This is a genomic window from Bacillus sp. FSL M8-0350, assembly GCF_038593345.1.
In the GTDB taxonomy this organism is placed as follows: domain Bacteria; phylum Bacillota; class Bacilli; order Bacillales; family Bacillaceae; genus Bacillus; species Bacillus safensis.
In genome coordinates, this window is the sequence record NZ_CP151985.1 from 2070446 (window position 1) to 2185788 (window position 115343).

121 protein-coding genes, 1 other RNA gene, 5 pseudogenes and 1 riboswitch (1 of these 128 cut by a window edge) are annotated in these 115343 nt (G+C 39.5%); of the genes and pseudogenes, 49 read left to right on the forward strand and 78 right to left on the reverse strand.

What is annotated here, in order from left to right; genetic code table 11:
* The 28 genes and pseudogenes from NSS80_RS10700 to NSS80_RS10835 all read left to right on the forward strand — a co-directional run.
* Window positions 1-265: the 3' portion of a hypothetical protein gene (locus tag NSS80_RS10700; protein ID WP_342498287.1), read on the forward strand. Its footprint begins 311 nt before the window's first position; only the last 265 of its 576 coding nucleotides appear in the window; its start codon lies off the left edge, out of view; the stop codon is at window positions 263-265.
* Window positions 266-305: 40 nt separating this feature from the next.
* Window positions 306-671 (forward strand): hypothetical protein, encoded by a 366-nt coding sequence (locus NSS80_RS10705; RefSeq protein ID WP_051150002.1) that lies wholly within the window; start codon window positions 306-308, stop codon window positions 669-671.
* Window positions 671-1753, forward strand: coding sequence for a hypothetical protein (locus tag NSS80_RS10710; RefSeq protein WP_342498288.1), 1083 nt, complete (start codon window positions 671-673; stop codon window positions 1751-1753). The genes NSS80_RS10705 and NSS80_RS10710 overlap by 1 nt, the downstream gene beginning before the upstream one ends.
* Window positions 1754-1767: 14 nt before the next feature.
* Complete coding sequence (locus NSS80_RS10715) at window positions 1768-2040, forward strand: hypothetical protein (RefSeq protein WP_073205334.1); 273 nt, start codon at window positions 1768-1770, stop codon at window positions 2038-2040.
* On the forward strand, window positions 2041-2187 hold the full coding sequence (locus NSS80_RS10720; RefSeq protein WP_342498289.1) for an XkdX family protein: 147 nt from the start codon (window positions 2041-2043) through the stop codon (window positions 2185-2187).
* A gap of 70 nt (window positions 2188-2257) precedes the next feature.
* Complete coding sequence (locus NSS80_RS10725) at window positions 2258-2737, forward strand: hypothetical protein (protein ID WP_342498290.1); 480 nt, start codon at window positions 2258-2260, stop codon at window positions 2735-2737.
* Window positions 2737-3159, forward strand: a complete 423-nt coding sequence (locus NSS80_RS10730; RefSeq protein ID WP_242730135.1) for a hypothetical protein — start codon at window positions 2737-2739, stop codon at window positions 3157-3159. Before NSS80_RS10725 ends, NSS80_RS10730 begins: the two co-directional genes overlap by 1 nt.
* Before the next feature lie 19 nt (window positions 3160-3178).
* Window positions 3179-4180 carry a site-specific integrase gene (locus tag NSS80_RS10735; protein ID WP_242730133.1) on the forward strand — a complete coding sequence of 334 codons (1002 nt, stop codon included), beginning with the start codon at window positions 3179-3181 and terminating at the stop codon, window positions 4178-4180.
* A 144-nt stretch (window positions 4181-4324) separates the two neighbouring features.
* Window positions 4325-4666: a helix-turn-helix transcriptional regulator gene (locus NSS80_RS10740; protein WP_342498291.1), complete on the forward strand. Its 342-nt coding sequence runs from the start codon at window positions 4325-4327 to the stop codon at window positions 4664-4666.
* 190 nt (window positions 4667-4856) lie between these two features.
* Entirely contained in the window at window positions 4857-5237 is a 381-nt protein-coding gene (locus NSS80_RS10745; protein ID WP_342498292.1) for a hypothetical protein, read from the forward strand.
* Between the two features lie 76 nt (window positions 5238-5313).
* Window positions 5314-5940 (forward strand): hypothetical protein, encoded by a 627-nt coding sequence (locus tag NSS80_RS10750; RefSeq protein ID WP_342498293.1) that lies wholly within the window; start codon window positions 5314-5316, stop codon window positions 5938-5940.
* Between the two features lie 47 nt (window positions 5941-5987).
* On the forward strand, window positions 5988-7619 hold the full coding sequence (locus NSS80_RS10755; protein ID WP_342498294.1) for a phage tail tape measure protein: 1632 nt from the start codon (window positions 5988-5990) through the stop codon (window positions 7617-7619).
* 131 nt (window positions 7620-7750) lie between these two features.
* A pseudogene (locus NSS80_RS10760) lies at window positions 7751-13060 on the forward strand (phage tail tape measure protein); the annotation flags it as partial.
* 45 nt (window positions 13061-13105) lie between these two features.
* A complete protein-coding gene (locus tag NSS80_RS10765) occupies window positions 13106-13897 on the forward strand; it encodes a phage tail domain-containing protein (RefSeq protein ID WP_024428174.1) in 792 nt (263 codons plus the stop codon).
* A gap of 10 nt (window positions 13898-13907) precedes the next feature.
* Entirely contained in the window at window positions 13908-16598 is a 2691-nt protein-coding gene (locus NSS80_RS10770; protein ID WP_342498295.1) for a phage tail protein, read from the forward strand.
* A gap of 17 nt (window positions 16599-16615) precedes the next feature.
* Window positions 16616-17434: a hypothetical protein gene (locus NSS80_RS10775; RefSeq protein ID WP_342498296.1), complete on the forward strand. Its 819-nt coding sequence runs from the start codon at window positions 16616-16618 to the stop codon at window positions 17432-17434.
* Between the two features lie 24 nt (window positions 17435-17458).
* A complete protein-coding gene (locus tag NSS80_RS10780; RefSeq protein WP_342498297.1) occupies window positions 17459-19573 on the forward strand; it encodes a tail fiber domain-containing protein in 2115 nt (704 codons plus the stop codon).
* Window positions 19574-19702: 129 nt separating this feature from the next.
* Window positions 19703-20476 (forward strand): annotated as a pseudogene (locus NSS80_RS10785) (N-acetylmuramoyl-L-alanine amidase); the annotation flags it as partial.
* 48 nt (window positions 20477-20524) lie between these two features.
* Window positions 20525-21064, forward strand: a pseudogene (locus NSS80_RS10790) (N-acetylmuramoyl-L-alanine amidase family protein); the annotation flags it as partial.
* A gap of 108 nt (window positions 21065-21172) precedes the next feature.
* Complete coding sequence (locus NSS80_RS10795) at window positions 21173-21562, forward strand: hypothetical protein (protein WP_044141820.1); 390 nt, start codon at window positions 21173-21175, stop codon at window positions 21560-21562.
* A gap of 13 nt (window positions 21563-21575) precedes the next feature.
* Window positions 21576-21827, forward strand: coding sequence for a phage holin (locus tag NSS80_RS10800; protein WP_342498298.1), 252 nt, complete (start codon window positions 21576-21578; stop codon window positions 21825-21827).
* The gene (locus tag NSS80_RS10805; protein WP_342498299.1) at window positions 21827-22093 is read left to right on the forward strand and encodes a hypothetical protein; all 267 of its coding nucleotides are present in this window, start codon (window positions 21827-21829) and stop codon (window positions 22091-22093) included. Before NSS80_RS10800 ends, NSS80_RS10805 begins: the two co-directional genes overlap by 1 nt.
* A 46-nt stretch (window positions 22094-22139) precedes the next feature.
* Window positions 22140-22424 (forward strand): hypothetical protein, encoded by a 285-nt coding sequence (locus tag NSS80_RS10810; protein ID WP_169510821.1) that lies wholly within the window; start codon window positions 22140-22142, stop codon window positions 22422-22424.
* Between the two features lie 269 nt (window positions 22425-22693).
* A complete protein-coding gene (locus tag NSS80_RS10815; protein ID WP_342498300.1) occupies window positions 22694-24796 on the forward strand; it encodes a hypothetical protein in 2103 nt (700 codons plus the stop codon).
* Window positions 24797-24806: 10 nt separating this feature from the next.
* The gene (locus tag NSS80_RS10820) at window positions 24807-25655 is read left to right on the forward strand and encodes a hypothetical protein (RefSeq protein ID WP_342498301.1); all 849 of its coding nucleotides are present in this window, start codon (window positions 24807-24809) and stop codon (window positions 25653-25655) included.
* Window positions 25656-25657: 2 nt separating this feature from the next.
* Window positions 25658-26506 (forward strand): hypothetical protein, encoded by an 849-nt coding sequence (locus NSS80_RS10825; RefSeq protein WP_342498302.1) that lies wholly within the window; start codon window positions 25658-25660, stop codon window positions 26504-26506.
* Window positions 26506-26778: a hypothetical protein gene (locus NSS80_RS10830; protein ID WP_342498303.1), complete on the forward strand. Its 273-nt coding sequence runs from the start codon at window positions 26506-26508 to the stop codon at window positions 26776-26778. Before NSS80_RS10825 ends, NSS80_RS10830 begins: the two co-directional genes overlap by 1 nt.
* Entirely contained in the window at window positions 26778-27629 is an 852-nt protein-coding gene (locus NSS80_RS10835; protein ID WP_342498304.1) for a hypothetical protein, read from the forward strand. Before NSS80_RS10830 ends, NSS80_RS10835 begins: the two co-directional genes overlap by 1 nt.
* Window positions 27630-28122: 493 nt before the next feature.
* On the opposite strand, the gene NSS80_RS10840 is transcribed toward NSS80_RS10835, so the two are convergent.
* Window positions 28123-29391, reverse strand: a complete 1269-nt coding sequence (locus NSS80_RS10840; protein WP_342498305.1) for a UV damage repair protein UvrX — start codon at window positions 29389-29391, stop codon at window positions 28123-28125.
* Window positions 29384-29713, reverse strand: coding sequence for a YolD-like family protein (locus NSS80_RS10845; RefSeq protein ID WP_342498306.1), 330 nt, complete (start codon window positions 29711-29713; stop codon window positions 29384-29386). The genes NSS80_RS10840 and NSS80_RS10845 overlap by 8 nt, the downstream gene beginning before the upstream one ends.
* Before the next feature lie 146 nt (window positions 29714-29859).
* On the opposite strand from NSS80_RS10845, the gene NSS80_RS10850 reads away from it, so the two are divergent.
* Complete coding sequence (locus tag NSS80_RS10850) at window positions 29860-30870, forward strand: hypothetical protein (RefSeq protein WP_342498307.1); 1011 nt, start codon at window positions 29860-29862, stop codon at window positions 30868-30870.
* Between the two features lie 173 nt (window positions 30871-31043).
* Here NSS80_RS10850 and NSS80_RS10855 read toward each other — a convergent pair whose 3' ends face one another.
* From NSS80_RS10855 to NSS80_RS10880, 6 genes are all read right to left on the reverse strand, one after another.
* Entirely contained in the window at window positions 31044-31520 is a 477-nt protein-coding gene (locus tag NSS80_RS10855; protein WP_342498308.1) for an immunity protein YezG family protein, read from the reverse strand.
* A 3-nt stretch (window positions 31521-31523) separates the two neighbouring features.
* Window positions 31524-33452, reverse strand: coding sequence for a T7SS effector LXG polymorphic toxin (locus NSS80_RS10860; RefSeq protein WP_342498309.1), 1929 nt, complete (start codon window positions 33450-33452; stop codon window positions 31524-31526).
* 89 nt (window positions 33453-33541) lie between these two features.
* A complete protein-coding gene (locus tag NSS80_RS10865; protein ID WP_254966822.1) occupies window positions 33542-33676 on the reverse strand; it encodes a hypothetical protein in 135 nt (44 codons plus the stop codon).
* Window positions 33677-34786: a Rap family tetratricopeptide repeat protein gene (locus tag NSS80_RS10870; RefSeq protein ID WP_342498310.1), complete on the reverse strand. Its 1110-nt coding sequence runs from the start codon at window positions 34784-34786 to the stop codon at window positions 33677-33679.
* Window positions 34787-34997: 211 nt separating this feature from the next.
* Window positions 34998-35420, reverse strand: coding sequence for a hypothetical protein (locus NSS80_RS10875; RefSeq protein WP_342498311.1), 423 nt, complete (start codon window positions 35418-35420; stop codon window positions 34998-35000).
* Window positions 35421-35441: 21 nt separating this feature from the next.
* Window positions 35442-36803, reverse strand: coding sequence for a hypothetical protein (locus NSS80_RS10880; RefSeq protein WP_342498312.1), 1362 nt, complete (start codon window positions 36801-36803; stop codon window positions 35442-35444).
* Window positions 36804-37006: 203 nt separating this feature from the next.
* On the opposite strand from NSS80_RS10880, the pseudogene NSS80_RS10885 reads away from it, so the two are divergent.
* Together NSS80_RS10885 and NSS80_RS10890 are read left to right on the forward strand one after the other, a co-directional pair.
* Window positions 37007-37909: pseudogene (locus NSS80_RS10885) on the forward strand (recombinase family protein); the annotation flags it as partial.
* Window positions 37910-38623: 714 nt separating this feature from the next.
* Window positions 38624-39271: pseudogene (locus NSS80_RS10890) on the forward strand (polysaccharide biosynthesis protein); the annotation flags it as partial.
* Window positions 39272-39322: 51 nt separating this feature from the next.
* On the opposite strand, the gene msrB reads toward NSS80_RS10890, so the two are convergent.
* The gene (gene msrB, locus NSS80_RS10895) at window positions 39323-39754 is read right to left on the reverse strand and encodes a peptide-methionine (R)-S-oxide reductase MsrB (RefSeq protein ID WP_061109260.1); all 432 of its coding nucleotides are present in this window, start codon (window positions 39752-39754) and stop codon (window positions 39323-39325) included.
* A complete protein-coding gene (gene msrA, locus NSS80_RS10900; RefSeq protein WP_024422720.1) occupies window positions 39754-40287 on the reverse strand; it encodes a peptide-methionine (S)-S-oxide reductase MsrA in 534 nt (177 codons plus the stop codon). Before msrA ends, msrB begins: the two co-directional genes overlap by 1 nt.
* A 138-nt stretch (window positions 40288-40425) precedes the next feature.
* On the opposite strand from msrA, the gene NSS80_RS10905 reads away from it, so the two are divergent.
* The 3 genes from NSS80_RS10905 to NSS80_RS10915 all read left to right on the forward strand — a co-directional run bounded on the left by NSS80_RS10905 (window position 40426) and on the right by NSS80_RS10915 (window position 41958).
* Entirely contained in the window at window positions 40426-40857 is a 432-nt protein-coding gene (locus NSS80_RS10905) for a MarR family transcriptional regulator (protein WP_007500780.1), read from the forward strand.
* A 54-nt stretch (window positions 40858-40911) separates the two neighbouring features.
* Window positions 40912-41172 carry a hypothetical protein gene (locus tag NSS80_RS10910; protein ID WP_024422721.1) on the forward strand — a complete coding sequence of 87 codons (261 nt, stop codon included), beginning with the start codon at window positions 40912-40914 and terminating at the stop codon, window positions 41170-41172.
* Between the two features lie 69 nt (window positions 41173-41241).
* Complete coding sequence (locus NSS80_RS10915; RefSeq protein ID WP_235046713.1) at window positions 41242-41958, forward strand: DUF4397 domain-containing protein; 717 nt, start codon at window positions 41242-41244, stop codon at window positions 41956-41958.
* Between the two features lie 32 nt (window positions 41959-41990).
* Here NSS80_RS10915 and ypmT read toward each other — a convergent pair whose 3' ends face one another.
* From ypmT to ilvA, 7 genes are all read right to left on the reverse strand, one after another.
* Window positions 41991-42188 carry a protein YpmT gene (gene ypmT / locus NSS80_RS10920; RefSeq protein WP_024422723.1) on the reverse strand — a complete coding sequence of 66 codons (198 nt, stop codon included), beginning with the start codon at window positions 42186-42188 and terminating at the stop codon, window positions 41991-41993.
* Window positions 42189-42212: 24 nt separating this feature from the next.
* The gene (locus NSS80_RS10925; protein WP_317221988.1) at window positions 42213-42779 is read right to left on the reverse strand and encodes a YpmS family protein; all 567 of its coding nucleotides are present in this window, start codon (window positions 42777-42779) and stop codon (window positions 42213-42215) included.
* Window positions 42780-42789: 10 nt separating this feature from the next.
* Window positions 42790-43551: an SGNH/GDSL hydrolase family protein gene (locus NSS80_RS10930; protein WP_224426673.1), complete on the reverse strand. Its 762-nt coding sequence runs from the start codon at window positions 43549-43551 to the stop codon at window positions 42790-42792.
* Between the two features lie 69 nt (window positions 43552-43620).
* The gene (locus tag NSS80_RS10935) at window positions 43621-44175 is read right to left on the reverse strand and encodes an SCO family protein (protein WP_029706009.1); all 555 of its coding nucleotides are present in this window, start codon (window positions 44173-44175) and stop codon (window positions 43621-43623) included.
* 59 nt (window positions 44176-44234) lie between these two features.
* Entirely contained in the window at window positions 44235-45077 is an 843-nt protein-coding gene (locus tag NSS80_RS10940) for a DegV family protein (RefSeq protein ID WP_280149493.1), read from the reverse strand.
* Window positions 45078-45264: 187 nt separating this feature from the next.
* A complete protein-coding gene (locus tag NSS80_RS10945; protein ID WP_024422728.1) occupies window positions 45265-45516 on the reverse strand; it encodes a YpmP family protein in 252 nt (83 codons plus the stop codon).
* 36 nt (window positions 45517-45552) lie between these two features.
* Entirely contained in the window at window positions 45553-46821 is a 1269-nt protein-coding gene (ilvA, locus tag NSS80_RS10950) for a threonine ammonia-lyase IlvA (RefSeq protein WP_025093104.1), read from the reverse strand.
* A 181-nt stretch (window positions 46822-47002) separates the two neighbouring features.
* Between ilvA and NSS80_RS10955 the strand changes: the two genes are divergently transcribed.
* On the forward strand, window positions 47003-47971 hold the full coding sequence (locus NSS80_RS10955; protein WP_125587070.1) for a sigma 54-interacting transcriptional regulator: 969 nt from the start codon (window positions 47003-47005) through the stop codon (window positions 47969-47971).
* A gap of 14 nt (window positions 47972-47985) precedes the next feature.
* Window positions 47986-48624, forward strand: a complete 639-nt coding sequence (locus tag NSS80_RS10960) for a hemolysin III family protein (RefSeq protein WP_024422731.1) — start codon at window positions 47986-47988, stop codon at window positions 48622-48624.
* Window positions 48625-48662: 38 nt separating this feature from the next.
* On the opposite strand, the gene NSS80_RS10965 is transcribed toward NSS80_RS10960, so the two are convergent.
* From NSS80_RS10965 to NSS80_RS11020, 12 genes are all read right to left on the reverse strand, one after another.
* Complete coding sequence (locus tag NSS80_RS10965) at window positions 48663-49286, reverse strand: hypothetical protein (RefSeq protein WP_024422732.1); 624 nt, start codon at window positions 49284-49286, stop codon at window positions 48663-48665.
* Between the two features lie 19 nt (window positions 49287-49305).
* Complete coding sequence (locus NSS80_RS10970) at window positions 49306-49791, reverse strand: dihydrofolate reductase (protein WP_024422733.1); 486 nt, start codon at window positions 49789-49791, stop codon at window positions 49306-49308.
* Window positions 49788-50582, reverse strand: a complete 795-nt coding sequence (locus tag NSS80_RS10975; protein ID WP_024422734.1) for a thymidylate synthase — start codon at window positions 50580-50582, stop codon at window positions 49788-49790. Before NSS80_RS10975 ends, NSS80_RS10970 begins: the two co-directional genes overlap by 4 nt.
* A gap of 103 nt (window positions 50583-50685) precedes the next feature.
* Entirely contained in the window at window positions 50686-51213 is a 528-nt protein-coding gene (locus NSS80_RS10980) for a phosphatidylglycerophosphatase A (protein WP_024428140.1), read from the reverse strand.
* An 18-nt stretch (window positions 51214-51231) separates the two neighbouring features.
* Window positions 51232-51849 (reverse strand): YpjP family protein, encoded by a 618-nt coding sequence (locus tag NSS80_RS10985; RefSeq protein WP_317221987.1) that lies wholly within the window; start codon window positions 51847-51849, stop codon window positions 51232-51234.
* 298 nt (window positions 51850-52147) lie between these two features.
* Entirely contained in the window at window positions 52148-52936 is a 789-nt protein-coding gene (locus NSS80_RS10990; protein WP_317221986.1) for a class I SAM-dependent methyltransferase, read from the reverse strand.
* Window positions 52937-53002: 66 nt separating this feature from the next.
* Complete coding sequence (locus tag NSS80_RS10995) at window positions 53003-53437, reverse strand: BrxA/BrxB family bacilliredoxin (RefSeq protein ID WP_024422738.1); 435 nt, start codon at window positions 53435-53437, stop codon at window positions 53003-53005.
* Between the two features lie 81 nt (window positions 53438-53518).
* Window positions 53519-55195, reverse strand: a complete 1677-nt coding sequence (gene ilvD, locus NSS80_RS11000) for a dihydroxy-acid dehydratase (RefSeq protein ID WP_024422739.1) — start codon at window positions 55193-55195, stop codon at window positions 53519-53521.
* 307 nt (window positions 55196-55502) lie between these two features.
* The gene (locus NSS80_RS11005) at window positions 55503-56639 is read right to left on the reverse strand and encodes a conserved virulence factor C family protein (RefSeq protein ID WP_342498313.1); all 1137 of its coding nucleotides are present in this window, start codon (window positions 56637-56639) and stop codon (window positions 55503-55505) included.
* A gap of 30 nt (window positions 56640-56669) precedes the next feature.
* Window positions 56670-57293: an HD domain-containing protein gene (locus tag NSS80_RS11010; RefSeq protein ID WP_317221984.1), complete on the reverse strand. Its 624-nt coding sequence runs from the start codon at window positions 57291-57293 to the stop codon at window positions 56670-56672.
* Window position 57294: 1 nt separating this feature from the next.
* A complete protein-coding gene (locus NSS80_RS11015; protein ID WP_024428135.1) occupies window positions 57295-57777 on the reverse strand; it encodes a glutathione peroxidase in 483 nt (160 codons plus the stop codon).
* Window positions 57778-57851: 74 nt separating this feature from the next.
* A complete protein-coding gene (locus NSS80_RS11020) occupies window positions 57852-59534 on the reverse strand; it encodes a formate--tetrahydrofolate ligase (protein WP_317221983.1) in 1683 nt (560 codons plus the stop codon).
* 139 nt (window positions 59535-59673) lie between these two features.
* On the opposite strand from NSS80_RS11020, the gene metA reads away from it, so the two are divergent.
* A complete protein-coding gene (gene metA, locus NSS80_RS11025) occupies window positions 59674-60582 on the forward strand; it encodes a homoserine O-succinyltransferase (RefSeq protein WP_024428133.1) in 909 nt (302 codons plus the stop codon).
* A 228-nt stretch (window positions 60583-60810) separates the two neighbouring features.
* On the forward strand, window positions 60811-61962 hold the full coding sequence (locus tag NSS80_RS11030; protein ID WP_024428132.1) for a diglucosyl diacylglycerol synthase: 1152 nt from the start codon (window positions 60811-60813) through the stop codon (window positions 61960-61962).
* A gap of 33 nt (window positions 61963-61995) precedes the next feature.
* On the opposite strand, the gene NSS80_RS11035 is transcribed toward NSS80_RS11030, so the two are convergent.
* Window positions 61996-62697: an AIM24 family protein gene (locus tag NSS80_RS11035; RefSeq protein ID WP_024428131.1), complete on the reverse strand. Its 702-nt coding sequence runs from the start codon at window positions 62695-62697 to the stop codon at window positions 61996-61998.
* A 259-nt stretch (window positions 62698-62956) separates the two neighbouring features.
* On the opposite strand from NSS80_RS11035, the gene cspD reads away from it, so the two are divergent.
* Window positions 62957-63157: a cold-shock protein CspD gene (gene cspD, locus NSS80_RS11040; protein ID WP_003215784.1), complete on the forward strand. Its 201-nt coding sequence runs from the start codon at window positions 62957-62959 to the stop codon at window positions 63155-63157.
* Between the two features lie 51 nt (window positions 63158-63208).
* Here cspD and NSS80_RS11045 read toward each other — a convergent pair whose 3' ends face one another.
* The 3 genes from NSS80_RS11045 to NSS80_RS11055 form a co-directional block, all read right to left on the reverse strand.
* Window positions 63209-63391 carry a hypothetical protein gene (locus NSS80_RS11045; protein ID WP_008346368.1) on the reverse strand — a complete coding sequence of 61 codons (183 nt, stop codon included), beginning with the start codon at window positions 63389-63391 and terminating at the stop codon, window positions 63209-63211.
* A 172-nt stretch (window positions 63392-63563) separates the two neighbouring features.
* Window positions 63564-63746 (reverse strand): zinc-finger domain-containing protein, encoded by a 183-nt coding sequence (locus tag NSS80_RS11050; RefSeq protein WP_024422748.1) that lies wholly within the window; start codon window positions 63744-63746, stop codon window positions 63564-63566.
* Window position 63747: 1 nt separating this feature from the next.
* Window positions 63748-64419, reverse strand: a complete 672-nt coding sequence (locus NSS80_RS11055; protein WP_214755548.1) for a ribonuclease H family protein — start codon at window positions 64417-64419, stop codon at window positions 63748-63750.
* Between the two features lie 94 nt (window positions 64420-64513).
* Here NSS80_RS11055 and NSS80_RS11060 point away from each other — a divergent pair, with 94 nt between their 5' ends.
* The 3 genes from NSS80_RS11060 to NSS80_RS11070 are packed head-to-tail and all read left to right on the forward strand — an operon-like array spanning window position 64514 to window position 65768.
* Complete coding sequence (locus tag NSS80_RS11060) at window positions 64514-65203, forward strand: queuosine precursor transporter (RefSeq protein WP_024422750.1); 690 nt, start codon at window positions 64514-64516, stop codon at window positions 65201-65203.
* 1 nt (window position 65204) lies between these two features.
* On the forward strand, window positions 65205-65600 hold the full coding sequence (locus NSS80_RS11065; protein WP_024428129.1) for a reverse transcriptase-like protein: 396 nt from the start codon (window positions 65205-65207) through the stop codon (window positions 65598-65600).
* Between the two features lie 42 nt (window positions 65601-65642).
* Window positions 65643-65768 carry a hypothetical protein gene (locus tag NSS80_RS11070; RefSeq protein ID WP_003215584.1) on the forward strand — a complete coding sequence of 42 codons (126 nt, stop codon included), beginning with the start codon at window positions 65643-65645 and terminating at the stop codon, window positions 65766-65768.
* Between the two features lie 14 nt (window positions 65769-65782).
* On the opposite strand, the gene NSS80_RS11075 is transcribed toward NSS80_RS11070, so the two are convergent.
* The 6 genes from NSS80_RS11075 to NSS80_RS11100 all read right to left on the reverse strand — a co-directional run bounded on the left by NSS80_RS11075 (window position 65783) and on the right by NSS80_RS11100 (window position 72758).
* Entirely contained in the window at window positions 65783-66670 is an 888-nt protein-coding gene (locus tag NSS80_RS11075; protein ID WP_317221981.1) for a 5'-3' exonuclease, read from the reverse strand.
* Between the two features lie 277 nt (window positions 66671-66947).
* Window positions 66948-67211 carry a YpbS family protein gene (locus NSS80_RS11080; RefSeq protein WP_024422753.1) on the reverse strand — a complete coding sequence of 88 codons (264 nt, stop codon included), beginning with the start codon at window positions 67209-67211 and terminating at the stop codon, window positions 66948-66950.
* Window positions 67212-67252: 41 nt separating this feature from the next.
* Complete coding sequence (locus NSS80_RS11085) at window positions 67253-70846, reverse strand: dynamin family protein (RefSeq protein ID WP_317221980.1); 3594 nt, start codon at window positions 70844-70846, stop codon at window positions 67253-67255.
* A gap of 133 nt (window positions 70847-70979) precedes the next feature.
* Window positions 70980-71087, reverse strand: coding sequence for a Fur-regulated basic protein FbpC (gene fbpC, locus NSS80_RS11090; protein ID WP_306299200.1), 108 nt, complete (start codon window positions 71085-71087; stop codon window positions 70980-70982).
* A 64-nt stretch (window positions 71088-71151) separates the two neighbouring features.
* On the reverse strand, window positions 71152-71661 hold the full coding sequence (locus tag NSS80_RS11095; protein WP_029708080.1) for an isoprenylcysteine carboxylmethyltransferase family protein: 510 nt from the start codon (window positions 71659-71661) through the stop codon (window positions 71152-71154).
* Complete coding sequence (locus tag NSS80_RS11100; RefSeq protein WP_317221979.1) at window positions 71658-72758, reverse strand: 3-oxoacyl-[acyl-carrier-protein] synthase III C-terminal domain-containing protein; 1101 nt, start codon at window positions 72756-72758, stop codon at window positions 71658-71660. Before NSS80_RS11100 ends, NSS80_RS11095 begins: the two co-directional genes overlap by 4 nt.
* Before the next feature lie 573 nt (window positions 72759-73331).
* Here NSS80_RS11100 and NSS80_RS11105 point away from each other — a divergent pair.
* Window positions 73332-74186 (forward strand): polysaccharide deacetylase family protein, encoded by an 855-nt coding sequence (locus NSS80_RS11105; RefSeq protein ID WP_070326559.1) that lies wholly within the window; start codon window positions 73332-73334, stop codon window positions 74184-74186.
* 184 nt (window positions 74187-74370) lie between these two features.
* On the opposite strand, the gene pbuX is transcribed toward NSS80_RS11105, so the two are convergent.
* From pbuX to NSS80_RS11165, 12 genes are all read right to left on the reverse strand, one after another.
* Window positions 74371-75690 (reverse strand): xanthine permease PbuX, encoded by a 1320-nt coding sequence (gene pbuX / locus NSS80_RS11110; protein ID WP_317221978.1) that lies wholly within the window; start codon window positions 75688-75690, stop codon window positions 74371-74373.
* Window positions 75687-76271, reverse strand: coding sequence for a xanthine phosphoribosyltransferase (gene xpt, locus NSS80_RS11115; protein WP_024422759.1), 585 nt, complete (start codon window positions 76269-76271; stop codon window positions 75687-75689). The genes pbuX and xpt overlap by 4 nt, the downstream gene beginning before the upstream one ends.
* A 118-nt stretch (window positions 76272-76389) precedes the next feature.
* Window positions 76390-76489: riboswitch (purine riboswitch) on the reverse strand.
* 136 nt (window positions 76490-76625) lie between these two features.
* Complete coding sequence (locus tag NSS80_RS11120) at window positions 76626-78131, reverse strand: carboxypeptidase M32 (RefSeq protein WP_024428121.1); 1506 nt, start codon at window positions 78129-78131, stop codon at window positions 76626-76628.
* A 125-nt stretch (window positions 78132-78256) separates the two neighbouring features.
* On the reverse strand, window positions 78257-80194 hold the full coding sequence (locus NSS80_RS11125; protein WP_034280490.1) for an ATP-dependent DNA helicase: 1938 nt from the start codon (window positions 80192-80194) through the stop codon (window positions 78257-78259).
* 75 nt (window positions 80195-80269) lie between these two features.
* Window positions 80270-80467, reverse strand: coding sequence for a hypothetical protein (locus tag NSS80_RS11130; RefSeq protein ID WP_024422762.1), 198 nt, complete (start codon window positions 80465-80467; stop codon window positions 80270-80272).
* 105 nt (window positions 80468-80572) lie between these two features.
* On the reverse strand, window positions 80573-81727 hold the full coding sequence (locus NSS80_RS11135; protein WP_041117779.1) for a class I SAM-dependent RNA methyltransferase: 1155 nt from the start codon (window positions 81725-81727) through the stop codon (window positions 80573-80575).
* A 108-nt stretch (window positions 81728-81835) separates the two neighbouring features.
* Window positions 81836-82222: RNase P RNA component class B (gene rnpB, locus NSS80_RS11140), an RNA gene on the reverse strand.
* A 61-nt stretch (window positions 82223-82283) separates the two neighbouring features.
* Window positions 82284-82589 carry a cell division regulator GpsB gene (gpsB, locus tag NSS80_RS11145; protein WP_012010336.1) on the reverse strand — a complete coding sequence of 102 codons (306 nt, stop codon included), beginning with the start codon at window positions 82587-82589 and terminating at the stop codon, window positions 82284-82286.
* A gap of 75 nt (window positions 82590-82664) precedes the next feature.
* The gene (locus tag NSS80_RS11150) at window positions 82665-83207 is read right to left on the reverse strand and encodes a DUF1273 domain-containing protein (protein ID WP_029706022.1); all 543 of its coding nucleotides are present in this window, start codon (window positions 83205-83207) and stop codon (window positions 82665-82667) included.
* Between the two features lie 48 nt (window positions 83208-83255).
* Entirely contained in the window at window positions 83256-83495 is a 240-nt protein-coding gene (locus NSS80_RS11155; RefSeq protein WP_073206049.1) for a CotD family spore coat protein, read from the reverse strand.
* 316 nt (window positions 83496-83811) lie between these two features.
* Window positions 83812-85059: a ribonuclease H-like domain-containing protein gene (locus NSS80_RS11160; protein WP_041117781.1), complete on the reverse strand. Its 1248-nt coding sequence runs from the start codon at window positions 85057-85059 to the stop codon at window positions 83812-83814.
* 24 nt (window positions 85060-85083) lie between these two features.
* Window positions 85084-87330 (reverse strand): DEAD/DEAH box helicase, encoded by a 2247-nt coding sequence (locus tag NSS80_RS11165; protein ID WP_041117784.1) that lies wholly within the window; start codon window positions 87328-87330, stop codon window positions 85084-85086.
* 159 nt (window positions 87331-87489) lie between these two features.
* On the opposite strand from NSS80_RS11165, the gene NSS80_RS11170 reads away from it, so the two are divergent.
* The gene (locus tag NSS80_RS11170) at window positions 87490-88608 is read left to right on the forward strand and encodes an NADH-dependent flavin oxidoreductase (RefSeq protein ID WP_241770694.1); all 1119 of its coding nucleotides are present in this window, start codon (window positions 87490-87492) and stop codon (window positions 88606-88608) included.
* A gap of 53 nt (window positions 88609-88661) precedes the next feature.
* On the opposite strand, the gene NSS80_RS11175 is transcribed toward NSS80_RS11170, so the two are convergent.
* Complete coding sequence (locus NSS80_RS11175) at window positions 88662-89168, reverse strand: PTS glucose transporter subunit IIA (protein ID WP_024422767.1); 507 nt, start codon at window positions 89166-89168, stop codon at window positions 88662-88664.
* Between the two features lie 170 nt (window positions 89169-89338).
* On the opposite strand from NSS80_RS11175, the gene NSS80_RS11180 reads away from it, so the two are divergent.
* Complete coding sequence (locus tag NSS80_RS11180) at window positions 89339-89758, forward strand: Hsp20/alpha crystallin family protein (protein WP_208946484.1); 420 nt, start codon at window positions 89339-89341, stop codon at window positions 89756-89758.
* A gap of 19 nt (window positions 89759-89777) precedes the next feature.
* On the opposite strand, the gene NSS80_RS11185 is transcribed toward NSS80_RS11180, so the two are convergent.
* From NSS80_RS11185 to NSS80_RS11195, 3 genes are all read right to left on the reverse strand, one after another.
* Window positions 89778-90206, reverse strand: coding sequence for a YppG family protein (locus NSS80_RS11185; protein WP_317221977.1), 429 nt, complete (start codon window positions 90204-90206; stop codon window positions 89778-89780).
* Window positions 90207-90314: 108 nt separating this feature from the next.
* A complete protein-coding gene (locus NSS80_RS11190; RefSeq protein WP_226340828.1) occupies window positions 90315-90695 on the reverse strand; it encodes a YppE family protein in 381 nt (126 codons plus the stop codon).
* A 49-nt stretch (window positions 90696-90744) separates the two neighbouring features.
* On the reverse strand, window positions 90745-90978 hold the full coding sequence (locus tag NSS80_RS11195; RefSeq protein WP_223251001.1) for a DUF5446 family protein: 234 nt from the start codon (window positions 90976-90978) through the stop codon (window positions 90745-90747).
* 197 nt (window positions 90979-91175) lie between these two features.
* Between NSS80_RS11195 and sspM the strand changes: the two genes are divergently transcribed.
* A complete protein-coding gene (gene sspM / locus NSS80_RS11200) occupies window positions 91176-91280 on the forward strand; it encodes an acid-soluble spore protein SspM (protein ID WP_024422772.1) in 105 nt (34 codons plus the stop codon).
* A 24-nt stretch (window positions 91281-91304) separates the two neighbouring features.
* Here the strand turns inward: sspM and NSS80_RS11205 are convergent, their stop codons facing one another.
* Window positions 91305-92261: a DUF2515 domain-containing protein gene (locus tag NSS80_RS11205; RefSeq protein ID WP_317221976.1), complete on the reverse strand. Its 957-nt coding sequence runs from the start codon at window positions 92259-92261 to the stop codon at window positions 91305-91307.
* A gap of 46 nt (window positions 92262-92307) precedes the next feature.
* Between NSS80_RS11205 and recU the strand changes: the two genes are divergently transcribed.
* Both recU and NSS80_RS11215 read left to right on the forward strand, forming a co-directional pair.
* Window positions 92308-92943: a Holliday junction resolvase RecU gene (recU, locus tag NSS80_RS11210; protein WP_034280474.1), complete on the forward strand. Its 636-nt coding sequence runs from the start codon at window positions 92308-92310 to the stop codon at window positions 92941-92943.
* A 19-nt stretch (window positions 92944-92962) separates the two neighbouring features.
* Window positions 92963-95677: a PBP1A family penicillin-binding protein gene (locus NSS80_RS11215; RefSeq protein ID WP_342498314.1), complete on the forward strand. Its 2715-nt coding sequence runs from the start codon at window positions 92963-92965 to the stop codon at window positions 95675-95677.
* Window positions 95678-95713: 36 nt separating this feature from the next.
* Here the strand turns inward: NSS80_RS11215 and NSS80_RS11220 are convergent, their stop codons facing one another.
* From NSS80_RS11220 to NSS80_RS11300, 17 genes are all read right to left on the reverse strand, one after another.
* On the reverse strand, window positions 95714-96223 hold the full coding sequence (locus tag NSS80_RS11220; RefSeq protein WP_317221974.1) for a YpoC family protein: 510 nt from the start codon (window positions 96221-96223) through the stop codon (window positions 95714-95716).
* Window positions 96220-96882, reverse strand: a complete 663-nt coding sequence (gene nth / locus NSS80_RS11225) for an endonuclease III (protein ID WP_034280464.1) — start codon at window positions 96880-96882, stop codon at window positions 96220-96222. The genes NSS80_RS11220 and nth overlap by 4 nt, the downstream gene beginning before the upstream one ends.
* A gap of 17 nt (window positions 96883-96899) precedes the next feature.
* On the reverse strand, window positions 96900-97604 hold the full coding sequence (locus tag NSS80_RS11230) for a DnaD domain-containing protein (protein WP_034280461.1): 705 nt from the start codon (window positions 97602-97604) through the stop codon (window positions 96900-96902).
* A 99-nt stretch (window positions 97605-97703) separates the two neighbouring features.
* Entirely contained in the window at window positions 97704-98996 is a 1293-nt protein-coding gene (asnS, locus tag NSS80_RS11235) for an asparagine--tRNA ligase (protein WP_087975939.1), read from the reverse strand.
* Between the two features lie 115 nt (window positions 98997-99111).
* Window positions 99112-99597, reverse strand: coding sequence for a cell wall elongation/penicillin-binding protein regulator TseB (gene tseB, locus NSS80_RS11240; RefSeq protein ID WP_317221973.1), 486 nt, complete (start codon window positions 99595-99597; stop codon window positions 99112-99114).
* 12 nt (window positions 99598-99609) lie between these two features.
* The gene (locus NSS80_RS11245; protein ID WP_065214698.1) at window positions 99610-99780 is read right to left on the reverse strand and encodes a YpmA family protein; all 171 of its coding nucleotides are present in this window, start codon (window positions 99778-99780) and stop codon (window positions 99610-99612) included.
* Between the two features lie 132 nt (window positions 99781-99912).
* Window positions 99913-102705 (reverse strand): ATP-dependent DNA helicase DinG, encoded by a 2793-nt coding sequence (dinG, locus tag NSS80_RS11250; protein ID WP_317221972.1) that lies wholly within the window; start codon window positions 102703-102705, stop codon window positions 99913-99915.
* A 113-nt stretch (window positions 102706-102818) separates the two neighbouring features.
* Complete coding sequence (gene panD, locus NSS80_RS11255; RefSeq protein WP_317221971.1) at window positions 102819-103202, reverse strand: aspartate 1-decarboxylase; 384 nt, start codon at window positions 103200-103202, stop codon at window positions 102819-102821.
* On the reverse strand, window positions 103195-104061 hold the full coding sequence (gene panC / locus NSS80_RS11260) for a pantoate--beta-alanine ligase (RefSeq protein WP_317221970.1): 867 nt from the start codon (window positions 104059-104061) through the stop codon (window positions 103195-103197). The genes panD and panC overlap by 8 nt, the downstream gene beginning before the upstream one ends.
* Complete coding sequence (gene panB, locus NSS80_RS11265) at window positions 104058-104897, reverse strand: 3-methyl-2-oxobutanoate hydroxymethyltransferase (RefSeq protein ID WP_024422781.1); 840 nt, start codon at window positions 104895-104897, stop codon at window positions 104058-104060. The genes panC and panB overlap by 4 nt, the downstream gene beginning before the upstream one ends.
* A gap of 197 nt (window positions 104898-105094) precedes the next feature.
* The gene (locus tag NSS80_RS11270; RefSeq protein ID WP_317221969.1) at window positions 105095-106078 is read right to left on the reverse strand and encodes a biotin--[acetyl-CoA-carboxylase] ligase; all 984 of its coding nucleotides are present in this window, start codon (window positions 106076-106078) and stop codon (window positions 105095-105097) included.
* On the reverse strand, window positions 106051-107253 hold the full coding sequence (locus NSS80_RS11275; RefSeq protein ID WP_101676915.1) for a CCA tRNA nucleotidyltransferase: 1203 nt from the start codon (window positions 107251-107253) through the stop codon (window positions 106051-106053). Before NSS80_RS11275 ends, NSS80_RS11270 begins: the two co-directional genes overlap by 28 nt.
* Window positions 107246-108391, reverse strand: a complete 1146-nt coding sequence (gene bshA / locus NSS80_RS11280) for an N-acetyl-alpha-D-glucosaminyl L-malate synthase BshA (protein WP_317221968.1) — start codon at window positions 108389-108391, stop codon at window positions 107246-107248. The genes NSS80_RS11275 and bshA overlap by 8 nt, the downstream gene beginning before the upstream one ends.
* A 2-nt stretch (window positions 108392-108393) precedes the next feature.
* On the reverse strand, window positions 108394-109098 hold the full coding sequence (gene bshB1, locus NSS80_RS11285; protein WP_046311596.1) for a bacillithiol biosynthesis deacetylase BshB1: 705 nt from the start codon (window positions 109096-109098) through the stop codon (window positions 108394-108396).
* Window positions 109085-109504 carry a methylglyoxal synthase gene (gene mgsA, locus NSS80_RS11290; protein WP_034280445.1) on the reverse strand — a complete coding sequence of 140 codons (420 nt, stop codon included), beginning with the start codon at window positions 109502-109504 and terminating at the stop codon, window positions 109085-109087. The genes bshB1 and mgsA overlap by 14 nt, the downstream gene beginning before the upstream one ends.
* A gap of 17 nt (window positions 109505-109521) precedes the next feature.
* Window positions 109522-110325 carry a 4-hydroxy-tetrahydrodipicolinate reductase gene (gene dapB / locus NSS80_RS11295; protein WP_176967032.1) on the reverse strand — a complete coding sequence of 268 codons (804 nt, stop codon included), beginning with the start codon at window positions 110323-110325 and terminating at the stop codon, window positions 109522-109524.
* Between the two features lie 5 nt (window positions 110326-110330).
* Window positions 110331-110666, reverse strand: coding sequence for a nucleotide pyrophosphohydrolase (locus tag NSS80_RS11300; protein WP_024422788.1), 336 nt, complete (start codon window positions 110664-110666; stop codon window positions 110331-110333).
* A 137-nt stretch (window positions 110667-110803) separates the two neighbouring features.
* Between NSS80_RS11300 and NSS80_RS11305 the strand changes: the two genes are divergently transcribed.
* Complete coding sequence (locus NSS80_RS11305) at window positions 110804-111676, forward strand: YitT family protein (protein ID WP_024422789.1); 873 nt, start codon at window positions 110804-110806, stop codon at window positions 111674-111676.
* 30 nt (window positions 111677-111706) lie between these two features.
* On the opposite strand, the gene ypjB is transcribed toward NSS80_RS11305, so the two are convergent.
* The 5 genes from ypjB to NSS80_RS11330 form a co-directional block, all read right to left on the reverse strand.
* Entirely contained in the window at window positions 111707-112510 is an 804-nt protein-coding gene (gene ypjB / locus NSS80_RS11310) for a sporulation protein YpjB (RefSeq protein ID WP_317221967.1), read from the reverse strand.
* 65 nt (window positions 112511-112575) lie between these two features.
* Complete coding sequence (locus tag NSS80_RS11315) at window positions 112576-113169, reverse strand: DUF1405 domain-containing protein (RefSeq protein WP_024428102.1); 594 nt, start codon at window positions 113167-113169, stop codon at window positions 112576-112578.
* Window positions 113170-113269: 100 nt separating this feature from the next.
* On the reverse strand, window positions 113270-114037 hold the full coding sequence (locus NSS80_RS11320) for a menaquinol-cytochrome c reductase cytochrome b/c subunit (protein WP_073206084.1): 768 nt from the start codon (window positions 114035-114037) through the stop codon (window positions 113270-113272).
* A 41-nt stretch (window positions 114038-114078) separates the two neighbouring features.
* Window positions 114079-114753 (reverse strand): menaquinol-cytochrome c reductase cytochrome b subunit, encoded by a 675-nt coding sequence (gene qcrB, locus NSS80_RS11325; RefSeq protein WP_003215804.1) that lies wholly within the window; start codon window positions 114751-114753, stop codon window positions 114079-114081.
* 2 nt (window positions 114754-114755) lie between these two features.
* Window positions 114756-115262: a ubiquinol-cytochrome c reductase iron-sulfur subunit gene (locus NSS80_RS11330; protein WP_007500911.1), complete on the reverse strand. Its 507-nt coding sequence runs from the start codon at window positions 115260-115262 to the stop codon at window positions 114756-114758.
* Window positions 115263-115343 lie beyond the last annotated feature (81 nt).

Sequence of the window (115343 nt, forward strand, 5' to 3'; positions counted from 1 at the left end):
ATACGGAATTTCATTATTATCAACGCATGAAGATGAATTGGGTAAAGTTGATTGTGAAGTTTATGCAATCCCTAAGGCTTCCTCTTTATTTTTCCCTTCTTCCGAAAGTGATAAGAACGTATTATTTAATGAATCTACACTTACAAAAAATTCCCCTCTTTCTAAATCTATTTCTTTTAAATCACCTAAAATTTCAATTGTTGTAAAGGCGAGTGGAACTGTTGATTTAACTGGCTTTACTTTAGCTGTATGGGGTATGGATTAATTTATTTAAGAGGAGGTCTCCCCTCCTCTTTTTAAAAGGAGTGATTATTATAGCAGAAGATACAGCTCCTATTGTCGTAATTCCTGATCGTGCATCATTTGTTTTTCATGAGAAGTCAGCCTCCCCTTCTGACGGTGAGCCATTTGAAGTTAAACATTATCAAAAATTAGCCATCAGCATCACTGGGACATCTACTTCAAGAAAAATTTCGTTTGTGGGATTGACGAATGATGATCAGGAAATTGAATTAGGAGGTACTCAGTTAAGTGATTACCGAATAGCAACTGGAACAGAAGGAATTAACGAGGCTTGGGAATTCCCGATTTCCCCTTTCAAAAAAGTATTTATTAAATTAGAAGATGTGACTGATGGAGATGTCTCTGTGTTTGGGGAGGCTTCGACATAATGCTTGATTCATTAGTAAGAGGGTTGTACAAAAGGCTAGAGAAGCAAATCGCTAACCTCAAAGACCTCTTTTTAACCAGTGAGGATTCCATGAAGCGTGATGTTGAAAGCTTCAAAAGGGACAATGATTCATTTAAGTTGGAAATTAAAAGCGACTTAGAAACTCATAAGCAAAACACTAAAAACCCTCATGCTGTCACAAAAGAGCAAGTTGGTCTTGGTGATGTATTGAACATCGAACAAGCCAGCAAGACGGAGTTTAATAAACATCAAAACGACTCTGCTATCCATGTTGATCAAGATCAAAAAGAACAATGGGATAAAAAAGAAACCATTGAAGGTTCGCAAGAGAAAGCTGATTTGGCTTTAGTAAATTCTAAAGAATATACTGATGAGCACGCACAGAAAACAAACTTACATACTCAGCCAGGTGAGAAAGACAAATGGAACGGTTATGAAAGTTTGATAGACATGTTAGCGACAACTTTGGATGCTGCACAAAAATACAAGTTGACTCAAGATGACGGGAAAGCTCAAAATCTTGCAAACGGAACTGATGTACTGACTCTCCCCCCTGGAATTTACACAGGTCAAAGTTTAACTAATGCTCCTTCTGCATCAGATCCCTTCCTCTTCTTAATCAATTCTAAGGACAACTCCAATAAGACTATCTTGGCAATTTCATTGAAAAATAATGAAACATGGCTTTTCACGAGGCTACAAAATGCAAATTCAACTTGGAACAAGCTCGTATCCTCTAATGATCTTAATGTGGTTTGGGTTAATACTACTTTAGTAGTCGGAACTACAAACCCGCAATATCCACTAAGACACAGATATATTCCTGTTTCTAAAACTTTAGAGATACAGGGAACATTCACCGCTCCGCTCGGTGCAACAATTGCCAAGTTATCTTATTTCCCTGTTCAAAACATTGATTTTACAGGTGTTACTGTAGGTTCTTATGGGCAAGCACGAATGACACTAACCACAACAGGAGACTTAATCTATTCCGGTTTGTTTTCTAAGGATGATAGCAAAGTTGAAAGAGTGTCCTTAAATGAAACTATACCACTATCATAAAGAGGGTCACATCTATGAAAACAATATTTTACTATGATGAAAACTTTATTTACTTAAGACAATCTGATTACTTTGAAGGAGAAGTTTTGCCAGAAATGAGCACAGATATCGCACCTCCCCAATCACTATATTTAGGTAAATTCTATCCAGAAGAAAAGACGTGGAAAGAATCAGCTACTCAAGAATACATGGATTCTTTTAAAGTCGAACCTGAGCCATCTGAAATAAGCATAGTTAAACAACGGGTATCTGATCTTTATTATATTATTGCGATGGGAGGAATTTAATTGGATATTGACTGGTATGAGTTGATTAAAAGTTTTTATGATGAAGGTTCATGGTCTAAAGAAAGAGTATACAATACGGTAGCTGCTGGCCGAATTACGCCTGAACAATACGAACAAATTACTGGGGAGCAGTATACTCCACAATAAAATAAGAATTTTATCTAGACACCTCTCCCCTATTTGAGGTGTTTTTATTTTAATCATAAGGAGAGATATGATGACAACACAAAAATTAACGCTGGATCATATTAAAGAGGGAAATAAAAAGTACGATGAGAAAGTTAAAGTTCAGTTAGATGATAAATTCCATGTTCACATCTACCCCAATTTTGATCCAGTTAAGATTACTCAAATGATCAAAATGGCTCTAGAAGATGTAGTTGAAATTGAGTCGAATAAAAAGTTCAAGCACAAGCTTAATTTCGTTGATCTTCTAAACATTTATACAATCCTAACCTTCAGTGATATCGCTAATATCCCACAAGGAATCACATCGAAAGTTAACTTAATGAGTGAATTGGTTAAGTCCCCATACTATAAAATAATCAACGATTCTTTTCCTAAAGAGAGTTTCGAAAGCATTGATGAGAAATTGCGTTCCATGACAGAAGGAATGATCAAAACTCAAGAGGCACTTACTGATAAAGCGAACGAAGAAATCTTGAAAAAAGTTGAAAAACTAACTGTTGAAGCGTAATGGCTAAGAATCATAAAGAATTAGCCGTTATGCTTGAAAAAGCAGCTTTAAAAGCCTTGCAGACTGGCAGTCATACAAAAGGGCTCTTAGTCAAAACAGGTCAAGAGCAAGTCCAATCTGTTGTGTATGACTCGTACAATCCTGTGGAATACAATCGAACTGGTGAATTAAAGGCGTCATTTGTTGTAGCGAATGAATCAAACGGTATTTCGTTAGATAACACAAGAACAGATGAAGGGCGAGATGTTGCGACTATTGTTGAGACTGGTGAAGGTTATCAATTCCCTGACGAATATGGTTATGGCTATGGTGAGCCTCGTCCTTTTATGAGCAACACTGCTGAAAAGCTCAAACACAGTGGTGAATTAGTGGAAGCTGCTATGAAAGATGTTCGCAAGGCTGGTTACAAGACAATCAAATAGCCTGGCGGTGAATTTAATAATGAGTAAAAATATTGAACAAAACATGCTCCGCAAAAGAGCACAGAAACTGCCCGAAGTAACTGATGAAATGTGGTCTCAAGTTGATCAAGAACACCAAGATTTAGTTACTGAATTTTTAGATGCTAACTCATTTAGAGATAAGACTAGAAAGCAGTATAATTCTACCCTTCGCCAATTTTTCTGGTGGGTGCACACTTCTTTAAATGGCAAGAAACTTTATAAAATAACCAAAAGGGATTTTATAAGATATCAGAGTTTCTTAAAAAATCGTGGTATGTCTTCGAGTGGAATATCATTGAAAAAAGCTTCAGTGTCATCTCTTAATAATTATATTGAGAGTATTGTTGCAGAAGAAGAACAAAACTATAAAGCTTTTAGAAATTTCACACGTGGTCTACCTGCAATTCCTAAGACAGTTACATATGAAAAAGTTAAAGTGACATACGATGATTACAAGCTGATGATGGACACATTAAAAGAAGATGAAAATTACCTCGGTATGGCTTGGTTAGCGACAGCATTCAATGTTGGTGCCAGAAGAGCTGAAATTGTACAGTTTAAAACAGAGATACTTGATTATCCCATCAAGGAAGGCAACCCTTACATTACCGCTCATAAAATAATCGGTAAAGGCAGAGGTGAGGGAAAACAATTGGAATACATGGTTAACTTAGAGGCATTAGAATACATGCGAATATGGAAAGAAAAACGTGGATATGATCATGAATATATCTTTACGACTCAATATGGTGGAGAACCAAAACAGATGTCGGAGTCTTGGGCAGATTATTTTTGCTCGGATGTACTTTCTGATATTCTTGGTAGACGTATCAATCCTCATTTATTCAAGGCATCATGTATTACTTATCTCCTTGAAGTTAAGAAGGTCAAATTGGAATTGGTCAGCAAGAAAATAGCGCATCATGAAGATGTTTCAACAACAATTAAACACTATGACTTAAGAGATTTCGAGGAAGAAAAAAATCAAATTTTTAGTTGAAATCCCTCTTTTATTCAGAATCAAGATCCTTCTTTTGAGGGATTTTGCTTATGGTTAAAAATATCAACACCTTCTCTCTTTTGGTTCTTGATGATAGAATTGATGTATAAAAAAGCACATTTGAAAGTGTTAGGAGTAATTCATATGCTTAGTTTAAGTGAACGACTGAAGTGGTTGAGAAATGCCCACCAACCTAAGTTAACTCAGCAATCTCTTGCAGATGAATTGAATTTAAGCCGAGCGACTTACGCTAGATACGAAACTGGAGATAATGAACCTGATATTGATACTCTTAGAAGGTTAGCTAAATTATATAAAATAAGCATTGAGTATCTAATAACGGGCGAAGAATTCAGTGGGAATGTATCCAAATTTGAAATAGACAATCCGAAAATAGCAAGCCTTTTCAATGATCTTTTAAAAGCTCCTAACCATAAAGTTGAAGAGTTGATTCAGTTTTGGGAATTTATTAAAACCAGAAAATGAAATAGCTTTATCATCCCCACTTACTTAACGAGGGGTTTTTCTATTCCATCATTTAACAACTCTCCCCTTCTGCCGATAATTCTGTTGAGGTGGTAAAGGAATGAATTGTGAAAATTGTATGGGGAAATTCGATAAGGAAACAATGGAAGATGCTTTGTTGAATTGAAACGAGAAGGATTTTATAAAATATTTGAATATACATTTTTCAATTGAAGGTCAATCAGATAGTTTAAGGGAAAAAGTGAATGTTCTAAGATCGCTTGATGAAGTAGTCTTAGAAATAGCTTCAGCAAGAATTGATGGTCTTGAAAAAATCTATGATGATAAACATACTATATTCTTTATTGGAGCTTTGATCGCAGCTGCTACACCTGCAGTAACTGTTGCATTCTTGCCTTTTACTTCAGGAGAAGTGTATCCGAGGATAGCTGCATCCTTGTTTACGCTATGTTCATTAATGTTTTTCAAGAAATATTTAAATAAGGATAAAAATGTCCTAGCCGTACTTATATCATTTAGAAAATTGCTGATGCAAGCACTTGCTAAAAAGAACGATGTTGCTGATGGTTAATCCTCTCCCCTGCCCTGTTCCTCTAGGTTGGGTATCATGGTATACTATAGGAAAAATATACTGGTGGTGGGAATGAGTGGGTTGGTGGATAACTATTGTAGTTTTACTCATTGTCAGTTGGTTTTTAATCAAACTTGACATTTTTGCTGATAAAGAAAAAATTAAAGAAGATAACATAAGAAAAAAATTTCTAAGTCATGGTATTAAATCTGATGTGTCATGTATAGATCAAGATTTCAGAAGGAAAATTGTCCTCGATGAACCAAATAGTCAATTTGTTATTTATGAAATGTTTGATGAAAATCGAATAGATGAATACAATGTTCCTTTTGCAAAAATAATTAAATCTGAAATATTTTTTGATGATAATGCTGTGACTAAAGTATCTAGGGGTGGGCAAGTTTCAGGTGCTTTAGTTGGAGGGCTTGTTGGAGGAGGAGTAGGTGCTATCATTGGAGGTCTATCTTCCAGTACTACTCAGACAAAGACTTTCAAAAGCATTGATTTGAAGCTAACAGTGGAAGACTTTAAAAATCCCATATTCAAATTTCCTTTCTTGCCTACTAAAAATGAAATTGGATTTGATCTAGTCAATGGTCTCAAAGCTGAAGATCCAAAGGTTAAACTCGCCCTAGAGAATGCTGAAAAATGGCAAGGTATACTTGAGGTTGCAATAAGAAAAGCAAGTAAAGTCGCTCAATAATTGAGGGGCTTTTTTATTTTGTTATTTGAAAGGATGTGAGCAATTAATTGAGCGAACAACTAAAAATATTTGTTACTCCAGTAGCAGATACCTCTCCACAGACCACTGCTGATCTAAACAAGCAAATAAAACAAATTCAATCTAAGCTAAATGCCCTCGAATTAAAAACAAACATTGACAACAACACCCTAAAGACTCTAAAAGAGTTCACTTCTACATTTGATAAATATCAGTCGGATTTAAAAAATTACAACGACACTGTCAAAGAAACTACAAAAATCACCCAACACCTTAATGGCAATGTTACAAAGGTAACTCAGGAACATAAGCGTAATGGAGAGATTATACAAAGAACAACTGAGAAAATTAAGGAACAAACGAGCGAAACCAATAAATTGGCAAGTGCTCAACAAAAACTCGGTCAAGTTTTTAAAAGTATTGAGAGAATGAATGCTCAAGGTAAGGTTACAGGTTCTACTCAGAAAAATCGTAATGGTTACAAAGATTATACATATAATCTTGATGAAAAAGGAAACGTGAAAAACTCTACTGTTTCCACTAACTTCGATAAAAAAAGAAAAGATATTGATGCGTTAAACGCCTCTCTTCAGAGACTTCGTGAGCAAGGTATTCTATCTAATACTACCCTCTCCTCTCTCGGCCGTAAAATCAACCTTGCTCAATCTTCAGCTCAAATTGACTCTCTCAAACAAAAAATTCGCACATTGGATGACAAGTCGTCTGCTGTAGCAAAAAACAATGAGTTAAAACAAACCATTGCACTATATCAACGCCAAGCTCAACTTAATGCAAATAATTTAACTAGCAAATATGGCAATAACTTGAGTAATCAAAGCAAGGCGCAAATTCAAGAATACCTTCTTGCTGTGACTCAACTCACCTCTAAAACCCCTGCATTATCTTCAAAGATTAAAGACCTCAATATGCAGTTTAGAGAGCTTTCAGCCTCTATTCAAAACTCAACTCAAAGAGCAACATCATTTGGTCAACAATTAGGCGATGCTTTTAGTCGTATTCCAGCATATTTGCTCTCAGGTTCTATATTTTATGGAGCTATTACAGCTCTAAAAAATATAACTCAGCAAGCTGTTGAAATCGACACTCTAATGACAAATATCCGAAGAGTCATGGATTTGCCAGATTACAAATTCAATGAACTCCTTCAAACTTCTTTAGATTTAAGTAACGATTTATCAAACAAAGTTTCAGATGTACTTGAAATCACGGGAAGCTTTGGACGTATGGGATTTCAGGCAGATGAGTTAACTGATTTAACCAAAACTGCACAAGTATTGCAGAATATTTCTGATTTAACTGCAACTGATACAGTAAATTCACTTACTGCTGCTATGCTCAACTTCAATATTTCCGCAAAAGACTCTATCCAAATTGCTGATAAATTGAATGAAGTTGACAATAATTTTAGTATAAGCACACTCGACATGGCTAATTCGATAAGAAAAGCTGGAAGTACCGCAGCAACTTTTGGTGTTGAATTAAATGACTTAATCGGCTATACAGCAGCCATCGGAAGCACCACACGAGAAAGCGGAAATATAGTCGGTAAACGAATTGCTGACTTTAAATCTCTTCTGATTGACTTGGAACTCCTAACGTATAGACGAGGACAACAAGGGGCAAGCGTAATGGCAGCCTGAACGACTGAGCGAAGAGACACTTTTTGTGAAGCGACAGTCTGAACTTCTATGGAAACATAGAGAGTGTGGTTGAAGTGCCACACCGCCATTTATTAATGGTCAGTAACCTTTAAGGTGAAGTAACAGAATCGAACTCGTTAAAAACCATATTCGCAAGAATAGGCAATAACAGAAGCTCCATTAAAGCCTTAGATCAAATAGGAATTTCTGTACAAACAGCAGCTGGTGAAGCAAAAACATCCAGTGAGCTTATTGGAGAAGTTGCGGAAAAATGGGATAGCTTATCAGATGCCCAAAAGCAAAACACTTCAATAGGTGTAGCAGGTATTTACCAACTATCCAGATTTAACGCCCTCTTAAATAACTATTCTATCTATCAAGATGCGGCCAATACAGCTGCAAACTCTATGGGCTCTGCATGGAAAGAGCAAGAAAAGTATGCAGACAGTTTACAAGCAAGAATAAATAGACTTCAAAATACGGTAACTGAATTTGCTGTTGCAGCAAGTGATGCATTCATCTCAGATGGACTTATCGCTTCTACTGAAGCTCTCGGGAATTTCATGGGATTGACCACTGGTTTAGTTAAAAATATCGGCTTCCTTGCTCCTGCTTTCGCAACAGCTACAGTGGCTACTATACTGTTTTCTAATGCTTTAAGAACAACGGCTATGCAAAGTGGCGCTCAAATCATTAACACACTTAAAGCGCTCCCTCTCACATTGCAAACATACTCTACTGGTGCAGGAATAGCGACAACCACAAACAGAGTTCTTTCCCTTTCCTTTGCCACTTTAGGAAAAGCAGCAAAATCTGCTGGATTGTTTTTAGCTGGAGCTGCATTACCTATTGCGGGTTTCGCTGCATTGGGATTTGTTGTTGAGAAATTAGTTAGCGCTTATTCTGATGCAAAAAAAGCTCAAGAGGATTTCGAAACTGCACAAAGCACCTCTATTGAAGCTTGGACTACCAATAAAGAAGCAACTCAAGGATTAATTGATAAGTATAAAGAACTCCGTAAAGCTAAAGAAGACAATCAGCTAACGCCAGAAAAAGAACAAGAATACTTATCAGTTTCTCAACAGTTGGCGGCAACGTTCCCTAACCTAGTTGAAGGATATGATGCTCAAGGAAATGCCATCATCAAGAATAACGAGGCCTTAAAAGAGGCAATCAAATATACTGAAGAGATGGCAAACTTCAATAAACGTGATTTAAAAGATAATGCAACTTACAACTTTGAAGATCAAATTAAAAAGCTAAAAGATTTGAACAAAGAAATGGAAGCTAATAGAACTTTAGCTGATAACTACAAAGAAGGTTCAAGTTGGATTACTAGAATCTTCGAAAACCCCTTTGCTAATGATGATGATTATATAAAAGAAGGATACAAATACGAACGTGAAGCCTTGCGTGCGAAACAATCCATTGTTAGTGCAAATGCTGAAATTCAGGCTTCGGTATTAGATGTAATCAGTGCATTTAATTCCATTGATATTAACCCAAACATCAAACAATCAATCACCGATATATTAAACACAATGGACTTCAGCAAGTTAAGTCCTGAACAGCTTAAGAGCTTTTCGCAGCAAGTAGCTGTCATTATGGACTCGCTCCAAAAGTCACTAAACAATGGCAACGGCTCGGAATTTGATAAACAAACAGACTCACTAAAATCTCTTATTACTGAGTTTTCAGATGGGAAAGTGAAAGTCGATAACTTGAACCTCTCCTACTCTACTCTTAAGGATTCGTTAGATCAGGCTAAAAATTCTGGCGATTCAGCGAAAGTCACCTGGAATGAAAATGGTGAAGGTGTAGATGAGTTAGGTGAATCGGTTGGAAATCTATCCGATAAGCTCAAAGAAGTTAAAGGTGATATTGAAGCTACGACAGGTGTATTAGATCAATTACTGCAATCTGGCCAAGCTACAGCAGCAATGGAAGCTTTACAAGGTGATGTATACGATGATTTAGCTGATCAGGTATCCCCTCTCAATGGATTACTGGAAAAAATGGCTGAAGGCAAGTCAATCTCGGCTTCAGAAGCGATGAAGCTTATTCAAAAGGAAAAAGATTTAGCGGGTGCGATTTCAGTTGAAAACGGCATTGTGAAAATAAATCGTGATGCAGTAATAAAGCTGCGAAACGCAAAGGTTAAAGCATATGCAGATATGCAAACATCCGTAAAGCAAGAACTATTGAATCAAGCTAATGCATTAAGTAAAAAAATCGGATATTACAAGTCTGAAATTACAGCCATTAAAACTGTTCAAGATGCTCTTAGAAAGAAAGCGGAGTTAGAAAAACTCAAAGAAGATTCTTTGAAAATGACCAATGGCAAGCAAGATCAACTCGCTATCGAACAATTTAAAGCAGCTCAAAGAGATCTTGGTGAATTATCAGGTATCACTGATCAACTAGAAGAATTAGATAAGCTGTCAGACTTAACTCAAGCATCTCTAAATGAAACAGGAACGTCTTTTGAAACAATGTCGGATTCAGCTGACAAGGCTTCAAAATCAACGAAAGATTCAATCTATGTTGCAGACAAATATAAAGAAGCATTAGAGCGAGTCAATAAGCAGATTGAGGAACAAAACAGAAAAACTAACGACTATCCTAAATGGTCACAGAAATATCGTGATTCAATTAAGAAGGAAATCAAGGCGTTAGAAAGAAAAGAAAAACTTCTTAAGAGTCAGATTAAGCTACTTAAAGAACAAATTAAATCTGGATACATTGCTCAAACGGGCATAGTTGATTCTTCTTCATCCTACTCCCCTTCTAGCTCTTCATATTCTGCTTCAGGTGGTTCTTACTCAGGGAAATACTCAAACATTATTAATCAAGCTGCATCGAAATACAATGTTCCAGCTGCGTTAATTGCTGCGGTTATTAAGCAAGAATCTAACTTCAACCCTAATGCTCGTTCATCGGTTGGAGCGAGTGGTTTAATGCAACTTATGCCAGCAACGGCCAGAGGTCTTGGAGTTAAGAATTCTAGGGATCCTTATCAAAACGTAATGGGCGGTACCAAGTATCTTAAGCAAATGCTTGATAAGTTTGGATCGATTGAAAAAGCATTAGCTGCATACAATGCGGGGCCTGGCAATGTAACCAAGTATGGTGGCATTCCTCCATTTAAAGAAACACAAAATTACGTTAAGAAAGTAAACAACTACTTTAAACAAATGGGCGGTTCACTATCCTCTAGTGGTGGATCGGCTGCTGGTTACTATGACTCAATGAGAAGAACATCTCATTTCGGTCAGCAAGAAAAAGGTTTACGCTCTGCTCCTCATAAAGGTTTAGATTTAGCTGCTAAATCTGGTACTCCTATCAAGTCTCTAAAATCAGGTAAAGTCCTTACTGCAGCATACTCTAAATCTGCTGGTTATTGGGTAGTTGTTCAACAAGATGACGGCACCGTAGCAAAGTATATGCATATGCAAAAAGGTCTCAATGTTAAGGCTGGCCAAAAGGTTCAAGCTGGTCAAACTCTCGGCAAGATGGGAAGCACTGGTCGTTCTACTGGCACTCATCTTCATATGCAGATTGAAAAAAACGGTAAAGCGATTGATCCAGAAGCATATATGCAACAAATCGGCTCAGATTTGTCTAGCTCTGAAGCTGAACGTCAACAAGCTATTTCACAAGCTAAATCAGATTTATTGGGACTTGAAGGTGACCTATCTTCTGTTAAAGACCAGATTCAAGACCTACAATATGAAATCGTTCAGTCAAAACTTGATGAATTTGAAAAACGCAAGTCTGATTTAGAGTTGAAAGTTGCTCAAAACCAATCTAAAGCCAGTCGCTATCTCAACGATAGTGCTCAGTTTAGAAAATATACAAATGAGCAACGTAAAGCAGTTGAAGCGCAACAAAAGATTCAGCAACAAAAAGTTAGTTGGATCAATAAAGAATTAAAACAAAACAAACAGTTAAACTCTGCTCAACGTGATCAATTACGTGAAGAATTAAAACAAGCTAAGCTGGATCTTATTAGTATTAAAGATCAGGTTTATGAATTACAGGCTACCATTGTTCAATCTAAAACTGATCAAATTCTTAACAATATTGACAAATCAGTTAAAAAGACTGAATCAAAGCTAAAAAATGTTGATATTAAGATTCAGACGACCGAAGACGACAATCAGAAGGTTAAATACTATAGTCAGCAAATCAAGCTGATTCAACAGCAACAAAAAGAAGCTGCTAAATACATAACACAGCTTGAAAAACAGAAAAAAGCAGCTAAGGGATTCCCTGAAATCCAAAAGCAAATATCGGACGAAATCGCTTCTTGGAAAGATAAGCAAAAGGATTTCAACCTAGAGCTATATCAAACCAAGAAAAGCATCAAAGATATTTATAAGTCGCTTGCTGATGAAGTTGTCTCCATTTATAAAGAGATGTACGAAAAGATGCGCGATATTGAGCTTGAAGCTCATCGTAAAGCTACTCAAGATATCATTGATGGCATTGACAAGGAAGACGATGAAGCTAAGTTCCAAAAAGATTTAAAAGATCGTCAGGAAAGCATTCAAAAGCTTCTAGATCAGATAAATCAATACGCATTAGATGATTCAGAGTTTGGTAAGTCAAAGGTTAAAGAGCTTACCGAACAGATGCAAAAAGAACAGCTTGATTTAGATCAATTTCTGAAAGATCGGGAAAACTCAAAGCGTAAAGAAGCGCTACAAGATCAACTTGAAAAAGATGAGAAATCAATCAACACAAAATATGATGATCTTGTAAACGATGAGCGTGGGTTCAAGGATTTAGAAGGAAAATTGATGAACGGTAAGATTAGTGATATCAATAAACAGCTTTCTGAGTTCACTAAATTCATCAATTCAAATATGGAGTCAATCGGCAAGTCTATCTCTAACAATTTGATCGATAAGCTTAAAGAGGCTTCAAATGCTCTTGGTGTTGTCGTTAAGGGAAATACAACAGGTAAAAAGGTAGCCGCTTTTGACACTGGTGGTTACACTGGTACTGGCTTAGGTAGTGGTAAATTAGCTGTACTCCATGATAAAGAGCTAGTTCTTAACAAGACTGACACTGAATATATGCTTAAAGCTGTCGAAACTGTTAGAGACATCAGTCAAAATGATGTGCCATTTACCCCGAAATGGGGTTCTGGACAAAAACTGAGCTCCGCTTTAACTAGTGTGCCAACTGAAGCAGTTAAATTAGCAGGAGCGAATATTGTGAAAAGCGCTGCGTCAGCTATTAGCATTATTCCTAGTGCGATCACAAAACTTACAAAAGCTCCTCAGTCTACAGTTATGTCTTCTGTGTCGAATGATCAGGGCGATGTTTACAATCTAACCTTGCAGATTGATAAAATGGTTGGTGATGAGAATGGCGCAAACAGTGTAATGGAAAACATCAGAAGAGGATTAAAGCAAATGAAAGGTAAGGTATAAGAGTCTGAAATCAGGCTCTTTTCCTTTTAACTAAGGAGATTTTAAATGATAAAAGAAAGCCAATATTTTTTATTTAATCATATAAGATCTATTGATATGGGTGTTGTTAATGTTAATACTGATGGTGGCCTACAAGAAGAGAACTTTTTAGCGGGAAAGACAATTAACGAAACGTTTCTTAAAGATAGACCTGATCCTATTGTTGATAGTATTGTTTATGAACCTTTTGAGATGCCTTTGAACTTTTATGTTGATCAGAACATTCGTGAAGGATTTTATAAAAATAGAAATCTAACGCAAAAGAAACTAAGAGAAATTGCAAGATGGCTAAGTGTGTCTGACTACTCTCCCCTCTCCTTCAGCTCGAATTTAGATATCGTTTACTACGCAATTCCATTGAATGCTATGGACTTAGTACATAACTGTTCTGAAGACGGTTATATAAGATTGACTATGAAAGTCCTCCCTTTTAAATTCAGCACAAAAATCTCAACACCTTGGATAAACCCTTCAAATAAAGTTGACAACATTATCACTTTTGACAATAAGGGAGACTTAGATGTCCCTCTCTCAATGGAGATTCAAAAAATAGGTGATGGGAATTTAAAAATCACGAATCTTAGTATGTATCGAACTCCTTTCACAATTGATAATTTAAAAGATAAAGAAGTACTACAAATAGACTCGGTAAAAGAGCTAATGGAATCTAGTGTGACGGGCTACGAATGTTACGAGCAATCAAACGAAAGCTATGTGATTCTTGGTGAAGGTCAAAATAGAATCAAAATTGAGGGTTCTTGCTTGATAAGATTTAGCTATCGATTCAAATATTATTAAGGAGGTTGCTATGAATTTAGGAGAATTCACTTTTAAGCCAGGTAAGCTTAAATTAGAGCTATGTAAGACGAACAAAAAGAAAATCGCAAATATTGTTGATTTTAATAGCGCATCAGTCAACCTAAATCACGCAGCCATTAATGATTTGAGTTTTAGCATACCTCTTAAAGCTAGATATGGTGATAAAATAAAGACCAATCACATAGCGCAACTTATTAAACAGTGGTATTTGATTAAGGCTACTTTTTTTAACCGAACTGAATATTATGTGATTGACAGTATTACTAAAAATAGCACATCAGAAAAAGAAGAAATTCAGGTAAGCTGCCAACTCTCTCCTTACATGCTAAACAAGCCAAAAATCAGGCAATATGAAGGTATATCAAAGAACCTCCAAGAAATCGGTGAGGTTTGTCTTAAGGGAACTGGTTGGACTGTTGGAGAAATTGAAAGTACACTTAATGAAAAAAGACGATCATTCTCCATTGGATCAATTACATCAAGGTTTGATTTTCTAAGGAATATTTGTGAAACATTTGACGCTGTGCCTGTGTTTGACACTATCAATAATAAAATATCCTTCTTCGAAAAGGACAGTGTATCTAAATACAAAGGTGTTAAGATTTCATCTCGTAACTTTATGATTGATATGACAGATACTAGAAGCATGGATGATGTCGTGACTAGGCTTCATGTAACCGGAAAAGACGGCATTGTTATCAATTCAGTAAATCCGACAGGTCAAGGTTACTTGGATGACTTCAGCTTCTTTTTAAACCCATTTCAACGTGATGAAAACAGGAATGTAGTAAAAAAAAGTGACTACATGAGCAATGAATTGTGTCATGCTTTGTTAGATTACAATGAGATGGTAAACAAGGAATCTGGAGCATTTAAAGCTTTGTTGAATGAAAAAAAACAAATAGAAGCCAACAAAACAACTCAAGAAAATGAACTATTTATACTGAAAAGCTTAGAATTACAACAAATCCTAGATCGAATCGAAGTTGTCAAAGAAACTAATGGTGATACCAAGGATTTAATTAAACAAAGGGATGCAAAGATAAAAGAGGTAGACGCAAAAAAAGCTGAGATTGATCAGAGTAATTCAGAACTTTCTGCGATAAGTGACCAGATTCAACAACTTAGAAACAAGCTAGATATGGATAGTTATTTAGGTGAAAAACTGTCAATTGAACTGTCTAAATTTATTCACGAAGATGAATGGACTAATGAAAATATCTTCGATGAAACGGAATTGTACGAAAAGAGTTATGAAGAGTTGGATAAGCGTAAATCCCCTCCTATCGACATCAAAACAAATATAGTCAATTTTTATAATGCTCTAAGTGAAAAGGAGTATTGGGACAGAGTTTCTTTAGGTGATATTGTTAGAGTGCAAAATAAGCAATTTGCAACTGAATATAAAGCAACCTTAACTGGTATGAGCTTAAATTTTGATGATGCATCTATTTCTGTAGCAGTCTCAAATGGAAAAAAAACTAAAAAAGACGATGACTTTATCCAATTGCTTTATAGAGTTGATAAAGCATCTACTGAATTCAACACTCGGAAAATCGATTATGATACGCTTGCCACAAATTACAATGCACGTAATGATCGCATTTCAATTCCTCCTTCTCCTCCTACAATCGGATTGAAATCCGTATCACACAAAGTAAATGAAAATGGTTCTGTAGATATTTCGGTCTCTTGGAATTATCCAACCACTGATGAAGATAAATACAACATTGACGGCTTTGTCGTACATTGTTATCCTGACACATCTTCAGATACCTACTTGTTTGGTGCTTCGTTAGCAAAGGAGCAACGAATTTCAGTTAGATATGATAAGCGAATAGCTACCTTTACTTCACAAGTTCCAACAAAATATTTCACTTTTGGAGTACAGTCCTACAGAAATGTTGAAACCTCAATTAGTTCCAATGGTGTTTTGTTATCAGACATTGTTCAACCGCAAACGCCAAGTGAGAATCCTTATAGACCTTCCAGTACCGTTGAGGTCAAAGGAAAAGTAAATGGATTGTATCAGATTTCTACAAGTGAAAAGCCCTCAAATCCAGATGTAGGTACCATTTGGATTGACCCAGCAAACAATAAATCTGAACTATATGATGGTGAACAATGGATTGTCCAGACTGCAGGTAGTGCAGACTCTTTAAATGGGATCACTCCTGCTTTACATGAAGAACCAAACACTATTCCTGTAAGAGACGACAACGGTGTGATTTCAGCATCTATTTCGGGTAGCGCATCTAAATTAGGTGAGTATACAGACCAAGATTTTATTCTAAACACAGCAAAAGATTCACCAAATGGAGTTGCGGCATTAGATGCTAATGGAAAAATTAAGCCGACCAATCTTCAGCAATTAAATTTCGCAGGTACTTATATCGGCAATGGGACTCAAAATAGAACAGTCTCCCTTCCCTTTTCCCCTTCCCTGGTTAAGATTAAATCAACAGTTCAAAGCGATCCTGCGTTAGCTATTGTGAGCACTAGTGGAGGCTATGTGGAGGAAATATTCGAATCAAATATCTATCTTAAAGGAATAAACAACCTTCCCGATAACACAAACGGACGACTTGCGAATATGGGGTTTGTTACTGGTTCTGATTCAACTTTTAAAGGCAACAAAGAAGGAGTCACATACTTCTTCGAAGCATATAGAAATCTATAGGAAAGGAGTGATTCTATATGGATTTCCCAAATCTGTATAATGATCCAATCTTATACAACAAAAGAAAAAACACTTACGATGATCCTTATATGAGCTATGATGAAACCCACTCTATTCTAAATGGACGAATATTTTTAACTGAAAACCCTAATCGTGAAAATAGAGTTGTAGTAAGTGGCGGAAATACTGAGTGGAAAGAAATTGAAGATGGTGAATTAGAAGATGACTGTTATCGTGTTGATTACATGATGGGAGTTGTCTTTTTTAATGCCTCTAACGAAGGAAAAGAATTGCAAGTTAAATACGTTGGCGAAGGTGCTCACTTCTTCCCTGCAGCACGTATTTGGATTAAACGTTCAGGTAATACAGTCGTTGAGACACTTCAAGGATTAATTGATGAAGCAGAAGATTGCATTATTCGCATGAACGAGAGAATTTTAGAGTGTGAACGAGTCATCAAGCGCTGTATAGAAATAACCACTTGGTGCCGTCAAATTACTTCGCAATATGAACGTGTTGTTGAAGAAACGAAGAAGAAATACTATCCATCTGTCAATAACTACTCTGATTTAATTGTTGAATACCCAAACCCTCAGGTTGGTTGGACTGTCGCGGTTAAGAACATAAAAACAGTTTATCGCTGGGATGGATTCGAATGGGTTGATATAGGTGTTTCAGAAGTATATGAAGGATTCAATATTCTTTTGAGCGCTTATGAGCCACACAGTTTAAATTATATTTGGTATCAAGATGAGAGTTTAAGTCCTACCAAGAAAAGAGTTGTTATTTCCAACGCAGCTCCAGAAACAGGCCAGATATGGTATAAGCCTGATTGATACACATAAAGGAGGAATTAATTAATGGGCTTTAGAATGCCACATCCTGTTACTGGCGAATATGTACCAATGGCCATTGAATTGCTGAAATCTGACGGTGTTGGATATACCGCACCTGAAATTAAAGCTAAATTTGATGGAATTCTAGATTCAGTAACAAACCTGTCCACAACAACTACTGACAAGTTGAAAGAAATGGCTGATTTAATCGGAGACATTGGCGAGCTTGCAGGAGATACTGGAAGCATTGTAGATACAATTAAAAAAGAACTAAACCAACGTGGAATAAACGTTAAATGGCTTGGAGCAGTTGGTGATGGTGAAACAGATGACACACCTGCTTTCCTCGCTGCAGAAGCACTATCTAACAATGAGTATCCGATCTTCGTTCCACCAGGTACTTATTTAGCTGATCAAGCCGACTTGAAAGGTAATTACTTCGGTAACGGCGCATTCCTTATTGTCAAAGAAAGAGAAGCTTATAATGCTACTGCTCCTCCAAGTCAAAAAAGAGATCAACGGCTGTTCCCTCTTACCTCTACCCCTCTTCCTATCCTCAATGAATTCTATGGAAAAAATTCAGGATATAAAATTACTTTAGACGCTTACGGCAACACATCTACAGGGGAAGATTCTTTAAGAAACCTCACTTCTGGCAAGCAAAATACTGCTATTGGCTTCTTATCTCAAATGAATAACCAAACACAATACTCAAATGTTTCACTTGGTGGAAGTTCACTATCCCAAGGAACATATTACAGTCGTACTACAGCTATCGGTAACAACTCCTTAAAATGGGCAGGTATTAAAGATCCGATAGTTTCTAGACATGAGTTGTGGCTTAATGAAAAAGATTTGAATAATATTTGGAATATTTCAGGGACGGATTCTTACATTCTTAAGCAGATGAACCCAGAAGTTGAAAAGCTGATTCAGCCTACAGGATACCCTGCTCCTCAAGGTGCAGTTATTGTTAACGAGGGCGGAGGATTCCCTGCAGCAACTTCTTCATCTCAAGTGCTAGGGAATACTGGAATTGGACGTAACGCCTTGCTTCAATTGGTTAGAGGTATCCATAATACCGCAATTGGATATCAAGCTCTAGCAAGATCTTATACTACCGAAAGATGTACTGCTATTGGTGCATTTGCATTGGCCAACAACCTTGCTGGTAAAGAAAATATCGGTATTGGTAGAAATGCAATGAAGTACAACCAAACTGGTCAAAAGAACATTGTTATCGGCAATAACGCTATGGGTTATGATGTTTTCGGTACTAGAAATATCTTCATTGGGCATCAAGCTGGACAAAGATCAAACGGAAATAAGAATGCATCTCATACTTTAAATACCGTTATTGGAACTTACGCTCATCAAAATAAAACAGACGGTGAAGCAAACGTCTCTATCGGTGCTAGAACACTTCTGAACGGTGCCAATGGTAGTCGTAACGTTGTTGTAGGGACTGAAGCTGGCATCAACTATACTGGCAACAATTCAATCATCATCGGAAATAAAGCGATGCCTAACAGCAACCAAGATCGATTATTGTGGATTGATTATGGTAATGATGGCAATGCCTCTCCTTTCATCTATGGTGATATGGGAAACAACATTATGAACGTTCGTGCAAACCTAAGACCAGACACTGATGCATCTCAATCGCTAGGGGCTCCATCAAGACGATGGGCAAACATCTATGCTTCAAATGGAACGATCAATACTTCTGATGAAAGATACAAACAAAACATTACTGATATTCCTGATGAATGGCTGGACGCATGGTCGGAAGTTGATTTCTGTAGATTTAAGTTTAAAGATGCAGTAAGTGAAAAAGGAAGTTCTGCAAGATGGCATATTGGTGTCATTGCTCAAAAAATTGACGAAGTGTTTAAAAAGCATGGCTTGGATGCAACTGAGATCGGATTGCTTTGTTATGACAGATGGGACTCTGAATTTGTAAACAAGGTAGATCCCAAAACTGGAGAATTCGGTGAGAAAATCGAAGTTGTAAAAGGCGGATACATGTGGGGCATTCGTGCTGATGAGTGTCAATTCCTAGAAATGGCTCTAATGAGACGTGAAACCGAAAAGATGCAACAAGAGATGCGTGAACTTAAGGCTGCATTATTGAAATAAAACTATGATTTTATAGGAATATATTCAATACATAACAGAGAAAGACAGAGCATGTGTGAGAACGAGAGAGCTTCGGTTATCCCCTGCTCTCTTTTTGTGCTCAAAAAATTAATTGGAGGAATTTACTTAATGAATATTACACAAAGTTTGTTGACTCCCAACAAATACTCCAGACCTCAAACGGCTTTAAAAGGTGTGAAAGCTATTGTGATTCACTGGGTTGCTAATCCAGGGTCATCTGCTGAAGGCAACCGCAACTTCTTCAACAATCGAAAGAGTGGTACATCAGGCTTTGGATCAGCGCATTACATTGTCGAAGGTACTAAAGTAATTCAATGTTTGCCGAACAGTGAGCTGGCTTATCATGTTGGTTCGAATGTTTATACAGCAAGCGCCCTGCGAAATTTAAGTTCTTACCCTAACAACTGCACCATTGGTATTGAGATGACGCATCCTGATTGGACTGGCAAACCTGATGCTACAACTTACAAAACAACTGTAGAATTGGCAGCTTCTCTGCTTAAAACCTATCGACTTAAATCTGAAAATCTGTGGACGCATAATCAAGTGGTTGGCTGGAAAGATTGCCATCGTTATTACACTAACAATCCTAGTGCTTGGGTTCAATTTGTCAGCGATGTTAATAAAGCTTTAACAGGAAAAACTGTAACTATTCCAACTCCAAAGCCAACTAACAAGAATGATCTTGAACTTGTTGAAACATACGGTCTTGGAGACAAAGGTACGAAAGTAAAAGAAATTCAATCTAATCTAATTAAGCTCGGTTATAAATTACCGAAATACGGTGCTGACTCTCACTTTGGAGATGAAACTGTCGCTGCTATGAAGGCATTCCAGAAAGCAAACAAGCTTGCAGTAGACGGGATCGCTGGTAAAGCAACTCTTGCTAAAATGAAGGAATTGTTAACTAAATCTAAAGCCCCTTCTTCCTCTACTCCCTCCAAGTCTAACTCTTCTAAAGCAAGTGGCTCTCTAAAATCTAAAGTAGACGGTCTTCGATTTTATGCTAAAGCTTCTTGGGACGATAAAGATGTTGTCGGCACTGTGAATAAAGGCGTTGGATTCCCTACCGTTGTCGAAAAAGTAAAAGTTGGCACAGCATATCAATATAAAGTGAAAAACTCAAAAGGAGCAGCGTTTTATATCACTGCTTCAGATAAATTTGTTGAGGTAACAGGTGCGGTTAAATCCCCTTCTCCTACTAAGACAACTTCAAAGCAAAAACAGGCTTCTAAGAGTTCATCAATTAAATCTGTTGGAAAAATCAAAATTATCGGCGTGTCAAATGCAGCTATTATTATGGATAAGCCTGACCGAAATTCAGCCAAGAATTTAGGCACTGTAGCATTGGGCAAAACAATTGAAATCTCTGGATCTGTTAAGGGTGGCAACAATCCTAAAGGATACTGGGAAGTAATCTACAAAGGAAAGCGTGCCTATATTTCAGGTCAGTATGGAAGCAAAGTATAACTAAATTAATATAGATTTTTGTGGGTTTTCAAATATCCATGAGGATTTATGAAAATCAACTTCAAGGAGGTGAACTAAAATCACCTCCTTCTCTAAGGCTGGTGTCAAATGGAAAGTAATGACGTACATGTTCGTATAAGCTTGCTTGAAGAAAAATCAAATCAGCAAGCGATTCAAATTGTTAAACTAGAAGATAAAACAAATACACTTAACAGAATTGAAATGATATGCGAACAACAACTTGAATTTAATAAAGAATCTCAAAAGCAATCGAAAGAGTTAACTTCAACACTCATTGAAATGAGCAATAATTTAAAAAACCTCAATAAATCTTATGAAAAATTAGATACACGGGTTGAAACTCTTGAACGAAGTGATTCAACAAGAAAGATAGATCCTTCACAGTTTACCAAAGATATTTTTTATAAGATTCTTCCCTCAGTAGCTACAACGATAATCGGAGCGTATTTGCTATACCATTTCGGAATTAATAAATAAGGAGCTTGATGTAATGAAAATCAACTGGAAAGTACGTTTAAAAAAGAAAACATTTTGGGTGTCAATCCTCTCAGCCACCCTTTTATTCGTTCAAATGATCGCTGAAGCATTCGGTTATGACTTAACAGGGTTTGGCGATGATCTAACTGTGAAATTTAATGCACTTCTCACATTCTTATCCATTGTCGGTATTGTGGATGACCCTACTACTAGAGGTGTATCTGACAGTGATCAAGCTTTAGAATATGACGAGCCTAGAAAATAATGAATACAGTCAACATTAAGTATTCGCCATACCCAAATAAATTCAGCGAAGCTCAAATTAATGCTGAGGGTGAGGAAAAAGTTCTAACTCTGTTGTTAGACGAAGTTGAAGTTCCCCAAGCTGATGAAGAAAGTGAGCCAGCTATCTTCCCCGTTCTCAAGATTTCACTCTCTGAAGGCTTGGGCAACGAAGACATTTTAAGGATGGAAAAAGAAGATGCTAAAGCATTTCTTCAAGTTTTAAAAGATATGATTAAACAAATGTGAGAGGGGTAATCCCTCTCTTTTTTTCATTTTTAATGGAGGTTAAATTATGCGATTAGGATCTGGATACAAAGGCTCTTTAAAACTAGAGTCAACAAACATTGAGAACTTCGATATTGTCCCTCCAGAATCAAAAGGTTCGAATAGACCGACACAGTTTTATAAATTTCAATTTCGCAATGACCAAGATTGCACTGTTTCTATAAATCACGGAGAGCCCATTTTCATCAGGTCTGGGGATGGCTTTTCAATGGATCATATTGACACTCCTATCTTTAGCTTTGTAATCAAAGAAAAAGGGATTCAGTATAACTTTGCTGGTGCTCACACATGAGTTTTTTTAATCCCAGATTAAACAACGGAATATCACTGAAATGGTCTTTTGAATATACGCCTGACGAGAACGAGCGAATGGTCTCGTTTATTGAAGTTCCAGATTACGACCCAACTAAAGATCAACTTTCAGTTATCGTTGGAGGAGTTGAGTGCTCCCCTTCCTCTTATGTAAAAACTGATAAAAACAAAATAACCTTTAATAACCTCGTTGATACGAATTTATTCGAGATCATGGTGAGATGTTTTGGATAGAAATGAGGTGATAATTTGAATTTAATCTTACAGACCATACAACACTTAGCTGGCAAAGAGGCAATCCTGGTTGTTGAAAGTAAAGCAAAGCTCTCAAACGGACTAGAAGGCGCTATCTACGCTGTTTTAAATGATGAATCCCAATCTAATAAGCCAACTCTCTATATTTATAAAAATGGAAAATTTGAGCTTGTTAGTGGGTCATCTGTCGGTGATACAGAATTAAGTTTTCTTGACCTGATAGACACGCCTGCTTCGTATGAAGGGTATGCGAACAAGTGGATTAAGATAAATCCAAGTGGTACTGGGCTAATATTTGTTGATGCTCCGCAAGGTGGTGGATCAGGCGGTGACGCTTCTTCGGTCGCGTTCACCCCTACTGATTCAATTGAATCTGATACCGTACAAACAGCTATTGAGGAAATGGACTTCAAAAAAGCTCCTGTTGATAGTCCTGTATTTGAGGGCGTAGTCCAATTACCTGAAACAACTTCCATTGGAAATGTTAAACCTAAAGAGATTGCTTACTTACAAGGGTTAACAGGCAATGTCGAAAATAGGTTAAAAACTACAGCAGAAGACATCAGAACAGTTAATGATTCTATTGATCAACTTGAGATAAAAAGTCATGTACACAGCAACAAGCAAGTGATTGATAAATTTACTGAGCAAAACGGCAACCTGATGTATGGCAACTCAAAAGTTGCTTCAGGAGATATGCAAAAATTAATATATGATGCTGATGGCGATGATATTGTCGATTTCGCAAAATCACTCTCTGGCCAAGTTGTATCAATCGATGAAATTAATAGCCTATTAGGCGTAACAGGCAATATCCAGGATCAGATTAATGGGATCACTACAGGAGTTCAGTTTAAAGGTGAATTTGATACATATTCAGCTGCAATGCAAGCTTTCCCTTCTCCTCAACGTGGATATTGGATTTTCATTAAGAGTGATTCGAATCACAGTGGAAGTAAAACTCAGTACATCTACAGTGGAGATGTTTGGGTTTATGCTGGAGGTGCTTCTTCCATAAATGATGCCACATCAACAGTTAAGGGCGGAATTACACTGAGTGGTGACTTAACAGGTTCAGCTTCTCTCCCCCAACTAATTAAAAATGGCGTTGAAGCTGGAACTTACATTAATCCCACAGTCACTGTCGATGATAAGGGAAGAGTTTCAAGCATAGCGAATGGCCAATCAATTACTATTAATGACAATAACGTTGATAAGGTGTCTACATGGTCAAGCGATAAAATTAATGACTCGTTAAATTTCAAGTCTAATACTAATCATACTCATACTAACCTGCACGATCCTGCTCTAGTAGGCACAGTTTTAGTTGATGAATCTGGTATCGGAAACAATAAAGTTCTCGCATATAACGAAGGCACTGAAAGACTTAATTACGTATCTGTTGAAAGCAGTTCAGTGTTTGTAGGCATGAAGAAAATTACAGGGAACTATGAATTGATTGCTGGAGGATATACGAAGCTGGCAGTAGATGAAACTGGCAAGAAGATCACTATCACATCAATTAACAGTGGCGGGATTAAATATCGTTATGAATCATTGCCCAATGAACGTTCTGCCCCAGCTAAGTTGTTTAATGTACCAGAATACGAAAACAACAATGACACAATGATGGTTTACAAAAACGGTGTTCTTCAATCAAAACAGATGGATTACATTGAAAAATCGAATAAATCTATTGAATTTATTAAAGAAATCCCTGTTGAAGACCATATTGTTTTTATTGCAATGTCAGGAGGACGAGGTGGAGTGCCTACTTTAAACGAGATTAATGATACTGTTGCATTGCTGCCAAGTGAAACAAAAACACTCTCACTAGATGCATGGTTTGATAAATATGATATTAGAACCATTTACGCAAAAGATGAGAACAAGAATTTAATTTCCGTGTCTGTTTTTGACAAATCTTCAAATGGTGACGTTGTTTATCAGAGTTTGAAATCTAATTCAATCTACGATATCGCTAACATTCCTTGTCAAGATAAAGATGGAACGCAGAAAATACATGTTCAATTGATCAATCACAGTCAGAACAATGCTCTAGTAACACTAAAAATCAAAACAACAAACTTACTATAGGAGGTTATTTATGGGATACATATTTACAACAGGGACTTGTCTTAAGAGCGACCTCTACTCAGTGATTAAAAACTCTTTAATTAATGCTGGTTGGGAAAACAAATCTTCTAACGCCACTTCTGATTATGATGTCTTTTATTCTACTGGAGAATCAGGAGATAAAAAACTTGTATTTCAGATGAGAGCAACTGATACCACAGACAAAAACTCAATAATCTCAACTGATTATTGCGCAGCCTCGTTAAGATTAATTGAAACATACACTCCTGGTTCAAATGGGGTTGCAGGGACAGTAGGTAGACCAAGTGAACCGTGGAAGTATTTCATGGTATCTCCTAGTTCAGGCACACTGTCGAAAGACACTACGATGACTTATCGTCTTAACGTTAACAAAAATAGATTGATTATAGTCATTGAAAGTCCTTCCGCAACAGGAATCGGAAGTGTTCTAAATTACATTGGTATTCCTGATGAAATTTATGCAGATGAACCAGATAGCAGAGGATTAATTTTTGCAACAACTTCAAGAGCTGATGCTGTAAGCAACCTGATTATCTCAAATTCACCAGTCAACATTGCTCCAGCAACAAGTGCTACAGTTAGACCAATCATAGTGAATCTTTCACCAAAGAATCCAAATACTCAAGGCTTATACATGCTTTCCGAATTCTATTATGGAAACACAAGTGAAGGGACTCGTGGTAAACTCACTGGAATTTATGGATTGCCAAATGATAATGTGTTGCATGGAAGCATTATAGAAGACGGTTCAAGACAATACTTCGTTGTTGTTCCAGGCGTATTTTCCAGTAATACATTTGGTTCTGCTGCTTTAGCAATCGAAGTCACAGGATATTAATTATGGGCGTATTCAAGAAGGAAACCATTAAGAAAAAGAATCTGTATAACCGTATTATATCCTTATTAATCGGTGCTGGATGGACTAATGTTACATCGAATCCAAGCACAGATTTTGATGTCATGTATTCTACAGGTGAGTCTGGTAAAGAAAGCATCTATTTTAACATCAGGCCATTCGGTAGTGCAGTTACTTCCCCTTCTGCTTCAACAAATTTTTCATCAACGGATTACGCCTACTTTTCCTTCAGACTATGTAAGGAGTATACCCCTTCAACTACCCCAATGAGTCCTGGAACCTTCAAAAGAAATGAAGCTTGGAACATTGTTTTTATAACAACTGCTGCAACACTTAACCCAGAAACTGATTTGACTTTGTATTACTCAGTAAATAGGGATAGGATAATTTTTGCTGTCGCCCCTCCTATTATCTTGAGATCGAATGCCAGCATATGCTATTTTGGGAAGCCTACTATTTATGGTAAAACAGCTAAGAATGTAAATTGTCTTTATGCTACTTCAGCTAACCCGTTGACTACTGGAAAAGCATTAATAGACGATCAAGCAGATTATCCTCAAGCAGCTTCTTATTTAACAAGTACCTTTATGAGCGATAACCTAACCAACATTTTTGGCACTATGTTTATCAGTCCAATTGCTTTTGGTGACTCCCTAGAAGGTGTGAGAGGCTATTTAGATGGACTATATGCCATAAAAGATACTGGTCTGTTAGATGGAGATGTTTACATCGACTCTATTACAAAGAAAAAATATAGGGTGTTCAATACTTACTACACAACTAATAGAACAACCTCTTTCCCTTCAAACTACATTGGAATTGAGGTGGAATAATGGATAAGCTAAAAGGATTTGTAATGAGCTCAACTCTATATGGCCAGAGGAAGCCATCATATACTAAAGTCAAGATTGTTTCACCTACGCCTGTTGTGGGGTTAAGGGACTCGAATTTCGAAAAACAGATCATTGTTTCGGATCCCTTTGCAATTAAATCAGCTAAGAAAAAAACTGATATTAGAAAAGGATTCGTTTTAGGTGGAACAACCGCGAATGCCCCTAGACAAACACCATTAGAGCACAGTTGGACTAAGGGGATGAAGAATTAATGTCTGATACAATTTTCAATAAAATAACTGTTTTAAAGAAAGATTTATACAGCAAGTTGAAGCAAATCATGCTTGAATCAGGATGGCAGAATATTTCTAGTCGTCCATCAACTGACTATGATGTAATGTTTTCGAACGGTGAAGATGGAAAGAAGGAAATTCATTTCCAGATGAGGGATATTGCTAGTACAATTGCTGGATCATCTACATCATTTTCAAATTCAAGCTCACGATTTTTCTCAATGCGATTATCAGGAAAGTATCTACCTGGATCTTCTGGTGTTACTGGAACATTTTCAAAAAATAGTGACACATGGAAAGCTGTAGCGATAACTTATCAATCAGAAATTCTTCCTAATCAGCCAATCGAACTTTATTATAACTGCAATAAGGACAGACTTATCTTCTTGACTGACTATTCTCTGTCGCTTGCACTGCCATCTACATTGAATTACATAGGTTTTCCAGTAGCTTTCGCTGATGAGCATGAATGGTGCTCATGTGTATTTGCATCAAGCAGCATTGGAAGTGGCAGAAGATTATATTTAACTGACATCAAAAATGATTATTCAGTAAATGCGCCAATCACTAGCTTGACCTACTTAGGTTTAGGCAGTAAGAATAAAATCGGTGAAAAAATATTGATGAGTAATATGTTTTATGGGAGTACGAGCGAAGGATTAAAGGGTACGATACCTGAAGTTTTCTCGTTCGGTTCTACAGATGGACTTGTTAATGGAGACTTAATTAAAAATGAAGAAAAAATATACAAAGTTTTTGAAACAACTCCTGGAACATCAACAGTTTATTCTTCATTTATTTCAAAATTTATTGCAATTAGAGTTCAGTGAACAACAAAGCCCCTTCTCGTTTGAGCAGGGGTATTTTTTTCATTTTTTTAGATAAACAAAAAATAGGCATCCCTTGTTCCTGGTAAGATCATTGGGATGACCTATCTCCTTCTTTACTAAGCCAGCCCTCTTGTAGGCCTCATTGTACATTGCCGGGATGCGCCAACATCCTGGCTTCTTTCTAGTTGCAAAAACAGACATCTCATGAACGTGGACAGTTGTGGAGATATCTGTTTTTGTTTAGCCTAGGCTATTACACTAGCCCAAGCTCATTCCTCCTCAAAGGAGGTGAATAAAATGATGAAAATTACAACATGCTTGTTTTTAATAATAGCATCAGCAAACCTCCTAATTAATTTGCTGATCTTAATCAAGCAATTGTAAGTTCATCTAGTCTGAAGAATGGTCCAGTTGGGCCATTTTTTGTTTTTCCTCCGTCTTCAAATTAGAAGACCTCATCTAATTTTATCTCAATCCAATTTTTATTTCAACATTAACTTTGATGACCACCTGTTAAACCAGCTCTATATAATGCTGTACCGCCTTTAGTGTATGAAACTGCCCTCAACAACGCTTTTGAACCGTATTTATTTCTAATGCCATCCATCACAAAACCAAGCTGTCTTTTTTTCTCTAATCCACTTTCATCAAATAAAGTCAGCTGCTGATTTAAATCCTCTTCAACTTTACTTAGAGTAACGGAAATGCTTCTAACTGTTTTATGTTGATAAAAGGTGTTAAACAACTCCATACATGTCTTATATATGTCCATAGTGATATTGGTTGGACTTTCAATTGTTTTACTCCTGTGAAACCCTCCACCATATTCCTCTTTGCTGTAGCCTATACCCAAACTGATTGTTCTTCCCACTTTGTTGTGATCCCTAGTTCTCTTAGCAACCTCTTCACATATTTCCAAGATGACAGCTTTTATTTCGTCTTTAGATGTATAGTCTCTGAGTAAGATTTGACTCTTTCCAAAGCTCACTTGTCCCTGTAATACTGGAGCACCTATTTCAGACAAATCAATCCCCCACGCATGGTGATACATCTGGTTCCCCATTACTCCGAATTTCTTTTCTAAGGTTTCTAGTGAATACTTAGCTAATGCACCAACTGTGAATATGCCCATTCGATTCAAATTTTGTTCCATTCGTTTACCAATCCCCCACATTTTAGAGATAGGTTTGACTGGCCATAGCTTTTGTGGAATGTCTTCATATCTCCATCTAACTATACCGTTCGGTGCTTTCTTACTTTCTAAATCCAAAGCAAGTTTGCTGATCAGCATATTATCACCAATTCCAATTGTACAAGGTAAGCCAAATTCTCGCATGATGGCATCTTGGATATGTTCAGCAATCTCTTCAACACTGTTCCACATTCTCATAACACCATCAACTTTTAAAAAGGATTCGTCTATGGAATAAGTGTGAACATCACATTCTGGAACGTAACGATAAAACAATTGAGTGATTTTAGTTGAAACGTTTATAAAGGTATCCATTTTAGGGTTTACAATATGGATTCTTGGATCATCTGGAATTTCAAATAACCTTGATCCTGTCTTAATCTTAAAATCTTGTTTGAGTTTTGGACTTGCAGCTAACACCACACTCCCCTGCCTCTCTGTGTTACCTACAACAGCCAAGTAACACTCAAGAGGATCTAAGCCCATCATAACTGCTGAAATGGATGCGTAAAAGGATTTCATATCAACGCAGAGTATCTTGTGACGTGGAAACTTGGTGTAATCAATCATAAGAAACACCCACTATGTCATCTAATAAAACAAAGTGAATATCATCTGATAAATCCTTTATATGTAGCATTTTCTTTTCGTAGTTGATGTATTGTGTAAAACCTTTTAGTTGATTGACAACTCCCAAATCAAAAATTGAAAAATTCAACGGCTTGTTAACACTCATTGCATAGGCGATTATTGATTCAAATTCTTCTGCTTGTTGTTCATCTATAATTGGCTTATCTGTTTTTTTCGTTTCTGCTAGATCGTGTTTAAGTCGTGCAACATGCTCAGGTAACATCATCGCTGTCCATTTGATTGTGCCTCTGTCTCTAAGCATTTAATCACTCCTTCTTGAATGATTAAATAGTAACAGAACAAACGTTCTTTATCAATCCGTTTCAAGAACTTTTGTTCGATGTAAATATTGGTATACAAATTCTATCCTTCTGTTACAATTTATGTATAACAATTAGGAGGTTAACAATGTCACTTACATCGAACTTAAGCAAAGTACCACAATTCAAAGAAATAATTGCTGCTATTGCGCCTAAAAAGAAAGATTTCAAAACTGCAAGTGGGAAAAATCCCTTTTCTAAAGAGTATGAAACGTTAGTACCTTATACATTGGAGAAACCATCTGATGCAAGTTTAATAGGGACTGCCTTTGATTACTTGGCAAGGTTTAGAATAGCCCAAATAATAAATCTAGAGATGAGCTTTAAAGAACTAGTTGCCTATAACGGTCTTAAAAAATTGCAAAAATTCACTGGAGATAATAGTTTAGAAGATAAATATTATTCAACTATCCAAAAAGACATTGATACCTTTATTAAAGGCGAACAGTCATTAAACAACGAGGTTTGTGAGACAGCTTTAAAACTTGCGAACTTGGAGAGATATTCTAGAGCTAATGTACTGTCAGGTGTTAGAGAGACTGATATTTTCTATATACAGAGAAAGGACACGCTAATTGATGAGCTCACTGGATTAATGAAGACATTTGAAGAAAAATTCATTAGCAGTGGATTTGTTAAAACAGACAGCAAAGTGGTCTTCAATCCTCACTTTGGTATTGCTTCCCTATTGGTTGATGGTGCAGATGCAGATATTCTAGTTGATGATGTACTTTATGATTTCAAAGTGGTTAAAGATGTGGGATACAAGTCTGCGGATGTTCTTCAGCTGACTGGTTACTTCCTTCTTAATCAACTTTTAAAAGAAATAGAGCATAACTATGGCGTATCAGAAAGCCTTCCTTTCGATGATATTGAATTCAGTAAAATTTGTCTTTATAAAGCAAGGTTCGGTGAATGTGAATACTTTGATTTTAATGATATCAACGAGCAAGATATTCGTGCTGCGCTTATTAGGCTTGCTGAATACTTTTTAAACAATCCTGATAAAACAGTTAAATATACAATGCTAAAAGCTCATCCAGGTTATGATTTAGAAGAATATGATGATGCTTTACGTTCTATAGTTAATTCAAACTAAGACACCCCTTACTGGGTGTTTTTTAATATCCTTCTCTTAAGGCTGATGGAGCATCAATATGTGACACATTTTTATTAAGCCAGTCAAAACAGTCAGTCTACTTTTTCCTGAATCATATGCCTATTTTAATAAAAAACCCTCCTTTAATGGAGGGCGGTAGTTAGTTGTTACTTTTATCCTTTGTTTTTAATATATTGATCCAGAAACTCTCTAACTGACTTTCTTTTTGGATATATCCCTAAATTTTCGTATGCCCATATTGCTCTTCTTTGAGATCCGTTAATTTCTTGATTCAATACATCTTCATAATTTAAATCTAAAGAGAATTTTCCATTCGCATCTAACTTCATAGTTAAATTTGTCCATTTTTCAGGATTAATTAATTCATGTGCTTGTTGTAGCTCTTCAAATAAATCATGTAATTTTATTAAAAACTCGTTATAAATTGACTTACTCACATGATGATCTTCAGGTATATTATGCGAGTAATGATATGCCGTTTCTCCCTTTAATCTGTAATAAAAATTAATCTCTGCAGAGTCGTCTAATATTTCGGCATATAAACAGACTTCGTCCCACTCTTTTGGTATCATCTCATTAACAGTTTCTGCAATTTCACCATACAGGGAATCTAGTTTCTCTATTTCCATTGTTTATCCACCTTTTTGATTTTTAATAATTGATCTTTGTAATTCGTCATCACCTATTTTAAATTCTACAATAAAACGTTCTGGTCTCAATGAATCACTTTTATAAACGGGCTCTATTGAAACAGATACTTTCTCAGGAGGAACTTCTTTCAATGCAGCTAACCACTCTTGTTCCATCTGATACCATTTCCCGCCACTACGATTAATTTGTGAATTCATCGGAAGTAGGTTATCAATATCACCTGAACCTTTAAAAATAGTTGCAATCAAGTGACCTCCGTCATCATCTAGTAATCGATCTGGCTTTCCTGAATTTGACTGAGCGTACTGGTTTCTTTTGACCTCTCCGTATTTTAAATCACTTGCTTCGACTTTGACAATACGTCCGTAGTGATCGGTTGTGTAGGTGTAACCTTGTTTGGTTGAATAGACAACATTAGGTTTTAGCACTTTTTTACGTTTCCATCTCACATAATGATCTCCGTATTTCACAACGGCTGGTGGCGATTTGGGTGCTGGTAATCGTCTGCCTGTTTTAGAGATTCCATATACAGGTTGATTGTCCAGGCGCTTTGCCATAGAGAGGAGTTTATTTTTGAGATTTTCTCCGTCAAACACGTTATACGGCAGCTTCGGGCCGCCAGCCATTTGAAACTTTGGTGAGTATGGCAATAGATTCGGAATAGAAACTCTGTCTAATGATTTTGCTCCTTGCTCAAGGCCTTTCTTCACCGTCGTTTTGGCTGCTGTTGTCCCCGTTTTTGTAATGGCACCTGCCCCTTTAGAACCAAAGACGATTTCTGCTAGAGAACCAGTTGCATAGGCGAACCAGTGGGATCGAGAATATGCATCACCATCGATGACTTCTTTTTGGAATGAGTCTGAAATCGACTTTCCAATCGCTTTCGATGTTTCAATTGGATGTGAAACAGCCGTTACGACCGACTCAACGGCACCTCCAGGATCTGTCACAAGATCATAGATGCCAACTACTGTATCTTTGGCCACATCATATAGCCCAACTGCTGCACCTTTTACAACATCAACGAACCCCTCTGATGCTTCTTCCTGCGCTTTGATCTGGAGAAGCTGGCTGTAATATATTTTTTGATCGTAGGAAAGATTTTCATATCCAATTTCGTCTACAATCTCAAAGTATTTTTCCTCTGATATACACGAAGGATCGTTGAGTTTTTCTTTCAATTCTTTGATTCTTCGTTTCTCTTTTTCTTCTTTTTTCAATTTTAAATATGCTTTCACCTGTGCATCGATTTTATCATGATTCTTGTACACATCTGTCTCATGAAATGCTTTTGAATCGTAATAGATGGGCTGCGCATTTTTCCCTTTTCCTGTAGCAGCCATCATTTTTGCATAAAAGGTTGCAAGATGTTTCTCAATCGCTTCTGATTTTTCGTATTCAGTTTTTAGGGCATGATCTAATTTATGTACAGCATCAATTGCCTCTTTCCTTTTTTTATTCGCATCGTCTAAATGTTCATTGACCTCTTTACTTGAAAATACATTCAGTTCTATGAGATCACTGATGTCATCAAAAATAGTGGATAGGGCTTCTTTTTGTTCCTTGACCATATCTTTATTATTCTGAATCCCTTGTTTCAGTTGAGCGTCTAAGAAATGCTCATCAATAAATGTACTCCCGCCTAACGATTCATCATCAAGCTTTCCTTTTACCCCATCTAAAAAAGCTTTTTGCATATCAATAAAATCAAGATAAGTGTCTGTGTAAAGCGCAAGATCCTCATAAAAGGCTTTGATATTGTCTGCACCTTTTCCAGTAAATTCATCACCGAGATTGGCAACACCTTGTAATGCCTTTTTCAAATCTGTTATTTCTTCCCGAAGCTGTTCATATGCCTTTGACCTTTTCTCAACAGCCGATATAAGGGAGGGGGCGTCTAATATTTTCATAACAAAAAGACTCCTTTTATGGAATATTCTTTTACTAGAATACCATAAGGAGTCTGACACTTTAATCCACTTTATCGTTTTTTAACCAATTATCCTCCAGAGCTCCCTCTTGATGCGACGGTTTGGACATCATCATGTTGAGGTTGAATGAAACCATTTGTAAAGAAAAGTGTACCTAATGCTACCACAGCTATTGATAATGGAATAAAAAAAGACTTTTTCATTTAATTCACTCCTTTTCCTACAAATTGACTTGCATGTAAGGCTCTTTTATAGTATTTCAATGATTGTTGCAACAAACCTTTTTCCTCTAAATATTTCGCCACATCAACCAAGATTTCCTCTAAATCAACCCATACACCTTTTCTTTCAAGATCTGAGCATAAGGTACTGATATTATTTATTTGGCTCTCAGCAACATCACAAACAAGCTCTTTCAATAATTTAAATTTAATCTTAAAAATTTCATGATCAACTTGTTCAGACAAGCTATAACCACGATCGATTAATTCTATTGCTTCTTTACTTTGAGTTGATATTTCAACTCTAGATAATTCGTACAAGCATCTCAATTTCAATAAATCATTTTTTTCGATTTCTCTGTAGCTTAAGGTGCGCCTATATAGTTCAGCAGCACTTGAGTAATTGCCTTTTTTGCTTTCCAAAAATCCCATATTGTAATACAGGTGTATGATTAAGTGATTATCGTCTATTTTCTTAATCATTTCCTCTGCTTCATTTAAGAGGTCGCTTGCATCATCGTATTTAAATTGATCTATTAAGTTTAAGGCATGAAGTAACCTACAGTTGATTTGTCTTTTGACATAAGTTTCATGAGCATTAAAAGTATCAGAAGCGATTTGAGCATGATATTTAGATAGGAAAGTCATTTTCAAATCATAAAAAAGAACAGCTAATTTATAATGAAATTCAGCTTTTTCTATCTCATCATCAACATAAGCCAACTTTTTCTCAGCTATTCTGAAGTAGCTTAGTGCCTTATCATAATCTTGTAAGTAGTCATGATATATCCCATTATAGAAATAGAAGTAATATGACATGAGTTTATTTGTTTTTTCTTCTTTTTCGTCAGGAGCGTTTCTCTCAAAGAACGGCTTGTCTAAATTTCTGCTAATATTCTGAAGTTTTAGTTTAAGTCTAAAGCTCAATAGTTGATAGTACAAAAGAATATCTTGATTTTCTTCCATTGATTCAATTGCCTTATCTATGTCATCTTGCATTTCAATAGCTGCTGATAAATCCCCTTTTTGTATGGCAAGATTCCAAGTGTTCAACATGTTTCCGACCTCCTGAGAGGCAATTAACCTTGTCATCCCGTTACCCCCTTGTAAACAATTCCTTTGTATAATTTTAACATGATATTTACAACATATGTAAAGTTGAGTGGCTTATTTTGAAAGTTTTCGGTATACCGCAATCGAGATGCTTTACAAGTTTATTGTTCATGCGCAATCAATAAAGTGCATTTTGAACAGAGGCTTTTAATTGAAACAAAAAAGGATGCTTATCCGCATCCTACATCTTTTAAAAACTATCGATTTCAACTACTATTTCTTTTTCTCCGAAATTTGGAGAATACAATAAGTAATACCTATCTCTTACTTTAACATCAAAATGCAATTTATTTGTCTTTTTGTCGACCAAGAAAAATTCATCATCTTTATTTGCGAAGTAATAGGGATACACTTTTCCTTCATCATCTTTCAACTTGAAATCTCCAGGTGTAAGGCTCATTCTCTCTTCTTCTAATTCAAATGTAAGAACGTAGTCATTTTTAACATGCATAAACTCATTAGCCATGGTTTTGTATACCCTGCTTACTCTAAATGATTTTCCATCCACTTGTATTAATTCATTTAATTGGTGAACTTCAGGTTCTCCCTTGTTCAGCTTCATTCCCATTTCTATATTAATGCCGTATTTTTTAAATTTAAAGCTCTTTTCCATTATCATTACCTCTTCCCAACACTATAATTTCAATTGGTGTTTTGCATAAATAGTGCGAGTTACTATAGTATCTTCATTTGGATTAAACAAAACTTGATACTTAGGGTCATTACCTTGATTAGTAACATGGTATATTATGTCGTGAGAAGCACTATCAGCACAAGCTAATACTATGTCAGCACTGATCATCATATTTTTAGTTTCTTTTAATTTATTGAAACCATCCATCCACTCAGCTTGTAATCCATGCAATCTCAATCGATCTGTAAATTTTTTACCATCCCTGCTACTAATAATTAAAACCTTAAAATTCCCGATATAGACATGTTCAACGGCGCTTTCTGTAGAAATGCTCTTTTTTCTTCTTACTCTGTGTGTTTCCTCATCTGTTTTAAAAGTAGTCTCATCTTCGTATGTTAAAACAATGTCTACAGTCCCGTCATCGTTTAGTATTCCTCTCGCAGGCTTACCTGATTCATCTGAGGATTCTTCTATATGAATACGAATTTGATATGTTTCTCCATGAGTGCTTGCTAATTGATAGCCACCCTCGTATTTTATTAAGTAGCCAAACACATTCACTCTTTCAGTTTGAGAAAAGCTGTAAAACTTGCTCAAAGAGCGATATTTTTTCACCAGCTTAGAAACTGACTTGAACCTGTTGTAGTTGTTTTCATCCATTCGTTCATACAAATCATTCAACATTTGTTCTGGATCAATCAAACTTTGATTCTCATAGAATTTATCATAAAAGGATTTATAGTACTCGATTTTCTCATCCTTTTTATGAATTTTAGACTCTAGCGTCTTCATCCCCTTAGTTTTTTCAACCAATCGTTCTTCAAGCTGTTCAGCAGTTCCCTTCAATTGATTTAGGTTGTCCTTTAATTGGTTTATTGTATTTAGACTCCATTTGTATCGCTTTTCATAAGTCCTGAACTGTTTTGACTTTAAAACTTCTTCATCCAATTTTTCATTTAGCAGTTCGATATCCTGGTGTGCTTGAGCGATTCTTTCTTCATATTTTTTGATTAAATCAGATTCTCCGTTTTTCAAAGAATTTATTTCTTCAATTAGAGAATGTTGCATTCTATGAGCATCTTTTAATTTATTGTTTTTGTTTGAGAGTTCTTTCTTGTCCCTTTTAGCTTGTTCAGATATTTGACTTAACTCTTTTTGTAATTTTTCGTTTAACTTCTTTTGCTCTTTATAAAGTTTTTTATAATCTACGTCAGACTTTTCATTTTTTTCTTGATCAACAGTTTCATGACTTTTTTGTATAGCCCTCATTTTTTGTATAAGTTCAGTCTTATTGGAAGCACTATCTTTTTGTTTAAATGGATTTTTCTTTCTATTATCTTCAAGGATGTGTTTATTACGCATCACATACACCTTACTTATTAATGTATTTTAGATATATGCTTATTATATCAAAGGTTCAGCTTTTATTGAAATTGGTGTACTTAGAATGAAAGATATGTTTTATGTAGAATGTTTTGCAATAGACGGACAAGGAAAGATTTTGTTGTTTTTGTAATAAATATATAATACAATCATTTTATCAAAATACGGTTTAACCGTTTATAATGAGAAGAGGTGCTTTTTTATTGGAATTAAAACACATTGTCAATTCCTATAATGTGACTAAAATTATTGGCTATTTGAGACGTTCTAGACAAGATGTTGAAAGAGAGAAGCGTACTGGTGAAGATACTTTGACAGAACAAAAAGAACTTATGAATAAAATATTGACTGGGATTGAAATACCGTACGAAACAAGAACTGAGATCGGTTCTGGTGAAAGCATTGAAGGAAGACCAGTGTTTAAAAGTTGCTTAGCTGATCTGAGGTCTGGAAAATTTCAAGCAATTGCTGTAAAAGAAATAACTCGTCTTAGTCGTGGTAGTTACAGTGATGCTGGTGAAATCGTCAATCTTCTAAATGAAAAAAGGATTATCATAATTACACCATATAAAATATATGATCCAAGAAATCCTGTTGATGCTCGTCAAATTAGATTTGAACTATTTATGGCTAGAGAAGAATTTGAAATGACAAGAGAAAGAATGAATGGTGCCAAGTTTACTTATGCTGCACAAGGAAAATGGATTTCTGGTTTAGCACCATTTGGCTATAAATTAAATAAGCGTACATCTCGCCTCGAACCATCGGATGAAGACAAAGTTGTGGTAAAGTTGATATTTGACATTTTCTTAAATGGCCTTGATGGTAAAGATTTAAGTTATACAGCTATTGCAACTCATCTTTCTAAACTTCAATTCACTACCCCAAGGGGAGGAAAAAGATGGAGTAAGGACACTGTTAGAAAAATTCTTCAAAATGAAGCCTATATGGGAAGGGTTAGGTATAAAGCAAGAGAAACCACAAAAGATGGAAAAAAAGTCTTCCGACCTGAAAGTGAACATATTGTTGTAGATGATGCCCACGAACCAATAATAAATAAAGAGGACTTTGAAGCTGTTCAAGAAAAGATTAAAAATAAAGTGCCTCTGCTTCCAGTCGTAACATCTTATGAACCTAATGAATTAGCGGGAATATGTGTATGCTCTGTCTGTGGAAAATCACTTCAAAAATTTGAATCCGAATATAATAGGGAAAACAAGGATGGGACTTCCAGCTACTTTCACGTGAAGTTATTGATTTGTAAAATCAACAAGTGCACATCAGTAAGATATGAGTATGTTGAAGAAGCAATTTTGGAGTATCTTGAGCAGTTGATTTCTTTAGAAAATAATAGGCTAAAGGCTATAATTGAAAAATCTATGGAAGCAGCAGAAACTAACAATTCAGAAAAGACAAGTGAGCAAATGCTAGTACAAGCAAACCAAAAACAGAAAGAGCTCGAAAACAAATTGACATTTATTTTTGAAAAATTTGAATCTGGAATTTATACAGATGAAATGTTTTTGCAAAGGAAAGCAGCTATTGAAAAAGAAATAGCTGACATTAAAAAATTGAAACAAGAACTTAGCATGACATTTGAAGTTAAAGAGAAAGATGTTAATGAATTTAGGGTTAACATATCAGATGTAGTTAAATTTTATAAAGAATCTAAAAGTAGAGGATTAAAAAATGAAAAGTTGAGATCCATTTTTGACTTTATAGTATTAGAAATGACAGAGAAAAGACGAGGCCCCATCCCTGCTAAGTTCAATATTTATCCGGTTTTGCGAATTCCGAGTGTAGTTAATTAAGTATCTTGATAAACTGACAAAGCGGTTTCTCCAACGAATGCCATGGGTGCAACAAAATTGATTTCAGAAAAACTATTTTTCCAAGCAAACGAAAGTATTCCGAATCAAAAAACGAGGTTTTGCTCTGTACGCTTTGGCAATGTGCTTGGATCTAGAGGTTCCGTTATTCCGATCATGCTCCAGCAGCTATTAAATGAAAAACCTTTGACCGTGACTGATCCTCATATGACACGTTTTTTTATGTCCATTGAAGAGGCTGTTTCCCTCACACTTCAAGCAGCAATCATGATGAAAGGCGGCGAAACCTTCATTCTCAAGATGGAGTCCTTACAGCTTGCCGATCTCCTAAAAGCGTTTCATGAATATGCCGCTCAAATCAATGCTAAATCTCCGGATATTCTTGTAGTCGGAAAAAGACCTGGCGAAAAGCTTCACGAGGAGCTCACATTCCCGCACGAAGCAGATGCACTGTTTGAACATGAACAATTTTATGCCATTTTACCAAGACCACATTTGCACCCTGCCTTTCAAAAAGTCGACTTAACGAATTACACCTCAAAAGAAGCACCGCTCATTACAAAAGAAAAGCTGTTCCACATCATTGAACAATTACATCATACACATCATAAAAAATAAAAAATCGTCACACGGAAGCAGCTGCTTTCCATGTGACGATTTTTAGATGGATTAATCAAATAGATGTTTCAAATTCCCGTAGCCTTCTTTTTCAAGATCATCCTTTGGGATAAACTTTAAAGCGGCTGAGTTAATACAATACCGAAGACCGTTTGGCCCTGGGCCATCAGGGAAAACATGACCTAGATGAGAATCAGCTGTTTTACTGCGAACCTCTGTCCGCACCATTCCATGACTCGTATCAACCTTCTCTGCTACTTCTTCCTCTTCAAGCGGTTTTGTAAAACTTGGCCATCCGCAGTGGGCATCAAACTTATCTAAAGAAGAAAAAAGCGGCTTTCCTGAAATGATATCCACATAGATACCTTCTTCTTTATGATCCCAAAATTCATTTTGAAATGGCGGCTCCGTGCCATTATTTTGCGTGACTTCGTACTGCATGCGGTTTAATTCTTTTATACGCTTTTCTTTTTCATTTGCCATTATTTATCACTCCAATGGGACTCAATAAAACCGGCTCTGCCCGAACCGACATGATATCGTTCGTAGTGCATTTTGTTTTTCTTATAATAATGCTGATGATATTCCTCTGCTGGATAAAAAGGACCTGCGTCTAAAATTTCTGTAACGATTGGCTTTTTGAAAATCCCGCTTTGGCTCAGCTGCTCTTTCGATGCTTCTGCTAGCTTTCGCTGCTCGTCATGATGAACATAAATACCTGTACGGTAAGATTCCCCTCTATCGCCAAATTGCCCGCCATCGTCTGTTGGGTCTATTTGCTGCCAATACAGCTCTAGCAGCTTCTCATACGGGAACACGTCAGGATCAAACGTGATTTGAACCGCTTCTCTATGCCCCGTTGTATTTGTACATACTTCCTCATAGGTCGGATTCACTGTATGTCCGCCAGTATACCCTGATTCAACTTTGATAATGCCCGGCTGTTCATCAAAAGGTTTAACCATACACCAGAAGCAGCCTCCTGCAAATGTGGCTAATTCTTGTTTTTCAGACATATTAGTGCCCCCTTCATTTAAAAAATGGTATCATCATATTATAACATGATAAAAAATAATGAAAATGATACGACTTGTATACCTAAAATAAAAGAAAGCATTCTGTCGTATCTTTAAAATATAATGGGGGTTTAATGATTGGAACAAAGAAAACAAATGATGTACGAAATGGACACTTTACTGAGAACCGTATTTAAGCAGATCCGTTATGAAATTAACAGCCTGCTCGAAAACGAATTATCTCGGAATGAATTTCTTATTTTAAATCTGCTCCGTGAGCAAGGTGCAAAAAAAGTAACGGAATTCGCTTCCATTCTTGGAGTGTCAGCAAGTCATATTACCGCTGTGACTGACACACTCGTAGAAAAAGGCTGGATCACCCGTATCCGCTCAAAAGAGGACCGCCGCATCATCAAAATCCACTTAACCGATAAGGGTAAGGAAATTACTGAGCATTTTGAGAAAAAGAAAACCGAATACTTTATGGAGCGATTTGAATCATTTGATGACGAAGAACTAAAAACCATGATCAAATTATTTAAAAAGCTGGATAAAAGTCAAAAGGATTAAGCATAGATTTTAGCGCTCAGGACATGCTACGGATAAAAAGAGGTGGAACAAACCATGACAAGCCCTTATCTTTGTCCAAACTGTAAAACAAACAGAACGCGCTTTAATCTCATTGAGCAGCTTTCAGAACCTGTAAAGCTTGATCCAGCAACAGGAGCAGTTGTTGAAAGATACGAAGGAGAACAGCTGTCTCCTTTTCACTTGAGCTATCAAGGTCCTCAAATGAAAGTCCAGTGCGGTGTTTGTGGTTTAATTGAGGATGAAAAAACGTTCATTAAACTAGCTGAATATCATCAATATTCTTCTCCTTCTTAACATGCCGGCCTGACGGAAAACGTCAGGCTTTTTTCTATGCTTCTTTTGCCTATACAGATCGTCTTTTTCATGCATACGCTACAAAAAACACCATTGCATGAGAAAGAAGGGATTGATGACATGCAGCAGCTCTTTTATCATGACTTTCCATATCGGCCATTCGCTGACACCTACGAGCATCTTCAAAGCAGCCCTTCATCAAAAGCCTTTATTCGATTATTTCACGCTGCACCAGATCTCAGTGAGCTCGCTGTTTATGTGAACCGGAAGCAGATAATGAAACCAATGCCTTACAGCCATTTGACCGCTTATATGGAGTGGGATGAGGGAATGTATGAAATAGAAGTGTTCAAACTGGCTACAAATGAGAGAATTCTTCATTCCCGCATTCGATTTAAGAGCGGCGAGGTCTACACATTATGTATCACAGGTGCCCGTGCAGGCTTTGCACTCTTGACTGAGCAGCAGGCTACTTTGATCAAACAAGAAGACCTGTCAGCACTTACATTTGTACAGCTGTCTCCGGACCTTCCTTCTATAGATATATACGAACGAGACCATGGGGTTATATCGAAGGAGCTTGATTATGTAAACAGCACCCACATTCATCATTTCTCCCCGAACAAATATCATTTTGAATTGAAAGCCGCCGGCACTCAAAGTGTACTGCTTGATATCCCAAAAGTTCATCTGCAAACAAAGCGTGCATACCTGATTCTGCTTCATGGTTTTGCTAACGGAGATCCTGAACTTATGGCAAAGGTGGTCTTGTCTCGGCAATTATAAAAAAGAGCCTTTCCTAAAGTGGAAAAGGCTCCTTACGAGACATCTTCAGCTTTTTCTTGCTTTTGAAAATCAAAAGCAAGAATCATCGTGCCTAGAAATAATGCACAGTAGGCAATATTTAAGTAAAACTGATCGATATTTTCTGCTTTTAAAGCATTGGCAGCTGTTATGCCAAAGTACGCAGCAAATAAAAACGACAGTAAACTAAAATATTGATAGACTCGCTTCATGATTTCACTCCTGACTCACACGTTCTATTGCTTTGAATGATAATATGAGAATTCAATTTCATCGTTCTGCAGATCAATTTTATTTGCTTTCACATACATATCATTCGTCAGCGGCATTTCTGAAAGACGCACTTCAACCGTTTTTTGATCCGGTTTTACATGAACGAACTCTGGCAGCTCATAGAACTGACCCATGTAGCTTAAAACAAAACTAATCGGAATGCTCAATTGTCCAATTGAAAAGTCATCCACCTTCAAAAGCACATCACCATTATCTTCAACAGTTGGCGTAAATGAGACGTTTGCATCAATCGTTGAAGAGAAAGCTTTAATTGCGCCTGTTACTTTCACATCTTGATCGATTGCTACATGAAAGTCTGGCATATCATTTGATCCTTGATTTTTCAAATAATCATTCACAAAGCTGGTGAGTGATTCCTTTGAGCTGGATATATTAAAAGCATATTCGCTTTTCACTTCTTTGGTTGAAGCGGATTGACCGCCTGGCAGCAGCATCAAAATACCGCAGCCAATCACAATCAATAGATTGATTGCAAGTAAAATAAAAAATAAGCTTTTCCATTTTTTCATCTGTTTCACCCTATTCCTTCGGCAGTCCTTCTTTTTTCACTTCGGAGAATAAACGATTTGCCATAAGAGAGTACCCCTTTTGGTTTGGGTGGAAATCATCTTCTGCCAGTAATTTTTCATCAGAACCTTCTTCAAATAAATCTGCTACATTGACCATATCCGCATTGCCGTCTTTTTTGAGTTCCTTTTTGGCAGCGGCATTCCAGTCTTGAACGACTTCATCAATATCTCGCAGCTCAGACAAACTGAATTTAAAAGGATTGTACATGCTGACATACATGATTTTCGCATGAGCATTCTGTTCTCTCAGTTGAGCAAGAATGGTTTTAAAGCGCTCTTCAAAAGGACCCTGCTCTTTTTGAAAAGGAGCAAAAGTCAAATTAAGCACATTTTGACGGACAACATGCATGAGATCATTCCCGCCGATCGTAAAGAAAATATAGTCAGCGTCTTTCAGTCCGTCCTGCACCTTTTTTTCTTTTAATCTTTTTAATAAATCTACTGTTCTACTGCCTTTAATGGCATAGTTTTTTAATGTGACAGACTGCACGCCGTCCACTGCTTCTATCTTGTCACGGGTCATGCCTGCATAGCCTTTTTTATCTTGATCTCCGATTCCTTCTGTTAAGGAATCTCCAACCGCTGCGATGGTAATATGTTCTTTTACTTTTGGTGTGTCTTCTAGTTTATCCTTTATGCCAGCCTCTTGCGCGGAACATGCAGAAAGAACAAAAGCTAGAGACATCACAATCAAAATCAAACGAGCCTTCAAACGATGATGTCCCTCCTTTTTCTGATTAAAAAAGTGTATCATGTTTTCGCCCATTTGAACATCCTTATGCTAGCTTCGGTTCAGCGTTTTGATGTCCTTGATGATGTCATCATAAGGTGTGTTTTGCACCCCATCATAGTTTTTCATCACTTTCCCATCTTGATTGACAAGGAAAAACAGGGACTGATGAATCACTTGGTCTTCATCTTCAGGTTTTTTTACAATGGTTTTAAAACTTTTCATTGCGAATTTTTCAATTTCTGACTGTGAATACCCAGTGAGAAAATCCCAATTTTTAAAGGACAATGGATAGGCTTTTGCAAATTCCTTTAGCTTTTTCGGTGAATCGACCTCTGGGTCCACGCTAAAGGAAATGATATGCGCATCCAATTTTTCTTCTTTTAACCGTTTTTGCAGCTCTGTCATATGAGCAGTCATCGGCGGACAAATCGTTTCACAGCTTGTGAAAATAAAATCAGCGACCCATACTTTCCCCTTTAAATCATCCAATGACACCTTTTGGCCATCTTGGTTTTCAAACTCAAACGGCTCTATTTGATAATTTAAAGCATCCTTGATTTGTCCATTTGAACATGAGACTAAAAGAAGCACGCTTACCATCATAAGCGCACCAAGTAAGGCTCCCCTTTTTCTATACATGATATGTCCATCCCCTTTTTCTATCAATCGGTATAAAAAGTAAAGCCTATTGCGCCCTTTCCAGTATGACACGAAATAATCGGTGTTGTGTAGGCAATGTCAATCAGTGCTTCAGGTGTGTGATCAAGCAGCGCTTTTTTTAGCTTTTCAGCGAGTTCTAATGCATCTGCATGTGCGATCCCAATGGCTTGAACTGTTTTTCCCTTCACCGCCTGTACATACTGTTTTGTCAGATGGCGGACAAGCGCAGAGTAGCTTCTCACATTCGCTTCTGGCGTATATACCCCGTCTGTTAAGCTGGCAATAGGTTTGATGTGAAGAAGTGAGCCGATGAGCGCCTTTCCTCTTCCAATTCTGCCGCCTTTGACGAGATTTTCTAATGTATCGATCGTGACATATAGCTTTGTTTGATGACGGATTTTATCTAATTCTGTGATAATATCTTCACGGCTTGCACCCTTTTTGGCTAGTTCTGCTGCTTTGATGACTTGAAATCCTAATCCATAGGAAATAAAATTCGAATCAATCACCGTGATATTTCCATCTACCATTTTCGAAGCGCTTTCAGCAGTTTGAACAGTACCACTCATTCCACCAGTTAAATGGATACTGATCACTTCGCTTCCATCTGCCGTCAGCCTTTCATATAATTCGACGAATTGACCGATCGCAGGTTGAGACGTTTTCGGCAGTTCCTCAGCGGCCTCCATTTTTTCAATAAATTCATCTGGCTGTATATTCACTCGGTCAATATAATCAACTCCAGAAATGGAGATATTGAGCGGAATCACGTGAATGGAAAGATCATTGATTTTTTCTTGCGGAAGGTCCACAGTTGAATCTGTTACAATTTTAATTTGTTTCACTATCGTCTCATCCTTGCTGTCTTAGTCTTTACTTATGATATTACCTTATTTCCTGCACACTTGAAAACAACTGACCTAACGTTTTTGAAATTGTCACATTTTCTTCTTGTCATGAAAAAAATCCTTGCCAAACTGAGCAGCTGCCATTTCAAAATGGCTGCTTCCCCCTTTTGACAAAGATTTCTGCTTACGCATTGTGTTTCAGTGTAGGCTCCTGATAGATCTGTTCATATGTGCTCCACTTGACGTTACGTTTCACATCCTCTCTGAAAGAGTACACAGCTCTCTTTCCTTTAGATACATAGACTTTTTTCAAGAAAGCTTCAAGTCTAAAGGTGAGCATGAAACGATACGTCTCATCTCCCTTTAGAACAGGGACTTCTGTTACCTTGATCTGAGCTCCATCCATCCGTCTAAAACATATTGTTTTGAGCAGCACAAACGATCAATCCTCTTTTCCAATTATCTGTTAAGCCTAAATAAATAGGTGGAATAAATCTTGATCTTTATTCACTTCAACATAGTGGAATCCTTTTTTATCCATCCGCTCAATCAGCGCTGCATAGTCATCTCTTTCTTTCAATTCGATGCCGACTAGCGCAGGACCTTTGCTTCGGTTATTCTTTTTCGTATATTCAAAGCGTGAGATATCATCATTTGGCCCTAACACTTCATCTAAAAATTCACGAAGCGCTCCTGCTCTTTGCGGAAAATTGACAATAAAGTAATGTTGAAGCCCTTCATAGATCATCGAGCGTTCTTTGATTTCCTGCATTCTGCCGATGTCATTATTTCCTCCACTGACAATACAGACAACATTTTTCCCTTTGATCTCCTCGCGATGAGCATCTAATGCTGCGATCGGCAATGCGCCAGCCGGTTCTGCTACAATCGCACATTGATTATACAGCTCTAAAATCGTTGTACATACTTTCCCTTCTGGTACAAGACTGATTTTATCGACAACAGACTGAAGCGATGTAAACGTCTTTTCGCCAATTCGCTGAACCGCTGCTCCGTCTACAAACTTATCAATCGAATCAAGTGTCACAACCTCGCCCTTCTCATGTGAGGCATGCAGTGAAGCTGCGCCAAGCGGTTCGACTGCAATGATTTCGGTTTCTGGTGAGATATTTTTGATATATGTACCAACACCAGATAACAGACCTCCACCTCCGACACTTGCAAATAAAAAGTGAGGCTCCACTTCGATATCATTTAAGATTTCGACAGCAGTCGTTCCTTGTCCTGCCATCACATCCAGATCATCAAACGGATGGATAAATTCGCGCTTCTCTTCATCTCCGCATTTTACGGCTTCATGATACGAATCATCAAACGTATCTCCGGTTAAGATAATTTCAACATATTCTTTTCCGAACAGCTCCACTTGTGATACTTTTTGCCTTGGCGTCGTAGCAGGCATAAAGATTTTCCCGTGGATGCCTAAATATTTACAAGAATAGGCAACACCCTGCGCGTGATTTCCAGCACTTGCACAGACAATGCCATTTTCTAGTTTATCTTTTGGAAGCTGGCTCATTTTATTAAAAGCGCCTCTTAATTTAAAGGAACGAACTACTTGAAGATCCTCTCTTTTTAAGTAGACATTGCATTCATATCGTTCAGAAAGTCGCTCATTTTTTTGAAGTGGTGTATGAATGACTACATCCTTCAAATTTTGATGGGCTTTTAAGATGTCTTTCACTTGAATTAGCGTATTTTCTTTGAGCAACGGTTTCATGTACAAGATCCTTTCTCTTTAACCTTATTTAATTTGTCATTATAACATGAATATTCAAAAAATAAACCAATAGATCACCGATCCATCATAAATTTTATAAACTTTTTCGTTTTCCTGTACATTTGTTTTAATTGGGTGTTACAATTGAACCAATTAGAACCACAAAGAAAGGAATCACCCAATGGCCACTCAATCATTCGCATCTATCTATGGAGATCATCAAGATATCAAGCATGCAATTCATCTGGCAAAACAATTTTCGAAAAACGAACAGCCTGTCTTGATAACAGGAGACATCGGCACAGGCAAAACGCTATTCGCCCAAGAAATGGCGAACGTATCTGTTCCACACGCATCACTGACACACATGTATTGCCCCATCTTGAATGAAGAAACCTTACAGAAAGCCTTCACAGAAAAAAACAATCAAATTCTTTATTTAGATGAAATCGGTGCATTAAGTATTTCTATGCAGCACCAGGTCATTCACTTTCTAGAAACGTCACCTGCAACAAAAGTAATCGCTTCTTCGTCTTTATCAATAGAGGCACTCAGGGTTTCTTCTACCTTTTTACCCGAGCTGTTTTATCGTCTGAATGTTCTTCATTTGGCCCTTCCAGCTTTAGCCGAACGAAAAACAGATATTCCTGTGTTAATAGATGCTTTCTTTCAAAAGCTGAACATGGCGCCTGATATTGATCCAAGTGTTTGGGAAGCCTTGCAGCAGTATCCATTTGAAGGAAATGTCCAAGAACTCAAAAATATTGTTCATTACGCTGCGTCCATACTCGAGGGCCACACGGTATTTTTACATCATTTACCGCCCTTTGTGTTAGCACCCCTTCCCTCAGCCGTGAAAGGTAAAAAGGAAGAACACCAGCTCACACTAATGGAAAAACAAGAGTTTGTTTTCTTGCTGGAAGCCATTAAATCTCTCAATGAAAAAGGAGAAGCAGCCAGCAGGCGCATCTTGTCTGAATTAAGCAAACAAGGAGACATCCCGCTGACCCCTCAGCAGGTGCGAAACCGCTTAGATGATCTTGAGAAAAAAGCATACGTGACGAAAGGAAAAGGCAGAGCCGGAACGAAGATTACACTTGAAGGTCTTTCATTCCTGAAGTCGCTTGATGGTTATATACCGGTTCAATAAAAGGAGGACATCCATTGTTTACTGTAAAAGAAGAAATTGCAAACGCCATTACACATGGCATTGGTGTTATTTTATCCATTCCAGCTATTGTGTTTCTCGTCTTATTCGCTGTTCAATACGGCACCGTCACAGACATTATCAGCTTTTCGATATTTGGTGCATCCATGCTTCTGCTCTATTTAAGCTCAACCCTGCTTCATAGCATTCGGCACCAAAAAACTAAAGATATTTTTGAAATTCTCGACCATTCGGCTATTTATGTATTGATTGCTGGTACATATACACCCTTTTTACTTGGACCACTAAAAGGTGCACTGGGTTATACACTCCTTGCCATTGTATGGGCGCTTGCTGCTGGTGGGATTGTCTTTAAAATCTTTTTCGTCAAACGCTTTATTATCGTATCTACCCTTGTCTATTTATTAATGGGCTGGATGATCATCATTGCCATCAAACCGCTTTATATCCAATTAACAGGTGCAGGATTTGGCCTCTTACTGTTAGGCGGCATTTTATATTCGGTCGGAACCATCTTTTATATTTGGCGGAAAATCCCCTATCATCATGCGATTTGGCACAGCTTTGTTCTCGGCGGCAGCGCCTCGATGTTCTTCTGCATTTTATTCTATTGTGTGAACGTTCCTGCTGCATGAAAAAAAACCAGCATCCACTATTCGGATGCTGGTTTTTTCTATGCACGCTTTTGTGCGTAATCACTGATCATGACAGGAGCTTTAATATGAATATCAACATTAACAGGACGCAGTCTTTTCACGATCTTCCCAGTTAAAAGACGATCCGTTCCGCTCGTTTCAATCGGTACAAGCGGACAATCGGATTCTTCAGCCAGCGCCTCTGCAATGTGACGATATGCTTCTGAAAGCAAGATACTCTGCCCAGACATGATTCTTTCCTTTGCTTCTTCTAATAAGACCTCATCCGTTTGATTCTGATGAATGACCGCCATTTTTTTGAGCCATTGTTTTATAATCGGATACCGAAAGAGCTTCGGCTTTGCCATAAAAGCAAATGGCTTCTCAAGGTGGCCGATCAATAATGTCGTTGTGACTGGATTCAGCTCTTTTGTGACATAAATAACCGGGCCATCTGGCAGCTTCTTTTGCTGATGAATGGTCATGACTGATCCTGATTGATCAATACATCCCCGGGCAAATCTTTTTGCATGCTCATGAATGAGATGCATTCGTTTCGTATAGGAAATGCGTGGATCCGTTAATTCATGATCGTACAAATGCCTCATACTTTTTAAAAAGGATACAACAACATAAATCGTTAAAAACCAATAACGAAACAACCGTACTCCTCCTACTCACTTACCCTTTTTTGTCATAGACGACAAATTCATAATTGTAGGGGTTCTTTTCGTCACGATGGCCTTTTTCGCGTGATACAATCGTCCATTCATCTTCATTGTAATACGGGAAATAGCGGTCTCCTTCAAACGCATGGTGAATGTGCGTGATATAGAGACGATCCGCATATGGCATCATTTCTTCATACAGCTTAGACCCGCCAATGATAAATAGCTCTGTCTCGCTTTCCGCAATTGCCAAAATGTCAGCAATTGAATGAACAACCTCGCATCCTTCTGCTTTAAAAGAAGAACTTGTGGTCAGCACAATGTTTCGGCGGTTAGGCAGCGCTCGTCCAATCGATTCAAAGGTTTTTCTGCCCATGACAATCGTATGACCGCCTGTGACTTTTTTAAAATACGCTAAATCTGCTGGTAAATGCCAAGGCATTTGATTATCTTGACCAATGACTCTGTCTTCTCCTGTCGCCACAATCATGGAAATCATACACTGACTTCTCCTTTAATATGCGGATGCGGATCATAGTTCTCAAGCACAAAATCATCAAACGTAAAATCAAAAATGCTTTTTACATCTCTCGTAATACGAAGCGTAGGAAGCGTGCGTTCCTCGCGCTCTAGCTGCATTTTCACCTGTGGAAGATGATTTTGGTAAATATGAGCATCTCCGAGTGTATGAATAAACTCTCCTGGCTCAAGATTTGTGACTTTGGCAATCATCATCGTTAGAAGAGCATATGAAGCGATATTAAATGGCACGCCTAAAAAGATATCTGCCGATCTTTGATATAGCTGGCAGGAAAGCTTCCCGTTTGATACGTAAAATTGAAACAGACAATGACAAGGAGGCAGCGCCATTTGATCAATTTCCCCCGGGTTCCAAGCACTGACGATCAGTCGTCTTGAATTCGGGTTGTGCTCAATATCATGAATCAGCTTTGCGATCTGATCCACTGTCTCGCCGTCTCCGCTCGCCCATGATCTCCACTGCGCCCCGTATACACGGCCCAGCTCTCCATTTTCATCTGCCCATTCGTTCCAAATCCGGACACCATTTTCTTGAAGATATTTGACATTTGTATCACCTTTTAAAAACCAAAGCAACTCATGAATGATTGATTTCAGGTGTAATTTCTTTGTGGTTAAAAGAGGAAACCCTTCCTGTAAATCAAATCTCATCTGGTAACCGAACGTGCTGATTGTACCTGTACCCGTTCTGTCACCTTTTTCATCCCCGTGCTGTAATACATGACGGCATAACTCTTTGTATTGTTTCATTTTTTTCATCCTTTATTTATGTTCTTGTTGTAGTTTACCTTATTTCGGCTTTTCTTGAAACCAAAAAAACATGCCTGCAGGATGAGCAGACATGTTTTTCTTTTTATGCTTGATTCACTCGTTCCTGCTCTTCATCCTTAATATCTTGGTGTGAGTGAGCAATGCGGCTTGCAGCTGCTGCGGCAAGTGCAGCGACTAGGTCATCAAGGAAAGTATGCACTTCACCTGGACGACCTTCATCTAATTCACGAATAATACCAAATTTCTCTTTATCTAAATAACCGAAGTTGGTCAAACCGATTGATCCATATACATTGACAATGGAAAGCGGAATAATCTCATCAATTCCATATAGCGGCTCATCTGTTTCAACTAAGTGCTGTAAAGGTTCTGGCAAAAGCTTTTTTTCTGCCAGCTGATCAAGGGCAAGTCCTGTTAAAACTGCATGGACAATTTCTCTTTTATTCAGCACTTTTTCAACATTTTCAATACAGACACTAAGTGGAAGGTTTGGATGATATTTTTCTTGGAGCTTCAGCACAATGTGTGCGATATCTTCAATTTTCACTCCGCGATCGTTTAACATTTGTTTTGTAATCTGCACCATTTCGTTCATTGTATATTTTTTCAATTGGCATGACATCTCCTTCTAGTGGCTCATCCAGCTCGGCGGGGTGTTTTTATCCCAGTAAATATTACCGAGTTCATGATGCGTCTGGAATCCATCTTCTGCTGTATGGTAATGAAAGTTAAACCAATATCCGCTGTGAGGCGGCTGATCTCTTCTGACATGAAAACGGAGCAAATCTTCTCCGGTCTTGCGGTTGTAAATGTGGAAGATTTTTTCGCCATTTCCGCTTGAAGGCTGATCAGTTATCACAACATCTTGAAATTTTTCGTCATCTTTGAAATTTGTTAAATAGTCGATTAACACTTGTTCAATCTTCGGCTGAATTTCTTCTCTGTACTCGTCCTCAATGACAGGTGTGATTTTACGGCCAAATTTGAGAAAGGATTGATTTTCTGCACTTGACAGCACCTCTTGCTTATATTGCTCAAAGGGGTCTATCTGCTCTTTGCTTTCCTCTTGCGTTAGTTCCCAGCTGCGCAATTCATCTGATGTATCATAAACAGCTGTATAAGGCGTTTTATCAGATGAAGAAAGTTCAGAGGGCTTGTCTGTCATCAAAGCCGACGGAGGAGAGACTAAACCAAAAGTTGCAATCGTAAAGAGCACAACAAGCGTTTTTCTCATCCACATCTTCATGATATCTAATTCCTTCCATAAGTTATCATACTGCTATTCTAGCATATAATGAATTTTCAGTCATTCAATTTGGTCACCGATTTGAGACTTTCTTTTTTATAATAAAACGTTTACAATGGTAGTAAAGGCGACTAAAATTTGGGAGGAATGGGTATGCTTGAAGGGTTTTTTATTACGGCTTCCTTGCTGACATTATTTTATTTTGTCTATATGGAGATTACAGATTAAAAGCCCTGAATAAGGGCTTTTTTAGATGCTTGACAAGGAATTAAAAAGAATTGTCTGCACAGCTGAACCTTTAGCGAGGGCTTTTTTCTTTCTCAATATATCCATAATGAAATTGGGCTGTTTTTCGTTTTAAAACGTGAAATTGATAGGAGTCTGCTTGAAATCGGGTGCTTTTCCAATGATCTTTTAAAACCACTCTTTTTCTCGCTACTCTCAGCGCTTCTTGGACGGCTGTTTCGTGATCAAAGTGGTACTCTGCCGCATGACGGAGCGGAGCGATACTTGCAGATTCTTGAATCGCCTCCTCAAACATCGGGTCAAAATAGACGACATCAATTGATTCATCAGAGAGCTTTTTTAGCTGCTCGATACTGTCTCCACTTACAACAGATATCCGTTTCATTGCTTCATCTGCCTCCCTTACCCCTGTCTCCCATGTGTTTAATCCTTCTCGGACTAACAATGCTGTCATGGGATTCTTTTCGATACCAATGACCCTTCCATTCGGACCTACTCGCAAGCTGGCTGTAATGGCATCTGATCCTAGGCCAAGCGTACAATCTAAAAAGGAATCGCCCGGCTGAAGCTGCGTGGCTTCGATTAAAGGATCCTTTTCTCCGCGCATGAGCCGCTTCACCCTGAACATTGCTGAGCTTGGGTGGAAGAAGAATTTTTCACCATTTGGCTGATACCATTCGAATCTTTCATTCCCCACAACAAGGACGTCTCCTCGTTTCATCGCAAGCTGCTTGACGGATTGTTTGCGCCTTTCAACATACTCACCATGTAAATCCTCTGCAAGGGCTTTTGCTGTTTCAATTGTTTGTTCATTTGCTCTAAAGCTTGTTGTGATAAGCATGCGGTTCCTCCATCATGATCAAGAAAAAATGCCCTGACTTGATCACAGGACATTTCAACATGTGTATTAGCAATGTTTTTCAAATGCAGATAAGACGTTGTTCATGATGTCTTCCATTTCATGACCTTCAATCTCGTCACGCGGAATAAAATGAACGAGTTCATTTCCTTTTAAAAGTGCCATAGATGGAGACGATGGCTCTTCGCCTGTGAAGTATTCTCTCATTTTTGCCGTTGCTTCCCTGTCCTGACCAGCAAAAACTGTGACAATTCGATCTGGAGTTTTTTCTGCCTTCATCACAGCTTGAGTAGCAGCTGGGCGTGCTAAGCCGGCAGCGCACCCGCATACAGAATTAACAACTACAAATGTCGTTCCTTCGGCTTCTTGCATCGTTTGTTCTACTTCTTCTTCCGTTGTTAGTTCTTGAAATCCTGCACTTGTCAGCTCTTGACGCATCGGTACAACGAGCTGGCGCATGTATTCTTCATATGCCATTGACATAAAAAAGCCCCCTCTATAATCCTTATGTTGTGAATAAAGGATACTATAGAGAGAGCCAATTTTCAAATGTTCGATATCAGATTAAATTTTCATGATTCCGCCTGTATTGGCTGATGTCACAAGTTTTGAATATCTAGCAAGATAACCCGTTTTCACTTTTGGCTCAAAGCCTTTCCAGTTTGCTTTTCTTCTTTCCCATTCTTCCTCTGGAACATCTACGCTTAAAATGCGCTGTTCGATATCGACAACGACATGGTCACCATTTTCAACAAATGCAAGCGGGCCGCCCTCAGCTGCCTCTGGAGAGACGTGCCCAATAGACAATCCGCGAGAAGCGCCGGAAAAACGTCCGTCTGTAATTAAAGCAACCTTTGGTCCAAGTCCCATGCCGACGATTTGTGAAGTAGGTGCAAGCATTTCAGGCATGCCAGGTCCGCCTTTAGGTCCTTCGTAGCGAATGATGACAACATGTCCTGCTTCTACTTTTCTATTAATGATACCTTCAAGGGCTTCTTCCTGGGATTCAAATACGATCGCAGGCCCCTCGTGGCGTGTGATCCCGTCTTGTACCCCGCCCGTTTTAATGATGGCTCCATCTGGCGCAAGGTTTCCAAATAAAACGGCTAAGCCGCCTTTTTCAGTAAATGGCTTGTCAATTGGATAAATGACGTTATAATCTTTTACCTCATGCCCCGCAATGTTCTCGCCAAGCGTTTTCGCAGTGACAGTCATTGTATCTAAATGAAGAGCTCCTTCTTTTTTAGACAATTCATTTAGTGCCGCTGTAACACCGCCTGCTTCATGTAAATCCTCAATATAAACGTCTGAAGCTGGAGCAAGTTTTGATAAATGAGGCACACGTTCTGCTACTTCATTGATACGTTCAAGTGAATATTCAACACCTGCTTCATTCGCAATTGCCAATGTGTGAAGAACGGTATTGGTTGAACCACCAAGTGCCATATCTAATGCAAATGCATTATCAATTGCTTTTTCAGTGACAATATCCCGTGGTTTAATATCTTTTTTGATGAGCTCCATGAGTTGTTTTGCAGACTTCTTCGCAAATTCTCTTCGTTCTGGTGATGTCGCCAAAATCGTTCCATTTCCAGGAAGAGCGATCCCGAGTGCTTCCGCTAAACAGTTCATTGAGTTAGCTGTAAACATACCTGAACAAGATCCGCAGGTTGGACAGCCAAACTGCTCTAATTCATTTAACTCCTCTTCATTGATTTTACCTGACTGGTATGCACCAACGCCTTCAAATACAGAAGAAAGAGAAATTTTTCTGCCGTCACTTGTTCTACCCGCTTCCATCGGTCCCCCGCTCACAAAGACAGTCGGGATATTCACGCGCATCGCTGCCATCATCATTCCTGGTGTGATTTTATCGCAGTTAGGAATACAAACCATTCCATCAAACCAATGAGCAGATACAACGGTTTCTACAGAGTCCGCAATGATTTCACGGCTTGGCAATGAATATCTCATCCCGATATGACCCATGGCAATTCCATCATCGACGCCAATCGTATTGAATTCAAATGGCACTCCGCCAGCTTCACGAATGGCTTCCTTCACAATCTTCCCGAATTCCTGAAGATGGACATGTCCTGGGACAATATCAATATAGGAATTACATACGGCAATAAATGGCTTGCCGAAATCCTCATCCTTTACCCCCGCCGCTCTTAGTAAGCTTCGGTGAGGTGCTCTGTCGATTCCTTGTTTAATCATGTTACTGCGTAGTTCTGCCATCTGTTTAAAAAGCCTCCTATACTACAAGTCTTGTTGACTGCATGATTTTGAGTTGATTTTATTTTACAAATTTTCTGTTTATTTAGCCACCTATGAATGACCGATGACTAACATGGCTGCTGAAGCAAGCGCTCAGCAAGGTTCGTGTCATAAAATCTGACCTCCAATATTCTATATTGGTACTACTATATAGAGTTTTTTCGCATATTTCAACAATATTCAAAATAATTTTTCTAAAAAAATTTTTCTGTCTATCATTTTTAGAAAAACAAGCTGCTTTTCATTGGCAGCTTGTTCATCTTTCTCATCATTCTGATGCATTCTTTCTACTTTCTGTCATTTGCTTCCATACAGAGCCTTTTGCTTCTTCTCCATGCTCAATGCGCTCAATCGCCATTTTCACTTGAAGACTGACTTCAAACTCAGGGTCTTGCTCTGCTTCTTTTAATGCTTCAAGTGCCGTTTCGTCCCCTTCTTCATAAAGAAACATAGCTGCACGCCAGCGGACGAGCTTACTCGGGTCCTTTAATGCTGCGATCATGGCTTCGCTAGCACTCGGGTCACCAAGGTCAGAAATACAGTCACCAGCCGTTCTGCGGACCGTCACTGTTTTGTCTTCGAGCCCTTTATATAAAATAGGCAGAATGGCAGGATCTTCAATCATGCCAGCATTCACAACGGCTTGTCTGCGAATAGACGTTTTGGGATCCTCCATTGCTTTCATTAAAACAGGTATATCCTTTAGCTCTGGCTGCATTTGCTCTAAATGAGCAAAACGTTTTTTCCAATCTTCCTCTTGCAGCATGTCTTCTGTTACATCATATGCCTTTCGGTTCACCTGTCTATCTACAGCTTCCTGCCCTTCTTTCACTGCCTCTGTTAAGCGGGCTAAACGCTCATCATCATAGGCTGCTTGCAGCTCCTCTGTGACTTCCTCACCGATATCAGCAAATTCTCCAAAACGAACGCCGTGTTCTTTCCACACACGTTCAAACACGACATTGTCTGAGCTGCTTCTAAGCTTTAAAATGGCTGCTTGAAAACGTTCAGGCATGCCAAACCGCTCTTCTCTTTCACCGTCTGACAGTTTGACCTGCATTGGAATCCCATTAAACATTTGGACAAACACTTTCACTTCACCAAATGTGTCATCGCCTGACTGCGATCCTTCCTGAAGACCTTCTGTTTCTTGTCCAAAGGCTTCTCTAACCTGTTGTAAAATACCCTGCCAGTCAAACTTTGCATTTCGCTCAACCGCTAAGAAATCTGCAACATGATAAACCCCTTTTACACCTTCGATGCTTAAAATACGCTTGATCATTTCTGGCGCTTCGTCTTTTTGATCCTTTTTGTAGTTGTTGCTTTTACCGCCAGCAAGTGCTTCTGTCAAAATTACCTTCATGGTATTCGGACTTGGCGTTGGTTCTATTGCTGTTATTTTCATTGATATATCCTCCTTACACACATAAAGACCCTACTCATCTGTAAGGCCGCATTCTTCTTTCCACTTCTTGATAAATAAATTCATCAATTCATGCCGCTCATCAGCAAGCTGCTTTCCTGCATGAGTGTTCATCAAGTCTTTTAATTTGAGCAGTTTTTCTTCCATATGCTTTAGCACAGAGCCCTGCTGCATGTCCTCTGTATAATGGGGCTCACCTGTAGCGCCAGCATACGTAAACACTCTAGCGATACCGCTTGCTCCTATCGCATCCAGCCTATCGGCATCTTGAACAATGGCCCCCTCTAACGTCATTGGCTTAAACTGCTTATGCCGATCACGAAAAGACATCGTTGTAATGATGTCCATGATATAGCGGACATCCCGCGTGTCCAATTCCCACAAAAGGAGCTGGTTCTCAAGCTGCTTTTCAGTGACCTTCCATTCACTTGACAGCTTTTCATCAATGACATCATGTACAATCGCTGCCATCTCGATGATAAATAGAGAGCCGCCTTCCTGATTTGCAATACGGACGGCAAGCTGGCGCACACGAGCAACATGAGCCGCATCGTGTCCAGTCGGTTCATCCTTCAGCCTGTCTGAAACAAAGGAGGCAGCTGCCTCCAATTGTTTTCGCTGCATGACTGTCAGCATCTTATTTGTTGAGCAGAGCGATGATTGAGCTTTCTAATTCTTTTGGTGGTGTTTTCGGCGAGAATCGTTCAATAACTTCTCCGTCTTGGTCCACGATAAATTTTGTGAAATTCCATTTCACTGTTTTTGTCCCAAGCACACCTTTCGCTTGACTTGTTAAATGCTTGAACAGCGGGTGCGCCTCTTCGCCATTGACATCTACTTTCGCAAACATAGGGAAGGTCACTCCATAATTCAAAGAACAGAATTCTTGAATGGCTTCTTCTCCTTCTGGCTCTTGGTTCATAAATTGGTTACACGGAAATCCTAAAATTTCAAGGCCCTTTTCATGATATTGATCATATAACTCTTGTAATTGTTTAAATTGAGGAGTCAGCCCACATTTGCTTGCTGTATTTACAATAATGAGCACTTTTCCTTTATAATCTGCCATCGATTGTTCCTGACCGTTAATGGTCTTGACCTGAATATCATAAATTGACATCTCATAGCCTCCTAGGATTCACTTTTTCCTATCGTAACATGCTTCTTTTAGAAAATCGCTTTTTATGCTCCCGTTTAAAAGAGTCCTGTTACACTGCCGTCTTCTAATAAATCCATTTCAAGAGCCGCGGGTTTTTTAGGTAATCCAGGCATTGTTAAAATGCTTCCGGTTAAGGCTACAATAAACCCTGCTCCTACAGACGGCTTTAACTCTCGAATCGTAATGGTAAAGCCTTTAGGTCTGCCGATTAAAGCTGGATCATCTGAAAGAGAATATTGTGTTTTTGCCATACAAACCGGTAAATGAGCCCAGCCGTTTTCTTCAATGGCAGCCAGCTGCCTTCTTGCTTTAGTTGTGAGCGTGACCCCATCTGCCCCGTAAACCACTTTGGCCACTTTAGATAACTTTTCTTCGATGGAATCATTCTCTTCATACAAATAGGTAAAGTTGTTCTTTTTCTTTTCAATGAGTGCTGCTAGTTCCTCGGCAAGAGCTGTCCCGCCTTCGCCTCCTTCTTCCCATACATTCACGGCTTTGACTGGATGGCCATGTTTCTCGCACCAATCTTCTATCGCTTGAATCTCTTCTTTTGTATCCGTCATAAACCGGTTTACCGCCACAATATATGGAAGACCAAAAGCTTGCACAGTTTCAATATGCTTTTCTAAATTATGTATACCTTCTATTACGGCGTGTGCATTCTCTTCTTTGAGTTCGGTTTTCTTCATTCCGCCATGCATCTTTAATGCTCTCACTGTCGCCACAATGACAACTGCACCAGGTTTGAAATCACCAGCTCTTGTTTTAATGTGGAGGAATTTTTCTGCTCCAAGATCTGCTCCGAATCCTGCTTCTGTTACGACATAATCAGCTAATTTTGCTGCCATTTTGGTTGCAATTAAACTATTGCATCCATGTGCAATATTAGCAAAAGGACCGCCATGGACAAGGGCTGGGGTTCCTTCAATCGTTTGAACAAGGTTTGGTTTGAGTGCATCTTTTAAAAGTAGCGTCAGAACACCTTCATATCCAAGTGCTCCCACTGTGACTGGCTCGCCTTCTTGATTATAGGCAACAACAATAGAAGAAAGACGTTTTTTTAAGTCGTTTAAGTCTTCTGCTAAACAGAGGATCGCCATCATTTCGGAAGCCACTGTAATATCAAATCCGTCTTCTCTAGGATACCCATTTAACTGACCGCCAAGTCCGACAACGACCTGTCTTAATGCACGATCGTTTAAATCAAGCACCCGCTTCCACACAATGCGCCGCGTGTCGATACCGAGTTCATTTCCGTGATGGATATGGTTATCAATAAATGCAGATAAGGCGTTATGTGCAGATGTAATGGCATGAAAATCTCCAGTGAAGTGAAGATTGATTTCTTCCATTGGCAGCACCTGTGAATATCCTCCGCCCGCTGCTCCGCCTTTAATCCCCATTGTAGGACCTAATGATGGCTCACGCATCGCAACGATCGCTTTTTTGCCAATTTTTTCAAAGGCTTGACCAAGGCCGACAGTTACGGTGGATTTCCCCTCACCTGCTGGCGTAGGGTTAATCGAAGTGACAAGAATCACGTGTCCTTCTTTTTGTTTCTTTAAACGGTCAAAAATAGTCAAAGATATTTTCGCTTTTGTGAAACCATAGCATTCTAATTCTTCGTCATGTATTTGCAGCTTTGCTGCGATGTCTTGAATCGGTCTCAGCTTAGCCTTTTGGGCAATGTCAATATCAGATAAATGCTTTGTGATCATAACAAAATGGCCTCCTTTTTTTACAGAAACAGCATTCTTTTTTGCTCTATTTTTCATTGTAACATAATTGAAACATTGAAATATCGCCAGAAAGTTCCTATAATGAAGTGAAATTAGCTTTGGTTCAGGGGGTGGCGAGTTGCCTATTAACATACCAGTTCATCTGCCGGCAAAACAAATACTAGAGAGCGAAAATATTTTCGTCATGGATGAGACAAGGGCATTCAAGCAAGATATCCGTCCTTTGAATATCGTGATCTTAAATTTAATGCCAAAAAAAATACAAACTGAAACGCAGCTGCTGAGAATGCTCGGAAATTCTCCTTTACAAGTGTACTTCACGTTTTTGATTCCAAGTACACATACACCGAAGAATACGTCGAGAGAGCATCTAGATGAATTTTATACGACCTTTGAATCGATCCGCCATAAAAAATTTGATGGAATGATCATCACTGGCGCACCAATTGAGCACTTACCTTTTGAAGAAGTTTCTTATTGGAAAGAGCTGCAGGACATTTTGGACTGGAGTAAAACCAATGTAACGTCTACCCTTCATATTTGCTGGGGTGCACAGGCAGGTTTATATCACCATTACGGGATTGAAAAAATCAAGCTTCCCGAGAAAAAATTTGGTGTATTTGAGCATATTGTGAAAGAGAAAAAAGAAAGATTAGTCAGAGGTTTTGATGAAGTATACTATGTCCCACATTCTAGGCATACAGATATTAATACAGAACAATTAAAAAACACGCCGAATTTGAAAGTCTTGAGTATGTCTGAAGAAGCGGGTGTTTGTTTAATTGTTTCAGATGATGATAAACAAGTATTTTTAACTGGACATCCTGAATATGATACAGATACATTGATGCAGGAATATGAAAGAGATTTGTTGAAACATGATACAGTCCAAAAACCTGTCCACTATTTTATAGAAGATGGTGACACATTAATCCCAGTAAATCGCTGGAAAGCCCATGCAACCTTATTGTTTATGAATTGGCTAAATTATTATGTTTATCAAGAAACACCATACGTTTGGGAATAAAATAGACTGTGGTCTGATGATAAATCGTCAAAATGTGTTAAAATACAAATGGCTCTGTCTTCCATTATCAATTGAATCTGTTTGTTTTTTAAAATTAGTTTAATTCTTTCGTAACGAATGATATGCTCTAACTGTTTATATGTTATCTTTATGTATATGTAGACCTATGAGATTAATAGTTTTCGTACGAAGTTTTGTTGTTGTTGATTACATTTGAGGTGAATATTCTTGAATACCAATAAAAAAATATTAATCTTGACCGCAAATTATGGAAATGGACATATGCAGGTAGCAAAAACACTGTATGATGAATGCAAATCCCAAGGGTTTGAACATGTTGTAGTTTCTAATTTGTATCAAGAATCGAATCCCATTGTGTCAGAAGTGACTCAATATTTATACTTGAAGAGCTTTTCCATTGGGAAACAATTTTATCGCTTGTTTTATTACGGTGTAGATAAAATTTACAATAAACGCAAATTTAACATTTATTTAAAGATGGGAAATAAGCGTCTCGATGAATTAATTCAGTTACACAATCCGGACATCATCATTATTACATTCCCGATGATTGTTGTACCAGAATACCGAAACAAAACAGGTAAAGTGATTCCGACTTTTAATGTCATGACAGATTTTTGTCTCCATAAGATTTGGGTACATGAAAACATCGACCGATACTATGTTGCAACCGATTATGTGAAACAAAAATTAGTGGAAATCGGCACACATCCAAGCGATGTCAAGGTGACAGGTATTCCTATTAGACCACAGTTTGAAGCAGACGTGCCACAATCGATGATCTATAAGAAATATGGATTATCATCAGATAAAAAAGTTCTTCTCATCATGGCCGGTGCTCACGGTGTACTAAAAAATGTGAAGGAATTATGTGAGGCGCTGCTCCTCGACAGTGAAGTACAAATTGTTGTTGTATGCGGAAAGAACGCCGCGCTGAAACAATCGCTTAGCGTTCTTGAACAAGCACACCCAGATCAATTGAAGGCGCTTGGATATGTGGAACAAATTGATGAATTGTTCAGAGTAACAGATTGTATGATTACAAAACCAGGCGGCATTACTTTAACAGAAGCAACTGCAATCGGTGTCCCGGTCATTCTTTATAAGCCTGTCCCTGGACAAGAAAAGGAAAATGCTCTTTTCTTTGAGGATTATGGCGCTGCCATTGTCATTAACCGACATGAAGACATTTTAGAATCTGTGACCAACTTGCTGCAGGACGAAGAAAAATTAGAAACAATGAAACAAAACATGAAAAAACTGCACTTAAAACAATCTTCTCAAACCATTTTGGAAGATATCGTTGAGCAGTCAGATCTCATCATGAATAACAAAACATATGCTCGCGCATTATCATAAAAAGGTGTCCGTCATTGACGGACACCTTTTTCCTCACCCTTGATTTCCATTTGTTGTGTATACTTCTTCAAACGGCTGAACGACAACAAAGCCGCTTCCGGTAAACTTCATTTGAATGGACTCTCCGCTTCCCCTGCCAATAAACGTTTTAAAGGAAACATCTGTCACAAATTCAGTTTTTAAATCCCCTGACCACGCAACAGTCGCATTCGGATCTGTATAAACAGAATCACCCGGCTGAACAATGAGTGTCAGCGGCTCATAATGACTTGTGATTGCAACTAAGCCCGCCCCTTCTAATTTGACATTAAATAATCCACCTGCAAGCATACCAGATACTTTTTTCATCAATTTGATATCCCAGCGGACAGATGGTTCAAACGCAAGCAGGTCGTTTCCATTCACAAAAATGGATTCTCCTTGAGCCAAACGAAGAATCGAGATTTTTTTACCTTGATCTGCCACGTATAATTTCCCATCACCTGTCGCCTTCATTAGTGAGGTGCCTTCTCCTGAAAGCATTTTTTTGAACATCTTGGAGACGCCGTGCTCAAAAACACCTTCACGTTCAAATTTGATTTTCCCTCGATAGGAAACCATGGAACCCGTTTTTGCCCAAATCGTGTCAGTCAAATTAATTTCTAAAAGTCTTGGTGTTTCAAGTTCGAAGACCCCTTCTCCTTTATCTTCTTGCTGCGTATTCTGAACAAATTCTTCAAGTGTATAACGATTCATGATTGCACCTCTTTCTGTATTTTTTTTATATACGGACAAGCTGCACGTGAGGTTCCGAAAACGTTTTATATTTCATTGTTATTCACCAAAAAAACAAAAAAATCAAACATTCTGCTCAAAATTTGGCTCGCCTGCTTGACGCTTTACTTTTGATGGTGTATAGTGGAACCATCATTTAACAACTGCAAAGTCGTTAGGTGATGAAAATTTTTTTTAGTATGCCAAAAGGTGTGCTACAGTACTAGGAGGAAAAAGCAATATGCAAAACGGTAAAGTAAAATGGTTCAATAATGAAAAAGGTTTCGGCTTCATTGAAGTTGAAGGCGGAGACGATGTATTCGTTCACTTCACAGCTATCGAAGGTGACGGCTACAAGTCTTTAGAAGAAGGACAAGAAGTTTCTTTTGAAATCGTTGAAGGTAATCGTGGACCTCAAGCTGCAAACGTAACAAAAATCTAATCAACTAAATCAATGATGAAACGACAAAATAAAGAGAGGCATATGCCTCTCTTATTTGATTTTCAGCTGAATTTCAATTGCTAAAATATTTTGCTTCAGTCGTTGTTCAATTTCAGAAATATCTTTTTCGAGAAAAGGTCTTCCCTTCTTTGCTACATCTACTAGCTGCTCTAGATCGCTGTATACCTCTTGAAATGTTCGATGTAATACCGTTTCGAAATCCTTATTATCCATGCCGGCCTTCCCCTTTTCCTCTATTATCCGTCACTTAGTCAAAAAGTAACTCAACCAAAACTTTCTATAGTTATATCGGCTCATTTTTCAGAATATGTTCTCTTTTTACACATTCTATCCGTTTTTTTTCATGAGCGGATGTTTGAGCAGGGAAAACCGGGGCGGCAGCCGCTTACTTTTTAAGCAGCGTCTGTCCGTATTCTTTTATTTTCTCTCCTACTGTGCATTGCTGAATACAAAAGGAGTGGGCGTATTTTTTTCCATATTCTTTTCGAAAGTGCTTCTTAATCAAACAATCTGAACAATACGTGTCTTGGAGATCCGTCAATTCTTGTACTGCTGTTTTTTTATCCACATTATTCAGCTCCGTCTGCTTCTAATTTCAACTTACTTTCGATTGGGACGTTTGCAAGCATCTGCCTTGCAAGCTGATCCGCTTCTGCATTTTGTTTACGATCGATGACTTCATATGTTGGCGTAAGCCTCAGCTCTTTTAAAGCCGCTTCAATCCGGTCGAGCCATTTGTTATGTATATCATCATAACAAGGCCATTCTCCTTTTAATTGATTCATGACAACAAGTGAATCGCCTCTAATCGTGACAGAATTTCTGCTTGCTCCAAGATCTTTTAAAGCTTTGACAGCCTCAAATAAAGCCGCATATTCTGCTTCATTATTGGTGATTCCTTGGAAGGGCTGATTTTTTCTCAAACGATAAGCATCTTCTCCTAGCTTATAGTAAACGACAACCCCAAGACCAGAGTCGCCTGTTTCTTTGTGAAAACTTGCATCAAAATAGACCTGAAGCTGATCAGGTTCAAGCTTTAGTTCTTCATTTAGTTTTTCAAGTTCTTTAATAGACCACATCGCCCCTTTTTCATCTTCAAATGATAGGAGTGACTGTGGTTCTTTTTTGTCGATATGTTTGGCTAAAATCAAGGCCTCTTTTAGCTCCATCCAATCTTCTTGGAAAAAAGCAATGGACCCAATCGATTTCACTTTCATTGTATAGTGTGCTCTTAATTTCATTGATCACATCGCCTTCCCGTACTTTTAAGGTAAACGTTCGTTATGCTATAATCAAAAAGTTACATTTCACAATGAGAAAGGAAGTTCATGTCACTTGTTTAATGAAGGTATTTGGATCTTATTTGCGATCATTAATTTTATCATTGTTCTTCTATTTTATAAAGGATTTGGCAAGATGGGCCTTTTCGTCTGGATTGGCTTTGCGACGGTTGCTGCAAATTTACAAGTGGTCAAAACCGTTGAATTGTTTGGCTTAACGGCAACACTTGGAAACATTTTATACGGCAGTGTATTCTTTGCAACGGACGTATTGAATGAAAAATATGGACAAAATGAGGCGAGAAAAGCTGTCTGGATTGGTTTTGCCACTCTTTTAACACTAACCGTTGTCATGCAGGAGGCTTTACTTTTCCATCCCGCTCCATCCGACATTTCTCAAACATCCCTGGAAACCATTTTTGGCTTTATGCCAAGGGTCGCACTTGGCAGTCTTGCTGCTTATATCATCAGTCAAATGTTAGATGTTTATGTATATTCGTTTATTCGCCGGATATTTCCTTCCGATGGTGCGCTCTGGGTGCGCAACGCTGGAAGTACGATGATCAGCCAGCTGCTTGATACACTGATCTTCACAACAATTGCCTTTCTTGGCACCTATCCATTTCATGTATGGATCGAAATCTTCATCACGACTTATGTGATTAAATTTATCGTCGCCGCGATTGCGACACCATACGCGTATGCAGCGAAAAAAATGGTTCCGCTTGATGAAAGGGTGAAATAAATTGCCAGCTGAAATATACATTGATGGTGCTAGCGCAGGTAATCCGGGTCCTTCTGGCATCGGCATTTTCATTAAATATGATGGAAAGGCAGAATCTTTCTCGATTCCTCTTGGATCAATGAGCAATCACGAAGCAGAATTTTCCGCTCTCATTGAAGGGATGAAAATCTGCGTAGAAAAAGGACTGCGATCCGTTTCGTTTCGAACAGATTCACAGGTAGTTGACCGTGCAGCCAATGCAGGATTTGCTAAAAATCCAGCCTTTCAGCATTTTATAAAAGAGATGATCGAGCTTCAAAGCCAGTTTGATTTATTTTTCATTAAGTGGATTCCAAGCAAGGAAAATCATGTAGCTGATCAGCTCGCTAGAAAAGCGATTCACCTTTCTAAAGGATGAATCGCTTTTTTTCGGTTATGCTAATGTATGAGGTGATACTGATTGGATAAAGAAAATAAAGGTCGTGTCACAAATGGGACAACGCCTCAAGGTGATGCGCAAACAAAAGATAAGCAGCCACTATCTCAGCTCGAAAATAGAGCGAAGAAAAGCAATACAAAAAGATGAATGTGGGGATCAGCTTAGCTGATCTCTATTTTACTTAACCGATTCACCATCGGTTCAATTCCTTTGATTTGATGGTATCGCAGCATGGCAGCAGCCCGTTCTTGATTGATGTTCACCTTCGCCTCATCAATTGGACAGCTCAGCGGGACATCACATTTGATCTCTGCCAATAAACGGGAAAGCTTCAAATCTTCTAATCCTGCTTGCATTTTCTTTTGCTGGGCAGCCGTTAGTTCATGAACATTTTCTAATAATCCGTCAATGGTTTGATATGTTTGAATAAATTTTAATGCTGTTTTTTCTCCGATTCCTTTGACGCCTGGGTAATTATCACTTGAATCCCCCATAAGTGCTTTCATATCGATCAGCGCCTTTGGAGAGATGCCCATTTCCTCTTCAAATAAAGCTTTAGTATAATGTTTATAGTTCCCGATTCCTTTTTGCATTAGAGCAACCGTCACTTGTTCATTCAATATTTGCAGCAAATCTCTGTCCCCAGTTAGGACAGTCACACGTGCTTCATTCTGATAGACTGCCGCCAGCGTGCCGATACAATCATCTGCCTCAAAGCCCTTTATACCAACGTTTACAATTCCTAGTTCTTCTGTCGCTTCCTTTGCTAAATCGAATTGCGGAATGAGCTCGACAGGTGCCTCTCCTCGATTTGCTTTATAATCTTGAAACAATTCATTTCGGTATGTTTGGCTTCCCATATCCCAGCAGCAAACAATATGGGTTGGCTCAAATGTTTGAACAGCGGTTAATAAATGCTTCAAATAGCCATTTACTCCATTCGTCGGGACACCGTGATCATTTATCATAAAATTTCGATGGACAGCCGTTGCATAAAACGATCTGAATAGAAGCGCCATGCCATCAACAAGCAATACGTGTTTATTCATTCTTATAAACTCCCTTTTTCAAAACAATACTCCTATTCTATCATAGAACATAGAATTCGACATAAAAAAGGCGCCTTCTTCTTTTGGAAAAGAAGTGGCACCTGGGGATTACTTTTGACCGTATTGCATTTTTTTCGATTCTGCTTCTGCGTAGGACGGCATCTCTTTTTGTTTAGGGTGACGCTCATCCTGCTTTTTTGCATGCTGCTTTTTTTCCATCATCATTCCCCTTTCTCGGTTCACTTGTTAAGATGACCCAAAAAGAGAAAGTTACTCTTTACTTCTGTTTTCGTTCGACATACTCCCTGACCATATCAATCGTGACATGCTTACGCAGCGGAACAATTCCGCCTCGTGCAAGCTCATTCATCTTCGAAGTAATTTCATTGATCTCGTCAGTTGTAAATGGTTCGTTTTGCTCACACTTCAAAACAGCAGTCTCTATTGCCTGCTCTCTTTTCTGTTCAAGCGCAAGAAACGATTTGATATGAGCATTCTGTTTTTGTGAATGTGCGGAAATTTCTTCGTGTACGCTCGTCATTTTTTATCAACTGCTTTCTTTTTTATATAGTGTATCATGACTCAAATGGTTTTCAACTGGTTCTTCCATTCATTTGTTTGCTTGTATACTTGTTCTATCATCGCCTGCTCTTTCGCATCTGTCGTTAAGCTCATGATAAATGTTTGTTTTTGTTCACTCAGCTGCTTAAGCGCTTCTGTTTCATATCTTTCAGTAAAGGTCTTCACCATCATATCGTATCTGCTCTGTAGTTCTTCTTTTTCTTTATCTGCCCATTTCGTCGTTAACTGGAAAAGAACATCTCGAATCGCTTCTATAAACGCTGCCTTCCCGTTCTGTTCAAAGAAAGCTTTCGCTGATTTTTGCTTCTTTAAGAGCGGCTCAAACGGCGTCAGGTCCGCTTCCACTTCAATTTGTTTCAGCTCGGCATTTTTCTCATCTGGCGGCGACAGCCGGAGAGAAAAGTAAGGATCTTCTGCACACGCAGCCTGTAATCCTTTCTCCCACTCCTCTTTGAAATATTGAAAAATAAACGATTCCATTCGAATATCAAGCGCTTTTATCTCCTGTACAAATTCAAATTCATAATCCTTTAACGCCTGTTCAAGCGCTTTTTTCAACTCCTGTCTGAAGTCCCCTTGAGATATTCCAGGATAAAAGGCTGTCTTTAACAGATCATTAGCATAAAGTGACAAGCGCTGAACAATGTGGTAAAGCTGTTCGTGCAAGTCCTTTTTCACACTTTCTGTTACTAACTTAGATCGTTTAATATGACTCATTTGATCAACGATCGCTTCATAGGATGTGTTTATCTTTTTCTTTTCTGCTTGCTTTTCATCTTCCGACTGATGCAGCGTCTCATGCAGCTTGTCAACTGTTCTACATAATGTACTAGCTTCAAAATACAGAAGCTCAATCGCATCTTTCGTTAATTCTTCCTCAATAAAATAGTCGAGCTGTGTTCTAAGCTGTGCATACTGGTTATAAGGCGACTGTCCCTTTCCTTCGATCTCTTCCTTACTCGATACGTGATGAAGGTTTGGATGCCGGATGCCTTCTTTTGTGAGCTCATTTTTCACATAGTCAAAGACGGTTTCAAGCTCTGCTTGATCCTTTGCGAGGTCAGCTGCATTGATAATAAAAAACATTTTATCCATGCTAAATGAATCTTTTACAAGCCCGAGTTTACGTAAAAATGACCGGTCTGCTTTTGAGAAAGAATGCTGGTAGTAAGTTAAATAAAGAAGGGCATCGGCGTCCTTCATATATTGAAAGGCAATCTCTGTGTGACGTTTATTCATACTGCTGGCGCCTGGTGTATCAACAATCGTCAGTCCTTTATCTGTTAAAGGTGTACTTAAATAGACCGTCACTTCCTTCACCACACAAGAAACAGCCTCTTCAGCCACATATGGCTTTAATTCTTGCAGGGTGACATTGAGCGGCGTTTGTTTTTGAATCGAATCACGGAACTTTTCATGAGCGTTTAAAAAATGGTCAACAATGATGCGGTAATCCTGTTCAAGCTCTCTTTTTTTCAGCGTCCGCTCGAGTTTCGCTTGAAACGTATCTCCCTTTTCTTCTGTTATAGAAAACCCGAGAATTTGATCGAGCTCCTCTAATATTTCCTGCTCGGTTTTGAACACTACTTTCACACTTTCATGAGGATGGTCTTCTGTCGGCCGCGTCAGCTTATTGATCGTGGCCGTCGTTGGTGTAGGAGATGATGGCAGCACCTTTCTCCCAACAAGGGCATTGGCAAACGAAGATTTCCCCGAACTAAAAGCACCGAATAAGGCGAGTGTAAATTCCTTCGCTTGCAGCCGCTTTGTTCGTTTTTCAAAAGACTTTCTTTGAGACTCAAGCGCGTTTAATGGCATTAACATTTGAGAAAGCTGCTCAAACTGGTCAATCGACTGCGCTGTCGTGATGTGCTGTGATTGACGCATTTGATCAAGCTCTGTCTGCTGATTTTCTTTCTCGATTTCTTCCGTATGAGTTGACGTTTGATGCTGCTTTAGCTCGTCATGCTGTACACGATGTTTTTTCGCATAAAACCAATCTTCTTCAACCTGCTCATTTGTTCCGTTTTGCCATATATCCCAGATATGTTCAATATCTCTTCTGATTTGATCATTTTTTTCCATGCATTGCTCTAGCGCTTGGAGCTCCTGTGCTGCCTGGACCCATTTATCTTGCTGCTTTCCCTTTTCATTCAGGAGCTGGGTTTTCAGCATCTCGGTCATTTGTTCAATCAATGGTATTGCTTTCTGTTTCGTCTGTCTTTTCAGTGCTTCACCCGCATCTTTTGCATATTGCAAAACGTATTCATTTGAAAATGTCGCACCGTGATGGATCACGTTTTCAAGCAGTGATTCTTCTACAGGTGTTTCAAATGCCATCACTTGATTTAATAGCTCTTCACCAAGCTGATGTTTCTTGACTTCTTTTTTGAGCAGCTCAGCAATATGCCAGTCTACTTCTGCTTTCATTCTTGCTTTGACATCTGCTAAGAACTCGTTCGCCCGCTTTTCTTTTTCCTGCTCGGTTTTATTTTTAGCGAACAGCAGACCTACCTTAAAGCCAGGTGCTTTCGATTCAATATAATCACTTGCGAGCTCCCTCATTTTAAATGGGGTTAGATTTGCATTTTTTAAAATGTTCTCGACTTCAGAAGACACTTCATCTTCTAACTGTTTTGCTCCATTTTCAATGAAGCTGCTTCTCGCTTCAAGTTCCTTCACTTCTTTTCTTTTTTCTTGAAGCTGTAAATCCAGATCCTCTTCCTGCAGCTCTTCTTTTAATGAGTCAATATGTTCTTTTAAAACATGCTCTATTTTCTGCTCGGTATAGGCGCGAAGCGATGCTTTCGGCAATGTTTGTAATTCTTGCAGTTTCTCGATTAAACGAATCATTTCGTTTCTTGGATGCGACTCATCGGTTACAGATGTAAAGTATAGATGTTCTTCTTCAATGCCTTCTTTTTGAAGCATATCAACTACTTGATTTTTGTAGTCTTCAAACGCTGTCTCATGCTCATCATGTCGATCGACTTGATTGACGATGAAATAAAGATTTGGCACTTTCTCTTTAATGGAGCGAATGAAACGAATGTTTTCCTCAGAATGAACATGGTTGTAATGAACGACATAAAAAAGAGCATCTGCTTGATGAAGAATAGACGCAGCAGATAAAAAGTGAGCATGATCCGTTGAATCAATTCCGGGTGTATCAATCACTGCCACCTTTTCTTCCAGTCCTCTATAGTCCCCGCTAATTTCCACCATTTCAATCTGTTCTCCATCCTTACAAAAACGCTGAACTGCTTCTTTATCATAAGAACCGCTCATTTTTGCAAAACGGCCATCTGAGGTGTGAAGCTTTACTTCACTCTCCCCTTTCCTCACGACGACCAAGTTGGCACTTGTTGGAATTGGACTCGTTGGCAGGATGTGATCATGAAGCAGATGATTCACAAGAGATGACTTTCCAGCTGAATAGTGGCCGGTAAATGCGATATACACTTCTTCTTCTGCTTCCTTTTTGATAATCGATGCAAGTTTGGCTGCGCGTTCATGATCATCCCTTTTAAGAAGGCTTTGATATAAAGCACCTGTAGTTTGAACGAGCGAATCTCGAATAGACAAGTCTTCCATGACGATAAACCCCTTTGTTTTTAGAAAAGTCAGTTATGTATGTGATACCATTTTACACAAAATGAAGAGATTTTTCTTCTGATCTGAGGAAATAAAAAAAATCTGCTTCCCGATCAGTCGCAATTGACTGCGATCAGGAAGCAGATTTTTTAGAAACACCTTTTAATACGAAGCCAATTAATAGGCTGTATACACAGACCGTACCGAGTAAGAAAACCATTGTCATGTGATCACCGTCCATCCTTCGTGATTGAGAATGCTTATCATTAATGAAAGTGTATCACAATTGATAATGATTTTCAATATTAATTTAACAAATACTGATTGAGCGCTTTCTCTTCTGTTTGAATTCTCACAGCCATCATCCATGCATTTAAACATGTGAACAAAATGGCGGTAAAATAAGCATTAAACAAAAGCGGGATCAGCAAAAGCTCAATCGCCACCACGACATAGTTAGGATGCTTTAACCAGCGATAAGGTCCTTTTTTCACCATCATCGCATTTGGTACAACTAAAATCTTTGTATTCCAATACGTCCCAAGAGAACATAATGCCCAGTATCGAATCAACTGTGCGGCCAGCAGAAAAATGAGCACCACAAGAAAATAGGGCGACGGCGGCCTGTTTAACCCCCATACCTCAACCATAAGTGAGACAAAAAAGCCCGCATGCATAGCGACCATATAAGGATAATGACTTGCACCAAATTCAATGGCACCGATCGCTTTTACTTTCTTTTCATTTCTTTTAGCCACAAGCATTTCAATAAGCCGCTGACAAACGAAGAAACCAATGACGAGCCAAATGATCATGATAAGACCTCCTCCCATTTCATGAGCAGCAGCTCTGAGGAAAAGCCCGGACCAAGCGCTCCGCAAAGACCCATATCTCCCGCTTCAGCGGATTGATGTTCAAGATAATGTTTGATCACATACAAAACTGTGGCAGAGGACATATTCCCGTGTTGTTTAAGTACTTCTTTTGATGAAAAAAGCTGATCCTCTTGTAAGTATAGACTTTCAATATAGGCATCAATCACTTTTTTTCCTCCAGGATGGGCAAGAAAAACTGATAGGTCTTCTGCCGAATACCCTTGCTGCTCTAAAAATTGATCGACTTGCTCTTTTAACCAGCCTGAAATAATGGAAGGAATGTCACGGGAGAAAATAACCCGAAAGCCGTCACTTGTAAATTCCCATCCCATCACATCCTCAGACTCTTTCATTGTGACGGATTGTGTACCAATCACTCTAGGAACTGTTTTTAGATCGGCGTATTCAGATACACCTTTTTCTCCAGTTAAGAGTACCGCTGCTGTCCCGTCTCCGAACAAAGATGTCCCGATTAAATTGCTTTTTGATTGATCTTGCGGCTGGAAAGTTAAACTGCACAGTTCACAGGCGACAACCAGCACCTTTGCTTCTGGAAATGCCCTTATGTATTCGTAAGCCCTGGACAACCCTGCCGCTCCGCCCCCGCACCCTAATCCCCAGATCGGCACTCGTTTCGTATAAGGCGAAAAAGGAAGAACATTCATCAGTTTTGCATCAAGACTTGGTGTCGAAAGTCCGGTGCTTGAAATAAAAAACAATGCATCGATCTCTTCAAACGGAATCGGTTTTTTCAGGAACGCCTTCTCATGAAGACAGTGTATGACCGCTTCTTTTGCATGAGCCAATGCTTTTTCCAAATAGAGATTGTTTTTCTCCTCAAAAGAGTGGTGCGTCTGATACCATTCAATTGGCTGCACAAACTGTCTGCTCTCGATTTCTCCGTTTTGAAAAGCTCTCAGCAGCCGGTCGATATCTTTAAACGATCGTTTAAATTGGGATCTAGCAAAATCAGCCGCCTTTTTCTGATCCACATGATGTTTTGGCAGACTCGTTCCAACAGAAAGAATGTACGCCATCGGCTTCACCTCTTTTTTCGATTAATATCCCCTATCGAAAAAAGGATATACATGCCAAAACGTCACAATTCAGTCAAAATATTTTCCTCCGGCTAACTTTTTGTCTTGACGACAATTGATAAATATTGGATAATATAGGTGAAAACATGATGTAGTTTTCCTCCTTCACAGGTTCGTTCTAAGCCAAGCGAACCTGCTTTTTTTATGCAAAAAAACACCTCTAAAAGAGAAGTGTTCAGAACGTAGACACCCCCCCTTTACTTATACAACACTTTCAAACGGAATCTCCCTTTCGCTTCGAATTAATGGTCAAATCTGCTGCTATCTTAGCGTATAAATATTAACGTTTCGATCATTATTCAGAATGATTTTATTTAAACATGAATGGATCACCTTTTTTTGCTGATCAACACAAAGTAACAACCATAAATTTCTAATTCATTTGAATTTTCTATATAAAAAGGATTTTTTCCACTATATATTTAATCAATATGAGTACCAGGAAAAACAGTGAAAAAAGAAAGAATCTACAACATGGTTCGGCTCAAAATTTAATTGACTGGAGTGATTGTAATGAAAAAGGTTTCCAAAAAAAAGACACCCTACAACACGATACTTCTCTCAAAGGTAATTGGTTTAGTGCTTCTTACACTGTTTCTCTTTTTTATCTGGGATATGTCTAAACCCCATTTGCAGGCGACCAATGGGCAAGCAAAAAATGCTGCCAGCAGTGACTTCCGTGACACAAGTATCAGTCTGAAAGCAAAAGATCAGTCTACAAGAACATTGGATACACATTTTAAGACCAATCCAAACCAACAGGCAACGAATAAAACAGTCTTTTTAACATTTGATGATGGTCCTTCTGCTACATCAAATCAGCTGTTAAATGTATTAAAAGCACATCACGTGAAGGCGACGTTCTTCATGCTTGGACCGCAAATCCAAGCACACCAATCAGCTGTGAAAAGACTTTATCAAGAAGGACATCAATTAGGTCTTCATGGCATGACGCATGATATAAACCTCTTTTATCAGAACAGCGAGTCTCCAGCAAATGAAATGATAGAAGCTCAGCGTATTCTTGCCTCTGTTACAGGCGTCTACAGCCGTCTTGTAAGAACCCCCTTTGGCAGTGTTCCAAATTTAACATATCATCAAAAAGTACGTTTAAACCAAAATGGCTTTATTTACTGGGACTGGACGATTGATAGTCTTGACTGGAGATATAAAAACGCACAATATGTTCCAGAGGTATTGAATCAATTGCAAATGTTTGAGAAAAATAAACCATGGGAACCAAAAGTTATATTAATGCATGATCAACCCTCTACCACAAACTATTTAGATAGCCTGATTATACAGCTAAAAGCAAGGGGCTATACATTTGCAGTCATTAACGAAACAATGCCGCCGGTTCAACATTAATAGTGATAATCACAAAAAGCCCGTATCCAAAAGATGCGGGCTTTCAGCTTGTAGACAAACCCTCACACGCTCCTTCCTAGGACTTCAAAGGTTTTTTATCAAGCTAAAAAGAAGACAAAGAGCTAAAATAAAAGGTCATTTTAGCTCTTTGTCCATCATCTGAACCCTTCTCCAAGAGAGGGGTTTACATAACAGATTGCTTAGGTTCTTCTGCCAGGTCATGCCCGGCTTCTTTTTTAAAAGGAATCATGTGATAAATAATATGAAGCAAAATAGCGGTAAAGCTTCCGGCCACAATGCCGTTACTTGTTAATAATTTAATCGAATCTGGCAGATGCTCAAACATTTGCGGTACGACAGTAACTCCTAAGCCGATTCCCACGGAGCAAGCGACGATCAGCAAGTTCTCCTGCTTTGCAAAGTCCACGCGCGAGAGCATTTTAATACCGTATGCAATGACCATGCCAAACATGGCAACCATTGCACCGCCAAGGACTGACTTTGGAATAATCGTCGTAAAGGCAGCGATCTTAGGAAAAAGACCAAATAACATGAGCAATGCTCCTGTGACGACAATGACTTGGTTTTTCTTGACTCCTGTTAACTGGATCAATCCAACGTTTTGCGAGTAGGCTGTGTATGGAAAAGCATTAAAGATTCCGCCTAATAACACAGCAATCCCCTCTGCCCGATAGCCTTTAGCCAAATCCATCTCTTTTAATGACCGGTTTGTTAAATCACCTAATGCGAAATAAACGCCTGTTGATTCAACTAATGACACAATCGCAACTAACGTCATGGTCATGATCGGTGCAAATTCAAAGGTCGGCATGCCAAAATAAAATGGCTCAATCATGCGGAAAACCTGGGCTTTTGCCACCTCAGCTGTCTCCACTTTCCCCATAAACGCAGCAGCTGCTGTCCCAAGAAGAATACCGATTAAAATGGCGATCGCCTTCATAAACCCTTTCGTGAACCGATAGAGCAGTACAATGATAAACAGCACAAGGAAAGCGAGCCCTAGATTTTCAAAAGAACCATAATCCGCACTTCCTTCTCCTCCTGCCATATTATTCATCGCTACAGGAATGAGGGTGATACCAATAATAGTGACGACAGAACCTGTGACAACAGGCGGGAAAAATTTCACAAGCTTCCCAAAGAAAAAAGAAAGAAGAATGACAATACATCCAGAAGCGATAATACTTCCATAGATAGACGAAATGCCATACTTAGAGCCAATCGCAATCATCGGCGAAACCGCAGTAAATGTACAGCCTAATACAACAGGCAGACCGATCCCAAAGAAGCGGTTTTTCCATACTTGAAGCAATGTGGCAGCCCCGCACATGAAAATATCCGCAGAGATTAAGTAAGTCAGCTGTGCAGGCGTGAGCCCGAGCGCATCTCCAACAATGAGCGGTACAAGAACAGCACCTGCATACATTGCCAGTACATGCTGAATACCCAGTGAGAGCGTTTTGACTTTTTTAGCGGTACTCATGATTGTACCTCCCGTACAAACGTGACTTTCCCTTCCTCAAGTGATTCAATACGTGCGAGGGACTCAACGCGGTAGCCCATTTGCACAAGCGCATTTCTTCCAGGCTGGAATGATTTTTCGATGACAATGCCAAATCCGGCTACTTTTGCCTTCGCCTGCTTTGCAATCGCAGCAAGTCCTTTCGCAGCTTCACCATTCGCTAAAAAGTCATCGATGATTAACACACAATCATTTTCACTAAGATGCGTATTTGAGACAGCAATCGTGCTTTCTACTTTTTTCGTAAAAGAGTACACACTGGCTGTTAACAGGTTATCCGTTAATGTGAGTGATTGACGTTTTCTTGCAAACACAACAGGTACTTGAAGAGCAAGCCCAGCCATCACAGCAGGTGCGATGCCAGAAGATTCGATTGTGATGATTTTTGTAATGCCATCGTGCTTAAATAATCTAGCAAACTCTTGCCCGATCTCATGCATTAACACAGGATCAATTTGGTGATTTAAAAAAGCATCTACTTTTAACACTTGATTTGACAGAACGATTCCTTCGTTCTCAATTTTTTGACGTAACAATTCCATCATTCTTCCCCCTAGCATAATTGGCAAACATTCAATTTTTGGCATAAAAAAAGCATTGCTGTCCATGAGGAGCAAGCAATGCGAAAACGATCAACGGATCTTCAGCTCAAACAAGAGCTGTTTCATTTTGCTCACTCATAGTCGGACCGTATCGGTGTCCGGTAGAAACTTGCGTGCCATCATCACGCGATTATATGAGTGTTATAGTGTTCAAATTATAACAAGATTTCAGACGCTTGGAAAGCACTTTTCTAGAAAAATACCGAACTTAAATAATAGATCAGAACAAAATGTTCGTTTTTAGAATATTCAAGCATCAAAAAAGCACCCCTCTCATGAAAGGGTGCCCTTCTTTTATGATAAATACAGTTTTGTATATTTATCTGTTAAGTAGTCGATTAAATATTGAACATTTAATTCTTCGCCTGTTGCATCTTGAATGATTTCAGATGGCTTTTTCCGTTTTCCATGCTGGTGAACATGTTCCGTCAGCCATTCTTTTATCGGTGCAAAAGAACCATTTTGAATAAGCTCATCAAAATTTGGTAAATCTTTGATCATTTGCTGCTTTAATTGCGCTGCATACATATAACCAAGGGCATATGAAGGGAAATAGCCAAAGCTTCCATCAGACCAGTGAACATCCTGCAAGATACCGAGTGCATCATTAGGAGGCGTAATGCCAAGATACGCTTGATATTTTTCATTCCAAAGTGCAGGCAGATCTTCAACTGCTACTTCTTCATTGAAAATCGCTTTCTCAATTTCATAGCGGATGATAATGTGAAGCGGATACGTCAGTTCATCGGCTTCAATTCGAATGTAAGTCGGCTTCGATTCATTCACTGCATGCACAAAGTCTTCTAAAGAAACATCTTTAAATTGCTCAGGAGAAGCTTCTTGCAGCTTTTGATAATACGTTTTCCAGAAATCTTCGTGTCTGCCGATAAAGTTCTCAAAGAAAAGAGACTGTGATTCATGGATTCCCATCGAAGTCCCATCACATAAAAGTGTTCCGCTCAGTGCTTCATCAATGTTTTGCTCATAGATCGCATGACCACATTCATGAATCGTTCCAAAGATCGCCATTCGAAAATCATGCTCATCATAACGGGTCGTCACACGTACATCGCCTCTGCTTAACGTTACAGCAAATGGATGAACTGTTGTATCCAGGCGGCCTGCGTCAAAGTCATATCCTAATTCTTTTAAGAAAAAGAGACTCAATTCCTTTTGTTTATCGATTGGGAAGCTTTTCGATAAAAATGAAGTATCCGGCTTATTAGGTGAGGCTTCGATTTTTTTCACAAGAGGAACAATAGCGTCACGAAGTGCACCAAACTTTTGATCAAGCTGTTCAACCGTCATATCTGGCTCATAGTTATTGAGCAGCACATCATAAGGCGTTTTTTTCACGCCCCAATATTGGATGAAACGCTTGTTAAAGTCAATAAGCTGTTTTAAGTATGGTGCAAAGAGTGAAAAGTCTGATTTCTCCCTTGCTTCTACCCAAACATGCTCCGCTTTTGATTGTAAAATCGAGTATTCTTTAAATTCTTCTTTCGGAATTTTACTGTTTTCATCATACTCTTTTTGTGATAATTCGAGCGCCTTCTGTGTATCTTTTGACAGCTCATCTCGATGTTTGTTTAATGCGTGAAGAAGATCTCTCATTTCGTCAGAAGTCTTCATATTAAAAATATCACTTGATAATTGACCGATCGTTTCAGCTCTAAAATCCGCACTTTTTTTAGGTGCTTGTGTTCTAGAGTCCCAATAAAGTAAATGGAGCGCCTCTGTATAATGGGCGATTTTCCCTAGTAATTGATAAAACGCTTTCTCAGTTGCTTCAAGACTCATGCGTTTGTTCCCCCAATCAATAAAATATGTATGTACGTTTCAAGGCTACTTCAATGAATGTTCTTTTGTCAATGAAAAAGGAGGATACACCGTGGTATCCTCCTCATTTGCAAGTTTTCAGCTATTTAAGATGTGATGATGGGCTTCACTGGCAGGACGGATTCAATTTTACTTTGAAGCTTAGTATCTTCTTTACGATCAAAGTAAATATGAATGCTTCCTGCGTCTTGGCTTGTCCGGATCAGTCTTCCGATACCTTGGCGTAAGCGAAGCAGCATATACGGAAGGTCAACTTCAGCATGTGCATCCTTTGCTTCATTCCGTTTCGCTTCAAATACCGGATCATGCGGCGGATAAGGAAGTCCCCAGATGATCACATTCGTTAATGATTGACCTGGAATATCAAGCCCTTCCCACAGATGAACAGAGCATAACACGGATGTTTCATCTGCTTGGAACTTTTGAACAATCGTGCTGATTTCCTCGTCTCCCTCAAAATATACGTCAAACGGCAGTGATTCATTTGCTGCTTCAAGCTGTTTTCTAAAGAAATGGAGTTCGTCAAATGAAGGGAAGAGAATCAGAGATCGTCCTCCATTTTCTTTCAGCTGAGTGATCACTTGCTGTGCTTTTGCCTCTTGCTCAGCGAGCTGCTGAATTCCATGGAAATAAATCTTCATTTGTTCATCGTAATCATACGGCGAAGCGACACTCATTGATAAGTAATCTTTAATCCCAAGACTTTCAGCTAAATAATCAAAGGATTGATTCTCAGACAATGTAGCGGAAGAGAAAATATATGGTCTTTTTTGCGAGAATACTTTTTCGCCAAGCACCTCTGCAACCGTCTTTGGCATCACAACAAATGTTGTATCTAATTCCTGTTTTTCCAGCCAGCTAATGGCATTTTTTTGATAAAGTGATAAAGAATACGCCATTTGTTCAATGTATTCTTCCACAACAGATAATTCGTATTGATCGATCGTATACATCTCAGATTCAAACACGAGCGCTTCTCCGATTTTTTCAAGCAAGTCACACAATTCACTTGCAGAACGCTTCACCTCATCGACACGCCCAATTTCAAGCCGGTGCGAGCCTTTGACTTCTTTGGCATGTGTTTTTAAGAGATAAAAGAACTCATCGTTTGTTGCAAGTGCATCTTCAACAAGCTCTGCAAATTCTTCGCGTATGTCGTTTTGCAAAAGACGTTCCAAAAATGTTTCGAGCGTTGATTGCTTCACTCGGTACGTTAACGCTTTTTGTGCGGCAAACTCGAGAAGATGTCCCTCATCAAATACGACGGAGCTATGCTCAGGAAGCAGCGGAAGCTGGCCCTCACGTTTCCGGGATTCCTTCGTCCACACATGCTCCATGTAAAAATCATGTGAACAGATGATGAGATCTGTCGCTTTCCGGTAATGATCTCTTGATAAATTCAAACCACAGCGATGACGCATATCGCACGTCAGACAGTCCTGAAACGAGTCATAGCCAATTCGTGACCATTCATCATTTGATAACTCCGGATACTCTTTTCGATCGCCATACGGATAAAAGGTTTGCATGCCATGTGATTCATGAACAAATGAAGGCAGTGATTCATAAATATCGAGCCACTTTTCATCATCTTCACGCTGCATCGTTTTCTCCAGCTTTTTTAAGCATAAATATTGATCATGCGATTTACTTAATCTCGCATCTATTTGAATATCAAGGTGATTGGCAATTTTATAGATATCACCTTCTTGTTTAACGAGCTGTTCAATTAACGTTTCGTCTGCACATGCAATAATCGCAGGCTTCCCTGTATACCTTGCATATGTGACGGCAAATAATAGATAGACGATAGTTTTGCCTGTGCCTACCCCAGCTTCGGCAAACATCACACTTTTTTCTTTAAAGGCTCTTTCTAGTTGAAAAGCCATAAATATTTGTTCATCTCGAAGATCAAAGCCCTTTTCTGGCAAAATGTCATAAAACACATCACCAATCCAGTTGCCCAGTTCTTCGTAAAAATTGTGTTCTTTTGATAATGAAAAAGGCAAACGAGATGCTGTCACCTGCTTCAACCCCCAACTTTTGAATCATTCAGACATTCAATAGTACCATTTACGCTGGGGAAAAACAATCTTTTTTTATGAGCGCAGGCGATGCTGATAGCTTTCCTTCATTAAAAATGCATGCTCAGAACGTTCTATGTATGCCTGAGCCAGCGCCAAATCTTCAATGGCTGCCGTAAGCTGAGCAGATTGTCCACCTTCATGCCCTTCAATTTCTTGAGCAGTCGAAGCGAGTGCTTTTTGGATTAACTGAATTTGATCATAATGAATCATGAAGACACCTCTTTTTTTAAAATCAAGTTCAGTTTATTCCGTCTTGCTGAGAGTTATACCTTTTCAGCATAAAAAAGCCGCACCTTCTTTCGGTGCGGCTCTTTATTACGATTCAGTTGGTTGCTTTCTAGGCGGGCGTTGTCCCCAATATTGATAATAGTCTGTTTTGATAAATCCGTTAAACAGTTTTCTCTTTTTCGTCGCTTTTCTTCCGAAGCACTCTTCGAATTTTTCGTGTGACGTTAAGATGTAAATGGACCATGTATCTAGGTTCTTAAACGCTTCACCCATTCCTTGATACATTTTTTCAACTGCTGGTTTATCACTCAGTCGTTCACCATAAGGAGGATTTCCGACAATCACACCGTACTCTTCTTTTGTTTGAAAGTCTTTTACTTGCATTTGTTTAAACTCAATCAGTTCACTCAATCCTGCTTCTTCTGCATTCATTTTTGCGATATCTACCATACGATGGTCGATGTCACTTGCAATAATGCGGAGCGGCTGATCATAGTTTGCTTTTTCTTCTACTTCCACACGCGCTTTGTTCCATACGTCTTCACCGATCCATTCCCATGATTCAGACGCAAAATCCCGGTTAAATCCTGGAGCAATGTTTTGTCCTATCATCGCTGCTTCAATGGCGATTGTTCCTGATCCGCAGAAAGGATCCACAAACGGACGGTCAGGTGTCCAGTTCGTTAATAAGACGAGCGCAGCAGCAAGCGTTTCTTTAATAGGTGCTCCGCCTTGATCCATGCGGTATCCGCGTTTATGAAGACCTACACCAGATGTATCAAGCGTAAGAACCGCTTTATCTTTTAAAAGAGCGATCTCGATTTTATATTCAGGTCCCGTCTCTTCAAGCCATTCAGACTGAATGTTGTAGGAGGATTTAAGCTTTTGCGCAATGGCTTTTTTGACGATGCGCTGGCAGTCCGGCACACTGGCAAGCTGAGATTTAACAGATTTCCCGATGACAGGAAACGTACTGTTTTTTGGTAAAAAAGCGGCCCAGTCAATCGCTTTCGTCCGTTCAAAAAGCTCATCAAATGTTTTTGCCGAAAATTCAGCAACTTGTACCTTGATCCGGTCTGCTGTACGCAGCCAAAGGTTTGCACGGCAAATCGCAAGAGCATCCCCCTTGAAAATCACTTTTCCGTTGTCGACTGTGCACTCATAGCCAAGGTCTCTTACTTCTTTTGCAACAATTGCTTCAATTCCCATTGGAGCTGTTGCGATGAGTGTATAGGTTTTCATTGATTTATCACCTGTTTTCTCGTCCTTTTATGTATTCAAGATAAAAGCTCTCCATATGTTGAAATAGGAGAGCTTTGTTTCATCATGTTTATTATAACGGATATAACGTTCTGTAAGCCATGTTTTGTTCCATCGTACTGCAAACGGCAAATGCCTCGTACTCAGGTGGTAATCATCTATCTACAGAATTCTCTGTCCTTCTCTCCGTTTGGTTCCTTTGAGAAAGTTCCCCTACCAAGTTTGGGTTTCTCGCTCGAGGGGTTTACCGCGTTCCACTCTCACCATTTCTAGTGAGACTTCGTCACTGTGGCACTTTCAAGGATACTTTGCCATATCCTAAAAAGGACGTAGGCATTTTTCCTGCCGTCAGCCTTTCCCAGGCTGCCCTGGCTTATTTTTTCGCCAGGCACGAACACTACGGGCATCTCAGCACCGTGCGAGCATGGACTTTCCTCTGCAATGCCCTAAATAGCATTACAGCGATTACCCGAACGTTAATCAATAAGCGTTATTATAAACGACAATGACATCTGACACAAGCTTTTTTCAGCAAGACTCAATCATAAAGTTTGCTGCCGAAAACGTGTTTCTCAAGGTTCGATAGTCTTTTTAAAATATCAAAGTTTGTTGTATTAGACTGTGCAGGCTGTCTTTTCCCTTGTTCAACAGCTTCTTCAAGCTGTTTTGACAAGTGGAGGTTTTCTTGTTGAAGTTTTTCGATTTCTTGGTTGAATGTCTCATAGTCTTTAATGACCATATCTAAAAATTTATCGACTTCTTCTTGTTTGTACCCTCTGACACCTGTTTTAAATTCTTTTTCTAAAATTTCTTTCGCAGAAAGCTTTACTTTATCAGCAAGCATCTTTTTCACCTCATATCGTGAATTCATAGTATATTTTTTCAGAAATAAGTGACGTTGTCAAATTTTCTCTTGCTTTTAATCAAAAAACGGATCTTCCGCCTCAACCTGCGCTCTTAGATCATCCATCGTGATGTACATAATCGGGTAATCGGTATAGGCTTCCGCCTCCCTGATCATATACTTCGGCGATCCCTCATGCTCGGGATCATATAAGACGAGAAGACCATCTGTTTTTTCAATAAAAAAGCGGTTCTTTTGTTTAAATTGTGCCGGACTTTCGTACGGTCTATGCGTGACACTTTCTACAAAATCGGCCTGTGCGAGAATTCCTTCATACAACTCTTTGTTTTGTTCATTCCAGCGCTCTTCCTGTTCATAAAATGGCGTAATGACTGCAAGTTTTAACGCTGGATATTCCTCCTGAAGCTCAAACACCACTTCGGCTGTCCAAATTTCTGCCCCAAGCTGGCCTGATATGAGAACCCATTCCAGACCTTCTTCGATAAGGGCTGTCAGCCTTTTTTGAAGCTCCGCTTTTATGTATTGAAGTGCAGGCTCGTCTTGTTTGAATATCCCAAGCTCAAAGGGCTTGTACCCTGTGACAGCAATAATTTTCATTTTTTCACCTGCTTTTAAAAAATGGGACTTATAAAAGTCCCATTCACTTTATCTGTTACAGCAAGGTCCACCGCAGTTAAAGTGTTGATGTGTTGTCGGGTCCACCTGAGAAAACGTATGCGGGAAGTAGTGAACATGTTTGAAATTATGGTGGTGAACATTTGTCACATGCTGCGGGTGGATATGCGGCACAATTGTTGTTGACTCGCTGTGTGTACAGCAATGATTCGTCGGATGAACAATTGGCTGTGTAACATTCGGATGGCAATGATGGTGATGATGGTACATGTAGCATTCCCCTCTCCTTTATTTTCTTACATTAACAATGTATGAATTAAGAGGTGTACATGTACTAATGCATTAACCTATTTTAAAAGTTGGCAAGAAAAATATCTTTATAGTTTGAAAACACAAAAGCGACCACAATGACCACAAGAAAAAACAAGTAGAAAAGACCCTTATACATGCTATACGCTCCTCATTCAATATCTAACGTTATTTTACAGGATTCGCGGACTTTCTACAATAAAAGTGCTAAACAATTTTTATTTTCGGCCGAGAGCCGAACGTTGTCATTTTTTGCGCTTTCCCGGGTAATATTATTTCATTGCCCAGCTTTTCTCAATAGCCGTTTTTTTCGTTTCTCAAGCTCTTTCGTGTCTCGCTCGCTTAACGATGAGAAAGATAATAAAGATTCCGTGATGGAAAGAGCTGACCTTGCATCTTTTTGGCGATGCTCTTTACACTTCGCAAGCTCTATACCCGCTTTTAATGCTAAATGGACATCACTTGATTCAAATAATGTTTCCCAAATTCGAACTGCTTCATCCCACTCGTTTAGCCGTTTATATTGTAAGGAGAGATCAAAAGCCGCCTGATTGGCATGTTCAAAATCAGCACCTGTTAATTCCCGCAAATGCTTCGTAGCTTCCTGTACATCACGATGCGCAAGATGCCACCTAGCCAGTGCGTATTTCTCATCATGCTCCTTTATCGCATCCATAGATAGAATTTTTTTAGATAGATGAATGTAGAGGCTAATTAACGAAAGGACGTCTAATTCATTATGAGTCAAAATCCCTTCAATGAGCTTCGGATTTTGTTCCTTTAAAAAGTGAAAATAGATCATCGGTGCCAAAAAACCCGGTGTGTCTCCTTCCCGGTGAACGTGCAGCTCTTCTTTTTCAACCACAGACAGCGCCATTCGTTCATATTTATGCTTCCACAACCGTCTTGACCCATGCAGAAGATCAAAGTGGCCAAACTCTGGAAGCGCAGGGATTTGATCTCGCAACAAAGTATGTCTCGTTTTCACTTGCGGCCAATCGAATGATTTTCCATTATATGTAACGAGTGATTCTACGTTCACTTCATCGAGAAAGCTTTTATAAAGAGCCGCTTCATTTCCCGGATTTGTGAGCAGGTGCTGTTTCACCACTACTTTGTCAGCAAAGACCCGCGCATGTCCTAGCAAGAAGATCATATTTCCCGTTCCGCCAGATAATCCAGTTGTTTCTGTATCAAAGAAAAACAGTTCATGCGGCTTGTAACCTTTAGCCGATAGAGAATGCTGGATGCTGCTTTTGTTCCATGCCTCGATGATCTTTGGCAGTTCCGCAAACGAGTAGAGTCCATGCTTATCATCTAATGAATAGGTGACTTCTCGAATGAGACAAAAAGAATCCTCAAAGTGATAAGGAGCTGCACCCAATTGCTCCCACTCCTTTAAAAATGGAATGTTTTCGGCCGTCACAGGCTGAGGTTGTCCTTCCACTGCTTTTTGCCGTTTTTCGTTTGGCTGGTTGTGCGATAGGTGCTTCTTCATTCGATTTAATTTCCCTTTTAAAGACATGAGTAGGTATCTTCCTCCTTCCCCTTAAAATACAGACATCAATTCAACAATGCTGCTTTTTCCGCTCACCTCTTTCATTTCCATGCCAATGCAGGATGGACAGCCGTTCTCACAGCGGCACCGCTCTATCAGCTGAATGGCTGCACCTGCTATTTCATCGAAACGAGCTTGGACTTCTTTGCTTAAACCGATTCCGCCAGGGTAGTGGTCATATAAAAAGACTGTCGGTTTACCGGTATGTGCCGCTTTAATTTGTGAAACAACATGAATATCTGAGCGGTCACACATCACAAAAGCAGGTACAATGTGCTGAAGAACATTTGCGATGCCAAGCAGCAGCTGTTCAAGTGTCTTCTCTTCAAATCTCCGCTCTGCCTCGTGTAATTCAAACCAAGCCGCACTCGTATGAATTTCTTCTTCCGGTAAGTGAATCGGTCCAGACCCGATATTTTCACCAGTACTGAGCCGGATTTTTTTGAAAATTGTTGGCATTGCATTGACAGTCACATCACCGTAGTGAACAGATACTGCTTCTTTCTCTGTTGTCTGATCGATTTCCAGTACCTTGAGCTGAACAGCTAAATTCGCATCTGTATAGTATTCTACATCTACTTGTTTCACATAAGCCTTCAAATGCTCGTAATCTAGCTTTTCTACTTGATACTGAACCCCTTCATGTAAATAAATCGCCTCATCATGAAGCAGTGTCATTGCACTGAATCGATCCATCTCTCCAATAATCCGAACATTCGCTACGTCGGATTGATCCACAATCACCACATTTTCTTGGCTTGCAGACCGCAGGCTGATGCCATGCGCTGGGAACGATTGATCTGACCAATAATACCGGTTCCCGCTAAAATGAAGAACCCCTTCCTCATGCAAGTATTGCAAAATGTCCTCTACTTCCATGCCGCCAAACTGTTCATCCGTCCGAAATGGCAGCTCGTAGGAAGCACATTTTAGATGATCCACTAAAATAATGAGATTTTCAGGATTGATTCTGGCTGCTTCAGGCGGTCTATTAAAGAAATATTCAGGGTGTCGGACAATATATTGATCAAGGGGTGAGGAACTTGCCACCATGATAATGAGCGCCTCCTCATGACGCCTTCCAGCACGTCCTGCCTGCTGCCATGTACTTGCTACACTGCCAGGATACCCCGTCATAATGCATACCTTTAGCTGACCTATATCTACCCCTAATTCTAGTGCGTTCGTGCTCACGACACCTAGAATGTCTCCTTCTCTTAACCCCTTTTCAATCACGCGCCGCTCTTTTGGCAAATAGCCTCCGCGATACCCGCGAATCGATTTTGGACCGATTTCTTTTTTCACAAGCTCTTGAATATGACTTAAAATCACTTCTACTCGTACTCTGCTTCTAGCAAAAACGATCGTTTGAATTTTTTCTTTTAAAAATGTTTTAGCCAATTGGTTGACGACAGTGGCAGCGCTTTGTCTAATATTTAATGGTTTATTCACCACTGGCGGGTTATAAAACACAAAATTCTTTTTACCGCTAGGCGCTCCGTTTCGTTCAATAAGATGCACTTTGCTCCCTGTGAGCTGCTGCGCCAGCTCTTTTGGATTTGCAATCGTTGCGGAAGTACAAATGAAAATTGGATCACTTCCATAAAATGCACAAATTCGTTTTAACCTGCGAATCACATTAGCCACATGACTGCCAAAAACGCCTCGATATGTATGAAGCTCATCAATGACAATATACTTCAAATTCTCAAATAAACTGACCCATTTCGTATGATGAGGCAAAATAGCTGAATGCAGCATATCTGGGTTTGTGATGACAATATGTCCTGCTTGTCTGACTCGCTGCCGAATAGCCGGGGAGGTGTCCCCGTCATATGTTTCACTATGAATCGGAACATCCATCTCGTGGATGATCTCGTTAAGTTCACTCTTTTGATCCTGTGCGAGCGCTTTTGTTGGAAATAAATAAAGAGAGCGGTTTGTCTGGTCTTCTGCAATCGACTGAAGAACAGGCAGATTGTAGCAAAGCGTTTTACCTGAAGCTGTTGGTGTAACCGTTACTACATGCTCACCATTCATTACTCGTTCAAAGGCTTCTTTTTGATGAATATACAGCTCTTTCACGCCTCGTTTTTCAAGCGCCTTTTTTAGCCTGTTGTCCACTCTTTCAGGAACGGGTGAGGTCTGTGCAGGCTTTGCTTCAATTTCATGCCAATGTTCTACCTGTTCGTCTTTCTTTAATTCTTCTATCAGTTCGTTCATTGTTTTCTTTTTCATATTGCGTCCACCTCTCATTCTAGTGTACCGAATATTTGTTTGCATGACTAGGCGGCAATTTTTTGATGCGGACTTATGAGCAAATACTTTGAACTGTTGTAACAGTATCTATTACACTTCTAAAGTGAAATGATTTTATCAAGGAAGAAGATGATCAGATTGAAAAACGAATTTAAGCCTTTATTTGAACCATTTACGTTTCCAGGAGGCGCCTCTATTGATGGCCGGTTAGTGGTTGCTCCAATGACACACTTCGGTTCTCATGACGACGGCACCATTTCAAAAGACGAAATTGACTTCATTACAGCTAGATCAAGTGAAATGGGTATGGTGATTACAGCATGTGCGAATGTGACTCCAGATGGGAAGGCATTTGAAGGACAGCCTTCTATCGCAAGAGATGAAGATATCCCTGGCCTGAAAAAACTGGCTTCAGCTATCCAGGCAAAAGGAACAAAAGCCATTATTCAAATTCATCACGGCGGCTCTCAGGCTCTCCCTCATTTAGTTCCAAACGCTGATGTGGTTGCGCCAAGTGATGTGTTTAAAGATGGAAAACAAATTGCACGCGCTTTAAAAGAAGAGGAAATTACGCAAATTATCGACTCCTTTAAAGAAGCAGCAAGACGAGCGGTTCAAGCAGGGTTTGACGGCGTGGAAATTCACGGGGCAAACGGTTATTTATTACAGCAATTTTACTCACCGCATAGCAATCAGCGTACAGATCAATGGGGAGGAAACGAAGAAAAACGTCTAGCTTTCCCTATTGCTGTTGTAGATGCAGTTAAAGAGGCCATCAAAGAGCATGCGGCTAAACCGTTTATCTTTGGATACCGGTTATCTCCTGAAGAGCCAGAAACTCCTGGTTTAACAATGACAGAGACGTTTACATTAGTGGATGTTCTCAAAACAAAAAGCCTCGATTATTTGCATATCTCTTTAATGGAGATTGGCTCTAAAGCAAGACGAGGCGCAGATTCTAATAAGACACGTATGGAACTGCTAAAAGAACGCTGCGGCGATGCTCTTCCGCTTATTGGAGTAGGCAGCGTCATTACAGCTGAAGATGCACTCCATGCTTACAATCAAGGAATTCCTCTCATCGCTGTCGCACGAGAGCTGATCGTCGACCCAGATTGGGCAAAGAAAATTAAAGAAGGCAGAGAACAAGAGATTGAAACCGTCATTAAACGCAGCCAAAAAGACAAGTATCTTATTCCAGAAGGATTGTGGTCTGTCATGGAAGCGAGTCAAGGCTGGGTTCCAATGGAGGATTAATGTTCTCATCTCAATAAAAAACTACCCTATCAATGGGTAGTTTTTTTCATGAACTATTTCATTTTCACTGTAAAGAGCTTGGACGTCTGCTTTTCTACAGAGCCTTTTGGTTCTTTATCAAGTCGTTCGATAAGGTCACCATTCATAATCACAATCGGTGTCACTGTACTTGATGCTTTCTCTTCAATCAGTTCTAAATCACATGTAATAAGAGGATCACCGATTTTCACTTTATCCCCTTCTTTCATGTGGGCTTCAAATCCTTCACCATTTAACCCAACTGTTTCAAGTCCGATATGAATCAGAAGCTCAAGCCCCGAGAGTGTTCGAATGCCAATTGCATGTTTTGTATGGAAGAGCTGAATGATTTCACCCTCTACTGGTGACACAATCGTCCCACTTTTTGGTTTTACTGCTACGCCGTCTCCCATCATCTTTTGAGAAAAGACGGGATCTGGTACATCAGTCATATCCATTAACTCTCCATCAACTGGAGAATAAATGACTTCTTCCTTTACATCATCTTGGTTTTTTCCGAAACCGAATAATTTTTTCAGCAATGTCAATTTGCTCCCTTCAAGCTTTGCTTCCTAAATCTATTTCGTGTATGAAACTTTACGCCCATACACCTTGCTTTCATTCAACACTATTTAATCATAATTTTTTCCTCTCATCAATTGATAACCGCCTGAGCCCCCTCTGCATAGGCTGTAGATGAGAGGTGATTCAGATGAAACATGAAGGCGAAAAAAAACATGAAATGCTGGCAAATGAAGATATGCTATATGAAGCGATTGAACAATTTTTTGCATCCTCCCCGTTTCACGAGATATTAAATAGTGCAGAGGCACTCATGACCACATCGCATTCACTTGCATCCATTACGACCGATGTGACAGAGGATGAACAGAATGTGTATATCGAGATTCAATTTCCAGACCATTTTGTCGAAGGAGACATTGCGCTAGAAGTAAAAGCCCAATATTTACACTTATCAGTACAGGAAAAAATCAAAACGAATACGACTACCTCGTATTCAAGTTTTACTAAAACGATTTTAATGCCGGCAAAAATAGATGAGACAAAAATGCAGAGTGTGTGGAAAGATCAATCGCTTCATGTGTCTGCGCCAAAGCAAACAACCCAATAGTTCAATCTATTGGGTTTAGCTATGCTTTAAAAATGCTGGTAAATCCTTTCGCCAATGAGCCTACTTGATTCATTGTACTCATCATTTGGCCAGCTGTATCAAACATTTTGTTAAAATCGTATTGCCCATTCGTCTTTTTGAATTGTGACAGCACACTTTTAAATTGAGATGGCTGCTGTTTTTGCGGCCTTGGCAATGGATAAGGGTTCATAGGCGGCTGCATGGGCATCATGCCTGGAGGCGGCTGCATAAGCGGCACGTTTTCTTGGTATCCATAAGGCGGCTGATAAACAGTAGATGGTGCCTGATTCATTCCCCCTCCACCTTGATACGGCGGCATGAAATAGTCTGGAGGCTGCGGAGGCTGCTGCTGCATCTCTGAATACGGAAAAGGCCTTTGCTTGAATTGATTGAATTCATAAGGCTGCTGGTTTGAATAAGGGAACATCTATCTCGCTCCTCTCGCTCTCAACACATATTGATGTCACTCATATATTATGACCAAGAGCAGAAGATGTGCCTAAAGAAGCCATAAGAAAAACGCAGCATCATGTCTTTAGCTGCGCTTTTTGATTTCTTCTATTAAAAGGTTCAGAGTGTAAACCACTGACTCAACTAAATTTTTTACACGGGGTGCGTGCTGTTTACCAAAATAAGATTGCAGGACAACCTCTTTACCATTTTCTTTTACGGCTTCAAGCTGTTCTTGGTGTAAATATCTAGGTTTGGCCTGCTCAATAAACGAGATCGCAGCGGTGAGCCACTCCTCCATTTTCTGATCAAATGTAACAACGGCCGGCTGAATATCCGTATAAAAATCATACGATGGGTATTCCTCTTCAGCCTTTCCCTTTTGGTACTGCTTATACGCTTCTTCGATCCATATTCTCAAGTTTTGTGTATGTTCAAGTAATGTTTGATTATCCAAAGTGTTCACCTCTATGAACCATCCTATCAAACGTTTACCTATTGCTCAAATAGAAAAGCTATCCGGCGTGATATGCCGGTCTTGCTGCCAGTTTATACTCGGCTGCATGAAGCTTCACTTCACAGTCCTTTACTTCTGATTCAAGCCGGTCAATTATTTGTTCTTGCTCTTCTATCGCTGCACGTTTCGTCTGCTTCACAGCAAGAGACAGCTCTTCCTCCACCGCATCAATTTTTCGCTCGATTTCCTCTAACAACTGCATAATGGATTCTTTTGATACAAATTCGCTCATCATCAGATTCCTCCTTTATTGTCTCTCGTTACATTCTCTTTTCTTTCTCCCCCTCCTTCACACATGACAAAACTAGAAGCAAATCGCCAATCTAAGTGTAGATGAGCGCTATTTCTTCCTTTTCGACAGATGCTTGTCCTTCTTTGTATGATTGCGTCCGATTGTGTAAATTCTAAGGACAAAAGGAGGTAGATTTCATGAAAAAGCAGCCAGCACCAAAAGAGCAAAAACCAAAAGGGAAAGAAAACAGTCCAGATCAGCTTGATAAAAAGCTCGGCGGTCCTAATCGTCCATCAACGTAAAAAAAAGCAGGCACCCCCTGCTTTTTATTTATGCAAAAAATAGTGCTCTAATGAGAAAAGAAAACGAAGCTGTCTTTTTTTATGGAAATACCAGTCGGTCAGATCAATCTGCTTTGGCAGCGGCTCTGCCTCAAATAAAGATGGACTCAATTTCTTTTGAAACCAATCTTCCCTTTGATCGTCTAATGAATGTGTCATCACCGGATAAACCGTCCGAAGAAAAGGTGTTGACCTTCTAGCGATCCCTAAAAAAGGTTCAAAATCAAACCGAGACCCCGTATGCGGAACGGTATGCAAAAAATGATAAAAATCCGAAAACAAATCGGCTCGAAATAATAGTTTCGCTAATTTTTTACCTAATGTAATGCGATCCTTTACATTGGAAAACTTCCGTATGGTTAAGCCGTACAAATGCCCGTCCACCGTTGGAAAAACAACGGTTTGGAAATGTCCCCACTCGCTGAAAAGATATTGAATCGAGTGAAAAACATTCTTTTTCAGAAGAGGATTTTGTATAATAGGAGATTGTATAGTATATTGTTCATTTATGATGAGTGCATAAAGCAGACGCTCTGTGTCACGCTTTAGCCAGAAGCGTTCCCACTCAGCGCTCATAAACCGAGACACGGAGAAATAAGGAAGCAGATGAAACAAAGGTTGACTGCATCGCTTAGACCATTCGTACAAAAGAAGCTGAGGGTAAGCATCCGAAAAGATCAGCCAATTCGCTCTTTCATATGCTGTGAAAAAAAGGTGCCCCTGCTGATCCGTTAAACCTGGATGGAAGAGCTCGCCTTTTAAATCCGTCATGGACCACCCAGCATTTCTCGAGACAAAGGAAGCGAGCAGCGACCATTTCATCTCTGGATGCCGGTCATAAAAGCGCTTGTAGGCATTTGTCCTCGTCAGGTTGTCTTTATTTTTTGCTTTCGTTTCACGCAAAATTTGCTGAGTGATGATATGCTCTTCTTGGGACAACATGGTGATCTCTCCAATACAAAATGCATTAAAAGGAGGCTGAAACTTGATGATTCGGTATCCAAACGGAAAATCGTATCAGCCCATACAACAAATTGGGACAAAAAAAAGAATCAGCGGCGAATCCTCTTATAGTAACCGCGGGATGACGCTTGAGGCTGATTTAAATGAAACAAACCAATACTATTTGGTCAACGGGATCGCAGTCATTCATAAAAAGCCTACCCCAGTTCAAATTGTGAATGTGGATTATCCAAAAAGAAGTGCTGCTGTCATTAAAGAAGCCTATTTTAAACAATCATCCACAACAGACTATAACGGGGTGTATAAAGGCCGCTATATCGATTTTGAAGCAAAGGAAACCAAAAGCACTACCTCGTTTCCGCTCAAAAATTTCCACGACCATCAAATTGAGCATATGAAACAGGTTGAAAAGCAAGGCGGTATTTGTTTCGTTATTATATCCGCTTTTGGCTCCGTTTATTATTTGCCCGCTTCAGATCTCTTTTTCTTCTGGGAGCGGCAGAAAAAAAACGGCCGTAAATCCATTAGCAAAGACGAATTAATGGAAGCTGGCCACATAATGACACTTGGATATTCGCCAAGAATTGATTATATTAAAGTAGTGGAGACACTTCATTTTTCGGATGAAAGCAAGCAGCAATTACGTTCGAAAAAGGTTTAACACGAAAGGTTGAGATGTGATGTCTGATCAATTTACAAGTCGTGAACAGCGACGTAAAGCAAGTCAAGAAAACAATAAGAAGCAAAAGAACAAAAAAGGCAAAAAGAAAGCAGGTCTATTTAAAAAAATATTTTTATCTTTACTCGTGATCGGTCTACTTTGTTTAGTTGCCGGAATCACAACTTTTGCCGTTTTTGCATCAAGCGCTCCTTCTATTGATGATAGTAAGCTTAAAACACCATACTCTTCAAAGCTTTATGATAAAGACAAGAAAGTGTTTGCAGAAGTTGGTGCAGAAAAAAGAACGTATGTCTCGATAAAAGATATACCCGATGTGGTAAAAGACGCGTTTATTGCGACTGAAGATGCACGTTTTTATAAGCACCACGGGATTGATCCAATCCGTATCGGCGGTGCCCTTGTCGCAAACGTTGAGGACGGCTTTGGTGCTGAAGGCGGAAGTACCATTACACAGCAGGTTGTGAAAAACTCCCTCCTAAGCAATCAAAAGACGTTAAAACGGAAAGTACAGGAAGTATGGCTCTCGATTCAGCTTGAGCAAAAATACTCTAAAGATGAAATTTTAGAAATGTATTTAAACCGTATTTTCTTCTCTCCTTATGCTTATGGAGTTGGGAAAGCAGCTGAACAATTTTTCGGAGTCACAGATTTAAATAAACTAACCGTTGCACAGGCTGCTACACTTGCAGGTATGCCGCAGAGTCCTTCTGCCTATAACCCAGTGAAACATCCCGAGGCAGCGGAAAAACGCCGTAATATCGTTTTAAGCCTTATGAAGAAACAAGGCTATATTTCTGAAAAAGACTATGACGTTGCAAAAGCAACCCCTGTCAGCAAGACAGTTGTTTCAGCTAGTAAATATAAGAGCCAAAACTCTAGTAAGTACTCTGCCTACATTGAAGAAGTGATGGAAGAAGTTCAGAAAAAAGCCAAAGTGGATGCGTCAACTGACGGATTAAAAATCTATACATCACTTGATCGAAAAGCCCAGGATCACCTAAATGATATCATTAATGGAGATTCAGTTGGATTTACGAAAGGGATGCAGGCGGGTGTCACCCTGCTTGATACGAAAAATGGTGAAATACGCGCCATTGGCGGTGGACGTGATGTACCAGCAGGCGGCTTTAACTATGCGACGGATGCAAAACGCCAGCCAGGGTCCACAATTAAACCGATCTTAGATTACGGCCCAGTCATTGAAAACAAAAAATGGTCAACATATCAGCAAATTGATGATGCACCATATACGTACTCAGATGGTACACCGATTAACAACTTTGACAGAAGACATTTAGGTAAAATGTCGATGAGAAGTGCTTTGGCACAATCGCGTAACATCCCTGCACTTAAAGCATTCCAAGAAGCTGGTTCAGCCAATGCCGCTCAATTTGCTAATAATTTAGGCATGGACTTACCTTCTGATATTCCAGAATCTTATTCCATTGGTGGATTTAAAGATGGTGTGTCTTCATTAAAAATGGCAGGTGCATTTAGTGCATTCGGTAATAACGGATACTATAATGAACCGCACGCTGTCACATCTGTTGAATTTAATGACGGGACAAAGCTTGACCTTACGCCAGACTCAAAAGCAGCAATGAGTGATTACACAGCATTTATGATCACAGATATGCTGAAAACTGCTGTCCAATCTGGTACTGGTACACTTGCACAAGTACCGAACGTTCAAGTAGCTGGTAAAACAGGTACAACGAACTTCACACAAGATGATATTAATAAATACAATATCCCTTCTGGCGGTGCGAAAGATTCGTGGTTTGTCGGTTATACGCCGCAATATACAGCAGCCGTTTGGACTGGAATCGGTAATTCAAAAGATGCAGACGGCAAAATGTGGCTGAATGATTACGAGCAGCGTGTTGCCAAAATCGTCTTCCAGCGATTGATTTCTCAAATTGATGATGGAAGCGGCTCATTTGAAAAACCAGACAGTGTCGTCGAAGCTTCAGTTGAAAAGGGATCGGATCCAGCCAAATTAGCCGGACCGAATACACCGAGTGACAAGAAGACAACAGAATACTTTGTTAAAGGAACGGTACCAACAAAAGTCTCTGACACATACGAGAAAAAAGAAGCCGATAAGCCTTCTGATTTAAAAGCGGTGTATGATGAAGAGAAAAAATCCATCACACTGACTTGGGGCTATTCTGACGACGCTGATGCTACATTTAATGTCAAGCAAGCAGTTGATAATGGCGGCTATAAAGAGATTCAAAAAAACTCTGCTAAAGAAGCGGTCATCTCTGATGTGAAGCCTGGCTCCACATATAAATTCCAAGTGACAGCCACTGTAGATGATGTCACGAGTAAAGCGGCATCTACCTTCCTCACCATTAAGGATGACGCAGATGAGGAAGAAAAAGCGGATGATGAGAATAAAGAAGAAGAAGAACCGCAGCAGCCTGACGACGAGCAGACAGACCAAACAGACGATAACAAAAATCAGCCCCCTGGCACTGATGAGCAAAAGCCTGATGACAAAAAAGATCAAGATAAGGATAAGGATCAGGACCAAGGTGGAAATACAGAAAACGGAAATAATGGTTCTTCAGATAATGGCTCAGACAGTACAAATGGGAACAGCAACTCGCAAACTGATAATAAAGATAAAAAGAAAGATGATGAGAAAGCCAACTCTCAAAGTTCCAATTCGCAATCAAATGCTACTTCTCGAAAAGAAGATGAATAATGAAAAAGCACTTGCCTCCTATGGCAAGTGCTTTTTTTAACGCTGCTGTTTGATTTTTTTAAGTGCTTCATATTTTCCATACTGCTTTTTTAATTCCGTGTATAGCTCGTCCAATTGAATAAAGCAGTGATATTGAGTTGGTTTTAGCAAAATGAACTCTAAACGTTCCGTCCAATTAATCGGAGCAACAGGAAATGTCTCTTGCTTGATATGATCCCATTCAAACGTTTGGACACTCTCCCCTTTGATCCAGTAAAACATCGCAATCATACTGACGATTCCTTGCAGCATATCATCTTCTTCACAGCGGGATTTTCTTGTTTGGAAACGAGGAAGCATTTTTTCTTTTAATTCGTCCCACAGCTCAAACATCACAGGAACAAATTCTTCAGTTTCCTGCCATGGAAGCTCGTCTGTTAAAGGTTCTGAAGATAGATCATATGCGAGCGGATTGGCCCTCAGTATATCTACTCGATCACCTTTAATCTCTACCTTTTTTTCTTTTAGCTTTTCGACATATGAGGTGAAAACAGCTGCCCCGCTCATGCCAGCTTCACCAATCCTTTTTTCAGCCTCTTCTGCCCTTCTCTGCACATATCAAGAAGCGGACACGATTCGCACTGCGGCCGCTGCGCCTTACAATGATATCTCCCAAAAAAGATCAGACGGTGATGCGTCACAGACCAATCTTCTTTTGGCACCTTTTTCATCAAGGTTTGCTCTACTTCAAGCACAGAATCTTTCCAGCGGCAGATGCCTAGACGCTTGCTGACTCGTTCTACGTGTGTATCTACTGCTATTGCCGGTACACCAAAAGCGACTGAAACGACGACATTTGCTGTTTTCCGGCCAACCCCAGGAAGCTTAACAAGCTCATCCCGGTCCTTTGGTACTTCACCGCCATATTCTTCAATCAGCATTTTGCTCAACTTTTGAATGTTTTTAGCCTTATTTCGATAAAGACCAATCGAGCGAATATCTTGCTGCAGTTCTTCAAGCGGTACACTTAAATAGTCTTCTGGTGTTTTATATTTTTGAAAAAGTGTTTTGGTGACCTTGTTTACAAGCACGTCTGTACATTGAGCAGAGAGTGCAACAGCAATCACAAGCTCAAATGGATTGTCATGAACAAGCTCACACTCAGCCTCTGGAAACATATCTCCTATAATATCTAAACACTCATTGATTTGTTTTTTTGTTAACATGCCTTCTCCTTTATTGGTTATTGTTCCAGCCAATTATAAAAAGGAACTTGTCGTTTATAAGTGGACGTCTCTTCTTTTGAAGGCGGCGTTTTCTGCTGAGAACGGAAATGCTGGCTATGCTCTTTTGCTTCTTCCGCTGTTTTCAGCCCTTTCTTTTTCCACTCAAATAAAATTCGATCAATATAACGGAAATTTAATTTCCCTGATAAAACGGCTTCTCTTAGCGCCAGCCGAATCATCTCAGTATCATGATGGTCTTGATCCATCCAGATCGAAAGTGTTTCTCCTTCAAGAGGAGACAGCGGTCTGCCGAATTCATCTTCAAATAAAGCATATAAAGATTTTTCAGCCTGCACATGATGTTTTTGCGCTTCTTTCGCCTGTTTTGCTTCTAAAAAGTCATACAGCACGCCCCATAAAGGTTCTACTGAATAGCGGTCATGCTGAATACCAGACCTGTCTTCAAATGGCTGAATCGAGATAAATCCTTTTTGAATGAGATGCTGAACCATATACGCACACTCTTCCGCTGAAATGGTCATGCCTTGAGAAAGTTCTTCAAATGTTTGGAAGAAAACGCCTTGTTCTTCATTCATTTTAATTTTAAGCATCACCATCATCTGTGATTCATTCAGTCCTAACTGCTCATAATGAGCAATCAGCAAATTAGGCAAACTTGTCGACCCCATTTGCTGCATATTAATAAATTGCTGTCTATTCATCGGATACACCTCTTCATTTTAAGTATATCACGTTTTATTTCACGTGCCCCTCTAAAAAGACGTTTGAAAAAGCCTCCAACAAATGGAGGCTTTCACGTCTTAAGGGTATAAACGGTTTAATAATCTTGGGAAAGGAATGGTTTCACGCACATGCGGCGCTCCGCTAATCCAAGCAACTGTACGTTCAAGTCCAAGACCAAAACCTGAATGCGGCACAGAACCATATTGTCTTAATTCTGTATACCATTTGTAAGTTTCCTGATCAAGCCCATGTTCTTTCAATCTTGCTTCAAGAAGCTCTAAATCATGAACACGCTCAGAACCGCCAATAATCTCTCCGTAGCCTTCTGGTGCAATCAAGTCTGCACAAAGGACAACATCTTCACGATCCGGTGCTGGCTGCATATAAAACGGTTTTAATGATGTTGGGTAATGAGTGATAAACACTGGTTTATCATAGCTTTCGGCGATCGCTGTTTCGTGAGGCGCTCCGAAGTCATCTCCCCATTCAATATCATCAAATCCTTTTTCCTGCAAGAATTTAATCGCTTCATCGTAAGTGATGCGCGGGAATGGTGCTTTGATGTTTTCTAATTTCGCTGTATCACGGCCTAGTGTATGCAGCTCCACTTTACAGTTTTCAAGTACACTTTGAACAACATGAGACACATAATTTTCTTGATACTCAAGGTTTTCATTGAATTCGACAAAAGCCATCTCCGGCTCGATCATCCAAAACTCAATTAAATGACGTTTCGTTTTAGATTTTTCAGCTCTAAATGTTGGGCCAAATGAGAATACTTTTCCGAGTGCCATTGCTGCAGCTTCCATGTAAAGCTGGCCACTTTGAGAAAGGTATGCATCTTCATCAAAATATTTCGTAGCAAACAGTTCCGTTGTGCCTTCAGGTGCACTTCCAGTTAAAATTGGCGGATCTACTTTCACGAAACCTTCTTGATGGAAGTATTCATATGTAGCACGAATAATTTCGTTACGGATTTTCATAATGGCATGCTGTTTTTTAGAACGAAGCCATAAATGACGGTGATCCATTAAGAATTCTGTTCCATGCTCTTTTGGTGTAATTGGATAATCTGTCGCTTCATGAATCACTTCAATGGATTTCACTTGCAATTCAAAACCTAGCGGTGAACGCTCATCTTTTGTCACTTGACCTGTTACATAGACAGATGTTTCTTGAGTGACTGATTTCGCAAGCTTAAAGACTTCCTCTTCCACTTCTGCTTTTACTACGACTCCTTGAATAAAGCCTGTCCCGTCACGCAGCTGCAAAAATGCAATTTTTCCGCTTGAACGTTTATTGGCAATCCATGCGCCGATGGTTACTTCTTGATCGACGTGTTTAAACACTTGATTAATCGTTGTTTTCAACATAATTCCCTCCAAAACCAGAAAGAAACTCACCTATTTGGCAGGTGTGAATCTTTTTTCATACATTTTATTATAACCGTTCTAAATCAGCATGGTCAACGCAAGACAGGAGAAACTACGGTGTTAAATTTTTTTCCACGTGTCCTGTCGAGAAGTCGACATAGCTGAAGCTATATTGATTGTTCTCATTTAAGTATGTCACTTCCCAAAGAAGTACGTCACCTTCTCTCGCTAATTTGACTTCTTTTAGCTTAGAGACCGTGTTCTCCTTTTGAACGGCTTGTACTGCTTGATTCGAGGTAATGCCTTCTTTTGCTTTTTTTGCGATCACTTTTTCTTTTTTGCTGGCAGGAACCCAAACGTAGGTCGTTTCATTCTGTTTGTTTTTCCCTTCAACAATAAATTGTTTTTCTTTCCCGACAAAGGTTTCCACTTTCTCCACTTGTACGATGTTTGCTTGTTCTTTTGCTCGTTCGATCGCTGCTTCATGCCCTTGTTCTCTTTGTCCCATGGCAATTTGATAAATCCACGTAAAGCTGATGATGCCAATAAGCAGAACGAGAGCCACTACAGATGAAATAATCCAGACTATTTTTTTCATGTCAAGCTTCCCCTATGTGCGGTATATCGTAAATACCGCTTGATTTTGGTCTTCTTGATCTAATGCTAATCCAAACATAAGATCTTCTCTTTTAAGCGTTCTGTTCAATAAATCAACGATTTTGTAAAGGTCTTCTGAATGCTTAATTTGAACAGTTGAAAGTACCTCTATTTTACTTTCCACTTCTAATTCCTCCTCGGTACGTAAATATTGTTAGTCATACTTTTCTGCACGGGAACCGATACTATTTTTACAACGGAACACAAAAAGCCGTTACGATAAATTAACTCCAAACCCACACCAGCTAAAGGCCGCTTATGACAGCGGCTTTTCGTTGTTAAGGTTTTCTATATACGCCTCAAGTGACTCTTTTGACATCTCGTGAACCGGCGCATGAGGGAGTGATTCTAAAAATAGTTTTCCATATGAAGCGGTTTTCACTCGGCGGTCTAAAATCAGCAATGTGCCTATGTCTTTTTCAGAGCGCAGCAAGCGTCCAGCTCCTTGCTTAAAGGTTAACACAGCTTCTGGTAAAGCGACGGCTTTAAACGGATTTTTTCCTTGTTTTTTTGCTGCATCACATTTGGCTTCAATAAGCGGAGAATCAGGCGGCCTGAACGGAAGACGTGCCATGATGACTGTTGTCAGCTCTGCGCCCGGAAAATCAACACCTTCCCAAAAACTACCCGTACCAAGTAAAATGGCCTGTTTTGCTAATTTGAACATTTTCGTTAATTTTACGGGGCTTCCGCCTGTTAGACCTTGAGCAAAAAGGGCTGACTGCATCCCTTCTGTTTTTAGCTCTTCATAGACTGCTTTTAACATCTCATGTGAATTAAACAAAACCAATATTTTTGCATGCTGCTGCTTTTCCATGACCTTAATATATTGCGCAGCCTGCTTTACATAATCTCGTTCATCACGGTTTGTAATCGGCGGCATGTCTGCTGGAACAATGACCTTAAGCTGTTTTTCAAGTTCGAAAGGTGAATCAATTTGCACAAGATGAGGGTAAAAATCTTGCAGCCCAAACCGTTCCAAGCAATAATCAAAGCGGTGATTGATGGTGAGTGTCCCTGATGTGAGGACAACACTCTTTTTGTTCATAAAGAAACGATCAGCCAAAAGCTCCCCAGTATCTAACGGCTGTGCATGCATAAAGACTGCGTTTTTGGCACCTTTTGCATCAATTTCAATCCAAACCGTTTCATCGTTTTTCGGTTCAAAGATAAACCGGTACAGTGTACTGCAAAAAGTATGCATAAACGACATGACTTGGTCGTATTCCTCTGCTTCAAAGGCAAAGTGTTCTGTCAGCTGATCACTTTTTTGAAGAAGCTCATTTTTTTGCTGTTCATACAGCTTCTCACAAGCAATTAACAAGGAACAAAGCTTACTTGCCGTTTCTTTAATCCGTTTCCACTGAGCATGCTTTGAATGATGACGTACTCTATGAATGAGACGATTGATGTCGGCTTTTGGTTTTGTCCTTTTCACAAATGAATGGACGGTGCTAAAGAAAGCGTCACTTTCCATTTGAAGCTGGTTAAGATACTCATCCATTTCAATAAAGGTGTCTGTTTGTAACCCTGCATGATGAAATCTCTTTTTCAGTTTCTTTAACAATCCGCCTTGCAAGGAGCCAAGCTGTGTTAACTTCACGTGAAGCTGGATATAAGACGCACTATCCCCTAGGGTTTCATTGGCTGTTTTCTCAAATTGATGGGCTTCGTCTATCACATATACGTCAGCATGCTGAAAGATAGACGATGCCTCCGTTTGTGATAAGAGCAGACGATGATTCGTTAAAATTAAATCTGCTGTTTTTGCCCTTTTTTTGGCGCGCTCATAAAAGCAATACTCTTTAAAACGGCGCTTTTTCGATGTAAACGGCATATGCACACAAGAAATGCGGTCTTTTATATTGGCAGCTCCTGACGGTAAATTCAGTTCAGATAAATCACCTGTTTCTGTTACAAGGAGCCACATTAAAATTTGCGCCTTCGTTAAGACGACATCATAGTTATCATCTTCCTCATGAAGCACATGCTCAAACTTATCTAAACAAATATAATGCGCCCGACCTTTAAATACACAGGCAGCCGGCTCGAACGGGAGCAATTGATTCAACATTGGCACATCGCGCTGAAGCATTTGCTGCTGCAAAAGTATGGAATATGTACTAATAATGACAGGTTTTCCTGATTTCCTCGCTTCTAGAGCAGCTGGGATGAGGTAAGCGAGCGTTTTCCCAATACCCGGTGCCGCCTCAATTAATGCATAGGCTCTTTCATGAAACACATCTCTCACTTTATTCATCATTGTAAGCTGGCCTTCTCTTACCTCATAGCCTTCTACCGTTTGCGGAAGCTTCTTTTTGATTTCCTCAAACAGCTGTTCATCATCTTCACCTACTGAATGTGTCGCCCTACTGATAGGATTGGTGACATCTTTTACAGCAAAAGAGCCGACTTCCACCAAAGAATCTTCCCGGCTAGCATGACTTGTTTCAAGCTGCTGAATTAAAAGTCCTATATCACTTAGGAGATAAGAGGATAATCTGCGCAGCTGCTTCAGCACAATTTTCGGTGTATGTTTTAATTGATGTAATAAAGTTAAAAATAACATGGCAGTAACTTCCGCATCACTATCCGCCCTATGCGGGTGGTCATGTGGAAGCATGAGCTCTTCACTTAATTCAGTGAGCTTATAACCTTCAAGCTCAGGATAAAGAATTCTAGAGATCTCAACTGTATCAATTGCTAGCACATCCAGCTCATTTTTCCCGCATGCTTTTAGTTCATCATTTAAAAAATTCAAGTCAAAATGAACATTGTGCGCAACAAAATAAGCACCCTGTATGAGATCATACACCTCTTGGGCAATATCCTCAAAAAACACCGCATCATCAACCATGTGCTGCTGAATGCCTGTCAGCTGTTCAATAAATCCAGGGATTGCTTTTCCCGGATTCACATATTTTGAATACCGTTCGACAATTTGTCCATTTTCAATGACCACCGCAGCTATTTGAATGATTTTATCACCCTTTTTAGGTGAATTTCCGGTGGTTTCAATATCAACGACAACAAACCTTTGATCGGTCATAAAATGGACACCTCAATTCCTCGTTTCACCCTGAAGTGAAACACACTCTGGACAAAATAGATGAAACAGAACAGCCTCTCTTCTGAAACTGTTCTGTTTCCATGGAGCTTGCGTTATAAAATCGTTCTCGCAGGCTCTTGCCCAATCATTTGTTCAATTTGATTTTGTTTATTTAACACGACCACTTTTGGTGTATGTGTCTTTGCTTCTTCTTCTGACAGCATCCCATAAGCGATAATAATGACTTCATCCCCTGGCTGAACGAGTCTCGCCGCCGCCCCATTTAGACAAATGACACCGCTCTTTCTTTCGCCGGGAATAATATATGTTTCAAGTCTTGCGCCATTATGATTATTGACAATTTGTACTTTCTCATTTGCCATCATACCTGCCGCATCAAGTAAATCTTCGTCAATTGTAATACTTCCCACATAATGTAAGTTTGCTTCTGTTACCGTTGCTTTATGAATCTTAGATGTCATAAAGGTTCTATACATGTTTTTCACCGCTTTCAGGAACATGGAAAATCACATTATCAATCAGTCTTGCCCGTGAAAATTTCACCGCAATCGCCATAATGACTTGACCTGTTAACTGCTCAAGCGGCTCAAGTTCTGGATATGAGTATATCTCAATATAATCAATTTCTCCGCACGTCTGAACAAGTTCCTCTTCAATCAGCTGGTATACACGACTGACATCACGTTCACCTTTCTCAACAGCTGACCGTCCTTTTTTTAATGCGCGGTATAAAGCGGGTGCTTCTTGTCTTTCTTTTTCTGACAAGTACACATTCCTTGAGCTTTTCGCTAAACCGTCTTCTTCTCTGACTGTCGGTACAGATACAAGGTGAAGATCAAAGAAGAAATCCTTGATCATCGCATCGATCACAGCGACTTGCTGTGCATCCTTTAGTCCAAAGTAGACATTTGTTGGTGACACAAGATGAAACAGCTTTGTGAGCACAGTGACAACGCCGTCAAAATGTCCTGGACGTTTTTTTCCGCATAAGACATCCGTCCGCTTTTGAACCGTCATCGTAATAGATGGTTCATTTTGGTACATTTCCTTCACATCAGGTGTAAATAAAATATCCACCCCTGCTTGTTCTGCAAGACGCTGGTCTCTTTCCATATCCCTTGGATAGGATTCAAAGTCTTCATTTGGTCCAAATTGCAAAGGATTGACAAAAATACTCATCACGACAATGTCATTTTGACCTCTTGCCTCTTTCGCAAGCGTCAGATGTCCTTCATGAAGAAAGCCCATCGTTGGGACAAAGCCGATGGAATGCTGTTTTTCTTGATGCTGCTTGATTAATTCTTTTAGCTCGTGAATATGGGTGACAACGTTCATTTTTTGATTCCCCCATATAAGCCATCAAGGACTTCTTCTTTGATATGAAACGTGTGCATGTCCTCTGGAAATGTGCGTGCTTTTACTTCTTTCGTATATTGAATGAGCGCTTCTTCTAAAACAGTATCAATTTGCGCGTATTGTTTCACAAACTTAGGTGTTCTAGACACCCCGTATCCTACTACATCATGGTAAACGAGAACTTGTCCGTCTGCCTCAGCTCCTGCACCAATTCCGATCACAGGAATCTTCAGCATGTCGGTAATTCGTTTTGTCAGTTCGCCAGGTACGCATTCCAATACAAGAGCGATTGCACCGGCTTCCTCACATTTCAAGCTGTCTTCAATCAATTTTTGAGCACTTTCGTGGTCTTTTCCTTGCACTTTATACCCGCCAAGTACACCAACTGATTGAGGTGTGAGGCCTAAATGACTGACGACAGGAATTCCGCCTCTTGTTAAAGCTTGAATGGATTCAAATACTCCATCTCCGCCTTCTAGCTTTAAGGCATCGGCACCGCTTTCTTGCATGATGCGTGCAGCATTTTTCATTGTTTCTTCTAACGAATAATGGTAAGACATAAATGGCATATCAGTCACAACAAATGTGTCTTTTGCGCCTCTTTTCACTGCTTTTGTGTGATGGATCATATCATCCATCGTGACTTGAACTGTGGAATCTAGTCCAAGTACAACCATCCCAAGTGAATCACCAACTAAGATCATGTCGACTTCCGCTTTTTCCGCTTGCTTTGCAGCTGGATAGTCGTATGCGGTCAGCATCACAATAGGTTCGTTTTGTTCTTTCATTTTGAAAAAATCTAGCTTTGTCTTCATTTGTTCCTCCTCATTCTGGAGAGGAGATGGCTTGCCTCACATCACATGCTTTGATTTCTCATGTGCGGCGAATCATCCCTCTGTCCAAGTCCCTTAGGATCAAGGCAGAAATTTATCGAATTTTTCTTCCTAACAGGTACAGTTCTTTGCAGATACTGCCCACACGAAGTATATCAAAAATGTGCCGGGTGTTCCACTCAAGTTGACTTGATCTCAATGTCTGCGGAGTAGATTTTTTGGATACCGTCCTCCGTTTCAAGCAATAAAACACCTTCTTCATTGATGCCAAGCGCCTTCCCCGTATATTGCCCATTGACGGTGCGGGCAACAATATGTTGACCGATCGTCATCGCAAACGATTCCCATAATTGTTTAATCGGCGCAAATCCTTGCTTCATATAATCATCATATCTTTTTTCAAAAGTGGACATGATCTGTTGTATAAGTGCAGCACGATCCACTTTTTCATTCAGTTCCATCCGCAGACTTGTGGCGACATCCTTTAGGTCATCCGGGAAGTCATCAGCTGTTTGGTTCACATTTATGCCCGGTCCAATAATGACCGCATGAACCTGGTCCGCTTCTGCTTTTAATTCAGTCAGAATGCCAACGACCTTTTTTCCATTCAACAAAATATCGTTTGGCCATTTAATAGATGGATTGAGTCCTGTTTGCTGCGCAATCGCTTCTGCGATGGCTACAGATGCCAAAAGCGTCATTTGCGGCGCTTTATGCAGCGGGATCTCAGGCCGGAGAATAAGACTCATCCAAATGCCTGTCCCATTTGGTGAATGCCACGTTCTTTGAAGACGCCCTTTTCCGTTTGTCTGATGATCGCTGACAACGATTGTGCCGTGGGGCGCACCTTCATTGACAAGATCATGGGCAATCAGCTGAGTGGAAGCGACTTCTTTCTGAAAGTAAATATGCCTGCCGAAACTCTCTGTTTCCAGACCAAACAGAATTTCGTCCTCACTAATTTTGTCCGGTTTACGAAGCAGACGGTATCCTTTTCTTCTAACTGCTTCTACCTCATACCCCTCTTTTCGCAAGTCCTCCATATGCTTCCACACAGCTGTTCGGGAGCAGCCAAGCTCATCACAAATCTGCTGACTTGAGACAAAATCCTGACTGGATGCTGTAAATAGTTCAATTAATCGTTTTCTAATTGCGGATCGCATGCTTTAAGCCACTCCTCTATGGCTTCTTTTCGGTTTTCTAAACGGTTTTGCAAAACGGCTTTTTTCACAAAATTGAGCTCCTCTGCAATCCATTTCCCAGACGGCTTTTGCCGAAATGCCATTAAATCTTTTCCTGAAACAGCGAGGTCTTGGAGCTTTTTAATCGGCAGTGCATCATAAGAACGCTTCGCTGCCTCCAGCTCATCAAAGAAAATGCGGCGCTCATGTTTTAGCTGTGTGATCTTCAAACTAGATAAGAGCACGTGTTCACCAGCTTCAAACATGGTTTCCGCATCCCAGTCACAATCAACGTATTGACTAATAGCTACTGCGTCTTTCAAAAGCTTCGTTGACAGCTTCCATTCTTTTAAGAAGGCCGCAGCCTCCGCTTCATCTAGGCCGAGCAAATGGATGAAAGCCCCCCATACCTCTTCTAGTCCATCCAGTAAGTAATATGGAAAGGCTTGAAAGGATTCATGAAGACGCTCCTCTTTGAGACCTGGCAATTCTTCATATAATTTGGTTGAAATGAGTACTTGAATGGCCTTCTCACAATGACGGCCTTTTAAAAGCTTCTCCATTTCAATCTTTTTGCGCTCAACTGATATGTTGGCAAGCAGATGCTTATCCTTTTTCATAGCTTCAGCCGTTTCATCAGCGAGTTCAAAGCCAAGCTGGCTTAAAAAACGGACAGCTCTCATCATGCGAAGCGCATCTTCTTGAAAGCGGCACGCAGGATCTCCTACGGTTTGAATTCGTTTCCGCTTAATATCCTGTTTTCCACCTACATGATCAATAATTTCCCCATTTATATCCATGGCCATCGCATTAATCGTTAAATCTCTTCTTAAAAGATCTTCCTTAAGCGATGTGATAAACGCCACTTCTTTCGGTCTGCGAAAATCTTCATATTCTGATTCCGTTCGAAACGTCGTGACCTCATAGCTGACACCATCATGCAACACAATGACAGTGCCATGCTCCTTACCGACATCTACTGTTTTTTCAAATAAGGACTCAACCTTATCAGGTGTTGCATCTGTCGCAATATCGATATCGCCGATTTCCCGTCCTAATAGAACATCTCTCACCGCTCCGCCGACAAAGTAAGCCTGATGCCCATGTTCGTGCAGTGTATGTAATATAGGGATCGCATGTGTGAATGGTTCATTCATCTTCATCATCACCTTCGATCAATTCTAGGTAAAGCTTCTCATATTCACTCACAATCTTATCAGAGGAGAAATGAGCCTGAACACTAGACTGTGCTGCCGCTGACACTTTTTCATGAAGCGATTCGTCTTTCAGCAGAGACACTGCGTGCTTTGCTGCTCCATCTATATCGCCGAGCGGGACAAGAAACCCTGTTTCTCCATGTGTAATGACCTCTGGAATACCGCCGACATCCGTACCGATACAAGGGACACCGCATGCCATTGCTTCAAGAAGCACAAGCCCAAAGCTCTCCTTCTCCGAAAGAAGCAGCTTCAAATCACTTATTGAATAAAGCTCCTCAACCTTCTCTTGCTTGCCTAAAAACAATACGCGGTCTGTCAGTCCTAATTTTTTCACGAGTTCACATACAACCGATTTCTCAGGACCATCACCAATGAGCAGCAGCTTTGCCTGCACCTGTTCAGAAATCTTTTGAAACACATGAATCACATCATGCACCCGTTTCACCTTTCGAAAGTTTGATACATGGATGATGACCTTTTCGTTCGGTAAAAGACCATAATGTGTCTTTAACAAATCGTGATCTTCACGCAAATACACCCGTTCATCAACAAAGTTATGAATCGTATCAATTTTTTTATCTGGTTTGATGAGATCGTATGTCTGCGCAGCTAATGAATGCGACACCGCTGTTACGCGGTCCGATGATTCGATGGCGAACCGGATCACTTCTTTTAATGATGGATCATAGCCTAAAACCGTAATATCCGTTCCATGAAGCGTCGTAACGACTTTCACAGAGTGTCCAGTCATTTGTTTGGCTAGAAACGCACAGACAGCGTGCGGGACTGCATAATGCGCGTGAATAATGTCAAGCTTTTCTCGTTTTGCGACTTCGGCCAATTTACTTGCCAGCGCAAGGTCATAAGGCGGATATTGAAAAACTGCATATTGATTCACATCCACCTCATGAAAATAAATATTCGGATATACTTTATTAAGCCTAAACGGAATGCTAGAGGTAATGAAATGAACATCGTGCCCTTTTTCAGCTAAACGTTTTCCAAGCTCCGTGGCGATAATGCCTGAGCCGCCGACACTTGGATAACAAGTAATTCCGATCTTCAGTTTTTTCATAATTACCCCCCAAGTAAGTCATCGTCTATTAAAAGTGGTTTCTTTGTGATAAACCCTTCTGCATAAGCTTTGTTGACTTCTCTTCCATACATAGACTCTCTCATTTTGACAAAATCAATATAACCGTTCACAAGAGGTGTCTCTACTGAGTTTGCCGATTTAACAAATTGGCTTTTATACGCGTGCAAGCTATCAATTTTTTGGTGCATTTCCTCAGAAATATCGATCACAAAATCTGGACGATGGTGCCCATTAATCATGTAATAATACATTTGGCTTATTTTATGCGCTGGCTGCTTGTATGAATCTTCAAATTTATGTATACCTGCAGAAAAAGCGGCCTCTTCTACAAGTGAGCCCGCATGGCCATGATCTGGATGCCGATCTTGGTGGTACGGAGCGAAAATCAGTTTCGGTTTGTATGTTCGAATCACGCCCGCAATTTCCTTCATCGCTTCGTCGTTTAGATAAAGCCCTCTATCTGGCAGTGTAAGCTGGATTCTCGCTCTGACACCTAAAATAGCGGCGGCGGCTTTTGCTTCTTCTTTGCGGCTCTCGACTGTTCCATTTGAAGATAATTCGGCCTGGGTCAAGTCGCAAATCCCGACGCGCGCCCCTTTTTTTACGTATTTTGCAATCGTTCCGCCCATTCCGATCTCTACATCATCGCTATGGGCACCGAATGCAAGGATATCAAGTCGTTTCATTTGTTCCTCCGTTTTTTGCTACATCTCGAAAATCAAACGTACCTTTATTTAAATTCCTGACTAAAATTTCAGCAGTTCCCATATTGGTGGCTAATGGAATGGTATACACATCGCAAAGCCGGATGAGTGCAGATACATCCGGTTCATGCGGCTGCGCAGTTAGCGGGTCTCTAAAAAAGAGCACAAGATCCATTGCATTATCAGCAATTAAAGCACCGATCTGCTGATCTCCCCCAAGTGGTCCTGATTGGAAACGATGAATGGGAAGCCCCGTCGCTTCTTTCACTCTCAAACCTGTTGTCCCTGTTGCGTAAAGTGTATGATCTGCCAAAATATCACGATACGCGGTGGCAAACTGAATCATGTCACTTTTTTTCTTATCATGAGCGATTAAAGCAATGTTCATCAGGAATCCACTCCTTATTAGTCGATGATATTTTCTAAACCATAAACGAGCTGATCAATGTGCATGACCTGCTCTACTGAAAGCTTCACGCCTGACATAAAGGATGCACGGTTATAAGAATCATGACGAATGGTGAGCGTCTGTCCGTCCATTCCAAACAGCACTTCTTGATGTGCAATCATACCAGGAAGTCTCACGCTGTGCAGACGGATACCATCATAATCGGCTCCTCGTGCCCCTTCGATTAATTCTTTCTCTTCTGGATGTCCCTGCTTTTTGCTTTCTCTTACTTCTGCAATCATTTCAGCCGTTTTTAAGCCCGTACCGCTTGGGGCATCTAGTTTTTTATCGTGGTGAAGCTCAATGATTTCAACGTCAGGGAAATAATTCGCGGCCATTTTAGCAAATTTCATCATTAAGACCGCACCGACAGCAAAGTTTGGTGCAATAATACAGCCTATGCCCTTTTCTTCTGTTAATTGCTGAAGCTCTTTTAGGTCATCTTCTGAAAATCCAGTTGTTCCTACGACTGGACGCACGCCATGTTCAAGTGCTTTTTTTGTATGTACTTTCCCGATTTCAGGTGTTGTCAGATCAATTAATACATCTGGTGCTGTTTCTGAAAGACACACATCAATATCCGTATAAATCGGTGCATTAGATGTTGTATGAATCACATCAGATAATTTTTTTCCTTCATGCGTGTGATCAAGTGCGGCCACCAGCTCAAAATGGCCTGTTTCATCCGCCAGCTTCACAGCCTCTATCCCCATTCTTCCTCTTGCTCCAGCGATTACTACTTTGATGGTTTCGTTCGTCATCGTCTCTACTTCCCTTCTTTTTTCGTCCAGCGGTCTTTATCTCTTGTATTGAATTTATGCATCACACGATCATGTGCTTCTTCTAGTGAAATATCAAGTGAATTAGCGAGGCATGTTAACACAAACAAAACATCGCCAATTTCTTCTTCCATGCTTTTTTCTGTTTCCGTTGTTTTTTTCGGCTTTTCTCCATAGTAATGGTTAACCTCTCTTGCCAGCTCCCCTAATTCTTCTGTCAGGCGGGCCATCATCGCAAGCGGGCTGAAATAGCCTTCTTTAAATTGTCCTATGTAATCATCTACTTCTTGCTGCACGTGACGCAGCGTTTTTTCTTTCGTCATGAAGCTCATCCTCCTATCCATCTCTTACATGTTAGCGAAATCATAAATATTTGACAAATGTTTATGACTCAGTTTGCTTGTTTCTCTCCCATACCATATAATATTATCGCTGTCTAAGCAAAAAAAGGAGTGGTCTCTTGCTAAAAGAAATTCGTCTTAAAAATATCGTATTTATTTTAATAGGATCTGCGATTTTTTCTTTCGGTCTTGTTCATTTTAATATGCAGAACAATTTGGCGGAAGGCGGATTTACAGGTATTACACTGCTTTTATATTTTCTATTTCACATTGACCCATCTATTTCAAACCTTGTCTTAAACATTCCGATCTTTTTTATAGGCTGGAAAATGCTTGGCAGAACGATGTTTACTTATACAATTGTAGGAACAGTGAGTCTTTCTGTCTTTCTTGCCATCTTCCAGCGCTTTCAAATACATATGCCTCTCCAGCACGATTTAGCCTTAGCCGCCCTCTTTGCAGGTGTATTTATCGGAACAGGCCTCGGGATCATCTTTAAATTCGGCGGTACAACAGGCGGTGTGGACATCATTGCAAGGCTGATCAACAAGCATTATCAGGTGGCCATGGGACGAACGATGTTCATCTTCGACGCATGCGTCATTACCATCTCTCTGACCTACTTAAATTATAAAGAAGCGATGTATACACTTGTCGCAGTGTTTGTTGCTGCGAAGGTCATTGACTTCATGCAGGAAGGCGCTTACGCTGCCAAAGGCGCCATGATTATCTCTGAAAAAGATGACATCATTCAAAAGAAAATCACAGATGAAATGGAGCGCGGTGTCACCATCTTAAAAGGGGTCGGTTCCTATACGAAACAGGAGCGCAACGTCCTTTATTGCGTCGTTCCGAAAAACGAGCTTGTCCACCTTAAAAGCGTCGTGACCTCAGTCGATCCTCATGCGTTTGTATCTGTCAGTGACGTGCATGATGTACTCGGTGAAGGCTTTACATTAGATGAACACAAAAAGCCGCTCAATCCGCATTAAAAAAGAAGCACCAGTTTTGGGCTTCTTTTTTTATGATTTAGGATAATCAGCCTGACGTTTTTGTTTCTTTTCTTTTTCGGCACGATATTTCCGAAATCCAACATACGTTAACGTTAATAAAATGATACTCCCGGTTGTTAGGATGACCCATAAAAGCGATGGATCAGCTTCATCTTCATCGACGTGAGCAAACACACTCGATAAATCCTCTTCCAGCTTCGTGAGACGTTCAATCTTTGTCCCACTTGATGCTTTTAAAAACTCACCTTGCTCAATTACTTCCATGTGCTGCTTAATTGTCTGCAACTTTTCAGACGAAATATCAATGGTTAAACTTGGATAGATCATATCGTATAAAGAAACCAGCTCATTCCAAGTTTCATAAAATGTCGTCGATTCTGGATCTTTTACTTCTTTTTTCAAAGTAGGAAAAGACCCCATAATGGGCTTCTCCAGCGAACCCCAAAGAGGCTCAGAATTCGACTGGATCGCATCAAGCAGCATTCTAAATTGAGAGGCATAACGAAGCTTTTCGCGCTCATTCAATTCTTCTTGCGGCAGCCCTTTTATCATATCTTGATAGCCAAGTGTAATTTGCCGAATCTGCGTATTCGTCAAAGTTCCACGCCAATTCTCAGCTTTAAATGTCTTTTCAACATACAATGCGACTTGTAACGCCTCATCATATTTAGCTTGTCTCGTTAATTGAAAGATGGAATCTGATAGTTCCGTTAATTCTTGCAGCGTGTTAGCAGCTGTTTCCTCACCTTTGGCAACTGCTGGCTGTAATACGAGAAAAAATAATAGAATCATCGCGATTGGCTTTCGTTTCATGCAAGTCCCTCCTAGCCCTTCTCCTTACAGCGTATGAAGAAAAGGACAAGGTTAGACCAACATTGTTAAGGGAGTTCCAGCTTGACCGATTTTTTCGATAGAACGAGATAATACGAAACAAGAAGAACCGCAATACTTAGCCAAAACGTCACGTAGCCGATCTCGTTTGAGTAAGCAGACAGCATAGAATAACGGGGCATCATACCAAATACATAATCAATTACATCATTATGTAAGATCCAAATGCCTGCTACCACGAGATGACGCATTTGAAAACGATAATATGGCGCAAACAATACAGCCTGAACCGCCATCGCAAAGTGAGACCCAATCAGCATGTATCCTTCCCACGGAAAATCATCAACAGATAAAAGCACAAAGATATTCATGCCTACCGCCCATAACCCATATTTAATCAAGGTCACAAGAGCAAGTGCTTCAAAATAAGGAGCATTTCGTTTCATCAAAAACGCAAGTAATACAAATAAAAAGAAAAAGCTGGCCGTTGGACTGTCTGGTACAAAAGCTAAAAAGACAGCCGGTGTCTCTACGAGCTGCGGAATATACCAATAGTAGCCGTACACAGTGCCAAGGAAATTGATCATAAGCACCAGCACAAGCATGTAGCGCGTCGCTAGCAAATATTGAATCCATCTCATATGTCTCTTCACTCACGATCTGTTAAAATCAGAAAAAAGCTGACAGCGCCAGCTTTTTCTCTTTTGAGTATATCCTTGTACTTGCATTTAAACAACTGAATTATTTTGATTTGACCTCAGATAAATATTTAGAGAGCTTCTCAAGTTCTTCATCACTGCCTTTAAAGACACCCTTCGGCATGTTGCCTTTTCCTTCTACAGCGATTTTAGCGATCTCCTCAGGCGCAAGACCGTTGTCAACGAGTGACGGTCCGGCTGCTCCGCCCTGCATGTTATCCCCGTGGCAGGAGATACATGTCTGCTCTTGATAAATTTTATACTCTTCAGCTGAAGTATCAATCTCTGCTTCTTTCTTAATCTCACCTTGTTTTGCCGCTGCTTCCCAATCATGAGTTGCAACAGACTCCCACGTTAAATATGTTGCTGCGCCGACTGCAAGAATCATCATCCCGACTGCAATTGGTCTTCTATACGGTCTGCGTTCTGGACCTGAATCAAGAAATGGTGCGAGCAAAAGTGCACCAAACGCAATTCCAGGCATAATCATCGCGCCGACGACAGTGAAGTTTCCTGCAGCAAATTCATATTTTAATAACTGGTACAAAAATAGGAAATACCAGTCTGGCAGCGGAATATAGCCAGTATCTGTTGGGTCAGCCATCCGCTCAAGCGGAGGCGCATGAACAACAGTTAGGACAAGAAATCCAATTAAAAAAACGGCACCTACAAGCCATTCCTTTAAAAGAAAGTTCGGCCAAAAGGCTTCTGTTTTTCCCGGATATTCGGAATAGTCTTTAGGTATGTTAGGTTTTCTTTCTGCCGGTATTCTGGAATCTCCGACAAACTTCATCCCTTTTCCCCTATGCAAAGTCATCCCCTCCTCATTGAACATTCATCAAACGCAGCATTTTATAGCGGTCCAGAAATTCCTTGCTTACGAATCATAATAAAGTGGGCAGCCATCAGCCCAAATAATGCCGCTGGCAAGAAAAAGACATGGATAGCGAAAAATCTCGTCAGCGTTTGTGCCCCTACAATGTCAGGATGACCTGCAAGCAGCGTTTTGATCTCTTTACCAATGAAAGGTGTTGCTTCTGCTATTTGAAGACCAACCTTCGTCGCAAACAGCGCCTTCATATCCCATGGTAAAAGATAACCTGTAAAACCAAGTCCAAGCATCACAAAGAAAATGAGCACACCAACAATCCAGTTCAGCTCTCTAGGCTTTTTATACGCCCCTTGGAAAAAGACCCTTAGCGTATGTAAAAACATCATCACAATGACTAAACTCGCACCCCAGTGGTGCATCCCTCTGACAATCTGGCCAAATGCCACTTCATTTTGCAAATAATAGACAGATTCCCAGGCATTTTTAATATCCGGCACGTAATACATCGTTAAAAACATGCCCGAAAGGACTTGAATGACTGTCACAAAAAACGTTAAACCGCCAAAACAATACACAAAAGCGGAGAAATGATGTGCTGGGTTGACGTGCTCTGGCACCTCGTGATCCGCAATATCTCTCCATATTGGTGTAATGTCCAGCCGCTCATCTACCCAATCGTAAATCTTGTTAAGCATCGTTACCCTTCCCCTTTCGGCACAGCTTTTCCAAGATAGAGGTATCCGTCCTTCACTTGCTGCTTATAATGGTCAAGCGGTGCAAGCGGTGGAGTTCCGGGTACGTTTGTACCATCCTTGTCGTACAGCCCATAATGGCACGGGCAGAAAAATTTGTTTGGATTTTTCGGATCACTGTTCCAGTTCACTGTACATCCTAAATGTTTACAGATTGGCGATAAAGCGACAATTTCATCCCCTTCTTTGTACACCCATGCTGACCTAGATTCCTTTGACTCGTACCATGCATCTACTTGATCAATTTTAAAGTCAAAGCGCTTCGGTTCCTTTGTCAGTTCATCTACACTGACAACTTGAACCATATCCTGATCCTCTGTTCCTTTTAGCACAGGGTCAAGCGCAAAGCGAACCATAGGCATGAGCATTCCAGCGGCCATAAATCCCCCCACGCCGGTCAACGTGTAATTCAAAAATTGACGCCTGGACACTCCATGTCTCTTCTCGCTCATTTTTTTCTCCCCCCCTCAGGTCGTCAGCTACTTTATAACTGAATTAGAAAAAATTTCATAAAACTAGGACACCCTCATAAT

Excerpts from the sequence above, each read along its gene's own strand:
- NSS80_RS10710 (WP_342498288.1), top strand. The coding sequence starts at position 671 with ATGCTTGATTCATTAGTAAGAGGGTTGTACAAAAGGCTAGAGAAGCAA.
- NSS80_RS10715 (WP_073205334.1), top strand. The coding sequence starts at position 1,768 with ATGAAAACAATATTTTACTATGATGAAAACTTTATTTACTTAAGACAA.
- NSS80_RS10725 (WP_342498290.1), top strand. The coding sequence starts at position 2,258 with ATGACAACACAAAAATTAACGCTGGATCATATTAAAGAGGGAAATAAA.
- NSS80_RS10730 (WP_242730135.1), top strand. The coding sequence starts at position 2,737 with ATGGCTAAGAATCATAAAGAATTAGCCGTTATGCTTGAAAAAGCAGCT.
- NSS80_RS10735 (WP_242730133.1), top strand. The coding sequence starts at position 3,179 with ATGAGTAAAAATATTGAACAAAACATGCTCCGCAAAAGAGCACAGAAA.
- NSS80_RS10740 (WP_342498291.1), top strand. The coding sequence starts at position 4,325 with ATGCTTAGTTTAAGTGAACGACTGAAGTGGTTGAGAAATGCCCACCAA.
- NSS80_RS10765 (WP_024428174.1), top strand. The coding sequence starts at position 13,106 with ATGATAAAAGAAAGCCAATATTTTTTATTTAATCATATAAGATCTATT.
- NSS80_RS10770 (WP_342498295.1), top strand. The coding sequence starts at position 13,908 with ATGAATTTAGGAGAATTCACTTTTAAGCCAGGTAAGCTTAAATTAGAG.
- NSS80_RS10775 (WP_342498296.1), top strand. The coding sequence starts at position 16,616 with ATGGATTTCCCAAATCTGTATAATGATCCAATCTTATACAACAAAAGA.
- NSS80_RS10780 (WP_342498297.1), top strand. The coding sequence starts at position 17,459 with ATGGGCTTTAGAATGCCACATCCTGTTACTGGCGAATATGTACCAATG.
- NSS80_RS10795 (WP_044141820.1), top strand. The coding sequence starts at position 21,173 with ATGGAAAGTAATGACGTACATGTTCGTATAAGCTTGCTTGAAGAAAAA.
- NSS80_RS10800 (WP_342498298.1), top strand. The coding sequence starts at position 21,576 with ATGAAAATCAACTGGAAAGTACGTTTAAAAAAGAAAACATTTTGGGTG.
- NSS80_RS10805 (WP_342498299.1), top strand. The coding sequence starts at position 21,827 with ATGAATACAGTCAACATTAAGTATTCGCCATACCCAAATAAATTCAGC.
- NSS80_RS10810 (WP_169510821.1), top strand. The coding sequence starts at position 22,140 with ATGCGATTAGGATCTGGATACAAAGGCTCTTTAAAACTAGAGTCAACA.
- NSS80_RS10820 (WP_342498301.1), top strand. The coding sequence starts at position 24,807 with ATGGGATACATATTTACAACAGGGACTTGTCTTAAGAGCGACCTCTAC.
- NSS80_RS10825 (WP_342498302.1), top strand. The coding sequence starts at position 25,658 with ATGGGCGTATTCAAGAAGGAAACCATTAAGAAAAAGAATCTGTATAAC.
- NSS80_RS10830 (WP_342498303.1), top strand. The coding sequence starts at position 26,506 with ATGGATAAGCTAAAAGGATTTGTAATGAGCTCAACTCTATATGGCCAG.
- NSS80_RS10835 (WP_342498304.1), top strand. The coding sequence starts at position 26,778 with ATGTCTGATACAATTTTCAATAAAATAACTGTTTTAAAGAAAGATTTA.
- NSS80_RS10840 (WP_342498305.1), bottom strand. The coding sequence starts at position 29,391 with ATGATTGATTACACCAAGTTTCCACGTCACAAGATACTCTGCGTTGAT.
- NSS80_RS10845 (WP_342498306.1), bottom strand. The coding sequence starts at position 29,713 with ATGCTTAGAGACAGAGGCACAATCAAATGGACAGCGATGATGTTACCT.
- NSS80_RS10850 (WP_342498307.1), top strand. The coding sequence starts at position 29,860 with ATGTCACTTACATCGAACTTAAGCAAAGTACCACAATTCAAAGAAATA.
- NSS80_RS10855 (WP_342498308.1), bottom strand. The coding sequence starts at position 31,520 with ATGGAAATAGAGAAACTAGATTCCCTGTATGGTGAAATTGCAGAAACT.
- NSS80_RS10860 (WP_342498309.1), bottom strand. The coding sequence starts at position 33,452 with ATGAAAATATTAGACGCCCCCTCCCTTATATCGGCTGTTGAGAAAAGG.
- NSS80_RS10865 (WP_254966822.1), bottom strand. The coding sequence starts at position 33,676 with ATGAAAAAGTCTTTTTTTATTCCATTATCAATAGCTGTGGTAGCATTA.
- NSS80_RS10870 (WP_342498310.1), bottom strand. The coding sequence starts at position 34,786 with ATGACAAGGTTAATTGCCTCTCAGGAGGTCGGAAACATGTTGAACACT.
- NSS80_RS10875 (WP_342498311.1), bottom strand. The coding sequence starts at position 35,420 with ATGGAAAAGAGCTTTAAATTTAAAAAATACGGCATTAATATAGAAATG.
- NSS80_RS10880 (WP_342498312.1), bottom strand. The coding sequence starts at position 36,803 with ATGCGTAATAAACACATCCTTGAAGATAATAGAAAGAAAAATCCATTT.
- msrB (WP_061109260.1), bottom strand. The coding sequence starts at position 39,754 with ATGGCAAATGAAAAAGAAAAGCGTATAAAAGAATTAAACCGCATGCAG.
- msrA (WP_024422720.1), bottom strand. The coding sequence starts at position 40,287 with ATGTCTGAAAAACAAGAATTAGCCACATTTGCAGGAGGCTGCTTCTGG.
- NSS80_RS10910 (WP_024422721.1), top strand. The coding sequence starts at position 40,912 with ATGACAAGCCCTTATCTTTGTCCAAACTGTAAAACAAACAGAACGCGC.
- NSS80_RS10915 (WP_235046713.1), top strand. The coding sequence starts at position 41,242 with ATGCATACGCTACAAAAAACACCATTGCATGAGAAAGAAGGGATTGAT.
- ypmT (WP_024422723.1), bottom strand. The coding sequence starts at position 42,188 with ATGAAGCGAGTCTATCAATATTTTAGTTTACTGTCGTTTTTATTTGCT.
- NSS80_RS10925 (WP_317221988.1), bottom strand. The coding sequence starts at position 42,779 with ATGAAAAAATGGAAAAGCTTATTTTTTATTTTACTTGCAATCAATCTA.
- NSS80_RS10935 (WP_029706009.1), bottom strand. The coding sequence starts at position 44,175 with ATGATGGTAAGCGTGCTTCTTTTAGTCTCATGTTCAAATGGACAAATC.
- ilvA (WP_025093104.1), bottom strand. The coding sequence starts at position 46,821 with ATGAAACCGTTGCTCAAAGAAAATACGCTAATTCAAGTGAAAGACATC.
- NSS80_RS10955 (WP_125587070.1), top strand. The coding sequence starts at position 47,003 with ATGGCCACTCAATCATTCGCATCTATCTATGGAGATCATCAAGATATC.
- NSS80_RS10970 (WP_024422733.1), bottom strand. The coding sequence starts at position 49,791 with ATGATTTCCATGATTGTGGCGACAGGAGAAGACAGAGTCATTGGTCAA.
- NSS80_RS10975 (WP_024422734.1), bottom strand. The coding sequence starts at position 50,582 with ATGAAACAATACAAAGAGTTATGCCGTCATGTATTACAGCACGGGGAT.
- NSS80_RS10985 (WP_317221987.1), bottom strand. The coding sequence starts at position 51,849 with ATGAAGATGTGGATGAGAAAAACGCTTGTTGTGCTCTTTACGATTGCA.
- NSS80_RS10990 (WP_317221986.1), bottom strand. The coding sequence starts at position 52,936 with ATGCTTATCACAACAAGCTTTAGAGCAAATGAACAAACAATTGAAACA.
- NSS80_RS10995 (WP_024422738.1), bottom strand. The coding sequence starts at position 53,437 with ATGTCAATGGCATATGAAGAATACATGCGCCAGCTCGTTGTACCGATG.
- ilvD (WP_024422739.1), bottom strand. The coding sequence starts at position 55,195 with ATGGCAGAACTACGCAGTAACATGATTAAACAAGGAATCGACAGAGCA.
- NSS80_RS11005 (WP_342498313.1), bottom strand. The coding sequence starts at position 56,639 with ATGAAAATAACAGCAATAGAACCAACGCCAAGTCCGAATACCATGAAG.
- NSS80_RS11010 (WP_317221984.1), bottom strand. The coding sequence starts at position 57,293 with ATGCTGACAGTCATGCAGCGAAAACAATTGGAGGCAGCTGCCTCCTTT.
- NSS80_RS11015 (WP_024428135.1), bottom strand. The coding sequence starts at position 57,777 with ATGTCAATTTATGATATTCAGGTCAAGACCATTAACGGTCAGGAACAA.
- NSS80_RS11020 (WP_317221983.1), bottom strand. The coding sequence starts at position 59,534 with ATGATCACAAAGCATTTATCTGATATTGACATTGCCCAAAAGGCTAAG.
- NSS80_RS11035 (WP_024428131.1), bottom strand. The coding sequence starts at position 62,697 with ATGAATCGTTATACACTTGAAGAATTTGTTCAGAATACGCAGCAAGAA.
- cspD (WP_003215784.1), top strand. The coding sequence starts at position 62,957 with ATGCAAAACGGTAAAGTAAAATGGTTCAATAATGAAAAAGGTTTCGGC.
- NSS80_RS11045 (WP_008346368.1), bottom strand. The coding sequence starts at position 63,391 with ATGGATAATAAGGATTTCGAAACGGTATTACATCGAACATTTCAAGAG.
- NSS80_RS11055 (WP_214755548.1), bottom strand. The coding sequence starts at position 64,419 with ATGAAATTAAGAGCACACTATACAATGAAAGTGAAATCGATTGGGTCC.
- NSS80_RS11075 (WP_317221981.1), bottom strand. The coding sequence starts at position 66,670 with ATGAATAAACACGTATTGCTTGTTGATGGCATGGCGCTTCTATTCAGA.
- NSS80_RS11080 (WP_024422753.1), bottom strand. The coding sequence starts at position 67,211 with ATGACGAGCGTACACGAAGAAATTTCCGCACATTCACAAAAACAGAAT.
- NSS80_RS11085 (WP_317221980.1), bottom strand. The coding sequence starts at position 70,846 with ATGGAAGACTTGTCTATTCGAGATTCGCTCGTTCAAACTACAGGTGCT.
- fbpC (WP_306299200.1), bottom strand. The coding sequence starts at position 71,087 with ATGGACGGTGATCACATGACAATGGTTTTCTTACTCGGTACGGTCTGT.
- NSS80_RS11095 (WP_029708080.1), bottom strand. The coding sequence starts at position 71,661 with ATGATCATTTGGCTCGTCATTGGTTTCTTCGTTTGTCAGCGGCTTATT.
- NSS80_RS11100 (WP_317221979.1), bottom strand. The coding sequence starts at position 72,758 with ATGGCGTACATTCTTTCTGTTGGAACGAGTCTGCCAAAACATCATGTG.
- NSS80_RS11105 (WP_070326559.1), top strand. The coding sequence starts at position 73,332 with ATGAAAAAGGTTTCCAAAAAAAAGACACCCTACAACACGATACTTCTC.
- pbuX (WP_317221978.1), bottom strand. The coding sequence starts at position 75,690 with ATGAGTACCGCTAAAAAAGTCAAAACGCTCTCACTGGGTATTCAGCAT.
- xpt (WP_024422759.1), bottom strand. The coding sequence starts at position 76,271 with ATGGAATTGTTACGTCAAAAAATTGAGAACGAAGGAATCGTTCTGTCA.
- NSS80_RS11120 (WP_024428121.1), bottom strand. The coding sequence starts at position 78,131 with ATGAGTCTTGAAGCAACTGAGAAAGCGTTTTATCAATTACTAGGGAAA.
- NSS80_RS11130 (WP_024422762.1), bottom strand. The coding sequence starts at position 80,467 with ATGATTCATTATGATCAAATTCAGTTAATCCAAAAAGCACTCGCTTCG.
- NSS80_RS11135 (WP_041117779.1), bottom strand. The coding sequence starts at position 81,727 with ATGAAAACCTATACACTCATCGCAACAGCTCCAATGGGAATTGAAGCA.
- gpsB (WP_012010336.1), bottom strand. The coding sequence starts at position 82,589 with ATGCTTGCTGATAAAGTAAAGCTTTCTGCGAAAGAAATTTTAGAAAAA.
- NSS80_RS11150 (WP_029706022.1), bottom strand. The coding sequence starts at position 83,207 with ATGAAAATTATTGCTGTCACAGGGTACAAGCCCTTTGAGCTTGGGATA.
- NSS80_RS11155 (WP_073206049.1), bottom strand. The coding sequence starts at position 83,495 with ATGTACCATCATCACCATCATTGCCATCCGAATGTTACACAGCCAATT.
- NSS80_RS11160 (WP_041117781.1), bottom strand. The coding sequence starts at position 85,059 with ATGTCTTTAAAAGGGAAATTAAATCGAATGAAGAAGCACCTATCGCAC.
- NSS80_RS11165 (WP_041117784.1), bottom strand. The coding sequence starts at position 87,330 with ATGAAAAAGAAAACAATGAACGAACTGATAGAAGAATTAAAGAAAGAC.
- NSS80_RS11180 (WP_208946484.1), top strand. The coding sequence starts at position 89,339 with ATGAAACATGAAGGCGAAAAAAAACATGAAATGCTGGCAAATGAAGAT.
- NSS80_RS11185 (WP_317221977.1), bottom strand. The coding sequence starts at position 90,206 with ATGTTCCCTTATTCAAACCAGCAGCCTTATGAATTCAATCAATTCAAG.
- NSS80_RS11195 (WP_223251001.1), bottom strand. The coding sequence starts at position 90,978 with ATGAGCGAATTTGTATCAAAAGAATCCATTATGCAGTTGTTAGAGGAA.
- sspM (WP_024422772.1), top strand. The coding sequence starts at position 91,176 with ATGAAAAAGCAGCCAGCACCAAAAGAGCAAAAACCAAAAGGGAAAGAA.
- NSS80_RS11205 (WP_317221976.1), bottom strand. The coding sequence starts at position 92,261 with ATGTTGTCCCAAGAAGAGCATATCATCACTCAGCAAATTTTGCGTGAA.
- recU (WP_034280474.1), top strand. The coding sequence starts at position 92,308 with ATGATTCGGTATCCAAACGGAAAATCGTATCAGCCCATACAACAAATT.
- NSS80_RS11215 (WP_342498314.1), top strand. The coding sequence starts at position 92,963 with ATGTCTGATCAATTTACAAGTCGTGAACAGCGACGTAAAGCAAGTCAA.
- NSS80_RS11220 (WP_317221974.1), bottom strand. The coding sequence starts at position 96,223 with ATGAGCGGGGCAGCTGTTTTCACCTCATATGTCGAAAAGCTAAAAGAA.
- nth (WP_034280464.1), bottom strand. The coding sequence starts at position 96,882 with ATGTTAACAAAAAAACAAATCAATGAGTGTTTAGATATTATAGGAGAT.
- NSS80_RS11230 (WP_034280461.1), bottom strand. The coding sequence starts at position 97,604 with ATGAATAGACAGCAATTTATTAATATGCAGCAAATGGGGTCGACAAGT.
- tseB (WP_317221973.1), bottom strand. The coding sequence starts at position 99,597 with ATGAAAAAAATAGTCTGGATTATTTCATCTGTAGTGGCTCTCGTTCTG.
- dinG (WP_317221972.1), bottom strand. The coding sequence starts at position 102,705 with ATGACCGATCAAAGGTTTGTTGTCGTTGATATTGAAACCACCGGAAAT.
- panD (WP_317221971.1), bottom strand. The coding sequence starts at position 103,202 with ATGTATAGAACCTTTATGACATCTAAGATTCATAAAGCAACGGTAACA.
- panC (WP_317221970.1), bottom strand. The coding sequence starts at position 104,061 with ATGAACGTTGTCACCCATATTCACGAGCTAAAAGAATTAATCAAGCAG.
- panB (WP_024422781.1), bottom strand. The coding sequence starts at position 104,897 with ATGAAGACAAAGCTAGATTTTTTCAAAATGAAAGAACAAAACGAACCT.
- NSS80_RS11270 (WP_317221969.1), bottom strand. The coding sequence starts at position 106,078 with ATGCGATCCGCAATTAGAAAACGATTAATTGAACTATTTACAGCATCC.
- NSS80_RS11275 (WP_101676915.1), bottom strand. The coding sequence starts at position 107,253 with ATGAATGAACCATTCACACATGCGATCCCTATATTACATACACTGCAC.
- bshA (WP_317221968.1), bottom strand. The coding sequence starts at position 108,391 with ATGAAAAAACTGAAGATCGGAATTACTTGTTATCCAAGTGTCGGCGGC.
- bshB1 (WP_046311596.1), bottom strand. The coding sequence starts at position 109,098 with ATGAAACGACTTGATATCCTTGCATTCGGTGCCCATAGCGATGATGTA.
- mgsA (WP_034280445.1), bottom strand. The coding sequence starts at position 109,504 with ATGAACATTGCTTTAATCGCTCATGATAAGAAAAAAAGTGACATGATT.
- dapB (WP_176967032.1), bottom strand. The coding sequence starts at position 110,325 with ATGACGAACGAAACCATCAAAGTAGTAATCGCTGGAGCAAGAGGAAGA.
- NSS80_RS11300 (WP_024422788.1), bottom strand. The coding sequence starts at position 110,666 with ATGACGAAAGAAAAAACGCTGCGTCACGTGCAGCAAGAAGTAGATGAT.
- ypjB (WP_317221967.1), bottom strand. The coding sequence starts at position 112,510 with ATGAAACGAAAGCCAATCGCGATGATTCTATTATTTTTTCTCGTATTA.
- NSS80_RS11315 (WP_024428102.1), bottom strand. The coding sequence starts at position 113,169 with ATGAGATGGATTCAATATTTGCTAGCGACGCGCTACATGCTTGTGCTG.
- qcrB (WP_003215804.1), bottom strand. The coding sequence starts at position 114,753 with ATGCTTAACAAGATTTACGATTGGGTAGATGAGCGGCTGGACATTACA.
- NSS80_RS11330 (WP_007500911.1), bottom strand. The coding sequence starts at position 115,262 with ATGAGCGAGAAGAGACATGGAGTGTCCAGGCGTCAATTTTTGAATTAC.